Source organism: Aquincola tertiaricarbonis (genome assembly GCF_000969605.1).
In the GTDB taxonomy this organism is placed as follows: domain Bacteria; phylum Pseudomonadota; class Gammaproteobacteria; order Burkholderiales; family Burkholderiaceae_C; genus Aquincola; species Aquincola tertiaricarbonis.
This window is the reverse complement of sequence record NZ_JZUE01000004.1, coordinates 1-110899: the sequence shown is the minus strand read 5'-3', so window position 1 is coordinate 110899 and position 110899 is coordinate 1. Positions and strand designations below refer to the sequence as shown.

General features: G+C 72.3%; 102 protein-coding genes and 2 pseudogenes (1 of these 104 cut by a window edge). 63 read left to right on the top strand and 41 right to left on the bottom strand.

Features of this window, described 5'->3' with window-relative positions:
• The 3 genes in view from VO99_RS06310 to VO99_RS06300 are tightly spaced (at most 60 nt apart) and all read left to right on the top strand, a layout consistent with a single transcriptional unit that may run on beyond the window.
• Nucleotides 1–733, top strand: partial view of a class II aldolase/adducin family protein gene (locus VO99_RS06310; protein WP_046111967.1) — the 3' portion only. It extends 59 nt beyond the left edge of the window; the window shows 733 of its 792 coding nt (coding positions 60–792); the start codon falls outside the window, past its left edge; its stop codon occupies nt 731–733.
• Nucleotides 734–793: 60 nt separating this feature from the next.
• Nucleotides 794–1801 (top strand): D-2-hydroxyacid dehydrogenase, encoded by a 1008-nt coding sequence (locus VO99_RS06305; protein WP_046112146.1) that lies wholly within the window; start codon nt 794–796, stop codon nt 1799–1801.
• 11 nt (nt 1802–1812) lie between these two features.
• Entirely contained in the window at nt 1813–2778 is a 966-nt protein-coding gene (locus VO99_RS06300) for a Bug family tripartite tricarboxylate transporter substrate binding protein (RefSeq protein ID WP_046112145.1), read from the top strand.
• Between the two features lie 30 nt (nt 2779–2808).
• Here the strand turns inward: VO99_RS06300 and iaaH are convergent, their stop codons facing one another.
• Nucleotides 2809–4245, bottom strand: a complete 1437-nt coding sequence (gene iaaH / locus VO99_RS06295) for an indoleacetamide hydrolase (protein ID WP_083440402.1) — start codon at nt 4243–4245, stop codon at nt 2809–2811.
• Between the two features lie 95 nt (nt 4246–4340).
• Between iaaH and VO99_RS06290 the strand changes: the two genes are divergently transcribed.
• From VO99_RS06290 to VO99_RS06230, 13 genes are all read left to right on the top strand, one after another.
• Nucleotides 4341–5348: an ABC transporter substrate-binding protein gene (locus VO99_RS06290; protein ID WP_046111965.1), complete on the top strand. Its 1008-nt coding sequence runs from the start codon at nt 4341–4343 to the stop codon at nt 5346–5348.
• Between the two features lie 13 nt (nt 5349–5361).
• Nucleotides 5362–6219, top strand: coding sequence for an ABC transporter ATP-binding protein (locus VO99_RS06285; protein ID WP_052736128.1), 858 nt, complete (start codon nt 5362–5364; stop codon nt 6217–6219).
• Nucleotides 6216–6992 carry an ABC transporter permease gene (locus tag VO99_RS06280; protein WP_046111964.1) on the top strand — a complete coding sequence of 259 codons (777 nt, stop codon included), beginning with the start codon at nt 6216–6218 and terminating at the stop codon, nt 6990–6992. Before VO99_RS06285 ends, VO99_RS06280 begins: the two co-directional genes overlap by 4 nt.
• Nucleotides 6974–7729 carry an ABC transporter permease gene (locus tag VO99_RS06275; RefSeq protein ID WP_232315280.1) on the top strand — a complete coding sequence of 252 codons (756 nt, stop codon included), beginning with the start codon at nt 6974–6976 and terminating at the stop codon, nt 7727–7729. Before VO99_RS06280 ends, VO99_RS06275 begins: the two co-directional genes overlap by 19 nt.
• Entirely contained in the window at nt 7729–8469 is a 741-nt protein-coding gene (locus VO99_RS06270; RefSeq protein ID WP_046112143.1) for a class II aldolase/adducin family protein, read from the top strand. The genes VO99_RS06275 and VO99_RS06270 overlap by 1 nt, the downstream gene beginning before the upstream one ends.
• Before the next feature lie 14 nt (nt 8470–8483).
• On the top strand, nt 8484–9347 hold the full coding sequence (locus VO99_RS06265) for a TauD/TfdA dioxygenase family protein (protein WP_046112142.1): 864 nt from the start codon (nt 8484–8486) through the stop codon (nt 9345–9347).
• 20 nt (nt 9348–9367) lie between these two features.
• Complete coding sequence (locus VO99_RS06260) at nt 9368–10114, top strand: GntR family transcriptional regulator (protein WP_083440401.1); 747 nt, start codon at nt 9368–9370, stop codon at nt 10112–10114.
• 53 nt (nt 10115–10167) lie between these two features.
• The gene (locus VO99_RS06255; RefSeq protein WP_046111962.1) at nt 10168–11001 is read left to right on the top strand and encodes an SDR family oxidoreductase; all 834 of its coding nucleotides are present in this window, start codon (nt 10168–10170) and stop codon (nt 10999–11001) included.
• 12 nt (nt 11002–11013) lie between these two features.
• Complete coding sequence (locus VO99_RS06250) at nt 11014–12150, top strand: pyridoxal phosphate-dependent aminotransferase (RefSeq protein ID WP_046111961.1); 1137 nt, start codon at nt 11014–11016, stop codon at nt 12148–12150.
• Between the two features lie 13 nt (nt 12151–12163).
• The gene (locus VO99_RS06245; protein ID WP_046111960.1) at nt 12164–13069 is read left to right on the top strand and encodes an alpha/beta fold hydrolase; all 906 of its coding nucleotides are present in this window, start codon (nt 12164–12166) and stop codon (nt 13067–13069) included.
• Nucleotides 13069–14322, top strand: a complete 1254-nt coding sequence (locus VO99_RS06240) for a Zn-dependent hydrolase (RefSeq protein WP_046111959.1) — start codon at nt 13069–13071, stop codon at nt 14320–14322. Before VO99_RS06245 ends, VO99_RS06240 begins: the two co-directional genes overlap by 1 nt.
• Complete coding sequence (locus VO99_RS06235; protein ID WP_046111958.1) at nt 14319–15260, top strand: cupin domain-containing protein; 942 nt, start codon at nt 14319–14321, stop codon at nt 15258–15260. Before VO99_RS06240 ends, VO99_RS06235 begins: the two co-directional genes overlap by 4 nt.
• Nucleotides 15261–15375: 115 nt before the next feature.
• Entirely contained in the window at nt 15376–15777 is a 402-nt protein-coding gene (locus tag VO99_RS06230; RefSeq protein ID WP_046111957.1) for a RidA family protein, read from the top strand.
• Between the two features lie 6 nt (nt 15778–15783).
• Here VO99_RS06230 and VO99_RS06225 read toward each other — a convergent pair whose 3' ends face one another.
• Nucleotides 15784–16176, bottom strand: a complete 393-nt coding sequence (locus tag VO99_RS06225; RefSeq protein WP_157039463.1) for a hypothetical protein — start codon at nt 16174–16176, stop codon at nt 15784–15786.
• Nucleotides 16177–16323: 147 nt separating this feature from the next.
• On the opposite strand from VO99_RS06225, the gene VO99_RS06220 reads away from it, so the two are divergent.
• Complete coding sequence (locus VO99_RS06220) at nt 16324–16752, top strand: VOC family protein (RefSeq protein WP_046112140.1); 429 nt, start codon at nt 16324–16326, stop codon at nt 16750–16752.
• A 6-nt stretch (nt 16753–16758) separates the two neighbouring features.
• Entirely contained in the window at nt 16759–19266 is a 2508-nt protein-coding gene (locus VO99_RS06215) for an ATP-binding protein (RefSeq protein WP_052736126.1), read from the top strand.
• 7 nt (nt 19267–19273) lie between these two features.
• Here the strand turns inward: VO99_RS06215 and VO99_RS06210 are convergent, their stop codons facing one another.
• Together VO99_RS06210 and VO99_RS06205 are read right to left on the bottom strand one after the other, a co-directional pair.
• A complete protein-coding gene (locus VO99_RS06210; RefSeq protein ID WP_046111955.1) occupies nt 19274–19888 on the bottom strand; it encodes a LysE family translocator in 615 nt (204 codons plus the stop codon).
• Nucleotides 19889–19993: 105 nt separating this feature from the next.
• Complete coding sequence (locus VO99_RS06205; protein WP_046111954.1) at nt 19994–20878, bottom strand: LysR family transcriptional regulator; 885 nt, start codon at nt 20876–20878, stop codon at nt 19994–19996.
• A gap of 105 nt (nt 20879–20983) precedes the next feature.
• Between VO99_RS06205 and VO99_RS06200 the strand changes: the two genes are divergently transcribed.
• A complete protein-coding gene (locus tag VO99_RS06200) occupies nt 20984–21853 on the top strand; it encodes an NmrA/HSCARG family protein (RefSeq protein WP_046111953.1) in 870 nt (289 codons plus the stop codon).
• Here the strand turns inward: VO99_RS06200 and VO99_RS06195 are convergent.
• Complete coding sequence (locus tag VO99_RS06195) at nt 21814–22758, bottom strand: LysR family transcriptional regulator (protein WP_046111952.1); 945 nt, start codon at nt 22756–22758, stop codon at nt 21814–21816. The genes VO99_RS06200 and VO99_RS06195 overlap by 40 nt on opposite strands.
• A 93-nt stretch (nt 22759–22851) precedes the next feature.
• Here VO99_RS06195 and VO99_RS06190 point away from each other — a divergent pair, with 93 nt between their 5' ends.
• Both VO99_RS06190 and VO99_RS06185 read left to right on the top strand, forming a co-directional pair.
• Nucleotides 22852–23847, top strand: coding sequence for a tripartite tricarboxylate transporter substrate binding protein (locus VO99_RS06190; RefSeq protein ID WP_046111951.1), 996 nt, complete (start codon nt 22852–22854; stop codon nt 23845–23847).
• 17 nt (nt 23848–23864) lie between these two features.
• Nucleotides 23865–25526 carry an FAD-dependent monooxygenase gene (locus VO99_RS06185; protein ID WP_046111950.1) on the top strand — a complete coding sequence of 554 codons (1662 nt, stop codon included), beginning with the start codon at nt 23865–23867 and terminating at the stop codon, nt 25524–25526.
• Here VO99_RS06185 and VO99_RS06180 read toward each other — a convergent pair.
• Nucleotides 25505–27139 carry a tannase/feruloyl esterase family alpha/beta hydrolase gene (locus VO99_RS06180; protein WP_083440399.1) on the bottom strand — a complete coding sequence of 545 codons (1635 nt, stop codon included), beginning with the start codon at nt 27137–27139 and terminating at the stop codon, nt 25505–25507. The genes VO99_RS06185 and VO99_RS06180 overlap by 22 nt on opposite strands.
• Before the next feature lie 171 nt (nt 27140–27310).
• On the opposite strand from VO99_RS06180, the gene VO99_RS06175 reads away from it, so the two are divergent.
• From VO99_RS06175 to VO99_RS06165, 3 genes are read left to right on the top strand one after another with little or no spacing between them, the layout of a single operon-like run.
• Complete coding sequence (locus tag VO99_RS06175) at nt 27311–28045, top strand: Crp/Fnr family transcriptional regulator (protein ID WP_046111949.1); 735 nt, start codon at nt 27311–27313, stop codon at nt 28043–28045.
• A 46-nt stretch (nt 28046–28091) separates the two neighbouring features.
• Nucleotides 28092–28514, top strand: a complete 423-nt coding sequence (gene trxC, locus VO99_RS06170) for a thioredoxin TrxC (RefSeq protein ID WP_046112137.1) — start codon at nt 28092–28094, stop codon at nt 28512–28514.
• A 9-nt stretch (nt 28515–28523) separates the two neighbouring features.
• Nucleotides 28524–29066: a DUF4256 domain-containing protein gene (locus VO99_RS06165; protein ID WP_046111948.1), complete on the top strand. Its 543-nt coding sequence runs from the start codon at nt 28524–28526 to the stop codon at nt 29064–29066.
• On the opposite strand, the gene VO99_RS06160 is transcribed toward VO99_RS06165, so the two are convergent.
• Nucleotides 29027–29392, bottom strand: a complete 366-nt coding sequence (locus VO99_RS06160; RefSeq protein ID WP_046111947.1) for a DUF1330 domain-containing protein — start codon at nt 29390–29392, stop codon at nt 29027–29029. The two genes, VO99_RS06165 and VO99_RS06160, sit on opposite strands and share 40 nt — an antisense overlap.
• 165 nt (nt 29393–29557) lie before the next feature.
• On the opposite strand from VO99_RS06160, the gene VO99_RS06155 reads away from it, so the two are divergent.
• Complete coding sequence (locus VO99_RS06155) at nt 29558–30646, top strand: lipid A deacylase LpxR family protein (protein ID WP_046111946.1); 1089 nt, start codon at nt 29558–29560, stop codon at nt 30644–30646.
• A gap of 5 nt (nt 30647–30651) precedes the next feature.
• Here the strand turns inward: VO99_RS06155 and VO99_RS06150 are convergent, their stop codons facing one another.
• Complete coding sequence (locus tag VO99_RS06150; protein ID WP_046111945.1) at nt 30652–31545, bottom strand: LysR family transcriptional regulator; 894 nt, start codon at nt 31543–31545, stop codon at nt 30652–30654.
• Nucleotides 31546–31653: 108 nt separating this feature from the next.
• Here VO99_RS06150 and VO99_RS06145 point away from each other — a divergent pair, with 108 nt between their 5' ends.
• From VO99_RS06145 to VO99_RS06135, 3 genes are read left to right on the top strand one after another with little or no spacing between them, the layout of a single operon-like run.
• Complete coding sequence (locus tag VO99_RS06145) at nt 31654–33219, top strand: AMP-binding protein (RefSeq protein ID WP_046111944.1); 1566 nt, start codon at nt 31654–31656, stop codon at nt 33217–33219.
• 11 nt (nt 33220–33230) lie between these two features.
• Nucleotides 33231–34427 (top strand): acyl-CoA dehydrogenase family protein, encoded by a 1197-nt coding sequence (locus VO99_RS06140; protein WP_046111943.1) that lies wholly within the window; start codon nt 33231–33233, stop codon nt 34425–34427.
• Complete coding sequence (locus tag VO99_RS06135; protein ID WP_046111942.1) at nt 34424–35401, top strand: Bug family tripartite tricarboxylate transporter substrate binding protein; 978 nt, start codon at nt 34424–34426, stop codon at nt 35399–35401. The genes VO99_RS06140 and VO99_RS06135 overlap by 4 nt, the downstream gene beginning before the upstream one ends.
• A 10-nt stretch (nt 35402–35411) precedes the next feature.
• Here the strand turns inward: VO99_RS06135 and VO99_RS06130 are convergent, their stop codons facing one another.
• The 8 genes and pseudogenes from VO99_RS06130 to VO99_RS06100 all read right to left on the bottom strand — a co-directional run bounded on the left by VO99_RS06130 (nt 35412) and on the right by VO99_RS06100 (nt 42489).
• Nucleotides 35412–36782, bottom strand: coding sequence for an MSMEG_0569 family flavin-dependent oxidoreductase (locus VO99_RS06130; RefSeq protein WP_046111941.1), 1371 nt, complete (start codon nt 36780–36782; stop codon nt 35412–35414).
• A gap of 5 nt (nt 36783–36787) precedes the next feature.
• On the bottom strand, nt 36788–37075 hold the full coding sequence (locus VO99_RS31200) for an MSMEG_0570 family nitrogen starvation response protein (RefSeq protein WP_232315289.1): 288 nt from the start codon (nt 37073–37075) through the stop codon (nt 36788–36790).
• Nucleotides 37076–37108: 33 nt separating this feature from the next.
• Nucleotides 37109–38248 (bottom strand): annotated as a pseudogene (locus tag VO99_RS06125) (MSMEG_0565 family glycosyltransferase); the annotation flags it as partial.
• Nucleotides 38241–39257 carry a sll0787 family AIR synthase-like protein gene (locus VO99_RS06120; RefSeq protein ID WP_232315279.1) on the bottom strand — a complete coding sequence of 339 codons (1017 nt, stop codon included), beginning with the start codon at nt 39255–39257 and terminating at the stop codon, nt 38241–38243. The gene VO99_RS06120 and the pseudogene VO99_RS06125, both read right to left, overlap by 8 nt.
• Nucleotides 39258–39331: 74 nt before the next feature.
• On the bottom strand, nt 39332–39913 hold the full coding sequence (locus tag VO99_RS06115) for an MSMEG_0567/Sll0786 family nitrogen starvation N-acetyltransferase (RefSeq protein WP_046111940.1): 582 nt from the start codon (nt 39911–39913) through the stop codon (nt 39332–39334).
• Nucleotides 39910–41019, bottom strand: coding sequence for an MSMEG_0568 family radical SAM protein (locus VO99_RS06110; protein WP_083440423.1), 1110 nt, complete (start codon nt 41017–41019; stop codon nt 39910–39912). Before VO99_RS06110 ends, VO99_RS06115 begins: the two co-directional genes overlap by 4 nt.
• Nucleotides 40982–42010, bottom strand: coding sequence for a Nit6803 family nitrilase (locus VO99_RS06105; protein ID WP_046111938.1), 1029 nt, complete (start codon nt 42008–42010; stop codon nt 40982–40984). Before VO99_RS06105 ends, VO99_RS06110 begins: the two co-directional genes overlap by 38 nt.
• Nucleotides 42007–42489, bottom strand: a complete 483-nt coding sequence (locus VO99_RS06100) for an MSMEG_0572/Sll0783 family nitrogen starvation response protein (protein WP_046111937.1) — start codon at nt 42487–42489, stop codon at nt 42007–42009. The genes VO99_RS06105 and VO99_RS06100 overlap by 4 nt, the downstream gene beginning before the upstream one ends.
• Nucleotides 42490–42850: 361 nt before the next feature.
• Here VO99_RS06100 and VO99_RS06095 point away from each other — a divergent pair, with 361 nt between their 5' ends.
• A complete protein-coding gene (locus VO99_RS06095) occupies nt 42851–44245 on the top strand; it encodes an aminotransferase-like domain-containing protein (RefSeq protein ID WP_046111936.1) in 1395 nt (464 codons plus the stop codon).
• Nucleotides 44246–44257: 12 nt separating this feature from the next.
• Here VO99_RS06095 and VO99_RS06090 read toward each other — a convergent pair whose 3' ends face one another.
• Complete coding sequence (locus VO99_RS06090; RefSeq protein WP_046111935.1) at nt 44258–46222, bottom strand: helix-turn-helix domain-containing protein; 1965 nt, start codon at nt 46220–46222, stop codon at nt 44258–44260.
• Between the two features lie 34 nt (nt 46223–46256).
• Nucleotides 46257–47981, bottom strand: a complete 1725-nt coding sequence (locus VO99_RS06085) for a tannase/feruloyl esterase family alpha/beta hydrolase (protein ID WP_046111934.1) — start codon at nt 47979–47981, stop codon at nt 46257–46259.
• A gap of 182 nt (nt 47982–48163) precedes the next feature.
• On the opposite strand from VO99_RS06085, the gene VO99_RS06080 reads away from it, so the two are divergent.
• From VO99_RS06080 to VO99_RS31800, 9 genes are all read left to right on the top strand, one after another.
• Entirely contained in the window at nt 48164–48955 is a 792-nt protein-coding gene (locus VO99_RS06080) for an SDR family oxidoreductase (RefSeq protein ID WP_046111933.1), read from the top strand.
• A gap of 37 nt (nt 48956–48992) precedes the next feature.
• Nucleotides 48993–50243 carry a branched-chain amino acid ABC transporter substrate-binding protein gene (locus VO99_RS06075; protein ID WP_046111932.1) on the top strand — a complete coding sequence of 417 codons (1251 nt, stop codon included), beginning with the start codon at nt 48993–48995 and terminating at the stop codon, nt 50241–50243.
• Between the two features lie 10 nt (nt 50244–50253).
• Nucleotides 50254–51195: a branched-chain amino acid ABC transporter permease gene (locus VO99_RS06070; RefSeq protein ID WP_046111931.1), complete on the top strand. Its 942-nt coding sequence runs from the start codon at nt 50254–50256 to the stop codon at nt 51193–51195.
• Between the two features lie 4 nt (nt 51196–51199).
• Nucleotides 51200–52471 carry a branched-chain amino acid ABC transporter permease gene (locus tag VO99_RS06065; RefSeq protein WP_232315278.1) on the top strand — a complete coding sequence of 424 codons (1272 nt, stop codon included), beginning with the start codon at nt 51200–51202 and terminating at the stop codon, nt 52469–52471.
• Nucleotides 52468–53235: an ABC transporter ATP-binding protein gene (locus tag VO99_RS06060; protein WP_046111930.1), complete on the top strand. Its 768-nt coding sequence runs from the start codon at nt 52468–52470 to the stop codon at nt 53233–53235. Before VO99_RS06065 ends, VO99_RS06060 begins: the two co-directional genes overlap by 4 nt.
• Nucleotides 53232–53966, top strand: a complete 735-nt coding sequence (locus tag VO99_RS06055) for an ABC transporter ATP-binding protein (protein WP_046111929.1) — start codon at nt 53232–53234, stop codon at nt 53964–53966. Before VO99_RS06060 ends, VO99_RS06055 begins: the two co-directional genes overlap by 4 nt.
• A 28-nt stretch (nt 53967–53994) precedes the next feature.
• A complete protein-coding gene (gene kce / locus VO99_RS06050) occupies nt 53995–54936 on the top strand; it encodes a 3,5-dioxohexanoate:acetyl-CoA acetone transferase (protein ID WP_046111928.1) in 942 nt (313 codons plus the stop codon).
• Nucleotides 54937–54955: 19 nt separating this feature from the next.
• On the top strand, nt 54956–55858 hold the full coding sequence (locus VO99_RS06045) for an SDR family NAD(P)-dependent oxidoreductase (RefSeq protein ID WP_046111927.1): 903 nt from the start codon (nt 54956–54958) through the stop codon (nt 55856–55858).
• A gap of 125 nt (nt 55859–55983) precedes the next feature.
• On the top strand, nt 55984–57570 hold the full coding sequence (locus VO99_RS31800) for a methyl-accepting chemotaxis protein (protein WP_052736124.1): 1587 nt from the start codon (nt 55984–55986) through the stop codon (nt 57568–57570).
• A 2-nt stretch (nt 57571–57572) separates the two neighbouring features.
• On the opposite strand, the gene VO99_RS06035 is transcribed toward VO99_RS31800, so the two are convergent.
• The gene (locus tag VO99_RS06035) at nt 57573–57830 is read right to left on the bottom strand and encodes a helix-turn-helix domain-containing protein (RefSeq protein WP_046111926.1); all 258 of its coding nucleotides are present in this window, start codon (nt 57828–57830) and stop codon (nt 57573–57575) included.
• Nucleotides 57831–57878: 48 nt separating this feature from the next.
• On the opposite strand from VO99_RS06035, the gene VO99_RS30145 reads away from it, so the two are divergent.
• Both VO99_RS30145 and VO99_RS06030 read left to right on the top strand, forming a co-directional pair.
• A complete protein-coding gene (locus VO99_RS30145; protein ID WP_157039461.1) occupies nt 57879–58037 on the top strand; it encodes a hypothetical protein in 159 nt (52 codons plus the stop codon).
• 78 nt (nt 58038–58115) lie between these two features.
• Nucleotides 58116–60668, top strand: a complete 2553-nt coding sequence (locus tag VO99_RS06030; RefSeq protein WP_083440396.1) for a PAS domain-containing protein — start codon at nt 58116–58118, stop codon at nt 60666–60668.
• Between the two features lie 21 nt (nt 60669–60689).
• Here the strand turns inward: VO99_RS06030 and VO99_RS31185 are convergent, their stop codons facing one another.
• The gene (locus VO99_RS31185; RefSeq protein WP_232315277.1) at nt 60690–61922 is read right to left on the bottom strand and encodes an NIPSNAP family protein; all 1233 of its coding nucleotides are present in this window, start codon (nt 61920–61922) and stop codon (nt 60690–60692) included.
• 85 nt (nt 61923–62007) lie between these two features.
• On the opposite strand from VO99_RS31185, the gene VO99_RS06015 reads away from it, so the two are divergent.
• A complete protein-coding gene (locus tag VO99_RS06015) occupies nt 62008–63036 on the top strand; it encodes a helix-turn-helix transcriptional regulator (protein ID WP_046111925.1) in 1029 nt (342 codons plus the stop codon).
• Here VO99_RS06015 and VO99_RS06010 read toward each other — a convergent pair.
• The 5 genes from VO99_RS06010 to VO99_RS05990 are packed head-to-tail and all read right to left on the bottom strand — an operon-like array spanning nt 63023 to nt 68248.
• Nucleotides 63023–64024, bottom strand: coding sequence for a Bug family tripartite tricarboxylate transporter substrate binding protein (locus VO99_RS06010; RefSeq protein ID WP_046111924.1), 1002 nt, complete (start codon nt 64022–64024; stop codon nt 63023–63025). The genes VO99_RS06015 and VO99_RS06010 overlap by 14 nt on opposite strands.
• A 42-nt stretch (nt 64025–64066) precedes the next feature.
• A complete protein-coding gene (locus VO99_RS06005) occupies nt 64067–65029 on the bottom strand; it encodes an NAD-dependent epimerase/dehydratase family protein (RefSeq protein WP_046111923.1) in 963 nt (320 codons plus the stop codon).
• Nucleotides 65026–65856: a hydroxypyruvate isomerase family protein gene (locus tag VO99_RS06000; protein WP_046111922.1), complete on the bottom strand. Its 831-nt coding sequence runs from the start codon at nt 65854–65856 to the stop codon at nt 65026–65028. The genes VO99_RS06005 and VO99_RS06000 overlap by 4 nt, the downstream gene beginning before the upstream one ends.
• Nucleotides 65853–67580: a dihydroxy-acid dehydratase gene (ilvD, locus tag VO99_RS05995; RefSeq protein WP_046111921.1), complete on the bottom strand. Its 1728-nt coding sequence runs from the start codon at nt 67578–67580 to the stop codon at nt 65853–65855. Before ilvD ends, VO99_RS06000 begins: the two co-directional genes overlap by 4 nt.
• Nucleotides 67577–68248, bottom strand: a complete 672-nt coding sequence (locus tag VO99_RS05990; protein WP_046111920.1) for a GntR family transcriptional regulator — start codon at nt 68246–68248, stop codon at nt 67577–67579. The genes ilvD and VO99_RS05990 overlap by 4 nt, the downstream gene beginning before the upstream one ends.
• 116 nt (nt 68249–68364) lie before the next feature.
• Between VO99_RS05990 and VO99_RS05985 the strand changes: the two genes are divergently transcribed.
• Nucleotides 68365–69264 (top strand): LysR family transcriptional regulator, encoded by a 900-nt coding sequence (locus VO99_RS05985; RefSeq protein ID WP_046111919.1) that lies wholly within the window; start codon nt 68365–68367, stop codon nt 69262–69264.
• A gap of 138 nt (nt 69265–69402) precedes the next feature.
• Nucleotides 69403–70365: a quinone oxidoreductase family protein gene (locus VO99_RS05980; protein ID WP_046111918.1), complete on the top strand. Its 963-nt coding sequence runs from the start codon at nt 69403–69405 to the stop codon at nt 70363–70365.
• Between the two features lie 20 nt (nt 70366–70385).
• Here VO99_RS05980 and VO99_RS05975 read toward each other — a convergent pair whose 3' ends face one another.
• The 7 genes from VO99_RS05975 to VO99_RS05945 are packed head-to-tail and all read right to left on the bottom strand — an operon-like array spanning nt 70386 to nt 78078.
• Nucleotides 70386–71615 (bottom strand): M20 aminoacylase family protein, encoded by a 1230-nt coding sequence (locus VO99_RS05975; RefSeq protein ID WP_046112129.1) that lies wholly within the window; start codon nt 71613–71615, stop codon nt 70386–70388.
• 5 nt (nt 71616–71620) lie between these two features.
• Nucleotides 71621–72511: an N-formylglutamate amidohydrolase gene (locus tag VO99_RS05970; RefSeq protein WP_046111917.1), complete on the bottom strand. Its 891-nt coding sequence runs from the start codon at nt 72509–72511 to the stop codon at nt 71621–71623.
• Entirely contained in the window at nt 72508–73566 is a 1059-nt protein-coding gene (locus tag VO99_RS05965; RefSeq protein ID WP_046111916.1) for an ABC transporter ATP-binding protein, read from the bottom strand. The genes VO99_RS05970 and VO99_RS05965 overlap by 4 nt, the downstream gene beginning before the upstream one ends.
• On the bottom strand, nt 73559–74560 hold the full coding sequence (locus tag VO99_RS05960; protein ID WP_375136380.1) for an ABC transporter ATP-binding protein: 1002 nt from the start codon (nt 74558–74560) through the stop codon (nt 73559–73561). The genes VO99_RS05965 and VO99_RS05960 overlap by 8 nt, the downstream gene beginning before the upstream one ends.
• On the bottom strand, nt 74557–75477 hold the full coding sequence (locus tag VO99_RS05955) for an ABC transporter permease (RefSeq protein ID WP_046111914.1): 921 nt from the start codon (nt 75475–75477) through the stop codon (nt 74557–74559). Before VO99_RS05955 ends, VO99_RS05960 begins: the two co-directional genes overlap by 4 nt.
• On the bottom strand, nt 75474–76451 hold the full coding sequence (locus VO99_RS05950) for an ABC transporter permease (RefSeq protein ID WP_046111913.1): 978 nt from the start codon (nt 76449–76451) through the stop codon (nt 75474–75476). The genes VO99_RS05955 and VO99_RS05950 overlap by 4 nt, the downstream gene beginning before the upstream one ends.
• A gap of 25 nt (nt 76452–76476) precedes the next feature.
• Complete coding sequence (locus VO99_RS05945) at nt 76477–78078, bottom strand: ABC transporter substrate-binding protein (protein ID WP_375136383.1); 1602 nt, start codon at nt 78076–78078, stop codon at nt 76477–76479.
• Nucleotides 78079–78277: 199 nt separating this feature from the next.
• Here VO99_RS05945 and VO99_RS05940 point away from each other — a divergent pair, with 199 nt between their 5' ends.
• Complete coding sequence (locus VO99_RS05940) at nt 78278–78901, top strand: DTW domain-containing protein (protein WP_046112128.1); 624 nt, start codon at nt 78278–78280, stop codon at nt 78899–78901.
• Nucleotides 78902–78914: 13 nt separating this feature from the next.
• On the opposite strand, the gene VO99_RS05935 is transcribed toward VO99_RS05940, so the two are convergent.
• Nucleotides 78915–79685, bottom strand: coding sequence for an SDR family oxidoreductase (locus VO99_RS05935; RefSeq protein ID WP_046111911.1), 771 nt, complete (start codon nt 79683–79685; stop codon nt 78915–78917).
• A gap of 160 nt (nt 79686–79845) precedes the next feature.
• Between VO99_RS05935 and VO99_RS05930 the strand changes: the two genes are divergently transcribed.
• On the top strand, nt 79846–80799 hold the full coding sequence (locus tag VO99_RS05930) for a LysR family transcriptional regulator (RefSeq protein ID WP_046111910.1): 954 nt from the start codon (nt 79846–79848) through the stop codon (nt 80797–80799).
• Here the strand turns inward: VO99_RS05930 and VO99_RS05925 are convergent.
• On the bottom strand, nt 80744–81727 hold the full coding sequence (locus VO99_RS05925) for a LysR family transcriptional regulator (protein ID WP_046111909.1): 984 nt from the start codon (nt 81725–81727) through the stop codon (nt 80744–80746). The two genes, VO99_RS05930 and VO99_RS05925, sit on opposite strands and share 56 nt — an antisense overlap.
• Nucleotides 81728–81882: 155 nt before the next feature.
• Here VO99_RS05925 and VO99_RS05920 point away from each other — a divergent pair, with 155 nt between their 5' ends.
• Together VO99_RS05920 and VO99_RS05915 are read left to right on the top strand one after the other, a co-directional pair.
• Complete coding sequence (locus VO99_RS05920) at nt 81883–82773, top strand: oxidoreductase (protein WP_046112127.1); 891 nt, start codon at nt 81883–81885, stop codon at nt 82771–82773.
• Between the two features lie 45 nt (nt 82774–82818).
• Entirely contained in the window at nt 82819–83169 is a 351-nt protein-coding gene (locus tag VO99_RS05915; RefSeq protein ID WP_046111908.1) for a nuclear transport factor 2 family protein, read from the top strand.
• A 134-nt stretch (nt 83170–83303) separates the two neighbouring features.
• Here the strand turns inward: VO99_RS05915 and VO99_RS05910 are convergent, their stop codons facing one another.
• Both VO99_RS05910 and katG read right to left on the bottom strand, forming a co-directional pair.
• A complete protein-coding gene (locus VO99_RS05910) occupies nt 83304–83579 on the bottom strand; it encodes a DUF3253 domain-containing protein (RefSeq protein ID WP_046111907.1) in 276 nt (91 codons plus the stop codon).
• Nucleotides 83576–85789, bottom strand: a complete 2214-nt coding sequence (gene katG / locus VO99_RS05905; protein WP_052736122.1) for a catalase/peroxidase HPI — start codon at nt 85787–85789, stop codon at nt 83576–83578. Before katG ends, VO99_RS05910 begins: the two co-directional genes overlap by 4 nt.
• A 164-nt stretch (nt 85790–85953) precedes the next feature.
• On the opposite strand from katG, the gene VO99_RS05900 reads away from it, so the two are divergent.
• The 10 genes and pseudogenes from VO99_RS05900 (at nt 85954) to VO99_RS05855 (ending at nt 93933) form a co-directional block, all read left to right on the top strand.
• Complete coding sequence (locus VO99_RS05900; RefSeq protein WP_046111905.1) at nt 85954–86754, top strand: transporter substrate-binding domain-containing protein; 801 nt, start codon at nt 85954–85956, stop codon at nt 86752–86754.
• Between the two features lie 25 nt (nt 86755–86779).
• Nucleotides 86780–87433, top strand: coding sequence for an amino acid ABC transporter permease (locus VO99_RS05895; RefSeq protein ID WP_046111904.1), 654 nt, complete (start codon nt 86780–86782; stop codon nt 87431–87433).
• Nucleotides 87434–87572: 139 nt separating this feature from the next.
• A complete protein-coding gene (locus VO99_RS05890) occupies nt 87573–88055 on the top strand; it encodes a hypothetical protein (RefSeq protein ID WP_046111903.1) in 483 nt (160 codons plus the stop codon).
• Nucleotides 88003–89505, top strand: a pseudogene (locus VO99_RS05885) (aldehyde dehydrogenase family protein); the annotation flags it as partial. The gene VO99_RS05890 and the pseudogene VO99_RS05885, both read left to right, overlap by 53 nt.
• Before the next feature lie 272 nt (nt 89506–89777).
• Entirely contained in the window at nt 89778–89969 is a 192-nt protein-coding gene (locus VO99_RS05880; RefSeq protein ID WP_046111902.1) for a hypothetical protein, read from the top strand.
• Nucleotides 89970–90077: 108 nt separating this feature from the next.
• Nucleotides 90078–91184, top strand: a complete 1107-nt coding sequence (locus VO99_RS05875) for an acyl-CoA dehydrogenase family protein (protein ID WP_198156881.1) — start codon at nt 90078–90080, stop codon at nt 91182–91184.
• Entirely contained in the window at nt 91172–91945 is a 774-nt protein-coding gene (locus VO99_RS05870) for a PIG-L deacetylase family protein (RefSeq protein ID WP_046111901.1), read from the top strand. Before VO99_RS05875 ends, VO99_RS05870 begins: the two co-directional genes overlap by 13 nt.
• Nucleotides 91946–91956: 11 nt before the next feature.
• Nucleotides 91957–92592 carry an SAM-dependent methyltransferase gene (locus VO99_RS05865; protein WP_046111900.1) on the top strand — a complete coding sequence of 212 codons (636 nt, stop codon included), beginning with the start codon at nt 91957–91959 and terminating at the stop codon, nt 92590–92592.
• On the top strand, nt 92589–93251 hold the full coding sequence (locus tag VO99_RS05860) for a glycosyltransferase family 2 protein (protein ID WP_046111899.1): 663 nt from the start codon (nt 92589–92591) through the stop codon (nt 93249–93251). The genes VO99_RS05865 and VO99_RS05860 overlap by 4 nt, the downstream gene beginning before the upstream one ends.
• A gap of 109 nt (nt 93252–93360) precedes the next feature.
• Nucleotides 93361–93933, top strand: coding sequence for a DUF3617 family protein (locus VO99_RS05855; protein WP_046111898.1), 573 nt, complete (start codon nt 93361–93363; stop codon nt 93931–93933).
• 10 nt (nt 93934–93943) lie between these two features.
• Here the strand turns inward: VO99_RS05855 and VO99_RS05850 are convergent, their stop codons facing one another.
• Nucleotides 93944–94432: a hemerythrin domain-containing protein gene (locus VO99_RS05850; protein WP_046111897.1), complete on the bottom strand. Its 489-nt coding sequence runs from the start codon at nt 94430–94432 to the stop codon at nt 93944–93946.
• A 208-nt stretch (nt 94433–94640) separates the two neighbouring features.
• Here VO99_RS05850 and VO99_RS05845 point away from each other — a divergent pair, with 208 nt between their 5' ends.
• On the top strand, nt 94641–94913 hold the full coding sequence (locus VO99_RS05845; protein WP_052736121.1) for a hypothetical protein: 273 nt from the start codon (nt 94641–94643) through the stop codon (nt 94911–94913).
• Nucleotides 94914–94972: 59 nt separating this feature from the next.
• Complete coding sequence (locus VO99_RS05840; RefSeq protein ID WP_046111896.1) at nt 94973–96067, top strand: DUF3616 domain-containing protein; 1095 nt, start codon at nt 94973–94975, stop codon at nt 96065–96067.
• A 37-nt stretch (nt 96068–96104) separates the two neighbouring features.
• On the opposite strand, the gene VO99_RS05835 is transcribed toward VO99_RS05840, so the two are convergent.
• Nucleotides 96105–96473 carry a DsrE family protein gene (locus VO99_RS05835; protein WP_046111895.1) on the bottom strand — a complete coding sequence of 123 codons (369 nt, stop codon included), beginning with the start codon at nt 96471–96473 and terminating at the stop codon, nt 96105–96107.
• Between the two features lie 154 nt (nt 96474–96627).
• Between VO99_RS05835 and VO99_RS05830 the strand changes: the two genes are divergently transcribed.
• Entirely contained in the window at nt 96628–97596 is a 969-nt protein-coding gene (locus tag VO99_RS05830) for an AraC family transcriptional regulator (RefSeq protein WP_198156880.1), read from the top strand.
• Nucleotides 97597–97714: 118 nt separating this feature from the next.
• Here the strand turns inward: VO99_RS05830 and VO99_RS05825 are convergent, their stop codons facing one another.
• The 3 genes from VO99_RS05825 to imuA are packed head-to-tail and all read right to left on the bottom strand — an operon-like array spanning nt 97715 to nt 102918.
• Nucleotides 97715–100828, bottom strand: coding sequence for an error-prone DNA polymerase (locus tag VO99_RS05825; protein WP_046111894.1), 3114 nt, complete (start codon nt 100826–100828; stop codon nt 97715–97717).
• A 16-nt stretch (nt 100829–100844) separates the two neighbouring features.
• Complete coding sequence (locus VO99_RS05820; RefSeq protein WP_046112122.1) at nt 100845–102158, bottom strand: Y-family DNA polymerase; 1314 nt, start codon at nt 102156–102158, stop codon at nt 100845–100847.
• The gene (imuA, locus tag VO99_RS05815; RefSeq protein WP_052736161.1) at nt 102106–102918 is read right to left on the bottom strand and encodes a translesion DNA synthesis-associated protein ImuA; all 813 of its coding nucleotides are present in this window, start codon (nt 102916–102918) and stop codon (nt 102106–102108) included. Before imuA ends, VO99_RS05820 begins: the two co-directional genes overlap by 53 nt.
• Nucleotides 102919–103196: 278 nt before the next feature.
• Here imuA and VO99_RS05810 point away from each other — a divergent pair, with 278 nt between their 5' ends.
• From VO99_RS05810 to VO99_RS05800, 3 genes are read left to right on the top strand one after another with little or no spacing between them, the layout of a single operon-like run.
• Entirely contained in the window at nt 103197–106766 is a 3570-nt protein-coding gene (locus VO99_RS05810) for a hypothetical protein (protein WP_046111893.1), read from the top strand.
• Between the two features lie 17 nt (nt 106767–106783).
• Nucleotides 106784–107248, top strand: coding sequence for a hypothetical protein (locus tag VO99_RS05805; RefSeq protein WP_046111892.1), 465 nt, complete (start codon nt 106784–106786; stop codon nt 107246–107248).
• 2 nt (nt 107249–107250) lie between these two features.
• Nucleotides 107251–110820, top strand: a complete 3570-nt coding sequence (locus VO99_RS05800; protein ID WP_046111891.1) for a hypothetical protein — start codon at nt 107251–107253, stop codon at nt 110818–110820.
• Nucleotides 110821–110899 lie beyond the last annotated feature (79 nt).

The window sequence follows — 110899 nt, the reverse complement described above, 5'->3', positions numbered from 1 at the left end:
AGAGTGGCAGGCCCGCATCGACCTGGCGGCCTGCTACCGGCTGGTGGCCCACTACGGCATGGCCGACATGATGGCCAATCACATCTCCTCGCGCGTGCCCGGCGAGCCCGGCGCCTTCCTCATCAATGCCTACGGGATGATGTACGAAGAGATCACCGCCTCCAGCCTCATCAAGGTGGACCACGACGGCCGCATCCTGGCCAGGCCCGACTTCGGCGCGCTGGACTACGGCGTCAATCGCGCGGGCTACGTGATCCACAGCGCAGTCCATGCGGCGCGGCCCGAGGTGGACTGCGTGATCCACACCCACAGCTGGGCGTCGATGGCGGTCAGCGCGCTGGAATGCGGCCTGCTGCCCCTCACGCAGACGGCGATGCGCTTCCTGAAGATCGGCTACCACGACTACCAGGGCGTGGTGCTGGACGAGACCGAGCAGGCTTCGCTGATCGCCGACCTGGGCGGCGGCGAGGCGCTGATCCTGCGCAACCACGGCGCGCTCACCGTCGGCCGCACCGTGGGCGAGGCCTTCAACTGGATGCACCGGCTGGAGCTGGCGTGCCGGTCCCAACTGGCGGCCATGGCCTGCCAGAGCCCGCTGGTGCAGGTACCGCAGCCGGTGCTGGAAGCCACGTGGAACAACTACCAGCCCGGCACCCGGCGCCCCTATGGCGTGATGGAGTGGCCGGCGCTGCTGCGCAAGCTCGACCGGCTGGACCCCGGCTACCGCGATTGAATGCCGATGCAGCCCGCCGCCGCCGCTGCTCCCGGTTCCGCCGAACCCGTCGCCCTGCTGATGTCGACCCTGGCCGCGCAGCGGCTGGGCCCGGTGCTGCAGCAGGCCTGTGGGCCGGCCGGTTGCCGGCTGCTGCTGGCCGAGGAGCAGCCCGCCGGCAGCGCCTGCGGCGCGCAGCTGGCCTTCGTCAGCCGTGACATCACCGGCCGCTCCACCAAGCACAGGCTGGAGCCGGCCACCGCCCACTTCCACGCGCTGCTGCGCCAGGCGCCCGGCCTGCGCTGGGTGCATGCACATTCAGCCGGCGCCGACCGGCCGGTGTACCAGGCGCTGCTGGCGCGCGGCGTGCGCATCACCACGTCGTCGGGCGCCAATGCGCAGGTGGTGGCACAGACCGCGCTGGCCGGCGTGCTGGCGCTGGCGCGGGGCCTGCCGGCGCTGGCCGCGGCGCAACGCGAGCGCCGGTGGTCGCCGCCGCCGCTTCAGGCGCTGCCCGCCGACCTGTCCGGCCAGCAGGCGGTGGTGTTGGGCTGGGGCCCGATCGGGCAGGCGCTGGCGCGTTACCTCACCATGCTGGACTTGCGCGTGACGGTGGTGCGCCGCCATGCCGGCGAGCCGGCCGCGGGCCTGCCCACTGCGGGCCTGGACGACCTGCCCGCGCTGCTGCCGCACACCGACTGGCTGCTGCTGGCCTGCCCGCTGACCGAGCACACCCGCGGCCTGGTCAGTGCGCCGATGCTGCGGCGGCTGCGCCCCGGCGCGCGGCTGGTGAACGTGGCGCGCGGCGAGGTGCTGGACGAGCCCGCGCTGGTGGCCGCGCTGCGCGAAGGCCGGCTGGCCGGCGCCTACCTCGATGTGTTCGCGCAGGAGCCGCTGCCGGTGGACTCACCGCTGTGGCACCTGCCGCAGGTGCTGCTGACGCCGCACTGCGCCGGCTTTTCCAGCGGCAATGAAGCCCGTGTGGATGGGCTGTTCCTCCACAACCTGAAGGCCTGGCACCAGGGCGCACCGCTGCGCAACGAGGTGACCGGCCCGCCGATTCCCACCCCCGCAGGAGACATTCCTTGAAGTACACGTTCATGTCGAAGTGGCCGCTGGCGCTGGCCTGCCTGGCCACGTTTGCACAAGCGCAGGCCCAGCCCGCCGCCGAGTGGCCGGCGCGGCCGGTGCGGGTGGTGGTGGCCTTCACCGCCGGCGGCACCACCGACCTGCTGGCCCGCAGCGTCAGCCAGCAGCTGTCGGAGCGGCTGAAGCAGACCTTCATCGTGGACAACAAGCCCGGTGCCGGCGGCAACATCGGCACTGCGGAGGTGGCCCGCGCCGCGCCCGACGGCTACACGATGATCGTCAATTCGGTAGGGCCGATGGCGGTCAACCTCTCCCTCTACAAGAAGCTGCCGGTCAATCCGCTGACCGACCTGGAGCCGGTGGTGCAGATTGCCGACGTGCCCAACGTGCTGGTGGTGCACCCGTCGGTCAAGGCGGCCACGCTGGCCGAGTTCGTGGCGCTGGCACGCTCGGGCAAGGGCGAGCTGAACTATTCGTCCACCGGCATCGGCACCTCGTCGCACCTGGCGGGCTTCATGCTCGGCCAGCGCGGCGGCTTCACCGCCACCCACGTGCCCTACAAGGGCGCCGAGGCGTTGAAGGACCTGCTGGCCGGCCGGGTGCAGTTCATGTTCGCCACCATCCCGTCGGTCATCCAGCACATCCGCACCGGCGCGCTGCGGCCGCTGGCGGTGAGCAGCCCGCAGCGCTCGCGGTCGATGCCGGATGTGCCGACCGTGGCCGAGTCGGGCTATCCGGGCTTCGAGGCCGGCTCGTGGTTCGGTTACTTCGCGCCGCGCGGCACGCCGCCCGCGGTGGTGGCCAAGGTCAATGCCGCGGTCAACGAGATCCTGCGGCTGCCCGAGATCGAACGGCAGATGGTGCAGGAAGGGGCCGACCCCATCGGCGGCTCGTCCGAGGCCTTCGGCCGCTTCGTGCGGGCCGAGCACGACAAGTGGAAGGTGGTGGTGCGCGACTCGGGCGCGACGGTGGAGTAGCGCGCCGGCGGGCTGAAGGTCCTCGCCCGCTCAGCCACCCATCACCGTCTCCAGCGCCTGCGCCACGGCCAGCAACCGCGCATCCTGGCCGGCCGCGCCGTCCAGGCACAGGCCCACCGGCAGGCCGCCCGGCGTGCAGCCCGCGGGCAGGCTGATGGAAGGCAGCCCGGCCATGCCGGCAGGCCCGGTGTTGCGGATGTAGGCGCTGAAGGCGGGCACCGGCTGGCCGTCCAGCACCACCGTCACGTCCTGGCCAATGGGCACGGCCGGCAGCGGCGTCGTGGGATAGAGCACCGCATCCAGCCGGTGCTGTGCGAAGGCCTGGCGGTACAGCGACTGCAGCCGCGGCCGCAGCACCTGCATCGCGTGCCGGTAGGCCTGCGGCGTGATGCGCTCCGGCCCCATCGGCCGGGCGAAAAGCGGCCGCACGTCGGGGCTGGCGATGCCGTCGAACAGCGCCTGCACGTCGAAGCCGCGGCCATGGCTGCGGAAGTAGTGCTGCAGCGCCGGCAGGATCTCGAACAGCGAGATGGACATGGCGCCGCCATTGAACAGCGCGCCCGCTTCGCCCAGTTCCACCGGTACGAGCTGCACGCCCGCCGCCTGCAGCCGCTGCAGGCCGGCCTGGCAGCAGGCGGCGGTGTCATCGTCCAGCGGTTGCCAGAACCAGGCCTGCGGCACACCCAGCCGCAGCGCGGCGGGCGAAGGCAGCGCAGGCGGCGCCGCACCGCCGCGGCCGCTGGCCACCGCATCGACCAGCATGCAGTCAGCCACGCACCGGGCCATCACGCCGGCCGTGTCGAAGGTGGGCGAGATCGGCACCAGGCCCTCGCCAGGCCAGCGGCCCACGGTTGGCCGGAAGCCCACCAGCCCGCACAGCGCAGCCGGCACCCGCACCGAGCCGCCGGTGTCGGTGCCGATGGCCACCGGCACCGCATGGGCCGCCAGCAGCACCGCATTGCCGCCGCTGGAGCCGCCGGCGATGTGATCGGGCGCATGCGGATTGCGCGCCGGCCCGAAGTGATGGTTGTGGCCGGTGACGCCCTGCGACCACTCATGCAGGTTGCTCTTGCCGAACACCAGCGCGCCCGCGGCCAGCAGCCGCTGCACCACGCCGGCATGGCGCTGCGGCACATGGTCGGCCAGCCACGGGCTGCCGGCCGTGGTGGGCAGGCCCGCCACGTCGATGTTGTCCTTGAAGACGAGCGGCAGGCCGTACAGCGGCAGCCGGGCGGCATGCTCGGACGAATGCGCCGCGTCCAGTGCAGTGGCCTGCTGCAGCAGCAGCGCGGGGTCGTGGTGAATGAGCCCGTTCAGGTTGCGCACCGCTTCGGCCCGCTGCACCAGCGCGTGTGCATAGGCGCTGCAGGAGAGTGCGCCTGCCTGCATTGCATGCACCGCGCCGTATGCGGTGTGGTGCAGATATGGATGCAGTCGGGATGTGGAATTGGAATGCGGCGTGTTCATGCCATCTGCCGGTGCAGTTTGCGGGCCAGATGCGGGCGTTAAGGCATGGCATGGATACTGCAATCGCCTTCTTTGTGTATTCAAAGGAGTCGCACATGGGTATCACGCAACATCGCCGTCTGGGCAAATGGGTCGTCGGTTTCGCCATGCTGGCCGCGTTGCCGGCCATGGCGGCTGAGAAGGTGTCGCTGCGCCTGAAGTGGCTGGCGCAGGCGCAGTTCGCCGGCTACTACGTGGCCAAGGCCAAGGGCTTCTATGAGCAGGCCGGGCTGGACATGACGATCAACCCCGGCGGCCCCAACCTCAGCGTGGACACGCTGGTGGGCTCGGGCAACGACACCTTCGGCGTGGCCGGCGGCACCGAGGTGGTGTTGATCGCCCGCGAGAAGGGCCTGCCGCTGGTGTGCATCGGCGTCGGCGTGCAACGCACGCCCTATGCCTACGTGACCTACAGCGACTCGGGCATCAAGACGGTCAAGGACTTCAAGGGCAAGAAGGTGGCCACCTGGTTCACCGGCACCCAGTACACGCTGTACTCGATGCTGGCGCATGAGGGCGTGAAGCAGAGCGAGGTGACCATCGTGCCGCAGTCGGGCTCGATGGCGCCCTTCGTCGAGAATCAGTTCGACGTGGCCGCCGCCACCTACTACAACGAGCTGAACACGCTGAAGGCGCAAGGCCTGGGCGACAAGCTCACGCTCATCAAGCCCGACGACTTCGGCGTGGTGGTGCAGCAAGACACGGTGGTGGTCAACGAGAAGTTCCGCAACGAGAAGCCGGCCGCGGTGCAGGCCTTCATCAATGCGTCGGTCAAGGGCTGGAAGTACGCGCTGCAGAACCGCAAGGAGGCCATCGACATCATCATGGCCGCCGCGCCCAGCCTGAACCGCGCGCACCAGGAAGCGATGCTGGACGAGTTCGCCAAGCTGCTGCTGGCGGGGCAGGGCAGTGCCGAAGGCCTGCTGGCCATCGACATGCCGGCCATCGGCAAGCTGCATGAATCGCTGGTGGAGTACAAGGCCATCAAGGCCCCGGCCGACCTGGCCAAGGCCTTCGATCCGAGCTTCCTGGCCAAGGCGCCGCCGGCCGACCGCAAGCTGTGACGGGACCGGGCCGATGAAGATGTCCCCGCTCGAGGTGCAGCCGGCCGCGCCGGCGCACGAAGCAGGCACGCCGCCGGTGATGCTGGAACTGGTCAACGTGTGGAAGCGCTTCGGCGAGGCGCCGGCGCAGACGGTGGCCGTCTCCAACGTCAACCTGAAGATCAACAAGGGCGAGTTCGTCACCCTGGTCGGTCCTTCGGGCTGCGGCAAGTCCACCCTGTTCAACATGATCGCCGGCCTGCTGCCGCCCGACGACGACGGCTCGCTGCTGCTGCGCGGCGCGCCGCAGCGCGACGGCCAGATGCTGGGGCAGGTGAGCTTCATGCCGCAGCGCGACCTGCTGTTCCCGTGGCGCACGGTGCTGGACAACGCCATCCTCGCGATGGAAGTGGAGGGCGTGCCGCGCAAGGTGGCCCGCGCCAAGGCCGAGGCCATGCTGCCGGAGTTCGGCCTCTCGGGCTTTGCCAAGCACTACCCGCACCAGTTGTCGGGCGGCATGCGGCAGCGGGTGGCGCTGATGCGCACCTTCCTGTTCGAGCGCGACGTGCTGCTGCTCGACGAGCCCTTCGGCGCGCTGGATGCGCTCACGCGCAGCTTCATGCAGCACTGGCTGCTGGACATCTGGGCCCGCCACCGCCGCACGGTGCTCTTCATCACGCACGACATCGACGAGGCCATCGTGCTGGGCGACAAGGTGCTGGTGATGACGGCGCGGCCCGGCACCGTCAAGAGCGAGACGGTGATCGACCTGCCGCGACCGCGCGATCCGTCGGTGGTGACGTCGCCGGAGTTCATGCACATCAAGCGCCGGCTGCTGGCCGAGATCGAGGAAGAAAGCCGCAAGACCTTCGCGCAGGAGGCGGCGCCGTGAAGCACGCCAACCCGGTCGACAAGCTGCTGCAGCGCGGCCTGCAGTCGCCGCTGTTCGCGCTGCTGGTGGTGGGTGCGCTGTGGGAGCTGGCGGTGCTGGCCTTCGCGCCGTCGCCGCGGGTGCTGCCGGCCTTGAGCGCGATGGCGCGCGACGCCTGGTCAGTGTGGCCGCAGCTGCTGGCCAGCTTCAACCGCACGTTGCTGGAGACGGTGCTGGGCTTCGCGATGGGCGGTGTGGTGGGCTGCCTGTTCGGCACGGTGTTCACCTACTCGCGCTGGATGGAGCGCTCGGTGTTCCCGCTGTTCGTGGTGTCGCAGACGGTGCCCATCGTGGCCTTCGGCGCGCTCATCGTCATCTGGTTCGGCAACTCGCTGATGGCCAAGGTGATGACCGCGTTCTTCCTCACCTTTTTCCCGGTGACGGTGAACACGCTGCGCGGGCTGAAGAGCTGCGATCCGCAGCGGGTGGCGCTGATGCGCAGCTTCGGCGCCCGCGGGCTGGTGTTGTTCATCAAGCTGGCGGTGCCTTCGGCGCTGCCGCAGGTGATGGTGGGGCTGCGGCTGGGCATCGGCCTGAGCCTGATCGGCTCCATCGTGGGCGAATGGTTCGGCGAGACCGTGGGCCTGGGCGTGATGCTGATGGAGGCGATGAACGCCGACATGGTGGTGCGGCTGTGGGTGGTGATGGTGGCCTGCGGCGTGATGGGCATGCTGCTGTACGGCGTGCTGTCTTTCATCGAAAGGAGGCTGGTGTGGTGGCGAAGCGAAGCCTGATGGCCACGCGCCTGGCGCCGGTGGCCGGCAGCGTGGCGGTGCTGCTGGCGCTGTGGGAAGGCGCGATCGTGCTGTTCGACATTCCGCCCTTCGTGCTGCCGCGGCTGCACAGCATCGTGCAGCATGCGGTGACCGATTTCGACAAGCTCTCGGGTGCGCTCCTGGCCACATTGGGCGAGGCGCTGGGCGGCTACCTGCTGGGCAGCCTGCTGGGCCTGCTGCTGGCCATCGTGATGGTGCTGGTCAGGCCGCTGGAGCGGGCGCTGCTGCCAATCGCGGTGGCGGTGAACTCGGTGCCCACGGTGGCCTACGCGCCCATCTTCCTGATCTGGTTCGGCCTGGGGCCGGCCTCCAAGGTGGCACTCATCACGCTGGCGGTGGGCTTCACCATGCTGATCAATGCGCTGCATGGCCTGAAGCTGGCCGACGAGGCGGCCATCAACCTGATGCGCAGCTTCGGCGCCGGCCGGCTGGCGCTGGTGTGGCGGCTGCGGCTGCCCTGCGCCATGCCCTCGGTGGTCACGGCGCTGCGCATCAGCGTGCCGCGCAGCATGATCGTGGCCATCGTCGGCGAGATGCTGGGCGCCTATGCCGGCCTGGGCCGCGTGATCTATGAATCGACGCAGATGATCGACCTGCTGAGCGTGTGGTCGGCGGTGCTGTTTGCCTCGGTGGCCAGCATGGTGCTGTATGGCCTGCTGGTGTGGGTGGACCAGAAGATCGTGTGGTGGCGCTGATGACCGAAGCCGAACTTCGCATCCAGCTCGCGGCCTGCTACCGGCTCGTCAGCCACTTCGGCATGGACGACCTGATCTACAACCACATCTCGGCCCGGGTGCCGGGCAGCGAACACCACTTCCTGATCAACCCCTACGGGCTGTTGTTCTCGGAAGTGACGGCCTCCTGCCTGGTGAAGATCGACCTGGAAGGGCGCAAGGTGGAGCCCAGCGACCACGAGGTCAACCGCGCCGGCTTCGTGATCCACAGCGCCATCCATGCCGCGCGGCCCGATGCGCTGTGCGTGCTGCACACCCACAGCGATGCGGGCACCGCCATCTCGGCGCTGCCGGGCGGGCTGGCGCCGGTCAGCCAGTTCGCGATGCGCTACCAGGGCCATACCGGCTTCCACGCGTACGAAGGCGTGGCGCTGGACCTGGACGAGCGCGAACGCCTGGTGCGCGACCTGGGCCCGCACCACACGCTGGTGCTGCGCAACCACGGCGTGCTGACGGTGGGCCGCACCATCCCCGAGGCCTTCATCCTGATGTACTACTTCGAGAAGGCCGCGCGGGTGCAGCTGCTGGCGCAGTCGGGCCTGGGTGCCGGCGAAAGCCTGGTGCTGCCGCCGCCCGAGGCCAGCGCATTGGCCGCGCGCCAGTTCAACGAATTCGCCGGCGACATCCTGCCGCCCGGCACCCGCGAGTGGCCGGCCTTCGTCCGGATGCTCGACCGCACGCAACCCGATTACCGACTGTGAGATTGCCGACCGTGATGCCACAAGCCACCTCCTCCACGCTGCAGCTCGAGAACCTGAGCCCCTTCATCGGCACCGCGGTGCACGGCATCGACCTGCGCGAGCCGGTCAGCGATGCCGACTTCGCCGTGCTGCGCGATGCGCTCAACCAGCGCTCGCTGCTGCTGTTCCGCGGCCAGCAGATCGACGAGGGCCAGCACGTGGCCTTCTCGCGCCGCTTCGGCACGCTGCTGGGCCATGTGCTCACGCAGTTCCTGAAGCAGCAGCACCCCGAGATCTACGTGCTGTCCAACGTGACCGAGGGCGGCAAGCCCATCGGCAACCACAAGGAAGGCTGGAACTGGCACTCCGACCTGTCGTACAAGGCCGAACCCTCGCTGGGCGCGCTGCTGTACGCGGTGGAGGTGCCGCCGGAGGGGGGCGACACGCTGTTCGCGTCGATGCATGCCGCCTGGGATGCGCTGGACCCCGCGATGCAGCAGCGCATCCGCCACCTCAAGGCCACGCACTCCTACGCCAACTACTACGGCAAGGCCTTCGCCGACCGCCAGCCGCTGAGCGACCAACAGCGCGCCGACGTGCCCGACGTGCAGCATCCTCTGGTGCGCACCCACCCCGAGACCGGCCGCCTGTCGCTGTACGTGGGCCAGGACGTGGTCAAGCAGATCGACGGCCTGCCGGCCGACGAGAGCACCGCGCTGCTGGCCGAGCTGAACGCGCATGCCATCGACCCGCGCTTCAGCTACCGCCACCGCTGGCAGGCGGGCGACCTGCTGATCTGGGACAACCGCAGCACGATGCACTGCGCCACGCCCTACGACGACCACAAGCACCGCCGGGTGATGCACCGCACCACCGTGGCGGGCGACCGGCCCTTCTGACACCACGCTGCGACCCGCCCATGAGTGACGACAACACAGGCGCCGCCGCCGAACCGCTGCCGATCATCCCCACCGTGCCGGCCCGCGGCCGCCTACGCGACCGCTCGGTCACGCTGAGCGACGAGCTGCAGGAAACGCTGCAGGACCTGATCGTCAGCGGCGTGCTCAAGCCCGGCGCGCGGCTCGACGAGGCCGAGCTGGCCGAGCGCTTCCAGGTCAGCCGCACCCCGGTGCGCGAGGCGCTGAAGGCGCTGGCCGGCACCGGCCTGGTCGACCTGCGCGGCCGCGGCGGCGTGTGCGTGGCCGTGGTGCCGCTGCCCACGCTGATCGAGATGTTCCAGATGATGGCGGTCATGGAAGGCTTGTGCGCCAAGTACGCCGCGCGGCGTGCCAGCGCGGCGCAGAAGCAGCGCCTGGCGGGCCTGCACCAGCAGCTGGTGCAGGTGCTGGAGTCGGGCGACCACTCGCGCTTCTACGACGTGAACCAGGACTTCCACGACGCGCTGTACGACGCCTCCAACACCCAATACCTGGCCGAGCAGACCCGTGCGCTGCGCAAGCGGGTGCGGGTGTACCGCCGCCACGTCACCTTCCAGCCCGGGCGCATGAGCGCCACCATCGGCGAGCACGCCGCCATCCTCGCGGCCATCGACCGCAATGACCCGGCCGCGGCCTTCAGCGCCGCGGTGGACCACGTCAGCCTGCTGGAGGACGACATCGTCGACCTCGTGGCCGCGCTGTCCCGCACCGACACGGACGCGGCCTGACCGCCGCCCGCGCCCTCCATTCCCTTTCCCGCTCGACACAGGAAGTTCCGTCCATGAACCTCGACCTCGCTGGCCACACCGTGCTGATCACCGGTGCCTCCAAGGGCATCGGCCTGGCCGCTGCCCACGCCTTTGCTGCCGAAGGCTGCCACCTCCACCTGGCCGCGCGCGACGGCGCCGCGCTGGACGCCGCCGCCACGCAGATCGCCGCCACCCACGGCGTGCGCGTGACCGTGCATGCGATGGACCTGGCCACGCCCGAATCGATGGCCGCGCTGGCCGCCGCGGTGGGCGACATCGACATCCTGGTGAACAACGCCGGCGACATTCCCTCGGGCCCGATCGAGTCGCTGGACTTTGCCGCAGTGCGCCGCGGCTTCCAGCTTAAGGTGCTGGGCTACATGGAGCTGACGCAGCACATCTATGCCCGCATGAAGCAGCGCGGCCGCGGCGTGATCGTCAACGACATCGGCAACTCGGGCGAGAACTGGGACGCCAACTACATCGCCGGCTCCACCGGCAATGCGGCGGTGATGGCCTTCACCCGCGCGCTGGGCGGCGTGTCGCTGGACGACGGCATCCGCGTGGTGGGTGTGAACCCCGGCCCGGTGGCCACCGACCGCATGGTCAAGCTGATGAAGCGCCGCGCGCTCGACAACTTCGGCGACGAAGGCCGCTGGGAAGAGCTGTTCGACAACTACCCCGGCGGCCGCCCCGCGGAGCCGGAAGAGGTGGCCGAGCTGATGGTGTTCCTGGCCTCGCCGCGCGCGGCCTACATCACCGGCACGGTGGTGACCATCGACGGTGGCATCGCGGCGCGCGGCAGCATCATCAAGACCAGCCGCAAGGCCCAGCTGGCCGAGCAGGCCCGCCAGCTGGCCGCCTGAGAGGGCATCACGATGAGCAGTGAAGCGGACATCCGCAACCAGTACTTCGACCGGCTGTTCAGCAACCCCGAGCTGAAGTGGCTGGGCCAGAACACCAACCATTTTCCGATGCATCCTGCGGTGCGCGCCGCGCTGCACGAGGCCATCGACGACGAGAGCTTCCATGCCTATGCGCCGCCGCTGGGCATCGAGGCGCTGCGCAGCGCGATCGTCGATGACCTGGAGCTGCCCGGCCATGCCGCGGTGGTGACCGACGGCGCCGTGGCCGCGCTGGCGCTGGCCTGCCGGGCCTTCTGCACGCCGGGCGGCGGCTTCGTCACCACCGACCCGGGCTGGAAGTGGCCGCTGCAATTTGCGCAGAAGGCCGGCGCGGTGATCACCGAGATCCCGATCTACGGCCCCGAGCACGGCTACAAGCTCAGCGTGGATGCGCTGGTGGCCGCCACCGATGCCAACACCCGCGTGATCTACCTGGTGGACCCCAACAACCCGCTGGGCACCACCTATACCGCCGACGAGATCCGCGCCTTCGCGGAGCGGGCCAAGGCGCTGGGCGCGGTGCTGATCCACGACTGCACCTACCGCGACTTCGCCGACAGCCACACGCTGGCCTCCAGCTTCTACCCCGAGGGCACGGTCACCATCGTCAGCTTCTCGAAGTGGCTAGGCTTGGCCGGGCTGCGGCTGGGCGCGCTGGTGGCCACGCCCGACCTGCTGGCGCGCATCCTGCCGCATTCGCAGGCGCCGCTGGGCGCCAGCGTCATCGCGCAGCGCGCGGCGCTGGCGGGGCTGGCGGTCAAGGGCGAGTGGATGGCCCACATCGGCGCGCAGCAGCGGGCCAACCAGGTGGTGATCGCCGAGGCCTTCCGCCGGCTGCCGGGCTTCCATGTGCCGATGGCGCCCACGCAGGCCAACTTCCTGGTGGTGGAGTGCATCGACGCCGGCATCACGCCCGAGGCGCTGGTCACCGCAATGGGAGAGCAGGGCATCATGGTGCGGCAGGGCGCGTACCACACGCCGCGCTTCGGCCACCGCTTCGTGAAGATCTCGACCACCGTGCCGGCCGCCTGGGCCCAGGCGCTGGTGGAGGCGCTGCCGCAGGCGGTGGAGCGGGCGCGCAGCCTGCCGGCCACCACCGCGCTGTTCTGATGCAGGAGGCCGCATGACCGACACCCTCGCCCTGTCCACCCACAGCGCCATCACGCCCGACGGCGTGCGGCTGCACGTGGAATCCGCCGGCCGCGGCACGCCCATCGTCTTCGTGCACGAGTTCGGCGGCGACCACCGCAGCTGGGAGCCGCAGATGCGCTTCTTCGCGCGGCGCTACCGCTGCATCAGCTTCGCCGCGCGCGGTTATCCGCCTTCGGACGTGCCGGCCGATATGGAGCGCTACTCGCAGGCCACCGCGGCCGACGACATCGCCGCGGTGATGGATGCGCTGGGCCTGGACAAGGCCCATGTCGTCGGCCTGTCGATGGGCGGCTTCGCCACGCTGCACTTCGGGCTGCGGCATGCGGCGCGCGCGCTGTCGCTGGTGATCGCCGGGGCCGGCTACGGCGCCGAGAAGGAGCACGAGGACTACTTCCGCAACGTGTCGCTGGAAGTGGCGCGCCAGTTCGAGCGGCAGGGCAGCGAGACCTTCGCCAGGACCTACGCCATCGGCGCCAGCCGGGTGCAGTTCCAGAACAAGGACCCGCGCGGCTGGCAGGAATTCGCCACCTGGCTGGGCCAGCACGATGCGCTGGGCGCGGCCAACACCATGCGCGGCGTGCAGGCGCGCCGGCCGTCGATCTACGACCTGCAGGGCGACATCGCGCGCATGCCGGTGCCTTCGCTGGTGGTGGTGGGCGACGAGGACGACCACTGCCTGCAGCCGGGCATCTTCCTCAAGCGCACCATCCCGGCCTGCGGTCTGGCGGTGATGCCCAAGACCGGCCACACGCTCAACCTGGAAGAACCGGCGGCCTTCAATGCGCTGCTGGCCGAGTTCTTCGCCCAGGTGGAAGCCGGCCGCTGGGAAGTGCGCGACGCCCGCGCGCTGCCCAGCCAGATCATGAAGACCGACTGATGGCGGCGCTGGCCAACCTGCGGGTGGACGGCGCCCGGCTGTGGGACCGGCTGATGCAGCTCGCCCGCATCGGCGGCACGCCGGCCGGCGGCGTCAACCGCCAGGCGCTGAGCGCCGAGGAGATCGAAGCCTGGCGCGTGGTGATCGGCTGGGCCGAGGCCGCCGGCCTGCAGCCCAGCACCGACGACGCGGGCAACCTCTTCCTCACGCTGCCGGGCACCGATCCGTCGGCGCTGCCGGTGATGAGCGGCAGCCACCTGGACAGCCAGCCGACCGGCGGTCCGTTCGACGGCGTGTACGGCGTGCTGGCCGCACTGGAGGCGCTCACCACGCTGGCTGAACGCGGCCTGCGGCCCCGCGCGCCGCTGGTGGCGGTGGCCTGGATGAACGAGGAGGGCTCGCGCTTCGCGCCCGGCATGATGGGCTCGGAAGCCTTTGCCGGTGTGCGACCGCTGGCGGAGATCCGCGAGGCCACCGATGCCGAAGGCATGCGCGTGGCCGATGCGCTGGACGCGCTGCATGCGGCCTTTCCTGCGCTGCGGCGCCGGCGGCTGGGCTTCGCGGCCCAGGCCTACGTGGAGGCGCACATCGAGCAGGGCCCGTTGCTGGAGGCCGAAGGCAGGGTGATCGGCGTGGTCAGCGGCATCCAGGGCAAGAAGACCTACCAGGTGGTTCTGCAGGGTGACAAGGGCCATGCCGGCACGCTGGCCATGGCCGACCGGCGCGATGCGCTGGCCGCCTTCACCCGCGTCGCGGCCGAGTTGTATAGGCAAGTGGGCGGGCACGACGCGGCGGTCAAGTTCACCATCGGCCAGTTGAAGCTGGAGCCGAACGCACCTTCGGTGGTGCCCGAGCGGGTGCTGCTGCGCATCGACCTGCGCCACCCCGACAACGCCACGCTCGACCTGCTCGGCCGCCGGCTGGAAGCGCTGTGCGAGGCGCATGCGGCGCCCTGCACGGTGCAGGTGCAGCCGCTGGTCGATGCGCCGGGCAACGGCTTCGATGCCGGGCTGCGGGCCCAGATCGACGCCGCTGCGCAGCGGCTGGGCCACCCGCGCATGGCGCTGCTGTCGGCCGCGGGGCACGATGCCCGGCACCTGGCGCCGCTGTGCCCCAGTGCGATGGTCTTCATTCCGTGCCGCGGCGGCGTGAGCCATGCCGAGCATGAATGGGCCGAGCCCGCCCATGTGGCCGCCGGCGCCGACGTGCTGCTGCAGGTGCTGGCAGCGCGGGCAGGCGTGGAGGCCGCATGACGCAGGCCTTCGACAGCCTGGCCGCGATGCCGGTGCAGCTGCCTGCGGCGCCCGCCGACGAGGCCCAGGCCCGCGCGCGCTTCTTCAATTCCGGCAACGCCTTCAACCTGAAGCTGCCGCCGGTGCCGGCCGGCCAGTTCGATGCGGTGGCGGCGCAGGCGCTGGCGGCCACGCACAGCGGCTGGTGGGCCTGCGACCAGTCGGCCGCGATGGGACAGGCCGGCCCGGCCACCACGCCGCTGATGCTCGCGCGTTATGCCCACGTAGCCGCGGGTGATGCACTCGCCTTCGACCTGCCTGCCACCGCGGCGATCTGCTACGTGATCCGTGGCAGCGGGGCGTGCCGCGGCGGCGCGGACTTGGTGCGCTTCGAAGCGGGCGACGTGTTCCTGCTGCCCGGCGGCAGCGCTTGCAGCCTGCACGGCGGCGCGGCCGGCGCCCTGCTGTGGATGGTGGACAACCAGCCGCAGCTGTCGCTGGAGGGCGCCCGGCCGGGCCCGGCCGAGGCGTCGCCGGTGGCCACGGTGCACTACCCAGCGGCCGAGATCGAGCGGCAGCTGTCGCTGGTGACGGCCACCGCGGCCGGTGCCGGCACCTCCGGCCATGCGCTCATCTTCTCGTCGCAGCAGCAGCAGGCGCGGCGCAACCTCATGCCGTCGCTCACGCTCAGCCTGAACACGCTGCCGCCGCGCGCGCAACAGGCGCCCCACCGGCACAACTCGGCCGCCATCACGCTGGTGCTGCAGGGCGAGCATTGCCATTCGTCGGTGGACGGCCAGGCCTGCGGCTGGCAGCGTTGGAGCACGCTGGTGACGCCGCCGGGCGCAGCGCATTCCCACCACAACGCCGGCGGCGTGCAGGCGCGCTTCCTCATCGTGCAGGACGGCGGACTGCACTACCACGCCCGCACGATGGGCTTCGAGTTCCTGGGCGCTTGAAGGCCACGCATTGTTTGGCCGCGGCAAAAAGTGATGGTGCGCCTGGCCGGTTTATCCGCGGGCCGCGGGCTTCTAGAGTGGCTGCTTCCAGCAACACCCGAGAAGGACGGTCCTCATGACCCGCGACGTCGTCACACCCCCGGGGCGCCACGCCCTGTACGAACTGCACCGCTATTCCCCGGCCGTGCGTGCCAACGGCCTGTTGTTCGTTTCCGGCCAGGTGGGCAGCCGCCCCGATGGATCGCCGGAGCCCGACCGGGACGAGCAGGTGCGCCTGGCGTTCAGGAACCTCGATGCCATCCTGGCCGCGGCCGGCTGCAGCTTCGCCGACGTGGTGGACGTGACCGTGTTCATGGTGGACCCGGCGCAGCACTTCGAGCGTGCCTGGGCCGTGGCTGCCGAGTTCTGGGGCCCGCCGCCGTATCCCACCGCCACGGTGGTGGGCGTCACCTGGCTGTCGGGCTTCCAGTTCGAGATCAAGGTGGTCGCCAGGCTGCCGCAGGTTGCCACGACCTGATGAGGCCTACTGCGCCACCAGCGTGATCACCTCGCCGTTGTACACGCGCTTGTAGAACAGCTGGTTGTCCTTCACCCGCACCTCGTTGCAGCTGCTTTCGATGGTCTTGCGCATGTCCTGGCACAGCTTGTCGCCCTCCAGCCGCAGCTTGCCGTCCAGGATGCCATTGCGAAAGCTCACGCGGTAGCTGCGGTCGGGGCCGAAGTCCATCTGCCGCCAATGGCCGCCCTGGGTCTGGCCCACGTAGCGCTTGCCTGCCAGCGCATCGAGCGAGGCTTCGGTCAGCGGCACCGCATCGGGCGGAAACTCGGTCGGCTGGGCGCTGGCGGGTGGTGCATGCAGGGCGGCCAGCAGGCAGGCCGCGCCTGCCATCGCCTGCATCGGAAGCGTCGTGTTCATCGGGGGCTCCGGCGGTTGTATTGGCCGCGCCAGCTTAGGAAGCGTGGGCGCGCAGCGCCTCGTCCGCATTGCGGAGATCGCCGTGCCGCGGGCGGGCCGGCAGCCGGGTGTGCCAACATCGCCGCCTCTTCAAAGGAGTGCTTGGAGATGGAAACGCAGCAACTGCACCGCGGACGGCTGATCGACCACCTGCACCTGGTGGTGCGCGACCTGGCCGCCAGCCGGCGCTTCTACCAGGCGGTGCTGGCGGCGCTGCAGGTGCCGATGGGCGGCGAGGGCGCCGACTACTTCTGGGCCGACGAACTCTTCGTCTCCAGTGCCGACAGCGACAGCGCCCAGGGCCGGCTCACCGGCCGCCACCACCTGGCCTTCCAGGCGCGCGACGAAGCGATGGTGCAGGCCTTCCACCAGGCCGCGCTGGCCCATGGCGGCACCGACAACGGCGCACCCGGCCCGCGCGACTACCACCCCGGCTACTACGCCGCCTTCGTGCTCGACCCCGACGGCAACAACATCGAGGCGGTGTTCCACGGCAAGGCCCGCCGCAGCGCCGCCTCGGTGCAGATCGACTTCTAGCGGCCGATGTCGGCATCCCCGCTGTTCTTCGACCGCTTCGAGCTGCAGCCGCTGCAGCGCCGCCTGCTGCGCGATGGCGAGCCGGTGGCGCTGGGCGCGCGGGCCTTCGACCTGCTGCTGGCCCTGGCGGGGCGCGAAGGCAGCCTGGTGACCAAGGGCGAGCTGCTCGACCGCGTGTGGTCCGGCCTGGTGGTGGAGGAGAACAACATTGCCGCCCAGGTGACCGCGCTGCGCAAGGCCATCGGCAACGAGCTGATCGCCACCGTGCCCGGCCGCGGCTACCGCTTCACCGCGGCGCTGCGGGCGGCGCCGGCGGCGGGCGACAGCCTGCCGGCCCAGGCAGACGCGCCCGCCCTGGCCACCGCAGCCGGCACGCCGGCCGCCGCCGCGCCGGCCGAGCCCTTCCAGCTCTTTGGCCGCGAGCCGGACCGCCTGCGGCTGGAAGCCGCGCTGCAGCCCGGTGCCTGCATCACGCTGGTAGGCCCCGGCGGCGTGGGCAAGACGGCGTTGGCCCGCGCGGTGGTGGCGCGGCGCACCGCCGGCCCCACCGCCTGGGTCGACCTGGCCGCGCTGGGCGATGCCGCGCAGCTGACCGGGGCGCTGTGCCGCGCGCTGGGCATCGGCGCGCCGGAGCCGGCCGACCCGTTCCGCGCCGCCCTGGCCACCGCGCTGGACGGCGGCCGCATGCTGCTGGTGCTGGACAACGCCGAGCACCTGGTGGATGCCGTCGCCGAACTGGCCGGCCTGCTGCGCGAGGCCGCGCCGCGGCTGGCGCTGCTGGTCACCAGCCAGCTGCCGCTGCGCATCGCCGCCGAGCAGGTGCAGCCGCTGGACCCGCTGCCGCCGCCGGCCGACACACTGAGCGACGACGAGGCTTTGGCGGCCGCATCGGTGCAACTGCTGCTGGAGCGGGTGCGGGCCGCCGACCCGCGCTTCCGCGTCGACGCCTCGGGCCTGCCGCTGCTGCGGCGCCTGTGCAACCGCCTGGACGGCCTGCCGCTGGCGCTGGAGATGGCGGCGCCGATGGTGCCGCTGCTGGGCCTGCCGGGCGTGCTGGCCGCGCTGGACGAGCGGCTGGCTGCCTTCCGCCGCGGCCGCCGCGATGCGCCGGCCCGCCACAAGACGCTGCGCGCCGCGCTGCAATGGAGCCACGACCTGCTGCCACCGCCGGCGCAGCGCGCGTTGCGCCGGCTGGCGGTGCTGGCCAACGGTTTCTCGCTGGAGCTGGCAGTGGCGGTGGCCGGCGACGAGGGCGATGACCGCTGGCAGGTGATCGACCTGCTGGCCGAGCTGGTGGACCGCTCGCTGGTGGCCAGCCTGCAGCAGGAGCCGCCGCGCTACCGGTTGCTGGAGACGATGCGCGCCTATGCGCTGGAGCAGCTGGACGCCAGCGGCGAGCGCGACCGGGTGCAGGCCCGCGTGGTGGCGGCGCTGGCGGCGACCATGGCCGCCGCCCCGGCGGGCCAGGTGGATGCGGTGACCGCACAGGAGCTGGGCAACGTGCCCGAGGCCCTGGCCTGGGCCCGCGCGCATGATCCGGCCGCGGCGGTGAGGCTGACGCTGGCCGCCAGCGCCGTGGCCACCTGGACGCCCTGGCTGGCCGAGGCCGCCGGCTGGGTGGAGGCCTGCGAGCCGCTGGTCGCCGGCCCCGCCATCGACGCCGGCCAGCGGGCCGCCTGGTGGCGGGAGCTGGCGCGCTTCCAGTCCTTCGTGCGCGGGCCCCGCACCGTGGAGGCGGCCCGCCAGGCCTGCGCCATCGAGCGCGAACGCGGCGACGCCAGCGGCCTGTTCTGGAGCCTGGTGCCGCTGCTGCGCTCGCGGCTGCTGGACGAGCAGGAATTCGATGCCGCCCGCCGCGAGGCCCAGGCACTGCTGGACGCCCATCCCGACTGGCCGCCGCGCTGCCGGGTGGTGTTCAGCGGCACGCTGGCGCTGGAGTACCGCCGCCGTGGCGACTTCGAGGCCGCCTGGCCGCACCAGCAGGACGAGGCCGATCTGGCGCAACGCGCCGGCCTGCACCAGGTGGCCGCCAATGCGCGCAGCAACCTGGTGGCCACCCTCGTCGGGCTGGGCCGCTTCGCACAGGCGCTGGAGCGGCTGGGCGAGCTGGACGACACCGCGGTGCCCAGCGCCATCGGCGCCCACAACCGCGTGCAGCGGCTGAATGCGCTGATCGGCCTGGGCCGGCTGGACGAGGCCCAGTCCTGCGCCGCCGATGCGCTGGCCTGGTGCCGGCGCTTCGACGTGCTGGACATCCTGCAGGTGCTGGCGCTGCTGGCCGCGCGCCAGGGCCGCATGCAGGTGGCCGCCATGCTGCTGGGCCACCACCGCGCCAGCCTGGCCCGCCATGGCGCCAGCCTGCCTGCCGACGACCATGCGCCGTGGCGCGAGGCGCAGCGCCTCGTGGTGGCGCAGTCGGGCGAGGCGGCGCTGCAGGCCGGCATGCAGCGCGGCGAGCGGCTGAGCGCCGAGGCCGCGGACCGCCTGCTGGCCGGCGACGTCGCCCCGGCGTGAGCCCCGCTCAGGCCCACAGCAGCCGGATGGCGAAGCCGATCAGCGCCACGCCCGCGGCCCGCTGCACCAGCCGCCGCAGCGAGGGCAGGCGGCCCAGCCGGCGCGCCGCGGCATGGCCGGCCAGCACCAGGCCGGCCTGGTACAGCAGGCTGATGCCCGAGACGCAGCCCACCATCGTGGCCAGCGATTCGGCGGTGACCGGCGCGCGGAAGAACAACGGCAGCAGTGCGAAGTAGAAGAGGATCACCTTCGGGTTGGTGAGGCTCACCGCCAGCGCCTGGCGGCAGTGGCAGGCCCAGCCCGGCGCGGCCGGCACGCCGGCCGGCGCGGCGACTGCGGCGGGGCGCATCAGCCGGCAGCCCATCCAGCCCAGGTACAGCGCACCGCCGGCCTGCAGCAGGTGCAGTGCCTGCGGATGCCCGCGGAACACCGCCTCCAGCCCGCTGGCCGCTGCCAGCATGCACAGCAGGCCGCCCAGCAGCGTGCCCGAGACCGAGGCGAAGCCGGCCCGCATGCCGTGCTGGGCCGTGGTGCGCAGGATGGCCAGCGTGCCCGGGCCGGGGATCAGCTGGAAGACGAGCACGGCCAGCACCAGGCTGCCCAGGGAGTCGATGGAATGCATGGAAACCGCCCCGCGAATTGGATGCGGCCAGTGTTCGGCGCGGGCGGCCGCGGCGTCCTTTGGGGCGGATGAAAACTTCTGAAATCCTGCCCCCGACGCGGCACCTCAGCCGGGCAGGGTGAGCACGCCGTCCTCGTACTGCGCGGCCATGAAATCCACGAAGGCCTTCACCTTCGGGCTGGCCAGGCGGCGGGAGGTGTGCAGCACCCACAGCGCCACCTCGTGGCCGGCCAGGCCGCCCCAGCGCACCAGCTCGCCGCTGGCGATCTGCCGCCAGGCGATGGACTGCGGCACCCGGGCCACGCCGGCGCCGGCCAGGGCCGCATCGCGCACCATCAGCAAGGACGACAGCTGCAGCACCGGCCGGGGCGCCAGCGTCAGCCGGCCGTCGTCCAGCGCCCAGGTGTCGCCTTCGCGGAAGGTGTGGACGATGGCGGGCACCGGCACCGGCTGCGGCGCCTCGCCGGGCGGCGGCATCGGCACCGAGGGCGCGGCCACCACCACCAGCCGGTCGCGGGCGAAGCAGCGGCCCACCAGGGCGGTGTCCGGCCGCGGATTGGGCCGGATCGCCACGTCGAAGCGCTCCTCCACCAGGTCCACCAGCCGGTCTTCGGCCACCACCTCCAGCGTGACCTCGGGATGCAGCGCCTGGAAGCCGGCCGCCAGCCGGCCCATCGCCAGCTGCGAGAACAGGATGGGCGCGGCGATGCGCAGCCGCCCGCTGATGCGGCCGCTGCCTTCGCGCGCGGCGGCCAGGGCCTCCACCACCTCGTGCATCGGGCCTTCGGTGCGGCCCAGCAGCAGCTCGCCGGCCTGGGTCAGCTCCAGGCCCTTGCCGCCGCGCTCGATCAGGCGCACGCCCAGCTGCTCCTCCAGGTCGGCCACGCGGCGCGACAGCGTGGCCTTGGACCGCCGGCTGGCGCGGCTGGCGCGGCCAAAGCCGCCATGGGTGGCAACCAAGTGGAAGTCCACCAGGGCATTGAGGTCCATGTGTTCCAGATTCAAGACGGTGCGTCCTGATCTTGATGGCTGTGTTCAAAAGGCGCAACGACTTATCGTTCGTTCACCCTCAATTGATCGCAAAAGGACATCCCCATGAGCATCCTCGTCATCGGCGCCACCGGCACCGTCGGCTCCCTCGTCGTCCAGGGCCTGGCCCGGGAAGGCGCCTCCGTCACCGCGCTGGTCCGCCGACCTGGCCAGGCCGCGCTGCCCGCGGGCGTGAAGCGCGTGGTCGGCGACCTCACCGACATCGCCTCATTGCGCCAGGCCATGGCCGGCGTGCGCACGCTGTTCCTGCTCAATGCGCTGGCGGCCGACGAGGTGACGCAATCGCTGCAGGCCCTGGGCGTGGCGCGCGAGGCCGGCATCCAGCGCATCGTCTACCTGTCGGTGATCCATGCCGACCTGTACACCGACGTGCCGCACTTCGCCGGCAAGCACACGGTCGAACGCATGATCGAGAGCCTGGACCTGCCGGCCACCATCCTGCGCCCGGCCTACTTCATGCAGAACGACATCGGCATCCAGCCGGTGATCGAGCAGCATGGCGTCTTCCCCATGCCCATCGGCGGCATCGGCTGCGCGATGGTGGACGTGCGCGACATCGCCGACATCGCGGTGGCCGAGCTGCTGCGCCGCGACCGGGCGGCCGGGCCGCTGCCGCGCCACACGCTGGAGGTGGTGGGGCCTGAGCTGATCGACGGCGCGGGCGCCGCCGCCACCTGGAGCCGCGCGCTGGGCCGCGAGGTCCGCTACGGCGGCGATGACCTGCAGGCCTTCGAGGCCCAGCTGGCGGGCCGGATGCCGGCCTGGATGGCCTACGACCTGCGCCTGATGATGGGCCGCATCCAGGCACTGGGCCATGTTCCCGCGGCGGGCGCGGCGCAGCGGCTGCAGGCGCTGCTGGGCCGCCCGCTGCGCAGCTATGCGGCCTTCGTGGCCGAGCGCGTGGCCGGGGGCTGAGGCACCGCCAGCCGGCCGCCCGCCGCACGCTTCAGCGCGGCGGCAAAGGCCAGCGCCGCTGGCTTGCTGTGCGTGCCGCGCTTCGTCACCTGGTACAGGTCCAGGTGCACCACCGGCTCGCGCAGCATCGCCACGGCCAGGCCCTGGCGCAGGCACTCCTCCAGCGCGAAGGAAGGGATGATCGCGTGGCCGCGGCCGGCCCGCACCATGCCGATCAGCGTGCCGATGAGGTTCATGCGCGGGCGCTCCTCATGGGCACGGCCCAGCCGGGCGAGCTGCTTCTCGATCACCACCTGGATCGGGTTGTCCGCCGGCAGGCTCACCAGCGGCAGGCCGCGCAGGCTGCTCCAGGGCCGGCTGTCCGCCAGGCCGCTGCCGTGGGCATCGGGCGGGGCGATGTGCATCAGCCGGAACTTGCACAGCGGCTGGCGCGACAGCCCCACGGCCGGCTTGACGAAGAAGCCGAAGCCGATGTCCACGTCGCCCTCCATCACCCGCTGGCGCACGGTGCCCACCTCCACGTCGGTCAGCTGCACCTGCACCTCGGGGTGGCTGTCGGCAAAGCCGCGCAGCACCTCGGGCAGCAAGCTGGCCGAGATCATCGGCGTGGCCGCCACCAGCAGGCGCGAGCGCACGGCCGCCTCGCTGCCGTCCAGCACCGCGGCCAGGGCGCGCAGCTCGCCCACGATGCGCTCGGCCACCGGCAGCAGCCGCCGGCCCGCATCGGTCAGGGTGAGCGAGCGGGTGGTGCGGTTGAACAGCCGCGCGCCCACCTGCTTCTCCAGCTCCTTGACCAGCATGCTCATGCCCGAAGCGGACAGGTGCACCTGTTCGGCCGCCCTGGCAAAGCTCTGCAGCCGCGCCACCTCCAGGAAGGCATGCAGCTGGCGGTTGCTGACATTCATCAGTCTTCTTGAAGAGTGCACCAGAATTTTCCGTTTGATCCATGCCGGGGCAGCCGGTGTAATTGTCGACCAACACCAAAGGAGACATGCCCCATGAGCCTCGCCACGCCCTTGCCACCACCCTCGTTCCAGCGCAGGCGCCTGCTGCTGGGCGCGCTCGCCGCGGCAGCGGTGCCCGGGGCGCAGGCGCAGACCGGCGGCGACGGGCCGGTGCGCCTGGTGGTGCCCTTCACCCCCGGCACCGGCATCGACCTGATCGCCCGGCAGATCGCGCCGCCCCTGTCGGAGCGGCTGAAGCGCCCCTTCTTCGTGGACAACAAGGCGGGCGCCTCGGGCAGCATCGGCACGCAGGAGGTGGTGCGCGCCGCACCGGACGGCGCCACCTTGCTGGTGAGCGTGAACACGCTGGTGATGAACATGGCGCTCTATCCCAAGCTGGGCTTCAATCCGCTGACCGACCTGCAGCCGGTGAGCCAGACCAGCTGGGGCCAGCTGCTGCTGGTGGCCGGCGAGAACGCCAACATCGCCACCTTGCCGGAGCTGATGGCGCGGGCCAAGGCCAGGCCGGGCGCGCTCAACTACGGCTCGCCGGGCGCCGGCACGCCGCACCACCTGGCGATGGAGCTGCTGAAGAACCGGGCGCGCATCTCGCTCACGCTCATCAGCTACCGCGGCACGGCGCCGGCGGTCACCGACCTGCTGGCGGGCCAGATCGACGTGATGTTCCTGCCCATCCACGTGGCGCTGCAGCATGTGAAGGCCGGCAAGCTCAAGGCGCTGGCCATCAGTTCCAGCGCGCCGCATCCGCTGCTGCCGGAGGTGCCCACGCTCAACAGCCTGAAGCTGGGCGACCTGGACGTGGACATGTGGTACGGCGTGTTCGCGCCGGCGGCCACGCCGCGCGCCATCGTCGACCGGCTCAATGCCGAGCTGCGCGAGGTGCTGGCCGCGCCCGCCATCGCCAAGGCCTTCGAGACGCAGGGCATGACGCCGGCCCATGCCACGCCCGACGCCTTCCGCAAGCTGGTGGTGGCCGATGCGAAGCGGTGGTCCGACCTCATCAAGGCCCAGGGCATCACCGCCGAATGAGCCGCACAGGACACGACATGAACGAGCAAGCAAGCACGGCCGGCGTGCAGGACGCCGAGGTGGTCATCGTCGGCGGCGGCCCGGTGGGCATGGGCCTGGCCATCGAGCTGGGACAGCGCGGCGTGCGCACCGTGGTGGCGGAGCGGTACGCGCAGCCGCAGCCCATCCCCAAGGGCCAGAACCTGACGCAGCGCACGATGGAGCACTTCCATTTCTGGGGGGCCGAGAAGCAGCTGCGTGCCGCGCGCACCATCCCCGCGGAATACGGCATCGGCGGTCTGACGGCGCACGGCACGCTGCTGGGCCCGCACACCTACGACTGGCTGCAGCGCGACCTGGTGCGGCCTTACTACTTCACCGGCAACGAACGGCTGCCGCAGTACGCCACCGAGGCGGTGCTGCGCCAGCGGGTGGCGCAGCTGCCCTCGGTGCAGGCGCTGTACGGCTGGGAGGCCAAGGCGGTGGACCAGCACGCCGACGGTGCCTCGGTGGTGCTCGGCCAGCGCGATGGCAGCGGCGGCGAGCGCACGCTGCGCTGTGCCTACGTGGTGGGCTGCGACGGCGCACGCTCGCTGGTGCGGGAGCAGGCCGGCATCACCCAGACCCGCACCGACCACGACCGGATGATGGTGCTGCTGGTGTTCCGCTCGCACGGGCTGCATGAGCTGCTGCAGCGTTATCCCGGCAAGTCCTACTACAACGTGCTGCAGCCGGAGCTGCAGGGCTACTGGAAGTTCTTCGGCCGGGTGGACCTGGGCAGCACCTGGTTCTTCCATGCGCCGGTGCCGCCCGGCACCACCAAGGACAACTTCGATTTCGCGGCCTACCTGCAGGAGGCGGTGGGCGCGCCCTTCGACATCGAGTTCCAGCACATCGGCTTCTGGGACCTGCGCTTCATGCTGGCCGACCGCTACCGCCAAGGCCGTGTCTTCGTGGCCGGCGATGCGGCCCACAGCCATCCGCCCTATGGCGGCTATGGCGTCAACTCCGGCCTGGAGGATGCACGCAACCTGGGCTGGAAGCTGGCGGCGCTGCTGCAGGGCTGGGGCGGCGAGCCGCTGCTCGACTCCTACGACGGCGAGCGCCGCCCGGTGTTCGCCTCCACCATGCGCGACTTCATCGCCCGCTCCATCGAGACCGACCGCCAGTTCCTGGAACAGCATGATCCGGCGCGCGACCTGCCCGCCTTCGAGGCCGCCTGGCAGGCGCGGGCGCAGGGCGCGGTGGGCGAGGTGCATGCCTTCGAGCCGCACTACGAAGGCTCGCCGGTGGTGTGGGGCGGCGAAGGCCGCGGGCCCAGCGCCATGGGCCGCCACCAGTTCGAGGCGCGGCCAGGGCACCACCTGGCGCCGGCGGTGCTGCCGTCCGGCGGCAACGTGTTCGAGGCGCTGGGCCCGGGCTTCTCGCTGCTGGCCTTCGAGGGCGCGGCGACCGCCGATGCGGTGCAGGCCTTCCTCGGCGCAGCCGCCGCGCTGGGCCTGCCCTTGACGGTGGTGCAGGCCGCAGGCGAAGGCGAGCACCGCCGCTACGGCGCGCCGCTGGTGCTGGTGCGGCCCGACCAGTTCGTCGCCTGGGTGGGCCAGCCCGCCGAGGCTTCGGGCACGCTGGCCGGCCAGGTGCTGTCGCGGGCCGCAGGACTGCCGGCCCGCGCGCCGGCTCAGGGCGTGGTGCAGGTGTAGTTGCTGGCGAGCGCGGCCGCCGCCGCATCGTTGGCCGGGCCGGTGTAGCGCGCGTACTGCGGATGGCGGCACAGCGGCCGGGTGAAGCCGGCCGCGCTGCCGCTGGCCTGCCGGGTGGCGGTGAGCGTGCCGGGCGCGGTGCCGCCCACCACCCAGGCGTCCAGCGCGGCCAGCAGGTCCGCCTGGTCGGCACCGGGGCCACCGGCGCAGTGGTTCACCCCGGGCGCGATGTAGTAGCGCATGAAGTCGTCAGCGGCCGCCTGCCCGCCCACCGCGGCCACCGCGCCCTGGTAGTAGGCGGTGGTGGCCTTGTAGCTCAGCGCCGAATCATTGCCGCCGTGCCACAGGATGAGCTTGGCATTGCTGGCCTTGAAGGGCCGCAGGTCGGTGTTGGTGGCGTCGTTCAGCGCCGACAGCGCATACAGCCCGTTGAGGTTGCCGTCCCAGGTGTAGGCCAGCGAGTCCTGGCCGCGGTCGCGGGCCAGGTAGTTCTTCACCGTGGTGTCCTGGAACAGGTACTGCAGCGCCGCCTGCACCGTGCCGCCGCCGGTCACCCAGGTGGGCCAGGCGCCGGCATCGTCCTCGTTGCCGGTCAAGGCCCAGCCGGCGTTGGTGTAGGTGCCACCCGCCCAGGAGGCCGGGGAGGTCCACGAGGCCACCGTGGCCAGTTGCGCATCCGACAGGCAGGTGTCGCCGGTGTCGGCGCCACCCGCGCAGCGCAGCACCGCGGGGTCGAAGCTGCAGGCCTGCGGATGGGAGACGATGCCGTCGGCGAGGCCGTCGTTGGCATCGCAGGCCTGGCGCACCGATTGCGCCAGCAGGCCCAGCTTGGCCGCGTTGAACTGGCCGCCCGGCGCCGCCAGCGCCTTGGCCGTGCGGTTGAACTGCCCCATGAAGCCAACCCAGTTGTAGGCCGGTGCGCGGGCGATGATGCCGTCGAACAGGTTGGGGTTGCGCTGCGCGGCCATCAGCGCCTCGCGCCCGCCGTTGGAGCAGCCTTCGAAGTACGCGCGCTCCGGCAGCTTGCCGTAGGCCGACTGCAGCATCTCGCGCGCCGACGACATCACCGTGGGCACCGACAGCGAGCCGAACAGGTTGGCCGCCTGCGTGTCGTTGAGCGCGAAGTCGGCCGACAGCACGTTGCCCGCATGCCCCGAGTCGCTGTTGACCGTGGCATAGCCCGCCTGCAGCGCGGTGAGGTTGCCGCCTTGCAGGGTGGGAATGCTGCCGTTGTAGCCGCCACCGCCGCCGTAGTAGAGCTTGCCGTTCCATTGCTGCGGCAGCCGCATCTCCAGGTTGAGCTGGGGCGCGATGGTGGCGGTCACCTTGCAGTACAGCGGTGCCACGCCGCTGGCCGCCACGGTGGCGGCGCTGGCCACGGTGGCGCCGGCCACCGTCTTGCCCGACAGTGCCGCGCAGGCCTGCTCGGCGGTGGCCACCGGTGCCGGCGTGTCGTCGTCATCGTCGTCGTCGTCGCTGTTGCAGGCGGCCAGGCCGAGCAGGCAGCAGGCCAGGGCGGCGGCGGTGGCTGCCCGCAGCATCCGGGGCTGCCGGAGCCGGGGCAGGGGCAGGGCGGCGTGGGTTTCCAGCGGCGAACGGCTGCGGTGGTGCATCTGTGTCTCCTCGGCCTCTTGGTGATGGGCCGGGCCAGTCTGGCACCGGGGTGCTGCGCAGAATGTCCAGTGCCTACCAATCGGCCCGGTGTCCGATGCGTGCTTTCCCTGAGCGTGTTTTCCCGGTTGCATGTGCCGGCGCGCGGCCTAATGTCGGCAGCCCCGTCGTGCATGGACAAGACCTTGCAGGAAGTCAAAGCGGCACCGGTCGAACTGCTGGCACAGGCCCCCTGGGTGGCCTGCCTGACGCCGCAGCAATGGCAGCGCGCCCAGCGGGAGACGCTGCTCACCCGCCGCTCGGCCGGCGAGGTGGTCAGCGCCAAGGGCACCCCGGCCCGCCACTGGATCGGCGTGCTGGAAGGCATGGTCAAGGTGGACGGCCTGTCGGCGGATGGCCGCTCCACCACCCTGAGCGGCGTGCCCTCGGGCGGCTGGCTGGGCGAGGGCTCGATGCTCAAGCACGAGCGCCGGCCCTACGAGGTGGTGGCGCTGCAGGACAGCTGGCTGGCGCTGATGCCCTCGGCCACCTTCGACTGGCTGTGCGAGACCAGCCTGGGCTTCAACCAGTTCCTGGTGCGGCAGCTGAATGCGCGCCTCGGGCAGTTCCTGGCGGTGGTGGAAAGCCACCGCATCCAGACCACCACCTCGCAGGTGGCGGTGTGCCTGTGCGAGCTGGTGAACCCCGCGCTGTGCACGCCGGTGACCGGCGCGCTGCGGCTGTCGCAGGAGGAGATCGCGCGGTTGTGCGGGCTGTCGCGCCAGGTGACCGGGCGCGCGCTGCATGAGCTGGAGGCGCGCGGCCTGGTGGCGATGCGCTATGGCGGCATCGAGGTGCTGGACGTCGCCGGGCTGCAGGCCGCCGTGCGCGGCAGCCCCGGCCATGCCCCCGCCGGCGCAGCGGCCTGACGGCGAAGCCTTCGGCCCGGTGGCCGGTGTTGTGCAGAATGGGCCGATGCAACTCGTCTGCCCTGCCTGCGCCCGCAGGAACCGCGTGCCCGAAGACCGACTGGCCGAGCAGCCGCTGTGCGGCGTGTGCGGCGCGCCGCTGCTGCCGGCCGCGCCGGTGGCGCTGGACGACGGCAGCTTCGAGCGCCATGTGCAAGGCACCGAGCTGCCGGTGGTGGTGGACTTCTGGGCCGCCTGGTGCGGCCCCTGCCGGGTGATGGCGCCGCAGTTCGCCGAGGCCGCGCGGCGGCTGCCGCTGGTGCGCTTCGCCAAGGTGGACACCGAGGCCGCGCCGCAGACCGCCGGCCGGCTGCAGATCCGCAGCATCCCCACGCTGGCGCTGTTCCGCGGCGGCCGCGAGGTGGCGCGCCAGGCCGGCGCGCTGTCGGCCGCCGACATCGTGGCCTGGGTGCAGGCCCATGGCGCCTGAGGCCACCGCATGAAGCCGGCCGACGCCCAGCTGCTGCAGACGCTGCAGCAGCGCTTCGAGCAGCATGGCCACCGCCATGCCGGCATCGCCTGGGCCGATGTGCAGGCGCGGCTGCAGGCCCGGCCCGCGGCGCTGCGCACGCTGGCGGCGATGGAGGCCACCGGCGGCGAGCCCGACGTGATCGCGCAGGATGCCGCCAGCGGCATGCTCACCTTCTGCGATTGCGCGGCCGAGAGCCCGTCCGGCCGCCGCAGCCTGTGCTACGACCTGCAGGGCCTTCAGGCGCGCAAGGAGCACCGGCCGGCGCACAGCGCGGTGGAGATGGCGGCCGAGATGGGCCTGACGCTGCTGACCGAGGCGCAGTACCTGGCGCTGCAGGCGCTGGGCCCGGTGGACACCAAGACCTCCAGCTGGCTGCTCACGCCGCCGGCGCTGCGGGCGCAGGGCGGCGCGCTGTTCGGCGACCATCGCTATGGCCGCAGCTTCGTCTATCACAACGGCGCGCAGTCCTACTACGCGGTGCGCGGCTTCCGCGGGCTGCTGTCGGTCTGATCGGGTGTGCGCAGCAGCTCGGTGGCGCGGTAGCCGTCGGGCACGCCGTCCAGCAGGATGACGTCGCCGCGCGAATGGCGCAGCCGCAGCGGCAGGATGGCCTGGTAGGCCGCCGAGTGGTACCAGGCCCGGGCCGCCGCCAGGTCCGGAAACTCCACCACCACCACGTCGCCGGGCCAATCGCCTTCCAGCACCTCGGGCCGCTTGCCGTGGCTGCGGAAGCGCCCGCCGTGGGGCTGGAAGGTGTCGTCCACCGCCTGGAGATAGCGGACGATGTCTTCGCCGAACTGCACGTCCTGCAGGTGGGCGATGGCAAATGCGGGCATGGGGACTCCTTCGTATCGAGGCATGTGCGTGCCCGCACTGTGCCGCTTGCGGGTGCTGGCGTCGATGACCTGGCAGGTCAACGACCGGCCGCGGCGGCGCCGGCATGAACCGCGGCGCGGGCGCAGTGCTTGCCACAGCCGCGCGGTTGCCACCACGGAGCTTGCATGCCTCCAACGTTCCGAACCCGCTCGGCCTGGCGGCCGATGCTGGGCCTTGTCCTGCTGTCGGCCGCGACCCTGGCCGCGGCGGCCGAATCCGACGACACCGCCGCCTGCCGCAGCCAGCCGGCCACCGGCGCACCCCAGCTGCACCTGCGCATCGACAACGACCTGCTGGGCGGGCGCGACGAGGGCTACAGCAACGGCGCGCTGTTTACGCTGGTGTCGGCCAACCTCACCAGCTTCACCGATGACGACTGCCTGCCCGGCTTCGTGCGGCAGCTCAACCGCGGCCTGCGCTGGCTGCAGCCGCGCCAGGCCGAGCAGCGCAACCTGGTGCTGGACGCGGGGCAGGCCATCCTCACGCCCGGCGACAACGAGCGCAGCGATCCCATCCCCGAGGACCGGCCCTATGCCGCGGTGCTGGCCGCCGCCCTGAGCTACCAGGGCCGCAGCGGCCCGCTGCTGGAAACCAGCACGCTGCTGCTGGGCTGGGTGGGACCTTCCGCACGCGGCGAGGAGGTGCAGCGGCTGGTGCACAGGATCACCGGCTCCCGCCGCTTCAATGGCTGGCGCAACCAGCTGCGCGACGAGCCGGTGCTGCAACTGCAGCGCGAGTGGGCGCGGCGCGGACCGGCTTCCGACGACGCCGGCAGCGACCGCGCCGGCTGGGACACCGTGGCCCGGCTGGGCGCCAGCCTGGGCACGCTGAACACCGGCGCGCTGGCCGGTGCGCAGTGGCGCTGGGGCACGCGGCTGCCCGACGACTTCGGCAGCGTGCCCACCTGGGCCGGCTCGCTGGGCACCGCGCCGGCGCGCCAGCCGGGGGCCTGGCGACGCCCGGGCTGGGCCGGCCATGTGTTCGCCGGCACCGACCTGCGCTGGGTGGCGCACGACCTCACGCTGGACGGCAACGTGTTTCACCGCAGCCAGAGCGTGCAGCGCCGGCCCTTCGTCGGCGAGGTGAGCTACGGCCTGGTGCTGCAGAACGGCCCCTGGCGCCTGGCCCTGGCGCGCTACCACCGCAGCCATGAGTTCGAGGGCCAGCGCCAGCGGCCGGTGTTCGGCAGCATCGTGCTGAGCCGGGCGCTGTAGCCGGCTCAGGCGGCGCCGGTCAGGATCTCCACCAGGCGGGCGCCCAGCGGCGGCAGCCGGCTGCCGGCCCGCATCACGATGCCGATCTCGCGGCGGATGCGGGCCTCGGCCATCGGCAGCGCCACCACCCCGGCACCGGCCGGCGTGGCCAGCATCGCCTGGCTCATCAGCGAGACCAGGTCGCTGTGGCGCACCAGGTCCAGCAGCTGGCCTGCGGTGTTGTTGACCTCCACCACCACCCGCGGCGGCGGCAGGCCGGCCTCGGCCAGCCGGCCTTCCACCGCACGGCGCGCGGCCACCGCCAGGCCGGGCAGCATCCACTGCGCCTGCGCCAGGTCCTTCAGCCGCACCCGCCGGCGCGACAGCAACGGGTGGCCCTCGCGCACCACCATGCACAGGTCGTCGGCCATCAGCGGCACCGCCTGCAGGTCGTCGGGCAGCTCGGCCGGCAGCGCATTGATGCTGAGGTCGATGTCGCCGCGGCGCAGCGCCGTCAGCAGCGTGTCGTTCAGGTGGATGAGCACCGACACCCGCGCGGCCGGCCGCTCCTGGTTCAGCCGCACGCAGGCCGGCACGAAGAGTTGGTTGGCATACAGCGGCGACACGCCCACATGCAGCGTGCCCAGCTCGCCCAGGTGCAGGTCGGCGGCTTCCTTGATGGCCTCGCCCAGGCTGCCGCGCAGCGTGGCCAGCCGCTCGTGGAAGCGGGCCGACGCCGCGGTGAGCTCCATGCCGCGCCGGCTGCGGATGAAGAGAGGAAATCCCAGCTCCGCCTCCAGCCGCTGGATGCCCTTGGTGACCGCCGGCTGCGAGACCGCCAGCTCCAGCGCGGCGCGGCGCACCTGCCGGTGGCGGGCCACGGCCAGGAAGTAGTCGATGTCGTCCAGTCGCAGGGCCATGCCGGGGCGCTTCCGTTGATTCCGCAGCGTTATCACACCGCACGGTTCGATTATCCAAACTGCATGAACCGCTGCCTAGACTGGTTGCCAGCAGATGGAGACAAGACGATGAACTTCGGTACCTACCTGGCGCGCAGCGCGCGCTTCTGGCCCGAGCGGCCCGCCGTGCTGTTCGGCAGCAGCGTGCTCAGCTACCGCGCGCTGGAGGAGCGCTCCAACCGGCTGGCCCATGCGCTGCGGGCGCTGGGCCTCCAGCGTGGCGACCGCGTGGCCATCGTCTCGCCCAACCGGCCCGAGATCGTGGAGCTGGAATGCGCGCTCTACAAGCTGGGCCTGGTGAAGGTGGCGCTCAACGCCCGGCTGGCGCCGGCGGAGCTGGCCGACGCACTGGCCAATGCCGAGCCCGCGGCCTGCATCGCCGGCCCGCAGCACCGGGCCATGGTGCAGGACATCGCCGAATCGGTGCCGGGGCTGCGCCGCTTCATCGCGCTGGACGGAGCCTCGCGCCCCGAGGGCTGGGCCGACTACGAGGCCCTGCTGGCCGCCCAGCCCGCCACCCCGCTGCGCGAGGCGATGCGTGCCGACGAGCTGGCGGTGCTGCATTACACCTCGGGCTCCACCGGCAAGCTCAAGGCCGCGATGCAGACCGTGGGCAACCGCTTCGCCTCGCTGCGCAAGGTCATCATGGGCCGCATGCAGGCCGGCCCCGGCGACGTGCTGATGCTGTGCGGCCCCATCACCCACGCCAGCGGCATGTTCATCCAGCCGATGCTGTTCCAGGGCGCGACCGTGCTGCTGATGGACCGCTTCCAGCCGGCGGAGATCCTGCAGGCCATCGAGCGGCACCGGGTGACGATGGGCTTCTTCGTGCCGGCCATGATCCATGCGCTGCTGGCCGAGCCCACGCTGAAGGACCGCGACCTCTCCAGCCTGCGGCTGCTGAGCTACGGCGCCGCGCCGATGTCGCCGGCCCGCATCCGCGAGGCCTGGGCCGCCTTCGGGCCGGTGCTGGCGCAGGGCTACGGCGCGGCCGAGACCACCGGCGGCGTGGTGGGCCTGTCCATCGCCGACCACGCACGGGCCATGTCGGGCGAGCGGCCGGAGCTGCTGCAGGCCTGCGGCCGCGCGCTGGGCGAGGCCGACGTGCAGGTGCTCGACGAGGCCGGCCAGCCGGTGGAAGGCGAGGCCATCGGCGAGATCTGCGTGCGCGGGCCCGACGTGTTCGCCGGCTACTGGCGGGCGCCCGAACTCACCCGCGAGGTGCTGGGCGACGACGGCTGGCTGCGCACCGGCGACCTGGCCCGGGTGGATGCCGAGGGCTACATCCACATCGTCGACCGCAGGAAGGAGATGCTGGTGTCGGGCGGCTTCAACGTCTATCCGCGCGAGGTGGAATCGGTGCTGGCCCAGCATCCGGCGGTGTACGAGGCCTGCGTGATCGGCGTGCCCGACGAGCACTGGGGCGAGGCGGTGAAGGCGGTGGTGGTGCTGCGCGAAGGCCAGGCCGCCGATGCGCACGCGCTGATGGACTTTTGCGACAGCCGGCTTGCCGGCTTCAAGCGCCCCCGCAGCATCGACTTCGTGGCCGCGCTGCCGCGCAACGGCAACGGCAAGCTCTCGCGCAAGGACGTGCGCGAGCCCTACTGGCAAGGCCGGCAACGGCGCGTGAACTGACGAGGCCCGCCATGCAACAGGACACCTTCTTCGAAGGCACCGGGGCCGCGGCCGACTTCATCCGCCGGGTGCAGGCCTTCATCCATGACGAGCTGGACCCGCTGGCCCGCGAGCACCGCATCAGCCATGACAACGGCGCGCCGCGGCCGCTGCTGCAGCAGGTGTGGAAGCTGTCGCACCAGCGCGGCTTCTACGGCATGACCCTGCCAGGCGCGCTGGGCGGCGCCGGCTTCGGCCTGCACGACCATGCGCTGATCAAGGAGGCCATCTACGCCACCGGATCGCCTTTCGCGCCGCATGTGCTGGGCGAACTCTCCGGCCCGCCGCGGCTGGGTGCGCTGGTGCGCAGCGCCACGCCCGAGCAGATGGAGCGGCTGGTGCTGCCGGTGGCGCGGGCCGAGAAGGCCATCTGCTTCGCCATCACCGAGCCGGAGGCCGGCTCCGATGCCGGCGCGGTGCAGACCCGCGCCAAGCCCGATGGCGACGGCTTCGTGCTCAATGGCGTCAAGCGCTTCATCTCCGGTGCGCCGTTCTGCGACATGGCCATCGTGATCGCGGCCACGGGGGACGATCCTCTGCGCCGCGAGACCACGGCCTTCCTGGTCGAACGCGAGCGGCCGGGCTTCCGGGTGGAGGCCGGCTACAGGACGATGGCCGGCCAGTCCCACACCGGCAACATCCACCTGGAGGACTGCCGCATCCCGGCGGCCAACCAGCTGGGCGAGCGTGGCCGCGGCCTGGCGCTGGCGCTGGGCCGCATCACCGTCAACCGGCTGCTGCATTGCCCGGCCATGCTGGGCCTGGCCCGGCTGGCGCTGCAGGACGCCTGCGCCCATGCGCTGCGGCGCCGGCAGTTCGGCCAGCCCATCGCCGGCTTCCAGGCGGTGCAGCACCTGCTGGCCGACATGGCCACCGACCTGGCCGCTGCGCGGGCGCTGATGCTCGGCGTGGCCCGCCGGCTGGAGCACGATGCCGATGCCCGCGGCGAGGCCTCGATGGCCAAGCTGTTCTGCTCGGAGGCGGCCTTCCGCATCGCCGACCGCGCGGTGCAGGTGCTGGGCGGCGAGGGCATCGTGCAGGGCAGCCGGGTGGAGTTCCTGTTCCGCATGCTGCGCATGTACCGGGTGCTCACCGGCACCAGCGAGATCCAGCGCAACACCATCGCCCGCGAGCTGCTGGCGCCAAGACAAGAGGAGACGACGACATGACGACGATGAACCGCACCATCCGGCGCCTGGCCGCCGGGGCCCTGGCCCTGCTGGCCGGCACGGCCGCCACCGCGCAGGAGCGCTACCCCTCGCGGCCCATCCGCTGGGTGGTGCCCTACCTGGCCGGCACCTCGCCCGACAACACGGTGCGGGTGGTGGCCGAGGCCATGGGCACGCTGCTCAAGCAGAACATCGTGGTGGAGAACAAGCCCGGCGCGGCCGGCAACCTGGGTGCGCAGACGGCCGCGCGTGCGGCGCCCGATGGCTACACCTGGGTGTATTCCGGCTCGCCGATGGCCACCAGCATGCGCATGTACAAGAAGCCGGGCTTCGACGTGATGAAGGACTTCGAGCATGTGGGCCGCATCGGCGTGTCCGACCTCACGCTGGTCACCCATGCCGGCAGCGGCTTCAGCACGGTGCAGCAGCTGGTGGAGCGGGCGCGCAAGCAGCCCGGGCAGCTGATGTACGCCAGTGGCGGCATCGGCTCGCCCGCGCACCTGGGCGCGGCCCTGATGCTGCGCGCGGCCGGCATCAGCGCCACCCACATTCCCTACAAGGGCGCCACCGAGTCCACCAATGCGGTGATCGCGCGGCAGGTGGACTTCACGCTGGCCATCACCTCGGTGGCGCTGCCGCACCTGCAGAGCCAGCGCCTGGTGCCGCTGGCGGTGAGCGCGGCGCTGCGCCATCCGCGCCTGCCCGAGGTGCCCACGCTGGCGGAAGCCGGCGTGCCGGTGTCGCTCACCTCCATCGGCGGCCTGTCGGTGCCCGCCGGCACGCCGCCGGCCATCGTCAAGCTGCTGAGCGACAGCCTGCGCACGGTGCTGGCCCAGCCCGAGACCCGCGCCCGCATCGAAGCCCTGGGCGGCGCCGTGGCGCCCAGCACCCCGGCCGAATACACCGAGGCCCTGCGCGCCGAGCTGGCGCATGCGGAGCAGATGCTGGCGGCCGCGGGTCTGCAGCCGGAGTGAGCGGGCGGGTTCACTGCCCCGGCGTGCGCGGCCTCACCGAGCCGTTGCCCGAGGCGCCGCTGGCCACGGTGCGGGCCACGCGGGCGGCCGGCGCGCCGTCGCTGCCGCGCCGTTCCTGCTCGGCGGCGATCACCTCGGCCAGGTGCCGCGCATCCCGCGCCACGCCGGAGAAGCGGCCCGAGCCCCAGGTGTGCAGCCACGGCAGGCCCAGGAAGTACAGGCCGGGCAGGGCGGTGACGCCGCGCTCGTGCTGCGGCTGTCCGCGGCCATTGAACACCGGCGCGTCCAGCCAGGAGAAGTCGGGCGCGAAGCCGATGCACCACACCACGCTGCCGATGCCGGCGGCCTGCAGGTCGAGCGTGGTGCGCTCTTCCGGCGGCACCCACACCGGCTCGTAGCGGCTGGGCGGCGGGGCCTCGATGCCCTGGCGCTCGATGTACTGGTCGATGCTGGCGTTGATGCCGTTGTAGATGGCGTCGGCCTTGTCCAGCACGGCCGCCAGGCCCGGCTTGAAGCGCAGCGTCACCGCGCCATCGGCGGCGCTGTCCACGCCTTCCAGCGCGCCATGGAGCTGCATGCCCTGCAGCGCGAAGCGGCGCAGGTCGATGTCGCGCCCGCCGTCGCGGCCGGTCACGTAGTGGTTGGTGTTGTCGCGCACGCCTTCGCGCAGCGGATGCTGGCCCACCGGCATCTCGTAGTAGCCCATGTCGGCCAGCCAGTCCACCACGTCGCGGCCGCGGTAGAAGCGGGCGCAGCGGGGTGCCTCGCCCACCGCCAGCACCACCTGGCGGCCGGCCAGGTGCAGGTCCTCGGCGATCTGCGCGCCGCTCTGGCCCGAGCCCACCACCAGCACCGCGCCGGGCGGCAGCTCGGCCGCATTGCGGTACTGCTCGGAGTGCAGCTGCTTCAGGCCCGCGGGCAGCCGCTCGGCCATGCGCGGCACGATGGGCAGGTGGTAGCCGCCCGAGGCCACCACCACCTGGTCGGCGGTGCAGTGCCGCAGCGCGGTGTCGGTGCCCACGCTGTACTGCACGTCATAGCCGCCCTGCGGCCGCGGCTTGACCAGGCGCACCGCCACGCCCTCGCGCAGCGGCGGCGCCACCTTGCGGCGGAAGGCGGCCAGGTACGCCACGATCTCGTCCTTCTTCATGAAGCCGTGCGGATCGTCGCCGGCATAGGGGTGGCCCGGCAGGTCGCACTGCCAGTTGGGCGTCACCAGGCAGAAGTTGTCCCAGCGGCGGCTCTGCCACACATGCAGGGCGGTGTGCTTCTCGAACACCACGTGGCCGATGCCGGCCTGCTGCAGGCAGGCACTCATCGACAGGCCGGCCTGTCCGCCGCCGACGATGACGACGGCATGGTGTTCGTGGGTGCGGGTCATGCTCGTCACTCCTGGAAGGCGACGACCTGCACCCGGGCGTCGGGACGGTCGGCAAAGCGGGCGGCGGTGGCCTCGATGGTGTCGAGCTGGTCGGCCGCCATCGAGCAGGCAAAGCCGTACTTCGCGGCCACGCGGTCGGAGGCGATCTGCGTGGCCTCGCGCACCCGCTGCAGGAAGTCGGGCAGCGGGTACTGCGCGCCGGGCTGGAAGTAGTCCTTGATCACCAACGAAGGGGAATAGCAGGTGGTCTCGCTGGCATCGGGCCAGCGCAGCTGGTAGTGCATGGCGGGCATGCGGTCTCCTTGCAGGAAAGATCGGTACAGCGCCGCGTGGCGCAAGGCGCTGGCCGGCCAGCCGAAGCGGCCGCAGACGGCGGGCGGTGTGCGGCGGCCCAGCGCCACCGCCTCGCGCAGCGCGGCGGCGATGCTGGCCGCATCCACCGGGTCGGCCCAGTGCACGTCGCCGTGGGGCGCGAAGTGCTCGGTGAACGGCGCGATGCGGGAGACCACCGCGCGGGTGCCGCAGGCCAGCGCCTCCAGCGCCGCCAGGCCGAAGCCTTCCAGCAGCGAAGGCATGGCCAGCACGTTGGCGCTGCGGTACAGGGCCGGCACCTGCGCATCGGGCACCGGGCCGGTGAGCAGCACGTCGGGGCCCGGCTGCAGGCCGGCCCCGGCCATCAGCGCATGGAAGGCGGACACCTCGCCGGCATGGCCAAGCACGCTGGCGCCACCGGCGATCACCAGCCGCGCCCTCGGCAGGCCGCGGCGCAGGAGGATGAACGCCTGCAGCAGCCGCAGGCTGTTCTTGCGCGCCTCGATGCCGCCCATGGCCAGCACGATGGGCGATGCACCCGACAGCCCGAGCTGCGCGGCGATGGCCTCGTCCTCCGGCTGGCGGGCGGGCGAGTAGCGCTGCAGGTCGATGCCGTTGTGCACACGCTGCGCGCGCAGGCCGTGCGCCCGCTGCAGCCGCTGCTGCCACACGCGGCTGACGCACAGCAGCAGGCCGGCCTGGCGCAGGCTGCGGGTTTCCCAGGCCTGCACCTGTTCGTCGGGAAAGTGGTCGACGTGGTGCACCGTGCGCACGTAGCCGGCGATGTCGCCCCGCGCCTTCAGGTCGGCCAGCGCATTGCCGCCGATGCCGTCGTGTGCATGCAGCACGTCGAATCGGCGGGCGGCCTGGGTGACCCCGAGATGGTTGCGCATCGCATCGATGCGGTGGGCCACGCTGGCGGCCAGCGAGCCGCCCGCGCCCGCTGGCGCGGGCCCAAGCGGCGCATATTCGACCGCGCAGGGCGTGTCGCGGAAGAAGCGCTGGCCCGGCGTGGCCGGGGCCATCACCGTCACCGCATGGCCCGCGGCCTGCAGCGCGCGGCCCAGTTCCAGCACATGCACCACGCCGCCGCGCGGGTTGACCGAATGGGTCAGCAGCGCAATGCGCAGCTTGCGATGCGCCGGATCAACCATGCGCCGGCCCCCGGGCGGTGATGAAGGGCCGGGCCGCCAGGTCCCACAGCGGGGCCCGGCCGCCGCGGTGGTGCAGCTGCACCGTGGGCGCGGCCGTCACCTCGCCGATGGCCGCTGCCGCGATGTCGCGGGCCTGGAAGTGCCGCAGCACCGCCGGCACCTGCGCAGGCCGCACGCTGAGCACGAAGCCATAGCTGGGGAAGGCGGTGAGCCAGCGCAGCAGCGCTGCGTCGTCGCCTTCCGTCACCGTGGGCGGCCGGGGTATCGCGTCGACGTCGATCACCGCGCCAGCGCGAGAGCAGTCCAGCAGCATCAGCGCGGTGCCCAGCACGCCGGCCATGCTGATGTCCTTGGCCGCATCGGCCAGCCCTGCTTCGGCCAGTTGCGGCAGCAGCTCGAGGTCGGCCCGCAGGCGCTCGGCCGGCGCGCCGGTGGCGGCATTCCAGTAGGGATAGGGCTCCTGCCAGCGCCCGCGCAGGTCGACCGCCATCACCAGCACGTCGCCCGGCCGGGCATCGAAGCTGGTGAGCAGCCGCCGGGCGCGGCCCAGCACCGCCACGGCCAGTTGCGAGCGGCTGCTGCGGTGGTTGCTGTGGCCGCCCACCAGCGGCACGCCGTAGTGTTCGCAGGCCGCCACCAGGCCCTGCATCAGCGGCTCCGCGGCGGCGCTGTCGGCGCTCCACAGCGCATCCACCACGGCCAGCGGCCGGCCACCCATCGCGGCGACGTCGCTCAGGTTGACCATCACGCCGCACCAGCCGGCGAACCACGGCTCCCGCTCGACGAAGTCGTCGACGAAGCCTTCGATGGCGAACAGCAGGTGGCCGCCAGCGCCATCGGCGATGGCCGCGCAGTCGTCGCCATTGGGCACCGACAGCACACCCGGCGCGGCCACCGGGCGGGCCTGCGCCAGCAGGTCCATGGCGCTGCCGATGTCCTGCTTGTGCAGGAAGCCGCGGCTGGCGCGCAGGGCTTCGCACAGGCGCTGGGCTGGATCGGCTTCGCTCACTGGAGCACCCTCCCGCTGCGCGGGATCCCGCCGAGCGGGATGAGCGCCGCTTTCGGGCGGCCGGGCGGCGGCGCTCATGCCGCGGCGGGCGCGCTGCTGCGCGTCACGTGACCTGTATAGACATCCACGCAGGGCGGATAGGCCACCAGGTCGGCCTGCATCAGCACATGCGGCCGGCCGTGCAGCAGCGCGTGATTCAGCGGCTGCCAGTGCAGGCGCTGGAACATGGCCGCGTTCTGCTGCTGCACATGCGCCAGGAACACCCGGCAGCCGCGCGCATGGGCGCTGGCCACCGCCAGCCGGATCAGGCCGGCGCCGATGCGGCCGTGGTGGCGGAAGGCCGCATGCACCGCCAGCCGCGAGCCCCACCACAGCCCCGGCTCGGCCTGGTGGATGCGCACCGTGCCCACCACCTGGTCGGGCAGCCCGCCCACGCAGGACAGTGCCACCAGCGTCTGCGCCTGCGCATCCACCGCGTCCAGATCGTCGCCGACGAACACGCCCTGCTCGATGCAGAACACCGCACGGCGCAGCGCAAGGGCTTCGCGCTGCTCCCATCCGGCGCTGGCCCACTTGATGCGGAACTCGCAGGGCTTGAAGTCGGCGGCCTGCGCGTCCTGCGGCGCATCCCCCGGCGCGGCCAGCAGGGCGTTCATGCGGCCAGCTCCGCGCCGGCGCCGGTCGTCTCGTACTGCGACTGCGACGAACATGCGCCGCACTTGCCGCAGCCGGCCTTGATGTCCACCGAGCGCAGCCCGGCGCGCGAGACCATGGCGCCCAGCGGCTCCAGGATCGACTTCATCCAGCCCGCATCGGGCGCCGGATGGTCCTCCAGCGGCGTGCCGCTGATCGGCACGAAGGGCACCACGAACGGGTACACGCCCAGGCCCACCAGCGTGGCGCACATCGCGAGGATCTCTTCGCGCGTGTCCCCCAGCCCGGCCAGCATGTAGGTGCTGACCTGGCCGCGGCCGAACACCTTCACCGACGCCTCGAAGGCCGTGAGGTAGCGCGAGACCGGTACCGTGGCCTTGCCCGGCATGATGCGTTCGCGCACCGCGGGCGTCACCGCTTCCAGGTGCATGCCCAGGGTGTCGATGCCGGCGGCCTGCAGGCGCGTGAACCAGCGGTCGTCGTCGGGCGGCTCGCACTGGCCCTGCAGCGGCAGCGTGCGGCCGGCGGGCAGGCCGGCCTTGATCGCGAAGGCGCTGTCGGCCAGCACCCGCGCGCCGCGGTCGTCGCCGGGCGGCGTGCCGGTGGTCATCACCATGTGCTTCACGCCATCCAGCAGCACCGCCATGCGGGCGACCTCGGCCAGTTGCTCCGGCGTCTTGTGGGCGATGGTGCGGCCGGCCGCCAGCGACTGCCCGATCGCGCAGAACTTGCAGCTCTTGCGCCGGCTCTCGTAGCGGATGCAGGTCTGCAGCACCGTGGTGGCCAGCACGTCGGCGCCATGCAGCGTGGCGATGTGCGAGTAGGGCACGCCGTCCATCGTCTGCAGCGCGTAGAAGCGCGGCTGCCGCGGAAAGGCGATCTGCGCGATGGGGATGCTGCCGCGCTTGAGCACGCTGGCGCCGGCCGCGTCGGGCGCCTCGGCCATGAAGGGTGACTGCCAGGCGCCCGAGGTGTGCACCGGCACCATGATCGTGTGGCCGTCCACCGTCACCGCCTTGTGGTCCGACGGGCCGGCACCGCCGCGCCGGCTGGGTGCGCCGGCCGTGGGGTCAAGCAGCCGCAGTCCGTGGGACTGCAGCTCCGTCATCAACTGGCGCGCCGCGGCCGAAGGCGGGGGCAGGTGGGTGGTCAGGCTCATGGTCGTCCCTCGGGTTGTCGAACATCGTGGCGGTGGGCCGGCGGTCGATGGCCAGGCTCAGCAGCTCGGGCCGGGCGTAGTGGCCCACCGAATCCATCATTCGCTTGCGCTTGGTGATCAGCGCCATGTCCAGGTCGGCCACCACCATGCCTTCGCCTTCGGTCAGCGGCTCGGCCAGGTACTTGCCTTCGGGCGAGACGATGGCGGTGTGGCAGCCGCCGCGCAGGGCCTGCTGCAGCTGGGCGTCGGGCGTCACCGCGGCGATCTGCGCCTCGGTCAGCCAGCCGGTGGCATTGATGACGAAGCAGCCCGACTCGAGCGCATGGTGGCGGATCGTCACGCCCATCTGGTCGGCGAAGATCGGCCCCACCAGCGAGCCGGGGAACTGCGCGCAGTGGATCTCCTCGTGCTGGGCCATCAGCGCATAACGCGCCAGCGGGTTGTAGTGCTCCCAGCAGGCCAGCGCGCCCACGCGGCCCACCGCGGTGGGCACCACCTGCAGCCCGGCGCCATCGCCCTGGCCCCACACCATGCGCTCGTGGTAGGTGGGCGTGATCTTGCGGCGCTTGAGCTTGAGCGTGCCGTCGGCATCGAACAGCAGCTGGGTGTTGTACAGGCTGCCGTGGTCGCGCTCGTTCACGCCCAGCACCACCACGATGCCGCGGGCCCGCGCCCGCCCGGCCACCGCGGTGGTCACCGGCCCCGGCACCACCACCGCCCGCTCGTACAGCCTGAGGTGCGGCGCGCCCTGCTGGCAGGGCGGCAGCACGAACGAGAAGTAGGGGTAGTAGGGCACGAAGGTCTCGGGGAACACCACGATCTGCGCGCCGCGCGAAGCGGCCTCGTCGATCGCGCTGCACACGCGGTCCAGGGTGCCGTCGGGCCGGTCGAAGTCGGGCGCGATCTGCACCGCGGCCGCGCGCACCACGGTCTTGTTCACAGCGTCCAGGTGTCGAGGATGAAGGCGTTCTGCTTGCGGTGCAGCAGCACGATGTCCAGCACGTCCAGCGGGCTGATGGGGCGGATGCCTTCGATCAGCGAGCCTTCGCCGTGGCCGTACAGCGCCTGCAGCGCAAAGCGGCAGGCGTAGACCTTGCCGCCCTCGGCGATGAACTTGGTGATCTGGTTGTTGAAGTTCTGGTGGCCCGGGAAGGCCTCGTCGCCCAGCGTGGGAAAGCCGCGCTTGACGCCCAGCGTCACGCCCGGGCCGTACAGCAGGATCGAGGTCTCGAAGCCCTTGCGCTGCAGCCGCGTGGCCTGCAGCAGGTTGACGAAGCCGATGGAGCCCTCGAAGGCCACGGTGTGGAAGGTGACCAGCGCCTTCTCTCCGGGCTCTGCCTTCACGTCCTCGAACACCTTCTCCTCGTAATCGACCAGGAACTCGCCCTTCTGGTTCTGGGTCTTGGTGACTTTGGGCATCGCTTGACTCCGTTGGGTTGCGGGAGCCCGTGCTTCTGCATGCGATGTGCCAGTGAGCCGCGGCCGGCGTGCGATCAATGCGCGATCAACCAATGGCGATGCCGATGCGCGGCCAAGCAAGTTTTTGTGCGGCGGACCTGCATGCTGCCGAGCTGGCGGACGCATGCGGCCGGCTGCACCGGCGCAGGGCGGCGGCCATGCGATCAATGCACCCGATCAATGGGGCGGCTGCGACGGCCGATGCACCAAGGCTGCACAGCCGCGGCCTTGGCAGCCGGGCGACAACGGGCACGCTTGATGCGATCAAGCCCGGGCCGGCATGCGATCAGCCGCGGCAGCACCCCATGACGAGCAGTACCCCATGAGCAAACCCACCGCGCACTGGCGCAAGCGGCTGGCGTCGCAGGACCGCCCGGCCTACCTCGCCATCCCCGACCTGATCGCCGAGGACCTGCGCGACGGCCGGCTGGCCGCGCGCGACCGGCTGCCCACGCTGCGCGAGCTGGCCGACGACCTGCAGCTCAACTACACCACCGTGGCCCGTGCCTATGCCGAGGCGCGCAAGCGCGGGCTGATCGATTCGCGAGCGGGCTTCGGCACCTTCGTACGCGGCAAGGCGCCGGCGATGCCGCTGCGCGGCGGCAGCGGCGCCGAGATGACGATGAACCTGCCGCCCGAGCCGCAGGACGAAGCGCTGCTGGCGCGCATGCACGCGAGCGCGGCCGAGGTGATGGCGCACAGCGACCTCTACGGCCTGCTGCGCTACCAGGACTTCGGCGGCACGCCCGAGGACCGCGAGGCCGGCGCCCGCTGGCTGCAGCGCCGCCTGCCCACCGCCAGCGCCGACCGGCTGCTGGTGTGCCCGGGCATCCATGGCGTGCTCACCGGCCTGCTGTCCCAGCTGGCGCGGCCGGGCGAGTTGGTGTGCGTCGATTCGCTGGCCTACCCGGGCCTGAAGGCCATCGCCACCCAGCTGGGCGTGCAGCTGCATGCGCTGCCGCTGGACGACGACGGTCCGGACATCGAGGCCTTCGAGCATGCCTGCAAGACCTTGTCGCCCAAGGCGGTGTACTGCAACCCCACGCTGCTCAATCCCACCACCATCACGATGAGCCGCGCCCGGCGCGAAGCCCTGGCCGACGTGGCGCTGCGCTTTTCGGTGCCCATCATCGAGGACGATGCCTACGCGATGCTGCCCACCGAGCGCCTGCCGCGCCCGCTGGCCTGCCTGGCGCCCGACATCACCTACTACGTCACCGGCTTTTCCAAGTGCCTGGGCGCCGGCCTGCGCAGCGCCTACGTGCTGGCGCCCAACACCCGGCTGGCCCAGCGCCTGGCCGGTGCGCTGCGGGCCACCACGGTGATGGCCTCGCCCGTCACCAATGCCATCGTCACGCGCTGGGTGAACGACGGCACGGCCGAGGCGGTGCTGGAGGCCATCCGCGCCGAATGCCGCGCCCGGCATGCGCTGGCACTGCAGCACCTGGGGCCCTGGGGCGTGGTGGCGCATCCCGAATGCTTCCACCTGTGGCTGCCGCTGTCGGGCAGCTGGAGCGTGGTGGAGTGCGCCTCCTGGCTGCGCACCCAGGGCGTGGCGGTGGTGGCCAGCGCCGCCTTCAGCACCGACGGCAATCCGCCCGATGCGGTGCGCCTGTGCCTGGGCGGCCCGGCGTCGCTGGACGACTGCGACCGCGCGCTGCGGCTGATGGCCGAGACGCTGGACCATCCGCTGCATCCGCATGCCACGGTGATGTGACGGCGGCCAGGCTTAGGGCACCGCCTGGGTGATGCGCCACAGCCGCAGCGCCACGTGCAGCTCCAGCGCCCGCGCGGCCACGCCCCAGTGGCCCAGCAGCGATTCGATGGTGATGAGCCGCTGGCGCATGGTGTTGACATGGATGTCCAGCTGCTGCGCCGTGGTCTTGGCATTCTGGTTGTGGTCGAAGTAGCCCAGCAGCGTGGCCGCCAGCTCGGTGCCGCGCTTGTGGTCGTAGTCCAGCAGCGGGCCGATGGTGGCCTGCAGAAATTCCTGCAGGCTGGCGCGGTCGTGCGTCTCGAACAGCACCGAGTACAGCGCCAGCTCGTTCTGGCCCACGATGTCGCCGCGGATGCCCAGCTGCGCCAGCACCGGCAGCGCCCGCCGCAACGAGGCATGCAGGCCCGGCAGCGCGGCCACGCCGCTGACCGGGCGCGACAGCACGCCGCGGTGGGTGGCGCCCAGCTCGTTGCGCAGGCAGGCCTGCACCGCCTGCCGCACGTCGGCCGCCTGCGCGCCGTGGCTGATGACCACCACCACGCCGTCCATCTCGTCCACCAGCGTCTGCGCCAGCGCGGGCAGCTGGCGCAGCCGCCGGGCGACGAAGCCCGCGCCGGGTGTCTCGGCCACCAGCAGCAGCAGCGACAGCGGCTGCGCCAGGTTGAGGCCGAAGCGCTCGGCGCGGTTGGCCAGCACCGCCGCGGCCTCCTGCCGGGCCGACAGCAGCGCGCGCAGCAGCGTGGTGGCGCTGCGGCTCTTGTCGGCCTCGATGCGCTCCTGGGACAGCAGCACCACGCCCACGATGCTGGCGCTGCGCTCGAAGGTGCGCACGCGGAACTCATCCAGCTCGCCGCGGTGGAAGAGGGCGATGGCGCCCAGCACGTCGGCACCGCCGAAGACCATCGTCACCCGGCAGGTCTCGTCGCCGATGCGGCAGGCCACCACCGATCGGCCGCTGCGCCGGCTTTCGCGCAGCGCCTGGCCGATGGCGGTGCTGTGCGCGCCGCTGGGCGAATAGGCCTGCAGCGCAGGGCTGTCGTAGCCGTCGCCGGTGCCCGCGCTCACCTCCTGCGCGGCCTCGTTCAGCACCAGCACCGCGCCGCCCAGCAGCTGCGCCACCAGCTGGCACAGCGCGGCCAGCGAGGCGCCGCGTGCCAGCTGCGAGGTCATCTGCTCATGCGCCTCGGCCGCGGCCTGGATGCTGCGCAGGTGCTGCTCCACCCGGGCGCGCGACTGGTCGGCATGCTCGAGCGCGGCATTGGCGCGGTCGAAGTCGCGGGCATTGCGCATCGCCACCGCCGCATGCGTGGCCAGCGCGCCCAGGATGGCGATGTCCTGCGCCGCATGGGTGCGGTGGTAGCGGTCGGCCACGAACAGCAGGCCGATCACCTCCTGGTCGCGCACCAGCGGAATGCCCACCAGCGACACGATGCCCTCGGCGCGGAAGGTGGCGTCCAGCGCCTCGTCGTGCTCGAAGCGGTCGTCGTTCAGGTAGTCGGTGGTGGAGAAGGGCAGCCGGGTGGACAGCACCACGCTGGCCACGCCGTGCCGGCGCCGCGCCACCATGTGCTGGGTGCTGTGGGCCAGGGCGCCGTCGGCCACCACCACGCGGAACTCGTGCCGCTCGGCGTCGTAGGTGGACAGCCAGGCCACCTCGCCGCCCATCAGCCGCCGCGCCCGGCTGACGATGGCCTGCAGCAGGTCGGTCAGGTCCAGCCGGCTGGAAAGGTCCTGCGTCGACTCGATGACCGCCAGCATGCCGCGCTCGCGCTGCAGCAGCTGTTCCATGCGGTTGCGCACGGCCATGGCCATGCGCACCGTCTCCACCATCGCCTCGCGCTGGCCGCCGGCGGCGGGCAGGGCCTCGGCCCGGGCCAGCCGGTGCGCGAATTCATCGGCACCGGCGCCCTGGTGCAGCAGCCGCACCAGCTCGCCACCCAGCTGCAGGACATCGTCGGTCGGGGTACTGCTCCTCATGTCACCCGCAGGCTAGCAGAGCCCCGGCCGCGCCTTACTGGGCGCAGGTGAAGGAGGCGGCGCTGTTGGCGTCGCCCGAGCCCTTGTACTGCGGCCACTTCGGGTACTCGCACAGCGGCCGGCTGCGGCCGGGCACGCCCACGGTGTCGGTGGTCACCTGGTTGGCCGGGGCGGTGCCCTTCTCCACCCACTGCTCCAGCGCCGTGAGCGAATCCCAGGTGGCATTGAAGGTGGTGCTCACCGCATGGCCGTAGCCCGGCACCTCGTAGTAGCGGGCGAAGCCGTCCACCGCCGCATCGCCCTGGGCCGCACGCAGCCGCTGCCAGTACTGCGCGGTGGCGCGCGAGCTCACCAGCACGTCCGACAGCCCATGCGCCAGCAGCAGCTTGCCGCCGCGCGCCATGAAGGCGGACAGGTCGCTGCTCACGTCCAGCATGGTGCTCAGCTCGCTCAGCCGCGTGCCCCAGGGGCCGGGGTTCTCCGGGTCCAGCGTGAGGCTGGCGTAACCGGGGTCGCGCGTGACCGCGTACTTGATGACCTGGTCCAGCTGCTGCGTGATGTACGGCGCCGTGGGCAGCACCGGCGTGGCCGGCTGCGTGGTGCCCAGGTTGAGGAAGGTGACCGCGGGCTGCAGCGGCGACGGGTTGCTGGTGATGCCCAGGTCGGCGCCCCACACGTTGTAGCCCGGGTAGCCCTGGGAGCCGCTGGCCAGGAAGAAGTTGAAGCGGGTCTCGGTGTTCATCGTCTTCAGCGCGGTGATCTGCGCATCGGACAGGCAGGTGTCGCCGGTGTCGGCGCCGCCCGGGCAGCGCAGCGGCGCGCCGCGCAGCGTGGCGGTGGCGGGGTCGAAGCTGCCGTTGCAGCGCTGCTGCTGGCCGATGAGGCCGTCGGCCAGCCCGTCCAGCGCATCGCAGGCCTCCAGCGCGGCATCGCGCACCAGCACCCGCTTGGCGGTGTTGGGGTAGGCGCCGGGCTGCGCCAGCGCGCGGCTGGCGCGGTGGCCGCCCAGCATGGCCGAGAGCTGGTTCCAGGCCGGGTACCAGGCAATGATGCCGTCCCAGTCGGCCGGCCAGCGCTGCGCCACCGACAGCGCCTCGCGCCCGCCGGTGGAACCGCCGGCGAAGTAGGCCCGCGTGGGCTTGCCGGCCGCATAACGCGCATCGATCAGGTACACCGCGGCGTCGCGCGTCTTCTTCAGCGCCTGGCCGCCGAAGTTGCGCAGGGCCTCGTCGTTGACCAGGAAGCGGCCGTCCAGCGAGCCCGAGGCATTGGCCTGGTGGCCCGAGTCGCTGGCGAAGGTGGCATAGCCGCGGGCCAGCGGCACCGGCTGGTCGGCGGGGCCGGCGGGCACGTTGCCGGCCACGTTGGGCACGGTGCCGTCCAGGCCGCCGCCGCCGAACATCACCGCCTTGCCGTTCCAGGCCGCGGGCAGCGCCACGCGGAACACGATGGACGGCGCCGTGGTGTCGATGGGCGCGATGCTGCCGGTGACGCGGCAGTACTCCGGCAGCGCGGCCACGCCGGCGCCCGCGGCGGGCACCACCACCGCCTCGGTCACGGCGCCGCCCTGGGTGGGCAGGCCGATGGCGCTGGCCGGGATGGCCAGGCCGGCCAGGTCGGCGCAGGCCCGGGGCGTGGCCACCGGCGGTGCGGGCTCGTTGTCGTCGTCGTCGCCGCCGTCACCGCCGCAGGCGGTCAGGGCGGCCAGGCTGGCGCTGCACAGCAGCAGCATCATGCGGCGCTGGGGTCGATGGGTCATCGTCGTCTCCGAACTTGTATAGGTAGGTGGCAAGGGCCGCGGCCATCGTAGGAACAGCAGCGCGTGCGTGGGGCCGCCTGCACTCGAAGAACACAGTGCAGGGCCCGGGATGTGTGGGCCGATGACATAGGCCGGCGGCCTGCGGCTGGGGAGACTGCGGCCACTGCCACCGAAAGCGCCGCATGCCTCTCCTCGACACCCTCCGACCCCCCGCCGGCCTGCGCGTGCTGGTCACCGCCGGCGCCAGCGGCATCGGCGCTGCCATCGCCTCGGCCTTCCGCGACGCCGGCGCCCGCGTGCACATCTGCGACATCGATGCCGCCGCCGTCGCCCGCTTCATCGCCGAGCATCCCGGCACCACCGGCAGCGTGGCCGATGCCGCGGTGCCGGCCGACGTGGACGTGGTGTTCGACGACGTGCGCGCCGCACTCGGGGGGCTGGACGTGCTGGTGAGCAATGCCGGCATCGCCGGGCCCACCGGCCCCATCGAGTCGCTGGACGAGAACGGCTGGGTGCGCACCATCGACGTCAACCTCAACGGCCAGTACTACTTCGCGCGGCGCGCGGTGCCGCTGCTCAAGGCCAGCGGCGCCAATCCGTGCCTGATCGCCATGGGTTCGGTGGCCGGCCGGCTGGGCTACGCCTACCGCACGCCGTATGCGGCCAGCAAGTGGGCGATCGTGGGCCTGTGCCAGTCGCTGGCGATCGAGCTGGGGCCGCAGGGCGTGCGGGTCAACGCCATCCTGCCCGGCACGGTGGAGGGCGAGCGCATGAACGGCGTGATCGCCGCCCGCGCCGCGGCCACCGGCGCCAGCGTGGAAGCCACGCGCCAGTCCTACCTCGACAGGATTTCGCTGCGACGCATGGTCACCACCGACGACGTGGCGGCCCTGGCGCTGTTCCTGTGCTCGCCCGCCGCGCGCAACGTCACCGGCCAGGCCATCAGCGTCGACGGCAACGTCGAGCACCTCTGAGCCGCCCCCATCCCATACCCAGAACAGGAGACAAGCCATGAACCGCCATCCCCGCCCCAAGACCGCCGCCGCCCTGGCGCCCCTCGCACTGCTGCTGGCCGGCCTGGCCCAGGCCGCGCCGGTGAAGATCGGCGTGCTGGAGACGCTCTCGGGCCCGCAGGCCTCCTCCGGCCTGGCCTACCGCGCCGCGGTGCGTTATGCGGTGGAGAAGATCAATGCCGCCGGCGGCTGGAACGGCGAGCCGGTGCAGGTGCTGGAGTACGACAACCAGGGCGGCCCGGCCGGTGCTTCCGACAAGCTGAAGGCCGCCATCGCCGACGGCGTGCAGATCGTGGTGCAGGGCGCCTCGTCGGCCATCGGCGGGCAGATCACCGAGGACGTGCGCAAGCACAACCTGCGCAATGCGGGCAAGGAGCTGGTCTACATCAACGTGGGCGCCGAGGCGCAGGAACTCACCGGCGACAAGTGCAACTTCCACCACTTCCGCTTCGCCGGCAATGCGCCGCTGCGCACCAAGGCGCTGGTGCAGGCGATGAAGCAGGCCCAGGCCCTGGGCGACCAGGTCTACGCCATCAACCAGAACTACAGCTGGGGCCAGGACATGGAGCGCGCCATCGTGGACGCCGCTGCCGCCGGCGGCTACCAGGTGGTGGACAAGACGCTGCACGACGTCAACAAGATCCAGGACTTCGCGCCCTACGTGGCCAAGATCGTGGCCTCCGGCGCCGACACCGTGCTCACCGGCAACTGGTCCAACGACCTGCTGCTGCTGATGAAGGCCTCCAAGGCCGCGGGCTTGAAGGCGCGCTTCGGCACCGTGTACCTCGACCAGCCGGGCAACCTGTCGAATGCCGGCGACCTGGCGGTGGGGCACTTCGTGGCCCATGCCTTCAATCCCGAGGCGGGCGGCGCCGAGGGCGAGCGCTTCGTGGCCGACTACCGCGCCAGGACCGGCCACGACCCGGTGTTCATCGAGCCGCAGACGGTGTTCGGCCTGGAGATGGTGGGCCAGGCGCTCAAGCGCACCGCGCCGCGCAACGGCGCGCTGGACGTCAACGCCTTCGCCGCCGCGCTGGAGACGGCACGGCTCAAGACCCCCATCGGCGAGATGAGCATGCGCGCGGCCGACCACCAGGTGATGCTGCCGATGGTGGTGTCGATGGTGAGCAAGGACGCCAAGTACAAGGTGGACGGCACCGACATGGGCTTCAAGCCGGTGCGGGTGTTCACCGCCGAAGAGGTGGCCGCGCCGGTGCAGGCCGGCTGCAAGATGCAGCGCCCGCGCTGAGGGCCGCGCGATGGATGCGATCGTCTTCGCGCTGCTCAACGGCACCATCTACGGCCTGCTGCTGTTCATGGTGTCGGCCGGGCTGACGCTGATCTTCGGGATGATGGGCGTGCTGAACTTCGCCCATGCCTCCTTCTACATGCTGGGCGCGTACTTCGCGTTCACGCTGCAGCCCTGGCTGGGCTTCGGCTTCGCGGTGGTGGCGGCCGCGCTGCTGGCCGGCGCGGTGGGCATGGCGGTGGAGCGCTTCTTCCTGCGGCGGGTGCACCGCCACGGCCATGCGCACGAGCTGCTGCTCACCTTCGGCCTGTCCTTCATCATCGCCGAGCTGATCAAGCTCTTCTTCGGCAACCATCCTGTCGACTACCGCGTGCCGGCCGCGCTCGACGGCCCGGCGTTTGCCATCGGCGCGCAGCAGTACCCGCTGTACCGGCTGCTGATGGGCGGCGTGGCGCTGGTGATGTTCGGCGCCGTGTACCTGCTGCTGACCCGCACGCGGGTGGGCATCGTGGTGCGCTCGGCCATCTACAAGCCGCAGATGGCCGAGGCGCTGGGCCACAACGTGCAGCGGGTGTTCATGGGCGTGTTCGGCGTGGGCGCGCTGCTGGCCGGCCTGGCCGGCGCGGTGGCCGGCGCCTTCTACACCACCAGCCCCAACATGGCGCTGGAGATCGGCGTGATGGTGTTCGTGGTGGTGGTGGTGGGCGGCCTGGGCTCGCTGGGCGGGGCCATGGTGGCCTCGCTGCTGCTGGGCATCGTCACCTCCTTCGCGGTGGGCGTGGATGCCAGCCTGGCCGATGCGCTGGGCCTGGTGGGCGCGGGCGCCTGGGCCGAAGGCATCGGCGGGTTGCTCACGCTCAAGCTGTCCAGCCTGGCGGCCACGCTGCCGTTCGCCTTGATGCTGCTCATCCTGCTGGTGCGGCCGCAAGGCCTCATGGGCGAGAAGGCCTGACGTGATGCGCAGCCATTCCCTGCCCCTGGCCGGCCCCGCCGTGTCCATGCCGGCGCTGCTGCCGCTCGGCCTGCTGGTCGCGCTGCTGCTGGCGCTGCCGGCGCTGCTCAGCAGCGGCCTGCTCAATGCATCGGTGCAGATGCTGATCTCGGCGCTGTTCGCCTGTGCCTACAGCCTGCTCAGCGGCCGTGCCGGCATGCTGTCCTTCGGCCATGCGGCCTATTTCGGCGTGGGTGCCTTCGCCACCGCGCACGCAATGAATGCGCTGGGCGGCGCCGGCCTGCTGCCCACGCCGCTGCTGCCGCTGGTGGGCGGCCTGGTGGGCCTGGCGGTGGGCGTGGTGGCGGGCTGGTTCGCCACCCAGCGCGCGGGCACCGCCTTCGCGATGATCACGCTGGCCATCGCCGAGCTGCTGCATTCGCTGGCGCCGCAGCTGCCCGGCTGGTTCGGCGGTGAATCGGGCGTGTCCACCATGCGCATGCCGGCCTGGGGCTTCGACTTCGGCTCCACCGTGCAGGTGTACTACGTGGTGCTGGGCTGGGTGCTGCTGTCGCTGGCGGCGCTGTGGTTCCACAGCCGCACGCCGCTGGGCCGCCTCACGCTGGGCCTGCGCGAGAACGCGCACCGGCTGCGCTTCCTGGGCTACGACGTGCACGGTCTGGGCGTGTCGGCCTTTGCGCTGTCGGCCATGTTCTCGGGCGTGGCGGGCGGGCTGCAGGTGCTGAGCAACGAGGCGGTGAACTACGTGGTGTTCAACGCCAGCGTGTCGGCCGCGGTGGTGCTCAACAGCTACATCGGCGGCGTGGGTACCTTCCTGGGGCCCGCGCTCGGCGCGGCGGTGATGACCTTCTTCGGCTATGCGGTGTCCGACACCACCCAGCTGTGGCTGCTGTACCAGGGCGTGCTGTTCGTGCTGGTGATGCTGTTCGTGCCGCAGGGCATCACCGGCGTGTTCACCGCCACTGCCAGGCTGCTGCGCCGGCATGGCGCGGCGCCGGTGCTGCCTGCCGTGGCGGCCGGCATGGCCGCAGCGCTGCTGCTGGCCGCGGGCGGCGTGTTCCTGCTGGAGGCTCTGCAGCGGCTGTGCTCGCAGGACTGGCGCGCGCTGGCGCGCATGCAGGAAGGCTGGCCGCCGCTGCAGCTCTTCGGCCGCGCCTGGGCGCCCGATGCCGTGAGCACCTGGCTGCTGCCGCTGGTGCTGCTGGCCGCCGGCGCGGCGCTGGCCCGGCTGGCCCACCAACGGATCACTGCCTTGCAGGAGCGCGACGCCGCATGACCGAATCCATTCTTTCCATCCGCGGGCTGCGCAAGTCCTTCGGCGCCACCGAGATCATCCGCGGCATCGACCTGGAGCTGCCGCCCGGTGAACGCCGTGCCGTCATCGGCCCCAACGGCGCCGGCAAGTCCACGCTGTTCCACCTGGTCTCCGGCAACCTGCGGCCTTCCGCGGGCGAGGTGCGGTTCGAGGGACGCCGCATCGACGGGCTGCCGCCGCAGCGCATCAACCGGCGCGGGCTGGCGCGCTCGTTCCAGATCACCAACATCTTTCCCAGGCTCAGCGTGTTCGAGAACATCCGCCTGGCGGTGATGCGCAGCCACGGCCTGCAGTACACCTTCTGGCGCCCTGTGGACCGCATCGCCGTGCTGGGCGAGGAGACCGACCGGCTGCTGGAGCAGGTGCGGCTGCAGCGGCATGCGCAGGAGCTGGCGGGGGAGCTGTCGTACTCGGGCCAGCGCTCGCTGGAGCTGGCGATGACGCTGGCCAGCGACCCGCGCGTGATCCTGCTGGACGAGCCGATGGCCGGCATGTCCACCGAGGAGACCGGCCACACGCTGGCCCTGATCCGCGAGGTGACCCAGGGCCGTGCGCTGCTGCTGGTGGAGCACGACATGGACGTGGTGTTCGCGCTGGCCGACCGCATCAGCGTGCTGGTGTACGGGCAGGTGATCGCCACCGGCACGCCGCAGGAGATCCGCAACGACCCCGCGGTGCGCGAGGCCTACCTGGGCGAGCCGCAGGATGCGGAGGTGGCGGCATGAACGCGGTCGGGACGCCCGACGACACAACGCTGCTGCAGGTGGACCAGCTGCAGGCCCACTACGGCAAGAGCCACATCCTGCGCGGTGTGAGCCTGTCCGTGCGGCCCGGCGAGGTGGTGAGCCTGCTGGGCCGCAACGGCTCGGGCCGCTCCACCACGCTCAAGGCCATCATGGGCCTGGTGCCGCCCACCGGCGGGCAGGTGCGGCTGGGCGGCCGTGCGCTGGCCGGCCAGCGGCCGCATGCCATCTGCCGCGCCGGCATCGCCTACGTGCCGGAGGAGCGCGAGGTGTTCGCCAACCTCAGCGTGGAAGAGAACCTGCACATGGGCGAGCAGCCGCCGACCGCAGGCGCGCCGCGCTGGACGCTGGCGCAGATGTTCGACTACTTCCCGCGGCTGAAGGAACGCCGCCACACGCCGGCCGGCAGCCTGTCGGGTGGCGAGCAGCAGATGCTCACCATCTGCCGTTCGCTGCTCGGCAACCCGCGCGTGATCCTGATCGACGAGCCCACCGAAGGCCTGGCGCCCAGGATCGTGGCCCAGGTCAGCGAATGCATCCAGGACATGCACCGCCGCGGCGTGGCGGTGGTGCTGGTGGAGCAGAAGCTGGCCATCGCGATGAAGGTTTCCAGCCGCGTGTTCGTGATGGGCCACGGCCACATCGTCTTCGAGGGCACGCCGCAGGCGCTGCAGGCCGACACCGCGCTGCTGGCGCAGTGGCTGGCGGTGTAGCCCTCCTTCCACTCCACCAGGGCCCGACATGCCATATCCCAACGACAAGGTCATCATCTCCTGCGCCGTCACCGGCTCGGTGCACACGCCCACGATGTCGCCGTACCTGCCGCTCACGCCCGACCAGATCGCCGAGCAGGCGATCGAGGCGGCCGAGGCCGGCGCGGCCATCCTGCACCTGCATGCCCGCGATCCGGCCGATGGCCGGCCCACCGCCGACCCGGCGGTGTTCGCGCAGTTCGTGCCGCGCATCCGCGACGCCTGCGATGCGGTCATCAACATCACCACCGGCGGCAGCACCCGCATGACGCTGGCCGAGCGGCTGGCCTATCCGCTGATCGCGAAGCCCGAGATGTGCTCGCTGAACATGGGCTCGATGAACTTCTCCATCCACCCGGTGGCGCGCCGCATCACCGAGTGGCAGCACGCGTGGGAAAAGCCGTACGTGGAAGGCATGGAGGACCTGATCTTCCGCAACACCTTCGCCGACATCCGCCACATCCTGCGGGTGCTGGGCGAGGAGGCCGGCACCCGCTTCGAGTTCGAGTGCTACGACATCGGCCACCTGTACAACCTGGCGCACTTCGTCGACGAGGGCCTGGTGAAGGGGCCGCTGTTCATCCAGGGCATCTTCGGCATCCTCGGCGGCCTGGGCCCCGACCCCGAGAACCTGATGACGATGAAGACCACCGCCGACCGCCTGTTCGGCCGCGGCCAGTACCGCTTCTCGGTGCTGGGCGCGGGGCGCCACCAGATGCCGCTGCTGACCATGGGCGCGGTGCTGGGCGGCAACGTGCGCGTGGGACTGGAGGACAGCCTCTACCTCGGCCGCGGCCAGCTGGCCATGACCAGCGCGGAGCAGGTGCGCAAGATCCGCCGCATCCTCGACGAGCTGTCGCTGGACGTGGCGACGCCGGCCGAGGCGCGGGCGATGCTGGGCCTGAAGGGCGCCCAGGCCGTGGCTTTCTGAACGCAGGACGATGCAGACGATGAACGACGAGACGAACCGCAGGATGCTGGACGGCCGGGTGGCCGTGGTCACCGGCGCAGGCAACGGGCTGGGCCGCGCCCATGCGCTGGAACTGGCGCGCCACGGTGCGCGGGTGGTGCTCAACGAGCCGCCCACGCCGCAGGGCGAGGCGGCCGCGCAGGCGGTGGCCGGGGAGATCGCCGCGCAGGGTGGCCAGGCCCTGGTGCGGCTGGGCGACGTCACCCGCTTCGAGCAGGTGCAGGCCATGGCCGAGCACACGCTGGCCACCTGGGGCCGGCTGGACATCCTGGTCAACAACGCCGGCATCCTGCGCGACCGCAGCTTCGCCAAGATGACGCTCGACGAGTTCCGCCTGGTGCTGGAGGTGCACCTGATGGGCTCCGTGAACTGCAGCAAGGCCGTGTGGGCCACGATGCAGGAACAGCGGCATGGCCGCATCGTGTTCACCACCTCGTCGTCAGGCCTGTACGGCAACTTCGGCCAGGCCAACTACGGCGCGGCCAAGATGGCGCTGGTGGGCCTGATGCAGACGCTGGCCATCGAGGGGGAGCGCCATGGCATCCGCGTCAACTGCCTCGCACCCAGCGCCGCCACCGGCATGACCGAAGGCCTGCTGCCGCCCGAGGCCCTGGCCCGCCTGACGCCCGAGCGGGTGAGCCCGGCCGTGGTGGTGCTGGCCGCCGACGATGCGCCCACGCGCAGCATCCTGCTGGCCGGTGCCGGCAGCTTCGAATGCGCCCACGTGACCATGACCCGCGGCATCGCCCTGGCCGACGATGGTGCGGTCGCGCAGCGGCTGGCGGCCCGGCTGGGCGAGGTGGCGGCCCGCGAGGGCGAGCGGGTGCCCCGCCAGGGCTGGGAGCAGTACGAGCTGGAGGTGGCCAAGGCGTCGGCCTTGTAACAGCAGCGGCGGCGGCCGCGCCTCCGTAACAGTTGCCACGCGGTCCTCAATACCGCCACCTGCTGCCCGAAATCGGGAAGGGCGCCCCAACAGGGTGCATTTTCAATTTCTGGCAGGTGGTTCACGTGAACAGCATTTCCCTTTCGACGCGCCTGGGCCTGGGCTTCGGCGCCATCCTCACCACGATGGTGGCGGTGTCGGTCCTCGGCGTCACGCGCATGGCCAGCACGCAGGCCGCCCTGGACGACATCGTGCAGGTGAACAACGTGCAATACGCCCGCGCCATGGAGATGCGCCTGTCCACCAACCGCGTGGCCGCGCTGGTGCGCAACCTGGGCCTGATGACCGACGAGAAGCAGATGGCGGCCGAGTTCGAGCGCCTGCCCAAGCTGCGCGCCGACTATGCCAATGCCCGCGCCGAGCTCGCGCGGCTGTACAAGGACTCCGGGGGCACGCCGCAGGAGATGGCGCTGCTGGCCAAGATCGACCAGCTGCAGGAGCGCACCCAGCCGCTGATCGACAAGGCGGCCCAGCTGGGCCTGCAGAACAAGGCCGAGGAGACGCTGGCCACGCTGCTGAACGAGGTGCTGCCGGTGGAGCAGGAATGGCTGCGGACCATCGGCGAGCTGACGACCCTGATCGACCAGCTCAACCGCGAATCGGCGCAGGAGGCCGCCGCCAGCTACCGCAACGGCCGGCTGGCCATGGTCGGCGGCACGCTGCTGGCGCTGCTCATGGGCATCGGCGCCGCGGTGGGCCTGACGCGCAGCGTGGTGCGGCAGCTGGGCGGCGAGCCGCAGTACGCGGCCGAGGTGGTGCGCCGCATCGCCCAGGGCGACCTGTCGGCCCCGGTGCGGCTGCGCAGCGGCGACCGCGACAGCCTGCTGGCCGCAATGCAGGAGATGCAGCAGTCCCTGCTGCGCATCGTGGGCGACATCCGTGCCGGCTCCGACAGCATCGCCACCGGCGCCTCGCAGATCGCCACCGGCAATGCCGACCTGTCGCAGCGCACCGAGGAACAGGCCAGCAACCTGCAGCAGACGGCCGCCTCGATGGAGCAGCTCAATGCCACGGTGAAGAACAACGCCGACACCGCCCGCCAGGCGGCGCAGCTGGCCAGCTCGGCCAGCCAGGTGGCCGGCCAGGGTGGCGAGGTGGTGGGCCAGGTGGTCTCCACCATGGACGACATCACCGAGAGCAGCCGCCGCATCGCCGACATCATCTCGGTGATCGACGGCATCGCCTTCCAGACCAACATCCTGGCGCTGAACGCGGCGGTGGAAGCCGCCCGCGCCGGCGAGCAGGGCCGCGGCTTTGCGGTGGTGGCCGGCGAGGTGCGCACCCTGGCCCAGCGCTCGGCCGAGGCGGCCAAGGAGATCAAGAGCCTGATCGGCGCCAGCGTCGAGAAGGTGGAGCGCGGCGCCACGCTGGTGGCCGATGCCGGCCGCACGATGGACGAGATCGTCAGCCAGGTGCGCCGCGTGAGCGACCTGCTCGGCGAGATCGGCTCGGCCACGCAGGAGCAGACGCAGGGCATCGGCCAGGTCAACGACGCGGTGACGCAGCTGGACCAGGTGACGCAGCAGAACGCCGCGCTGGTGGAGGAGAGCGCCGCCGCCGCCGAAAGCCTGCGCAACCAGGCCGGCCAGCTGGTGGCCACGGTGTCGGTGTTCCGCACCGAGCCGGGCCAGCCGGCTGCCCACGTGGGCTGAGCTCACGCCACCGCCGGCCCTTCCAGCCGTGCCGACAGGCCGTACAGCGCCAGCAGCCCCATCACATGGCCGATGGCCACGCCGGGCTCGCCCGCCTCGATGCGGGCGATGGTCTGCACATGCACCCCCAGCCGGCCGGCGGCCAGCGCCTGGCCTTCGCCGGCGGCCGTGCGGGCCTGCCGGGCGGCCGCGCCCAGGGCCTTGATGGCCGCCAGCGCGCTGTCGTCGATGTCGGTGGAGATGCGTTTGCCTTGCGCCATGGAGCCGTCCCGGGTGGCCGGTGCTGGACGTCAGCGCCGGGGCGCCGATTGTCGGCTGGTCGCCGGCTGGACAAGACCCAGCCCGGCAGCCGCCTGGGCCTTCCCATCGCCGGCGAGCTGCTGCGCCTGGCCGGCGGCACGCTGGCCCTGGAGCAGTCACCGCCGGGCGGTTCGCGGGTGCGCCCGGCGCTGCCGCTGGCGCCCTGAAAGCAGTCCGCCCCCGGGTGGGCCAGAATGGCCCGTCCCACCTCCCGCCCCCGGACGGCAAGCACCGGGCAAGACGGCATGACCGAAGATTGCGCGATCCCACGGCGCCCTGGCAGTACGCCGCCCGGCTCGCCGCACTTCCTGGCCGATGGCACCGCCACCGCCCCCCTGCTGACCGAGCCCGACTGGCATGCCAGCGCCCTGGGCCCGCCCACGGCCTGGCCGCCGGCGCTGCGCTCGGCCGTCTCTCTGATGCTGGACACGCCGGTGCCCATGTGGCTGGGCTGGGGCGACGCGCTGTCCATGGTCTACAACGAGCCCTACGCGCTGATCCTGCAGGACAAGCATCCGCAGGCGATGGGCGCGCCGCTGCGGCAGGTGTGGTCGGAGATCTGGCCCGAGATCGGGCCGCTGATCGACAGCGCGCTGTCCGGCCAGGGCCTGTACCGGGAGGACCTGCCGCTGCAGGTGCGGCGCCAGGGGCGCGACGAGCCGGCCTGGTTCTCCTTCTCCTATTCGCCGCTGCGCGACCTCGATGGCACGGTGCGCGGCGTGATCTGCAGCGTGTGGGAAACCACCGCCAAGGTGCAGGCGCTGCAGGACCTGGTGCGCAGCGAGGCGGAGGCCCGGCTGCGGCAGGCGCAGAAGACCGAGACCGAGGAACGCTACCGGCTGGCCGTGCTGGCCACCAACGACGCGGTGTGGGACTGGCGGCTGTCCGACGGGCAGGTGGTGTGGAACGAGGCACTGGCCACGCTGTTCGGCCATGCGCTGAAGGAGACCACCGCCGACTGGTGGCTGGCGCACATCCATCCCGACGACCGTGCCCGCGTCGAGGCCGACATCCATGCGGTGATCGAGGGCGGCGGCAGCAGCTGGACCGAGGAGTACCGCTTCCGCCGTGCCGACGGCAGCCATGCCGAGATCCTGGACCGCGGCACCGTGCTGCGTGATGCGCAAGGCCGGGCGCTGCGCATGATCGGCGCCATGCAGGACCTGAGCGAGCGCCGCGCCTCGGAGGCCGCGCTGCGCGAAAGCGAGCGCCAGTTCCGCACCCTGTTCGATGCGATGGACGAGGGCTTCTGCATCATCGAGTTCCTCGACGGCCCGCATGGCCCGCTGAGTGACTATGTGCACGTGGTGGCCAATCCGGCCTTCACCGCCAATGCCGGCATCGACGACGTGGTGGGCCGGCGGGTGCGCGACATGGTGCCGCTGGAGGCCGAGGGCTGGGTGCGCATCTACCGCGAGGTGCTGCTCACCGGCGAGCCGTTGCGCTTCGAGCGCGAGCTGGAGAAGACCGGCCGCTACCTGGAGCTGGCCGCCTTCCGGGTGGAGCCGGCCTCGCGCCGGCAGGTGGCGGTGCTGTTCCAGGACGTCACCGAGCGCCACCAGGCGGAGCTGGCGCTGCGCGAGCTGAACGACACGCTGGAGCGCCGCGTTGCCAGCGAGGTGGCCGAGCGCCTGCGCACCGAGGCGGCGCTGCGCCAGTCGCAGAAGATGGAGGCGGTGGGCCAGCTCACCGGCGGCATCGCGCACGACTTCAACAACATGCTGGCGGTGGTGATCGGCTCGCTGGACCTGCTGGCCCGCCGCTTCGTAGGCGACGATGCCCGCGCCGCCCGCCATGTGGAGGCGGCGCGCGAGGGCGCCCGCCGCGCGGCCCAGCTCACCCAGCGCTTGCTGGCCTTCTCGCGCCAGCAGCCGCTGCAGCCGGTGGCGGTGGACGTGAACAAGCTGGTGGCCGGCATGTCCGACCTGCTGCGCCATTCGCTCGGCGGCGCGGTGATGCTGGAGACGGTGCTGGCCGGCGGCCTGTGGCGCGCGCACGTGGACCCCAACCAGCTGGAGAGCGCCATCCTCAACCTGGCCGTCAACGGCCGCGACGCGATGCCCGAGGGCGGGCGCCTGACCATCGAGACGGCCAATTGCCACCTGGACGAACGCTATGTGGCCGACACCCCGGGCCTGATGGCCGGGCAGTACGTGCTCATCGCCGTCAGCGACACCGGCACCGGCATGTCGCCCGAGGTGATGGCCAAGGCCTTCGATCCCTTCTTCACCACCAAGGAGGTGGGCCGCGGCACCGGCCTGGGCCTGAGCCAGGTGTACGGCTTCGTCAAGCAGTCCGGGGGCCACGTGATGATGTATTCGGAGCTGCGGCAGGGCACCTCGGCCAAGATCTACCTGCCGCGGCTGGCCGGCCCGGTGGCCGACGAAGTGCCCGCCCGCCCCGCCCGCGCGATGCCGCTGGCCGATGGCCGGGAGACGGTGCTGGTGGTGGAGGACGAGCCGGCGGTGCGGCAGTTCTCGGTGGAGGCGCTGCAGGAGCTGGGCTACCACGTGCTACAGGCCGACGGCGCGGCCGCGGCGCTGCTGCTGCTGGAGGCCCATCCCGACATCGCGCTGCTGTTCACCGACCTGGTGATGCCCGAGGTGAACGGCCGCAAGCTGGCCGACGAGGCGGTGCGCCGCCGGCCGGGCTTGCGGGTGCTGTTCACCACCGGCTACACCCGCAACGCGGTGGTGCACAACGGCGTGCTGGATGCCGGCGTGCAGCTCATCGGCAAGCCTTTCACCATCGACCAGCTGGCCGCGCGGGTGCGCGAGGTGCTGGACGTGCCGGGCTGACGCGGGGCCGCGCGCGGCCGCTCAGCCGTGCAGCGCGGAGCGGGCCGTGGCCACCAGCCGGTGGACCTGCGGCGTGCCGGCCAGCCACCCAGCCAGCCCGGGCTGCACCTGGCGGGCCCAGCTTCCACCCTGCACGAAGGCATCGAACGCGGCCGCCTGCGGGAACATCGCCAGGCCCACCAGCAGCGGTTCGTCCTGGTGCACCGGCAGCCGGGGGAAGTCATTGGGCGTGGGCTCGGTGACGTACCAGCCCAGCACCTGCGCGCCACCGGCCTGCAGGCAGGGCGCCATCGCGTGGCGGCAGAAGTCCAGCAGGGCCGGCGGGGCCGGCTCGCGCAGCGGCAGGATGCAGGCCTGCAGCAGGCCGGCGGGGGCCATGCGCACCGGGCCTGCGGGCCGGCGGCGGCCCTGCATCGCCACGCCGGCGCCCGGCCAGGCCGGCCGCAGCAGCAGCACGTCGTCGGAATCGATCATCGTGGCATTGGCCGCCTGCCGGTGCCGCTGCCATGCCGGCCCGCCATAGAAGGCCTGCAGCGCCTGCCGCCGCACGGCCATGTTGGCGAAGCCGCGCAGCCAGACGAAGCGGTCGGCTGCATCCAGGTCGCGGAACTGGCCCATCACCACCATGCCGGCTTCTTCCTGGGGCTCCACCAGCTGGGTGTCGAACAGCGCGACCAGGCGTTCCCGCTGGCCGGGGTGCAGCCGGTAGCGGCGCAGCTCCACCACCTCGCAGTCGATGGGCATGGGGGCCTCGGCCACCGGCGGCGTCGCGGAGGGCTCGCGCTCGAACTCCATGACCCAGTTCACCTCCCAGCTGCGGCCGCCGTCGGCCGAGAAGGCCTGCTGCCAGCGGGCGCGGTCGGCGCCCTGGCGCTGCCACTCGAAGCGCACGCGCACCGGGCGACCGTCGCACTCATCCTCGCCCTCGAACACGCCGTGGTCGCCCTCGAAGCGGCCGACCACCGGTGGCGACAGCCGGCCGGCGGCATCGATCCCATCGCCGTCGTGGGTCAGCCAATGGATGCTCCACAGCCCGGTGGCGATGTTGAACACCCGCAGCGACATGCCCACCCAGCCCGGCCGCCAGCCTTCGGCCTCCAGGGTGTCGAAGTTGATGAGGCCGCCGGGGAGCTGCTGCACCTCGGAGCGGCCACTGAAGCTTTCCCACTCCTGGCTGCCCTGCAGGCGGTGCAGCAGGCGGCGCTGGCGGGACGTCCAGCGGCCGACGAGGAAGTTGAAATCGTTGATGGCCATGCGGTGGCTCCTGTGGATGAGGTCAAGGCCCGCATGCTGCGGCGCATAACATGACAAGGCCTGTCGTGATTTCGCAGACCCACCCATGAAAGCCAGCCGCCTGCTGTCCATCCTGATGCTGCTGCAGGCGCGGGGCCGCTGCACCGCCGGTGCGCTGGCGCGGGCGCTGGAGGTGTCGGAGCGCACCATCCTGCGCGACATCGACCAGCTCTCCGCCGCCGGCGTGCCGCTGTGGGGCGAGCGTGGGCGGCAGGGCGGCTTCCAGCTGCGCCCGGGCTGGACCACCCAGCTCACCGGCATGAACGAGGCCGAGGCCAGCGCACTGCTGCTGGCGGGCCTGCCCGGCCCGGCGATGGAACTGGGCCTGGGCAACGCGGCCGCATCGGCCCGGCTGAAGCTGGTGGCCAGCGTGCCGGCGCCGCTGCGCAGTGCCGCGTCCACCGTGGCGGAGCGGCTGCACATCGATCCGCTGGACTGGTACCGCACCGCCGAGGCACCGGCCTGGTTGCGCGAGGCGGCCGATGCGGTGTGGCGCGGCCGGCGCATCCGCATCGACTACACCAGCTGGCGCGGGCCTTCGCAGCGCGAGCTGGAGCCGCTGGGCCTGGTGCTGAAGGCGGGCGCCTGGTACCTGGTGGCACGCGGCGTGGGCAAGGGGCCGGGGCCGGCCGAGGTGCGCACCTACCGGCTGGCCAGCATGCAGTCGCTGCAGGTGCAGCGCACCGGCTTCAGGCGGCCGCGCGGCTTCGACCTGGCGGGTTTCTGGCAAGCGTCGGCCGAGCGCTTCGAAGCCGGGCTGCGGCCGCTGCAGGCGCAGGTGCTGGTGTCGCCCCGCGCGCTGAACTGGCTGCGGCACGCTCGCAGCCGGTTCGCCGAAGTGCCGATGCCGCAGGCCATGCCGGCCAGGCGCCGCAGGGCGACCGCAGGCTGGTGCTGCGTGCAGCTGCCGCTGGAATCCATCGAGCAGGGCGCGCGCCAGATCCTGGGTTATGGCGGCGAGGCCGAGGCGCTGGCGCCGCCGACGCTGCGTGCAGAGGTGGCGCGGCTGGCGGCGCAGGCGGCCCAGCGGCACGCGGCCTTTCCGCCGGCCGCTCGGCGCGCTACTCGGCCGTGAAGCCCACCGCCTTGACCACCGGCCCCCAGCGCTCGGTGTCGCGGCGCTGCATGTCCAGCAGCTCGGCCTGGGTCGACGACCGCGCCTCCAGCCCCATGGCCGACAGGCCGTCGATCACCTCCGGCTTGGCCAGCGCGCTGCGCATCGCGGCATTGGCGCGCTGGGCCATCTCCGCCGATGTGCCGGCCGGCAGGTAGAAGGCGAACCATTCGTCGGTCACCACGTCCTTGAAACCCTGCTCGGCGTAGGTGGGCACCTGCGGCACGAAGCGGCTGCGCTTGGCGCCCGACACCCCCAGCAGCCGCACGCGGCCGCCGGCCAGGTGCGGCAGGAAGTCGCCGACCGGGCCACTGACCGAGGCGATCTGGCCGCCGGTCAGGTCCAGCACCGCCGGCTGCGTGCCGCGGTAGGGCACATGGCGCATCGCGGCATTGCCGGCGCGGCTGAGCATCTCGGCGGTGAAGTGCGGCGTGGAGCCGGCGGCCGGCGAGCCGAAGTTGGCCTGGTCGGGATGGGCCTTCACCCAGGCCAGGAACTCGGGCACGTTGGTCACCGAGGCCGGCACCGACGGGCCCACCGCCAGCGCGAACTCGAAGGTGCAGGCCACCGACACCGGCACCAGGTCCTTGAACGGGTCGTACTGCAGCTTCTTGTAGATGTGCGGATAGATGGTGAGCATCGAGGCCGGCGTCTGCAGCATCACGGTGCCGTCGGCCGGCGCCGTCTTCATGCTGGCGATGGCGATCTGCCCGCCTGCGCCGGTCTTGTTCTCCACCAGCGTGCTGCGTGCATAGGTGCCGCGCAGGCCTTCGGCCACGCGCCTGCACACGGTGTCGGAGGTGCCGCCCGCCGCGAAGCCGGTGACGATGCGCAGCGCGTCGACCGCGGCCGCCTGGGCCTGGGCCGCCTGCGTGCCCAGCAGCCCCAGGCCCGGCAGGCTCGAGAGGGCGGCGCTGCGCCGGATGAACTCACGTCGCGTGGTGTGCATGGTGTCGTCTCCTGTGGATCGCGCCTGCATGGCGCACAAAGATCACTCGGCCAGCGCAGCCGCCACGCGCTGCACCAGCACCGGCAGGCTGCCGTCATGGCGGAAGCCCGCGGCATCGGCGCGGGCGGTGTGCAGCGGCGGCAGGCGGCCGAACTGCGCTTCCAGCGCCTCGTCGGGCCGGTAGGTCACGCCGGCCGCCGCGCCGGGAAAAGCCGCGTCGAAGGCCTGCACCAGCGCATCGACGCGCACATGCAGCGCCGGCAGGTTGAAGGCCGCGGTGCCGCCCAGCCGGTCGGGCGCGCATTCGGCGGCATGCAGCAGGTTGTCCAGACAAGCCTGCAGCGACAGCAGCCACAGCGTGGCCTGCGGCGACACCGGGCACACCTGCGGCCGGCGCTGCACCAGCGCGCGCATCAGCTCGCTGGAGAAGGCCGACAGCGCGCCGGTGGGCGTGGGCGGTCGCGCCACCACGCCGGGCAGCCGCAGCATGCGTGCCTGCAGGTGGCCGCGGCGCGTGGCATCGGCCAGGAAGATCTCGGCCATCTGCTTGTGCGCACCGTAGCTCAGCGCGGGGCACAGCGGCGTGTCGTCGTCGATGCGCGCGGGCAGCGGCGTGCCGTAGACGGCGATGGAACTGGTGAACACGACGGTGGGCGCCGGCCGCCGTGCAGCAGGCGCCGCCAGTGCCTGCGCCAGCGCCAGCGTGGCCAGCACGTTGACCTGCAGGCCGAGCGCGTACTGCGCCTCGGCCTGGCCGCTGGGAATGCTGGCGAGGTGGAAGACCACGTCGGGCGCATCGCTGGTGATGGCCTCGATGACGCCGGCCTCGGCGATGCTGCCCTCCACCGTGGCCACGCAGCCGGCCGCTGGCGCGGCGGGCAGGCGCAGGTCGCACAGCAGCAGCCGCTCGATGGGCCGGCCCTGCAGCTGCGCGCCGGGGGCGGCCAGGCGGCGGGCCAGGGCGCGGCCGATGTAGCCGTCGGCGCCGGTGATCAGCACCTTCATGCCGGATGCTCCTGCTCATGCTGCAGCAGCGCGCGCAGCGGCTGGCGCCAGGCCAGGCTGTCGGCGGTGCGGCCGCGGGGGATGTATTCCAGGCCCAGCCAGCCGCCGGCCTCCAGCGCGGCCAGGGCCTGCAGCGCCTGCACCGTGGCTGGCCGGGCCAGGTCGGGCGCACTGCGGTCGGGGGCCTGAGCGATCTGCACATGGCCGATCCAGCCGGCGGCCTCCTGCAGCGCCTGCGGCAGCGGCAGGCCTTCGCGCTCGGCATGGTAGAGGTCGAACTGCAGGCGCAGCCCGGGCAGCGCCATCGTGCGCAGCAGCGGCAGCACCTGCGCCGGCCGGTGGTAGGCATAGCCCGGCGCGTCGTGGCGGTTCAGCGGCTCCAGCAGCAGCATGACGCCGGCCTGGCCAGCCAGCGCGGCGGCCCACTGCAGGCGGCGCTGCAGCAGGTCGCCGGTGGCGGCGTCGAGCGGGGCCGCACCATCGGCTGCAACACCGGCCGCCGGGCAGGGCGGCCGGCCGGCCATCAGGTGCAGCCGGCGGCAGCCGGTGTGCTGCGCCATCGCCAGCGCCCGTTCCACCCCGTCGCGGAACTGCGCTTCGCGGCCCGGCACCGCGGCCAGGCCGGGTTCGCCGTCGGGGCCCAGCGGCGTGTTCAGCAGCACCAGCGGCAGGCCGGCCGAGCGCAGCCGCTCGGCCACCACGGCCGGCGCATGCGCATAGGGAAACGGCCACTCCACGCCGTCGAAGCCATCGGCCGCGGCGGCCTGCGAACGCGCCAGCGGCGGCAGCTCCCGGTACAGGTGCAGCAGGTTGGCGGCCAGCTTCATGGGCCCGGCGCCTCGTAGGGCCAGTCCACCGCGCCCGAATGCGTGACCGCGCCCAGGCGCGCCGGGCGCACCACCAGCGCGTACTTCTCCAGCACGCCGCCCAGGCGCGGCGCCGCCGGCGCCTGCCAGGCCGCGCGACGGGCGGCCAGCTCGCTGTCGGGCAGCATCACCTCGAGCGTGCCGGCGGCGGCGTCGATGCGGACCACGTCGCCGCTGCGCAGCAGCGCGATGGGGCCGCCCAGCACCGCTTCCGGGCCCACGTAGCCGATGCTCATGCCGCGGGTGGCGCCGGAGAAGCGGCCATCGGTGAGCAGGGCCACCGCCTCGCCCATGCCCTGGCCGTAGATCGCGGCGGTGACGCTGAGCATCTCCCGCATGCCGGGCCCGCCGCGCGGGCCTTCGTTGCGGATGACCAGCACCTCGCCGGCCTGGTACTGCCGCGCCGAGACCGCGGCCATGCAGCTGTCCTCGTCCTCGAACACCCGCGCCGGTCCGGTGAACTGCAGCGAGCGCAGGCCGGCCACCTTCAGCAGCGCGCCCTCGGGGCACAGGTTGCCGCGCAGCACCGTCACGCCGCCGGTGGGTTGCAGCGCCTGGCTGCATGGGCGCACCACCTGGCCGTCCGGCTCGGGCGCGTCGGCCAGCGCCTCGGCCAGGCTGCGGCCGTCCAGCGTGGGCACGTCGCCATGCAGGTGGCCACCCTGCAGCAGCGCCTTCAGCACCACCGGCACGCCGCCCACCTCGTGCAGGTCGCGCGCCAGGTAGCGGCCGCCGGGCTGCAGGTCGGCGATGAGCGGCGTGCGCTCGAACACCGCGGCCACGTCGTCCAGGCTGAAGGGCACGCCGGCCTCGTGCGCGATGGCCGGGATGTGCAGCGCCGCATTGGTCGAGCCGCCGGTGGCGGCCACCGCGGCGCAGGCGTTCTCCAGGCTCTGGCGCGTGACCAGGTCGCGCGGCAGCGGCCAGCCGCGGGCCAGCGTCTGCATCACCTGCCGGCCGGCCCGCTGGGCGATGGCCAGGCGTTCGCTGTACACCGCCGGCACCATGGCCGAGCCCAGCGGCGACAGGCCCAGCGTCTCGCCCACCATTGCCATGGTGTTGGCGGTGAACTGGCCGGGGCAGGAGCCCGCGGTGGGCGTGCAGCTGCGCTCGGTGGCGGCCAGGGCCTCGGGCGTCATCGCGCCGGTCTGCACCGCGCCCACCGCCTCGATGGTGGTGAGGATGGTGGCCTGCGCACCGCGTGCATGGCCGGGCAGGGTGGCGCCGCCGTACACGAACACGCCGGGCACGTTGAGCCGGGCCAGCGCCATCATCATCGCCGGCAGCGTCTTGTCGCAGCCGGCGAAGGCGACCAGGCCGTCGTACGCATGGCCGCGCACCGCCACCTCCACGCTGTCGGCGATGACCTCGCGCGAGACCAGGCTCATGCGCATGCCGGCATGGTTCATCGAGGTGCCGTCGGACACCGACACGGTGGAAAAGCGCACCGGCACGCCGCCGCCGGCAGCCACGCCCAGCCGGGCGCGGTCGGCCTGCGGCGCCAGCGCCATCGAGCAGGGCGTGTTCTCGCCCTGGGTGCTGACGATGCCGACGACCGACTTGCCCAGCGCCTCGTCGTCGAAGCCGGTGGCCCGCAGGAAGGCGCGGTGCGGCGCCCGCGTGATGCCTTCGGTGACGACGCGGGAGCGGTGCTTGTGCAGCGGGGGGCGATCGGGTGGGGTCATGCGGCCAGCAGGTTGACGGGGGCTTCTCGCAGGCGGTCGAAGGCCCAGGCCACGTCCTGCTCCATCACCGCACGCGCGGCGGCGGCGTCGCCATCGACGATGGCCTGCAGGATGCGGTCGTGGAAGTCCAGGTCCTGGCCGCGGGCGCGGTGCATCAGCGCGCGCGCGGCGCGCAAGTACGGCCCCGACTGCAGCCAAAGGCTTTCCACCAGGGGCAGCATCGAGGGCGAGCGGGCGGCCTGGTAGAGGGTGAAGTGGAAGCGCTGGTTCTGCACCAGGCCTTCCTCCACCGTGGACTGCCTGCGCAGCGCCTGCGCGATCTTGCGGGCCAGCTGCGCCAGCAGCGCCACCTGCGCCTCGTCTAGGTGCGGCACGGCCCATTCGGTGAGCGTGCCTTCCACCACCACGCGGCAGCGGCGGATGTCTTCCAGCCGCTCCAGGCTCAGCAGCGGCACCTGCATCGACCGGCTGCGGCTGCGCTGCACCGCCTGCTGCTCGGCCAGCCGCTGCAGCGCGGCCCGCACGGGCATGGTGCTGGTGTTCATCGCCTGGGCCAGTTCCTCGATGCCCAGGCACTGGCCGGCCGCGAAGTCGCCGCGCATCAGCTGGTCGCGCAGCGTGCGGTACACGGTCTCGTTGATCGTCAGGGGCGGTTCGTGGGCGGGCATGGTCAGGGCACTTTTGATCAAAGATCAAAGTGCCGCGACGATAGCCGCTGCGCCGGCCGGCGCCGCTTCAGGTTAACCCTCTATATTCCGGCGCATCTCATTGGACGGACCCATTCATGCTGGACGGCGTATCGCTGGATCACCTGCGCGTGTTCATCGCCGCGGCGGAGGAAGGCAGCTTCTCCGCGGCAGGCCGCAAGCTCAGGCGGGCGCAATCGGTGGTGAGCCAGACGCTGGCCAACCTGGAAGGCCAGCTGCGGGTCACGCTGTTCGACCGCAGCGCGCGCTACCCGGTGCTCACCGAGGAAGGCAAGGCGCTGCTGGGCGAGGCCAAGGTGGTGGTGGGTGGCATGGACAGCTTCAAGGCCCGCGCCCGCACGCTGTCCGAAGGGCTGGAGCCGGAGCTGTCGGTGGCGGTGGACGTGATGTTCCCGATGAGTGCGCTCACCGCCGCGGTGGGCGCCTTCCGCCAGCAGTTCCCGCAGACGCCGCTGCGGCTGTATGTGGAGGCGCTGGGCGCGGTGGTGCAGCCGGTGCTGCAGGGCAGCTGCCAGCTGGGCATCGTCGGATCGCTGCCGGTGGTGCCGGACAACATCCGCTGCGAGCACCTGTCGCAGGTGCCGATGGTCACCGTGGTGGCGCCCGGCCATCCCCTGGCCGGCCTGCCCGGCCCGCTGGCCGCCGACGTGCTGGAGCGCCATGTGCAGCTGGTGCTGACGGACCGCAGCAGCCTGAGCGCCGGCCGCAGCTACGGCGTGCTGTCCGCCCACACCTGGCACCTGGCCGACCTGGGGGCCAAGCATGCCTTCCTGAAGGCGGGCTTCGGCTGGGGCCACATGCCGCAGGAGATGGTGCAGGCCGACCTGGACGCGGGCCGGCTGCTGCGCATCACGCTGCAGATGCACCAGCCCGCCACGCCCAGCATCGCGATGCTGGCCGCCTACCGCCACGACGCACCGCCCGGCCCGGCCGGCCGCTGGCTGCTGGCGCGCCTGAAGGCCGAGGCCCAGGCCTGAGCGGCCCGCGGCCCGCCGTGGCCGTCCATCGGCCGGGCCGATTCTTTCCATCGAATCAAACAGGCTTCACCGGCCGCCTGGGCCTTCCTACGCTGCAGCCCATGCAGCGATGTGCTGTGCCGGCCCAGGAGCCAAGACATGACCCCGAACACGACGATCCGTTTCCACGCCTACGGCGGCCCCGATGTGCTGCAGGTGGAGGACGATGCCCCGGTGGGCGAACCCGGCGCCGGCCAGGTGCGGCTGCGCCATTCGGCCATCGGCGTCAACTTCATCGACACCTTGTTCCGCCAGGGTGCCTTCCCGGTGCCGCTGCCCTCGGTGCCGGGCGTGGAAGGCGTGGGCGTGATCGAGGCGCTGGGCCCCGGCGTGCCGTCGCTGCGCGTGGGCCAGCGGGTGGCCTACTACCTGGCGCCGGGCAGCGACACCCAGGTGCGGCTGATCGATGCCAGCGCCCTGGTGCAGGTGCCCGACGACCTGGATGACGCGCGGGTGGCGTCGGTGCTCACCAAGGGCCTGACCGCCTGGGCCGGCCTGCACGGCTACCACGCGCTGGCCGCGGGGCAGACGGTGCTGATGCAGGGCGCCTCCAGCGCGGTGGGCGGCCTGCTGGCACGCTGGGCCAAGGCCCTGGGCGCCCGGGTCATCGGCACCGCCGGCAGCATGGCCAAGCGGCAGGCGCTGGAGGGCGCCATCGACCATGTGCTGGCCTCCGATGCGCCGGACCTGGGCGCCCAGGTGCGGGCCCTGGTGCCCGACGGCGTGGACGTGGTGTACGAGCTGGTGGGCCGCGCCACCTTCGAGGCCACGATGGCCGCGGTGAAGGACGGCGGCACCATCGTGTCCATCGGCGCGGCTTCCGGCGCGCCGGTGGTGGATGCGCAGGCGATGAGCCGGCGCGGCGTGCGCCTGGTGGGTGGGCCGATGGCGCCGCACCTGGCCGGCCGCCTGCCCGAGGCCACGGCCGCGGTGTTCCAGGCCTGGCGCTCGGGCGTGCTGGGCGAGGTGCCGTACACCCGCTGGCCGCTGCGCCAGGCGGCCGCGGCGCACGAGGCGCTGCGCGACCGCAGCAAGCAGGGCGCGCTGGTGCTGGTGCCCTGAGGCGGCTGCGGGCCGCCCGCTCAGCCGCGCCGGAAGAAGGCCTGCACCAGCTTCACCCAGTAGGTGGAGCCGATGGGCAGCAGCGCGTCGTTGAAGTCGTAGCTGGGGTTGTGCAGCTCGCACGGTCCCATGCCGTGGTAGGTGGCCTCGCGGTGCTCGCCGTTGCCGTTGCCGATGAAGCAGTAGCTGCCCGGCACCTGCTCCAGGAAGAAGGAGAAGTCTTCGGCTCCCGCCACCGGCGGCGCCTCGCGCAGCACCTTGGCGGCACCGAACACCTCGGTGGCCACGTCGGCCGCGAAGTCGGTGGGCGCCGGCCAGTTCACCAGCGGCGGGTAGGCCCGCACGAACTTCAGCTCGCCGGTGGCGCCGTACACCTGCGGCAGCGTCTCGGCGATGCGGCGCATCTGGTCCTCGATCAGGTCCAGCACCTCGATGCTGAAGGTGCGCACCGTGCCGCGCAGCACCGCCTCGTCCGGAATCACGTTGTAGGCATCGCCCGCATGCATCTGGGTGACGCTGAGCACCGCGGTGTCGATCGGCGACTTGGTGCGCGAGATCACCGTCTGCAGCACGCCCACCATCTCGGCCGCGATGACGATCGGGTCGACCCCCTTCTGCGGCATGGCCGCATGGCCGCCGGTGCCGCGCACGACGATGTCGAAGCGGTTGCTCGAGGCCATCATCGCGCCCTTGCGGAACGAGAAGGTGCCCACCGGCGCGCCCGGCATGTTGTGCACGCCGTAGACCTCGTCGCAGGGGAAGCGCTCGAACAGGCCGTCGGCCATCATCGCCTTGGCGCCGGCGTTGCCGCCTTCTTCCGCCGGCTGGAAAATGAAGTTCACCGTGCCCTCGAAATCCCGGTGCGTCGCCAGGTACTGCGCCGCGCCCAGCAGCATCGCGGTGTGGCCATCGTGGCCGCAGCCATGCATGCGCCCCGGGTTGAGCGAAGCATGCGCGAAGCGGTTGTGCTCGGGCATCGGCAGCGCATCCATGTCGGCGCGCACGCCGATGGCACGGCCGCCCGGGCCGCGGCTGCCGTGCAGCACGCCCACCACGCCGGTCTTGCCCAGGCCGCGGTGCACCTCGATGCCCCAGGAGGCCAGCTTGGCGGCCACCAGGTCGGCGGTGCGCGTCTCCTGGAAGGCCAGCTCCGGGTGGGCATGGATGTCGCGGCGCAGCGCCGTCATCGCCGGCACTTCGCTGCGGATGGCGTCGATCACGCCGGTGTCTTCGGTCAGGGTCTCGCTCATCGTGTTCATCCTCTGGTCTGCTGGCGCACGTAGTCGGCCAGTTCGGCCGCCACGCCGCCCAGGGCTTGCTGCAGCGCCGGAAAACCGGCACTGCGCTCGCGGGTGGCTTCGTTCATGTACAGGCCGCGGTGCAGCTCGATCTGCAGGCTGTGGCGGCGCTCGGCCGGCCGGCCGATGCGGGCGATCAGGGCCACGCCCTTGAACGGGTCGTTGAAGGCCACGCCCAGGCCGCGCCGGCGCATCGCCTCGGCCACCAGCTGCGTGAACTCCTCGCTGCAGGTGCGGCCGTCGTGGTTGCCCAGCACCACGTCGGCCAGCGGCTTGTCGGTCTGGATCTGCAGGCCTTCGTACGAATTGGCCGGCATCGAATGCAGGTTCAGGTGCCACACCGCGCCATGCCGCTGGAAGGCCTGCTCGATCTCTTCGAGCAGCGTGCGCTGGTAGGGCGCGTGGTAGGTGGCGATGCGGGCCTGAACCTCGGCCACGCTGAGCTTGCGGCTGTAGATCGGCTGGCGGCCGTCGTGGCCGGCATCGCGCCAGACGAGGCCGATGCCCAGCCGCGTCTTCTCGCTGGGCTTCAGCTCGCCGGGCCAGGGGCCGTCGAGCAGCGCGGCGTCCAGGTCGGCGGCGTCGCGGTTGGGGTCGATGTAGCTGCGCGGGAACTCGGCCGCCAGCAGCGTGCCGCCCACCGCGGGCAAGGCCTGCCACAGCACGTCGACGTCGGTGTCCTCGCCCGCGCGCAGTTCGTCGAAGGGCAGGGCGTAGCCGAAGTCGGCCGGGTACTTCAGGCCGCTGTGCGGCGAATCGGCGATCAGCGGCAGCGGCTCGGCGGTGGGCCGCTGCAGCGCGAAGGGATCGAAGGGCGTGGCGGCGTGGGGAACTGCGCGTGAGGTCATGCAGGAACGGCTTGGGTGTGCACGGTGATGGGTTGCGTGAGGTCGTTCAGGTGGCAGGCGCTGGTGTGGCCGGCCGAGAGGGTCTTGAGCGCCGGGCGCTCGGTGCTGCAGCGGGGCATCGCATGCGGGCAGCGCGGATGGAAGGCACAGCCCGAGGGCGGTGCCAGCGGCGAGGGCAGCTCGCCCTGGATGGGCTTGTACACCCGGCGGGTGGTGTCCAGCGTGGGCAGCTCCGACAGCAGCGCCTGGGTATAAGGATGGTTGGGCCGGTTGAACACCGTGTCGGTGGGCGCCACTTCCACGATGCGGCCCAGGTACATGATCACCACGCGGTCGGCGATGTGGCCCACCACGCCCAGGTTGTGGCTGATGAACAGGTAGGTCAGGTCGAACTCGCGCCGCAGCTCGGTGAACAGGTTCAGCACCTGCGCCTGGATGGACACGTCCAGCGCGGCCACCGCCTCATCGCACACGATGGCCCGCGGCTTGAGCGCCAGCGCGCGGGCAATGCCGATGCGCTGCCGCTGGCCGCCCGAGAACTGGTGCGGATAGCGCTGCGCATAGTCGGGGTCCAGGCCCACCTGGCGCATCAGGCTGCCGACGTAGGCCGCCTTCTCCGACGGGCGCACGATGCCGTGCACCACCGGCGCCTCGCCGATGATGTCCAGCACCCGCATGCGTGGATTCAGCGAGGCCATCGGGTTCTGGAAGATCATCTGCACGCCCAGCTCGTAGGCGCGGCGCTCGGCGCGCGGCAGGGTTTCCACCGGCTGGCCCTGGTAGCGCACGGTGCCGGCGCTGGGCGGGTTGATGCCGGCCACGATGCGGCCCAGCGTGGACTTGCCGCAGCCCGATTCGCCGACGATGCCGATCACCTCGCCGGCCTGCACGTCCAGGTCGACGCCGCTGACCGCATGCACCACCGCGGGCGTGTGGCGGGCGCCCAGCAGGTTGGCGATGCGCCCGGCCAGGTCCACCGGCCGGGTGAAGCGCTTGTCGATGCCGCGCAGGCTGATCAGCGGCGCGGCGTCGCCGGCCTCGACTTGCCTAGACATGTGCGGCCTCCAGCGGATGCCAGCAGCGGGTGTGCGCGCCCGAGGGCTGCGGCACGATGGCCGGCACCTGGGTGCAGGCCGCGTCGGCCCGCCCGCAGCGCGGCCGGAAGGCGCAGCCGGTGGGCAGGTGCAGCAATGAAGGCGTCATGCCGGGTATCTGGCGCAGCAGCGTGCCGTGGGTCTGGCGTGTGGGAATGGAATCGATCAGGCCCTGCGTGTACGGATGCGTCGGGCTGCCGATCACCTGCTGCGCCGTGCCGGCCTCCACGATGCGGCCGGCGTACATCACCGCGATGCGGTCGGCCAGGCTGCTGATGACGGCCAGGTCGTGGGTGATCCACACCAGTGCAGTGCCGGTCTCGCGGCACAGCTTCTGCACCTCGAACAGGATCTGCGCCTGGATGGTGACGTCCAGCGCGGTGGTGGGCTCGTCGGCGATGATGAGCCGCGGCTGGTTGAGCAGCGCGATGGCGATGGCCACCCGCTGGCGCATGCCGCCCGAGAGCTGGTGCGGATAGGCCAGCAGGCGTTCCTCCGGTGCGGCGATGCCCACCATCGCCAGCGCATCGCGGGCCCGGGCGCGGGCCGCGGCGGCGCTCACCTTCTCGTGCGCGTGGATGGCTTCCACCATCTGCGTGTCCACCCGCAGCACCGGGTTGAGCGTCATCATCGGGTCCTGGAAGATCATCGCGATCTCCTTGCCGCGCACCTGCTGCAGCCGCTGCTCGCCGGCCTGCGCCAGGTCCTCGCCCAGGTAGGCGATGCGGCCCTCGACGATGCGGCCCGGCGGGTCGATCAGGCCGATGATGGAAAAGCCGGTGATCGTCTTGCCCGAGCCGGATTCGCCGACGAGGCCGAGGATCTCGCCGGCGTTCACCGCCAGGTCCACGCCGTCCACCGCCTTCACCACCCCGCCGTGGGTGAAGAAGTGGGTCTTCAGGCCTTCGATGCGCAGCACCGGGTTGTTGGGGAGCTTGCTGGCCACGGCGTTCAATGCGCGTTGTGCGGGTTGAGCACGTCCCGCAGGTGGTCGCCCACCAGGTTGATGCCGACGATGCTGAGCGCCAGCGCGATGCCGGGGAAGAACGAGATCCAGTAGTGGCCCGACAGCAGGAACTCGAAGCCGTTGGCGATCAGCATGCCGAGCGAGGGCTCGGTCACCGGCACGCCCACGCCCAGGAAGGACAGCGTGGATTCCAGCGCGATGGCATGTGCCAGGTCGATGGTGGCGATGACGATCAGCGGCGGCATGCAGTTGGGCAGCATGTGGCGCAGCAGCACGCGGCGCCAGCCCAGCGACATGCACTGCGCAGCCTCCACGTATTCCTTGCTGCGCTCCACCAGTGCCGCGCCGCGGGCCGCGCGGGCGAAGTAGGCCCACTGCACCACGATGAGGGCGATGATGACCTTGTCCACGCCCTTGCCCAGCACCGCCAGCAGGATCAGCGCCACCAGGATGGCGGGGAACGAGAGCTGGATGTCGACGATGCGCATCACCAGTGCATCGATCCAGCCGCCGAAGTAGGCCGCCGCCAGCCCCGCCACGCTGCCGATGGCCAGCGCCGCGGCCACCGACACGCCGCTGACCAGCAGGCTGGTGCGCAGGCCGTAGAAGATGGCCGAGAGCAGGTCGCGCGCCTGGCCGTCGGTGCCCAGCCAGTAGGTGATGCTGCCATCGGCCGCCGCGCTGCCGGGCGGCAGCTTGGAATCGAAGATGTCGAGCTTGCCGATGTCGTAGGGGTTCTGCGGCGAGATCCACGGCGCCAGCACCGCGGCGCCCACCGCCAGCAACAGCAGCAGCAGGCCGAACATCGCCAGCTTGCTGGCCATGAACTCACGGCGCAGGCGCTGCCACGGCGTTTCCGGCGGCGGCAGCGCGGCCGGCGTGTCGGTGATGACGGCGTGCGTCATGCCTTGGCCGCCTGCAGCCGAACCCGCGGGTCCAGCACCGAATAGAGGATGTCCACGATCAGGTTCAGCATCACCAGGAAGAAGACGATCAGGATGAGGTAGGCCACCACCACCGGGCGGTCCAGCGTGATGATCGAATCGAGCAGCAGCTTGCCCATGCCGGGCCAGGCGAAGATGGTCTCGGTGACCACCGCGAAGGCCACCACCTGCCCGAACTCCAGCCCGCCCACGGTGACGATGGGGATCATGATGTTCTTCAGCAGGTGCACCTTCAGGATGCGGCCCCAGGCCAGGCCCTTGGCCCGCGCGAACTTGATGTAGTCCATCGGCAGCGCCTCGCGGGTGGCGGCGCGGGTCACGCGGATGATGAGCGCGGCCTTGGTGAAGGCGATGGTGAGCGCCGGCAGCACCAGCCGCTGCCAACCGTCCAGCGTGAGCACGCTCAGGTCCAGCGGGCCCACCATCACCGTGCGGCCGCGGCCGCTGGCCGGCAGCCAGCCCAGCGTGACCGCGAACACCATGATGAGCATCAGCCCCACCCAGAAGCCGGGCAGCGAGAAGCCCAGCACGGAGCCGGTCATGATGGCGCGGCTGCTCACTGCCCGCGGCTTGAGGCCGGCCCAGATGCCCAGCGGCACGCCCACCGCCACCGCCAGCAGCATCGAGACGATGGCCAGCTCCAGCGTGGCCGGCATGCGCTCCAGGATCAGCCCCATCGCCGGCTGGCCGGTGAGGAAGCTCTTGCCGAAGTCCAGCCGCACCGCATGCGACATGAAGATCGCGTACTGCTGCCACAGCGGCTTGTCCAGGCCGAAGGATTGCCGGATGGCCTCGCGGTCGAGCTCGGTGGCCTCGGGGCTGGCCATCATCGAGACCGGATCGCCCACCACGTAGAGGCCGACGAAGACCAGGCCCGACATCACGGCCATGACCAGCACCGCCTGCATCAGGCGGCGGATGATGTACGCCAGCATGGAAACTGCGACTGCGTGCGGCGGCCTACTTGGCCGGCGTCACGTACTGCACCATGGTCATCTGGTCGGCGCGGCCGGTGAAGGCGAGGCCCTTCTTCATGGCCCAGACCGAATGCTCGAAGTGCACCGGCAGCATCGCGAAATCGGCCATCGCCAGCTCGCTGGCCTTGGCCAGCAGCGCACCGCGCTTGCTGCTGTCCATCACCGCGGCCGAGGCCTCCACCAGGCGGTCCATCTCCAGGTTGGAATAGCGGCTGCGGTTGGTGGTGCCCACGCCCTTTTCCTTGTTGGGCGTGACCAGCAGCGAGTTCAGCGTGTTGGACATCTCGCCGGTGGCGGTGCCCCAGCCCGCCAGGTAGGCGCTGTAGGCATGGCTGTCGCGGTTCTTGAAGAACACTGGCGGCGCGTTGCTGTCGATCGTGGTCTTCACGCCGATGCGAGTCCACATCGCGGCCAGCGTCTGTGCCACCTTGCTGTCGTTGATGTAGCGGCCATTGGGTGCGCCGAGCACCAGGTTGAAGCCATCGGGGTGGCCCGCCTCCTTCAGCAGCGCCTTGGCCTTCTCGACGTCCGCCTTCGGTGCCTGCGTCAGGTTGGGGCTGGCGCCCAGCATCGGGTAGGGCAGCAGCTGCGCGGCCGGCGTGGCCACGCCGCCCATGATGCGGTCCACCAGGGCCTTGCGGTCGATGGCCAGCGACAGCGCTTCACGCACCCGCTTGTCACGCAGCGGATTGCGCGCCAGCGGCTTGCCGTCCGCGCCGGTGATGCCGGGCGTCTGGTCCCCGTGCTGGTCCAGCGCCACGTAGATCACGCGGTTCGACGGCTTGGTGACGACATTGAGCTTGGGGTCCTTCTGCAGCCGCGCCAGGTCGTCGGTGGGCGGGTCTTCCACCAGGTCCACGTCGCCGGCCAGCAGCGCCGCCACGCGCGCCGCGGGATTGGTGATCGGCCGGTACACCACGCGGTCCCAGGCGGGCTTGGGGCCCCAATAGTGCGGGTTGCGCTCGAAGACGATCTCGCTGCCGCGCTTCCAGGACACGAAGCGGTACGGGCCTGCGCCTACCAGGCCAGTGCCGGCGTTCATCTCGGTGGTGGTCTTGCCTTCCGGTGCGGCGCCGCTCGCGGCCTTGGCCGACAGGATGGGCAGGCCGGTCAGGTTGATGGGCACCAGCGGATAGGGCTTGACCGTGGTGATGCGCACGGTCAGCGGGTCCACGGCCTCCACCTTGCTGACCTGCTGCAGGTAGATGTTGAACGACGACGGGCTGTTGGGCACCTTGGGCACGCGCTCGAAGCTGAACACCACGTCGGCCGAGGTGAAGGGCGTGCCGTCGGAGAACTTGACGTTGGGCCGCAGCTTGAATGTCCAGGTGCTGCCCTCCGCGCTCCAGGATTCCGCCAGGCAGGGCTTGGGCGCCAGCTCGGCGTCGGGGCACACCAGCGGATCGAGCAGGGTCTGTGACAGCTGGATGTTGGGCGTGAGCGCGTGGTACTGCGGGTCCATCGAGGTGGGCTCCGTCTTCAGGGCCACCACCAGGTCGCGTGCCAGGGCGGGCGCGCCCCAGGCCAGGAGGGCGGACAAGGTGGCGGCGGCCGCCAGGGTGAAGGCGGGTCGCTGTGAGCGCATGGGCATGAGAACTTCCGTCCGTGGCGATGAGCGTCCAGGGTAAGCAATTCGCGCACCAGCGGGCACTGTGGTTTACCGCGATGCCGCGGCCGCCGTGCCGACGCGCGATGCGGGCCGCTTGCCTAGACAAGCGTGGTGGGTGGCGCGGCCATCCCCCGCCCCGTGCGCATGCGAGCATGCGCGGGTGAACGATGCCCCCTTGCCCCGCTGCCGTGCTGCCTGCCGGCGCTGCCTGCGCCCGCAGGCCACCTGCCTGTGCGCGCTGGCGCGGCCCACGGCGCACCGCACCGACGTCCTGGTGCTGCAGCATCCGCAGGAGCTGCGGCAGGCCAAGAACAGCGTGGCGCTGCTGCGCCTGTCGCTGGCGCGCTGCGAGGTGGTGGTCGGCGAATGCTTCTCGCCGGCCACGCTGCAGGCCCTGCTGCATCGCCCCGGGCAGCAGACGCTGCTGCTCTATCCCGACGTGCCGCTGGCGCCGGCGCCGCCGGCCCTTCGTGCTGGCGCCGAGGCAGGCCCCGGGCGGCGGCTGCGGCTGGTGGTGATCGACGCCACCTGGCGCAAGAGCCTGCGGCTGCTGCTGGACCATCCCGCGCTTGCCGCGCTGCCACGGCTGGCGCTGCAGGCACCGGGGCCCACCCGCTACCGTGCCATCCGCGCCGCGCGGCGACCCGACCAGGTCTCGACGCTGGAAGCGACGGTGCAGGCCCTGGCGATGCTGGAAGGCCCGGGCTTCGAGGCCACGCCGCTGCTGGAGGCCTTCGGCCACTTCGTCGCCGGCGTGGCGGCCCGCCAGCGGCCCGGCCGACCGCAGGCAGCGAATTAGCCACCGGTGCGATTCACAGGCCTTCGCGGGTGGGCATCAGCACCACCTGCTGCAGGTTCACATGCCGCGGCTGCGCGGCCAGGAAGGCCACCACCCGCGCCACGTCCTCCGCCTTCAGGAACTCCATGTTCTGGCGCGCCTGGGCGATCCAGTCGGTGGCGCCCTGGAAGGTGAAGTGGCCCTGCAGCTCGGTGTCGGTGATGCCGGGCTCCAGCATGGACACGCGGATGTCCTTCGGCCCCAGCTCCGTGCGCAGCTGGCGGGTGAGGTGGCTCACATAGGCCTTGGTGGCCGAGTACACCGCGAAGTAGCTGTAGACGTACTGGCCGGCAATGGAGGAGGTGTTGATGAGGTCGGCCACCCGGCCCTGCGCGGCCGCCTGCTGCAGCTGCGGCAGGAAGGCATGGATCACGCGCATCACCGCGGTGATGTTGAGGTCGATCTGCTGCTGCCATTGCGCGAAGGGCTGCGACTCGATGGCCCCGGGCAGCATCACGCCCGCGTTGTTGAACACCAGGTCGGCACCGCCGAACTCGGCGGCCACCCGCTCGGCGGCGGCCTGCACCGAGGCGGCATCGGTGACGTCGGTAGCGATGGCCAGCGCCTGGCCGCCATCGCGGCCGATCTGCGCGGCCACCTCGTCCAGCGCGGCCTGCCGGCGGGCCAGCAGCGCCACGCGGGCGCCGCGTGCGGCCAGCAACAGGGCACTGGCGCGGCCCATGCCGCTGGAAGCACCGGTGATGACGGCCGTGCGGCCTGCCAGGTCTTGGGTGAGGGAGGACATGCGGTTTTCCTTTCAGGTAGTGCAGTCGGGGAATCGACAGGGGTCACTCTAGGCAGCGCACCCTGGCCCCGGTAGGCCGGCAGCGGCAACAACACCGGCAACCATCGGTTGTCAATCCGTGCAGCCTTGCTACGATGCGCACGACCTCGGGAGACGCCTGTTGGACCAGCTCAAGGCCATCACCACCTTCGTCCGTGCCGCCGAAGCGGGCAGCTTCAACCGCGCAGCCCTGGCCCAGGGCAGCACGCCGCAGGCGGTGAGCAAGGGCATCCGGGCGCTGGAGCAGCACCTGGGCGTGCGGCTGTTCCACCGCACCACGCGCAAGATCTCGCTCACCCAGGAAGGCGAGCGCCTGTTCACCGACGTGCGCAGCAGCCTGGAAGGCGTGGCCGCCGCGGTGAGCCGGGCCCGCAGCGCGGTGCGCGATGACGAGGGCCTGATCCGCATCAGCGCCGGCGGCTCGGCCGGGCGCAAGGTGCTGCTGCCGCTGGTGGTGGACTTTGCGCAGCAGCATCCCGGCATCGAGATCGACCTGCTGCTGGAAGACCGCGCGACCGACAGCATCGCCGAGCGCATCGACGTGGGCTTTCGCGCCGGCAATCCGCCCAGCGCGCAGGTGATCGCGCGGCGGCTGTTCTCCATCCAGCAGATCGTGTGCGCCGCGCCGGCCTACCTGGCGCAGCACGGCACGCCAAGGCGGCTGCCGCAGCTGCTCAAGCACCGCTGCACCGGCTACCGGCAGCCGGGCACCGGCCGCGCGGTGCCGTGGGAGTTCGACGTGAAGGGCGAGATCGTCTTCCAGCCGATGCATCCGGTGCTGTGCTGCAGCGACCCCGATGCCGAGATGCTGGCGGTGGCCGCGGGGCTGGGCATCGGCCAGGTGGACAGCATCAATGCCGCCGCGCCGCTGCGTGCCGGTGCGCTGGTGCCGCTGCTGACGGCGCATGTCAGCGAGCGCATGGGCTTCTACGTCTACTACGGCCAGCGCAGGAACCTGCCCGGCCGGGTGCGCAGGTTCATCGACTTCGCGGTGCAGCGGCTTAAGGACAGCACGGCATTCACCCTGCCGACCGCCGAGCTGCGGGCGCTGGCGCGGCAGGCGGGTGCGACTTGACGAAGTCCACGAAGGCCCGCAGCGGCGCGGGCAGGTGCCGGCGGCCCGGGTAGTACAGGAAGGGCCCGGCGAAGCTCACCCACCAGTCGGGCAGCACCGGCACCAGCGCGCCGCTGTCCAGCTGCGGGCGCAGCCAGTCCTCGAAGATGTGGATGACGCCGCAGCCCGCCACGGCCGTCTCGATGGCCAGGTCCACCCCGCCGCCCAGGCGCACCACCAGCCGGCCGGCGGGCGTCACCACCACGGTGTCGCCCTCGCGCTCGAATGTCCAGGGCGGCACCGCGCCGCTGGGAAAGCGGCCCAGGAGGCAGGCATGCTGCAGCAGCTCGCGCGGATGCTGCGGCATGCCATGCTCGGCCAGGTAGGCCGGCGAGGCGGCGGTGGCGATGCGCTGGCGGCGCGGGCCGATGGGCAGGGCGATCATGTCCCGCTCCAGTCGCTCCTCGTAGCGGATGCCGGCATCGCAGCCGGCGGCCAGCACGTCGACGAAGCTCTCGTCCACCGTCACCTCCAGGCGGATATCGGGATAGGCCTGCAGGAAGGGCGGCACGATGGCCGGCAGCACCAGCCGGGCGGCGCTCATCGGCACGTTCAGCCGCAGCGTGCCGGCCGGCCGGTCGCGGAAGCCGTTGACCACGTCCAGCGCCGCATTCACCTCCTCCAGCGCCGGGCCCAGGCGCTCCATCAGCCGGGCACCGGCCTCGGTGGGCGCCACGCTGCGGGTGCTGCGGTGGAGCAGCCGCACGCCCAGCCGTGCTTCCAGCCGCCGCACCGCCTCGCTCATGCCGGAGGCGCTGAGCCCCGCCTGGCGCGCCGCCTCGCGGAAGCCGCCGGCGCGCGCCACCTTCAGGAAGGTGGCCAGGTCGCCCAGCTCGGTGATGCCGCTGGCTTCCAGCGCAGGCGGGGTGGGATCGGGAAGGGGCGCCATGGGGTACTGCTCCAGCGGGCTGCGGTGTGTCCGGTTTTTCGCACGAGGCGTGCGACGCTGGCCACCTTATCGCACGCCCGGGTGCTGCCTACAGTGGTTTCACACCGGCGCTTCGGCCGGCTCATCCACCCAGGCCGCACTCCGCAATGAACACCATGAATACCTCCACCGCCGCCGACGTCGCCCCGCTTCCCGCGCAGCAGGCCGGCCGCTTTCCGCTGGGCAGCCGCCGCGTCGCCCGCATCGGCTATGGCGCCATGCAGCTGGCCGGCCCCGGCGTGTTCGGCCCGCCGGCTTCGCCGGAAGCCGCCATCGCGGTGCTGCGCGAAGCGGTGGCGCTGGGCGTGGACCACATCGACACCAGCGACTTCTACGGACCGCACGTCACCAACCAGCTGATCCGGCAGGCGCTGCATCCCTACCGGGACGGGCTGACCATCGTCACCAAGGTGGGCGCGCGCCGCGGCGACGATGCCTCCTGGCTGCCCGCGCAATCACCGGCCGAGCTGGTGCAGCAGGTGCACGACAACCTGCGCCACCTGGGCCTGGACGTGCTGGACGTGGTGAACCTGCGCAGCATGCTGGCCGTGCACGGCGCGGCCGAAGGCTCGCTGGCGCCCCAGCTGGCGGCACTGGCGCAGCTGCAGCAGCAGGGCCTCGTGCGCCACATCGGGCTGAGCAACGTCACCGCAACGCAGGTGGAGGAGGCGCGCGGCTTCTGCGAGATCGTCTGCGTGCAGAACATGTACAACCTGGCGCATCGCCAGGACGACGCGCTGGTCGATGCGCTGGCCGCGCAGGGCGTGGCCTATGTGCCGTTCTTCCCGCTGGGCGGCTTCAGCCCGCTGCAGTCGCAGGCGCTGTCGTCCGTGGCCGCGGAGCTGGGTGCCACGCCGATGCAATTGGCGCTGGCCTGGCTGCTGCAGCGCTCGCCCAACCTGCTGCTGATCCCGGGCACCTCGTCGGTGGCCCATCTGCGGCAGAACCTGGCGGCGGCTTCGCTGCGCATCCCCGCCGAGCTGCTGCGGCGGCTGGACCCCGCGTGACCGTACCGGCGGCGCAGGCTTTGGCTTGCGCCTAAAAAGCCGGGCATGAGCCATCCCCACAAGCAGGTCCTGGAACAGGCCAATGCCGCCATCTCCCGCGGCGACCATGAAGGTTTTCTCGCGCTGTGCACCGAAGACACCCGCTGGGTGTTCGTCGGCGACCGCACGCTGCAAGGCAAGGAAGCCGTGCGCCGCTGGATGAAGGAAAGCTACCAGCGGCCGCCCGAATTCAAGGTGGACCGCATGGTGGCCGAGGGCGACACGCTGGCCGCCATCGGCGAGATCACCCTGCATGACGAGGCCGGCACGGCCAGCGTGCATGCGTATTGCGATGTCTGGCGCCTGCGTGATGGCCGGCTGGCCGAGCTGCAGGCCTTCGTGGTGCCGCAGGGCTGAGAACCTGTTAAGGCACCACTCACGCCCGCTCGACGCGCCCTGACGACCCGGCTCGTCGCTGCGAAGGTTCGCCCTAGCCCGAGCCATGGCTGCGCTTCATTCACAGGTTCTGAGGGCGGCGCAGGTCGCGCGCGTCAGTCGGGACGCCCGAGCCGCACCGGCCCGCCGGCCTCCAGCGCATCCACCGGCTGCCCGCCGCGGGTGATGCGCAGGCGGCCGGCCTCGGCCAGCGCCTGCGCCACCTGGCGCACCCGGGGCATCAGTGCGCGCCAGGCCGCCTCGTCGGCCGCCAGGGCACGCGCCACCTCGGAAGGGCAGATGGTGGCGCCCGGCCGGCGGGCCGACAGCAGCCCGAAGACGGTGTCCTCGATGGCTGCGTCGGTCACGGCGCCGGCCTGGGGGGCGCTCACGCGGCGCTGCGGCCGCGCACGTCGAAGCGGTCCAGCTCCATCACCTTGACCCAGGCCTCGACGAAGTCCTGCACGAAGTGGGCTTCGCCGTCGGCTGCGGCATACACCTCCGACAGCGCGCGCAGCTGCGCATTGCTGCCGAAGATCAGGTCGGCCAGCGTGGCCGTCCAGCGGCGTTCGCCGGTCTTGCGGTCGGTGCCTTCGAACAGGTGCTTCTGGCCTTCCACCGGCTTCCACGCGGTGCGCATGTCCAGCAGGTTCCGGAAGAAGTCCGCGCTCAGGGTGCCGGGGCGGTCGGTCAGCACGCCGTGGCTCACGTTGCCGCTGGTCGCGCCCAGCGAGCGCAGGCCGCCCACCAGGGCCGTCATCTCGGGCGGGGTCAGCATCAGCAGGTTGGCCTTGTCGATGATGCCGTTGGCCACGTTGGCCGGGCCGCCCGCCTTGATGTAGTTGCGGAAGCCGTCGATCGCCGGCTCCAGCACCTCGAAGGAGTTGACGTCGGTCTGCTCCAGCGTGGCATCGGTGCGGCCAGGGGTGAAGCGCACCTGGACCTGGTGGCCGGCGGCACGGGCCGCACGCTCGATGGCGGCGCTGCCGCCCAGCACGATCAGGTCGGCCATCGACACCCGCTTGCCACCGCTGGCCTGCGCATTGAAGGTGGCCTGGATGCCTTCCAGCACCGACAGCACCTGCGCCAGCTCGGTGGGGTCGTTGGCTTCCCAGTCCTTCTGCGGCGCCAGGCGGATGCGTGCGCCGTTGGCGCCGCCGCGCAGGTCGCTGCCGCGGAAGGTGCTGGCCGAGGCCCATGCCGCCTTCACCAACTGCGCCGTGGTCAGGCCGCTGTCGAGGATCTGGCGCTCCAGCTTGGCCACGTCGGCGGCGTCGATCACCGGGCCGGTGTTGGCCGGCAGCGGGTCCTGCCACAGCAGGTCTTCCTGCGGCACCAGCGGGCCCAGGTAGCGCACCTTCGGGCCCATGTCGCGGTGGGTGAGCTTGAACCAGGCGCGGGCGAAGGCGTCGGCAAACTCGGCCGGGTTGGCCAGGAAGTGGCGCGCGATCTTCTCGTAGGCCGGGTCGAAGCGCAGCGCCAGGTCGGCGGTGGTCATCATCGGCTGGTGCAGCTTGCCGGGGATGTGGGCATCGGGCACGTTGCGGCCGGCGTCGCCCACCGGCTTCCACTGGTGGGCGCCGGCCGGGCTGGTGGTCAGCTCCCAGTCGAAGCCGAACAGCGTTTCCAGGTAGCTCATGTCCCACTTCGTGGGCGTGGCGGTCCAGGCGCCTTCCAGGCCGCTGGTGATGGCATGGGCGCCGATGCCGGACTCGTAGGCGCTCTTCCAGCCCAGGCCCAGCTCCTCGATGTTGGCGCCTTCGGGCTCCGCGCCCACATGGTGGGCCGGGCCGGCGCCATGGCACTTGCCGAAGGTGTGGCCGCCGGCCACCAGGGCCACGGTCTCGTAGTCGTCCATCGCCATGCGGGCGAAGGTGTCGCGGATGTCGCGGGCCGAGCCCACCGGGTCGGGCTTGCCGTTGGGGCCTTCGGGGTTCACGTAGATCAGGCCCATCTGCACCGCGGCCAGCGGCTTGGCCAGCTCGCGCTCGCCGCTGTAGCGCTCGTCGCCCAGCCAGGTGGATTCCGGGCCCCAGTCGATGGGCAGGGGCTCCCAGATGTCCTCGCGGCCGCCGCCGAAGCCGAAGGTCTTGAAGCCCATGGACTCCAGGGCCACGTTGCCGGCCAGGATCATCAGGTCGGCCCAGGAGAGCTTGCGGCCGTACTTCTGCTTGATGGGCCACAGCAGCCGGCGGGCCTTGTCCAGGTTGCCGTTGTCGGGCCAGCTGTTCAGCGGCGCGAAGCGCTGCTCGCCGGAGCGGGCGCCGCCGCGGCCATCGAAGATGCGGTAGGTGCCGGCCGAGTGCCAGGCCATGCGGATGAAGAAGGGGCCGTAGTGGCCGTAGTCGGCCGGCCACCAGTCCTGCGAATCGGTCATCAGGGCATGCAGGTCGGCGATCACGGCCTGCAGGTCCAGCGTCTGGAATTCCTTTCGGTAGTCGAAGTCTTCCAGCATCGGGTCGCCCAGCTTGGCATGCTGGTGCAGCACGCCCAGGTTCAGCTGGTCGGGCCACCAATGGGCATTGGTGCGCGTCTGGCGCGGCTTGCCGCCGCCGGCTTGTCCGTGCGCCACCGGGCACTTCATTTCAGTCTCAGCGCTCATTGCTACATCTCCTTGCGTACGGCTGTGATCGACGCTGCGCAGGTTACGGGCTGGCGTGCAGGCGCGCCATTGGCCCTATGGATGGGAGCGATAGCCTGTGGGGGCTTGCCTGCGCAGCGGTGGCAACATACGCCGCCTTGTCGTACCCCTGAGCGAAAACAATCATGATCCAACGTCGCACACATCTGCTTGCAACCCTGGCCGCCGGCCTGGCCCTGTGGGCGGGCACGGCGCAGGCCGCCGACCTGCTGGACGAGGTGAAGCAGCGCGGCACCTTGCGCATCGCGGTCGAGGGCACCTACCCGCCCTTCAACTTCCGTGACGCGCAGGGGCAGCTCACCGGCTTCGACGTGGAGATCGCCACTGCCATTGCGGCGAAGATGGGCGTCAAGCCCGCCTTCACCACCACGGAGTGGAGCGGCATCCTGGCCGGGCTGCAGGCCGGCAAGTACGACGTCATCGTCAACCAGGTGGCGGCCACCGATGCGCGGCGCCAGACCTTCGACTTCAGCGGCCCCTATGTCACCTCGGCGGCGCAGCTGATCGTGCGCAACAACGAGACGCGCCCCATGGCCACGCCGGCCGACCTGAAGGGCAAGCGCATCGGCGTGGGGCAGGGCAGCAACTATGCCGACCTCGCCCGCGGCATCGAAGGTGCCGAGGTCAAGGTGTATCCCGGCGCGCCGGAGTACCTGCAGGACCTGGCCACCGGCCGCATCGACGCCGCGCTGAACGACAGCCTGCTGATCCCCTACCTGACGCAGACCAGCAAGCTGCCGCTGAAGGCCGGTGCGCCCATCGGCCCCAGCGAGAGCAACGCCATCCCCTTCCGCAAGGGCAACCCGAAGTTCAAGGCCGCCATCGACCAGGCCCTGGCCGACCTGAAGGCCGACGGCAGCTTCGAGAAGATCTCGGTCAAGTGGTTTGCCCGCGACGTGAGCAAGCCGCTGACCGCGGCCAAGTGAGCGCCGCAGGCGCCGGGGTGCGGCGATGGAGCTGATACCGCTGCTGCAGCTGGCGGCACCGGTGATGCTGCGCGCCACCGGCTACACGCTCTTCTTCGCCGTCTCAGCCATGGTGCTGGGCCTGGCGCTTGGTGCGCTGGTGGCGCTGGTGCGGGTGCTGGAGCTGCCGCTGCTGCACTGGCTGGCGCGGCTGTACGTCAGCATCTTCCGCGGCACGCCGCTGCTGGTGCAGGTGTTCATCGTGTACTACGGGCTGCCCAGCATCGGCATCGAGTTCTCGCCGGTCACCGCAGGCATCCTGGCGCTCACGCTCAACGTGGCGGCCTACCTGTCGGAAAGCCTGCGCGGCGCGGTGCTGAGCATCGGCAGCGGCCAGTGGATGGCCGGCACCAGCCTGGGCCTGACGCATGTGCAGACGCTGCGCTTCATCGTGGCGCCGCAGGCCCTGCGCACCGCCGTGCCCAGCCTGTCCAACTCGCTGATCAGCCTGATCAAGGACACCTCGCTGGTGTCGGTGATCGCGGTCACCGAGCTGATGCTGGCCACCAAGGAGCTGATCTCCACTACCTTCCAGCCGTTTCCGCTGTATCTGGCGGCCGCGGGGGTGTACTGGGTGCTGAGCCTGCTGTTCGAGCAGGTGCAGCGGCTGCTGGAGAAGCGGCTGGCCTTCCCGCACTGAGCGCGCCGAGGCGCACATCCCCCCTGCGGGGTGGCTCCTCGCGGGCCGGGCCGATGGCTCCATCGGCCGATGTGGGCGCGGCCCCCGGGCGGAACACTGGCGGCCTTCCTTCCTCCAGCCGCCGCCAGGCCTTCGCACCATGAACGTCCCGCCCCGCATCCACGCCACCACCGCCACCCTGCTCACCGCCCTGCTGGCCCTGGGCAGCGGTTGTGCCTCCATCACCGACGGCACCTCGCAGACGGTGGTGTTCCACCTCACGCCCAAGGAGACCCGCTGCGTCGTCTCCCGCGAGGGATCGCAGCTGGGCATCGTCACCGGCCGGCAGAACACCGTCACGCTGGACAAGGGCGCCAAGGACGTGCTGGTGCAGTGCGCCGCCCCCGGCCATGAGAACGCCACCCAGCGGCTGGTCAGCCGCACCCAGACCTCGGGCGTCGTGGGCGGCTTCTTCCTCGACCTGGGCATCACCGACATGATCACCGGTGCCATGTGGAAGTACCCCAACGAGATCAGCATCGCGCTGGAGCCGTCGGCCCCCGAGCCCGCAGCCGCTGCGGCGCCGCGGGATGCCCAGCCCGGCATCCTGCCCGGCGTGCGCCGCGCCGGCCGCTCGGGCTGACCCGGGGCGGGCGGGCAGGGCCGCGCTGGCAGACTGCGGGGGACCACCCCCGCCACGGCCCATCGCCCGCTGCCGCGCCATGAACCAACCGACCGAAGCCCCGTCCCGGGCGCCTGCACACGATGCCGAAGCGCAGGCCGCCGCGCAGGCCGAGCTGCACCAGCGCATCCGCGGCCTGCTGGCCGCCCAGCAGGCGGCCTGCATGGCGCAGCCCCCGACCGACGCCGCGCAGCGGCGCGCGCAGCTGCTGGCGCTGAAGCAGGCCGTGCTGCGCCGGCAGGCGCTGCTGGTGCAGGCCATGGGCCAGGACTTCGGCCACCGCGCTGCGGCCGAATCGCAGATGCTCGACGTGCTGGGCTCGGTGCTGGCGCTGGACCATGCGGCCCGCCATGTGCGCCGCTGGATGAAGCCCAGCCGCCGCCGCACCGAGTGGCTGTTCGCCGGCAACCGGCTGCAGGTGCACCACCAGCCCAAGGGCGTGGTGGCGGTGGTGGTGCCCTGGAACTTCCCGGTGTACCTGGCGCTGGGTCCGCTGGCCTCGGCACTGGCCGCCGGCAACCGGGTGATGGTGAAGATGCCCGAGGCCACGCCGGCCACCAACGCCGCGCTGCGCGCCGTGCTGGCCGAGGTGTTCGACGAGGCGCAGGTGGCGCTGGTGGGCCAGGAGCTGGCCGACCCGGCCTTCTTCACCTCGCTGCCCTTCGACCACATCCTGTTCACCGGCTCGCCCGCGGTGGGCCGCCGCGTGATGCGTGCGGCCGCCGAGCACCTGACGCCGGTGACGCTGGAGCTGGGCGGCAAGTCGCCCGCGCTGGTGGGCCGGCGCTATCCGCTGGCCGATGCGGCGCGGCGGGTGGCGCATGGCAAGGCGGCCAACAGCGGGCAGATCTGCGTGTCGCCCGACCATGTGCTCGTGCCGCGCGAGCAGCTGCCGGCCTTCGTGGCGGCGGTGCAGGCGGCCTGGCAGCGGTTCTACGGCGGCGTGGCCGAAGGCAATGCCGATTGCACCGCCATCGTCAATCCGCATCACCAGCGCCGGCTGCTCTGCCTGCTGGACGATGCCCGGGTACGCGGTGCGCAGGTGCTGGCCTGCGGCCCCATGCCGCGGGGCGAGGGCCGGCAGCTGCCGCTGCACATCGTGGTCGGCGCGACGCCGGACATGGCCGTGATGACGCAGGAGCTGTTCGGCCCCATTCTGCCGGTGCTGCCCTACGACACGCTGGACGACGCCATCGCCTTCATCAATGCCGGGCCGCGGCCGCTGGCGCTGTACTGCTTCAGCCACGATGCGGCGGAGCGCACCCAGGTGCTGGAGCGAACCCGCTCCGGCGGCGTGACCTTCAACGACTGGGGCTGGCATGTGGTCAACCACGATGCGCCGTTTGGCGGCATCGGCGGCTCGGGCATGGGCGCGTACCACGGGCATGAGGGCTTTCTCGCGCTGTCGCACGCGCGCACGGTGTTCACGCGGCGGCGCTGGTTTCCCAGCCAGCTCTTCCATCCGCCCTATGGCGGGCTGGCGCAGCGGCTGGTGCTGCGCTGGTTCCTCGGCTGAGAACCTGTGAACGAACCACTCACCCGAGCCACGGCTGCGCCTTGCGCCTGGATTTAGGCCGCCGTGTCGCGCCGCTCGGGTGCGACCGCTTCATTCACAGGTTCCGAGGCGGCTGCCGGAACGCGGCTTGCCGCCGACCTGCATCTCCCACTCAACGGATGCAAGCCATGACCCAGTTGCCCGCAGAGAACAAGAGCTGGCCCGGTGCCGGCGCCGACGACAAGCCCGCGGCCTCCGGCGAGCAGATCCGCACCGGTGGCCAGCCCGCCCCGGCCGCCCCGGCCGGCCAGCCGCGGGACAAGGACGACCCGCACCTGGCGCCCGAAAGCGGCGACAAGCCCGACGCCGCGGGCCGATAGGCAGCCCGTTACCTACGGCCACATGTGCAACCGTCCTACAGGGCGGGCGAGCAGGCGCTGCGACGATGCCGGCCAGAGTCACCTGGCCGGCGCTTGCCGCACTGTTCGATGTCCGCCTTCGCGACACTTTCTGCGGCAAATGTTCCCCATCTCCCCACCACCGCGTCGGTGCCGGGCCGGCATGCCGGCGATACCCGCGCGCTGCTTGATGTGCTGGGCGGCCCCGATGGGCAACGCAGTCCCGCCCAGCAGCTGCATGCGCTGATCCACGCCGGCCTGGACGCGCTGCCGCCGCCGGCCGGCGGACGCACGCTGCAGCGCTGGCAGGCCCTGGCCACCGTGGCCCGGCACGATCTCTCGCTGGCCAAGCTGTACGAGGGCCACACCGATGCGCTGGCCGTGCTGCAGGAGCTGCGCGCGCCGGCACCGCCGGCCGGCAGTTGTCTAGGCATGTGGGCCGCCGAGCCGCCCGACGGCCGCGTGGGCTTCGTGCGCCAGGGCGGCGACGAGGTGCGGCTGCAGGGCACCAAGCGCTGGTGCTCGGGCGCGGCCGATGTCACGCATGGTCTGCTCACCGCCTGGCAGGCCGATGGCAGCGGACCCTGGCTGGTGCTGGTGCCGATGGCGCAGCCCGCGGTGAAGGTGCTGGGCGGCGCCTGGCGTGCCGTGGGCATGGCCGACAGCCAGAGCCTGGACGTGCAGCTGGACGGCGCCACCGGCCACCTGTGCGGCGGTGCCGGCGACTACCTGTCGCGCCCCGGCTTCTGGCAGGGCGGCCTGGGCGTGGCCGCCTGCTGGTATGGCGGCTGTGCCGCCTTGGGCGATGCGCTGCGGCATGCCGAGCTGCAGGCCCGCGACGGCCCGCCCGAGCGCCGCCATGCGGCCCAGGTGGCGCTGGGCCAGGCCGACGTGGAACTGCATGGCCTGGCGGTGCTGCTGCGCCAGGCTGCCGCCTGGGTCGACGACCATCCGCTGCAGTCGGCGCAGGCGCTGGCGCTGCGGGTGCGCAGCGCGGTGGATGCCGCCGTGCAGCGCCTGCTGGTGCTGGCCGGCCGCGCGCTGGGTGCCACGCCGTATTGCCGCGACCGCCATTTCGCCCGCCTGGCCGCCGACCTGCCGGTGTTCGTACGCCAGACCCATGCCGACCGCGACCTGGCGTCGCTGGCGCGCCTGGCCACCCCGGAAGCCGACGGCGCCGCCGCATGGGCGCTGTAGAGCCGCCGCTGATCCAAGGCCAGGGCACGCCGGCGTCGGCCTGGGCCGCCTGCCCGGTGCTGCAGGCGCTGCCCGGCTGCAGTGCGGGGCAGCTGCTGCCGGACGGCGCCCGCGCGGTGGTGGTGGCGCCGCATCCGGACGACGAACTGCTGGCCGTGGGCGGCCTGATGCAGCAGTGGCTGGCCGCCGGCCGGCCAGTGCGGGTGCTGGGCGTGACCGATGGCGAAGCCGGCCTGCCCGCGGGCGATGCCACGCCCGCCGCCCGGCTGGCGCGCCGCCGCCGCATCGAGCGGCAGCGCGGGCTGGCCCACCTGGGCCTGCCGGCCCGCGCCATCCAGCGCCTGGGCCTGCCCGACGGTGGCGCCAGCGACCACGAAGCCCAGCTGGTGCAGCGCCTGGCCGCGCTGCTGCGCCCGGGCGACCAGGTGTTCACCACCTGGCGCCACGATGGCCATCCCGACCATGAAGCCACCGGCCGCGCGGCCGCGGCCGCCTGCGCAGCTGCTGGCGCCTGCCTGCACGAGGCGCCGGTATGGACCTGGCACTGGGCGTCCCCCGGCGATGCCCGGGTGCCCTGGCAGCGGCTGCGCCGGGTGGCGCTGCCGCCGGCCGCCCGGCAAGCCAAGCAGCGGGCGCTGGCCGAGCACCGCTCCCAGCTGCAGGCGCCGCCGGGTTCGCAGCCCATCCTGCCCGGCTGGGCGCTGGCGCGCTGGCTGCGGCCCTGGGAATACCTGCTGGCCCCCGTCGTTCCTTCGCCCTGAACACCCCCGCCATGCCCGCCACGCCACCCGCATCCCCCCCGAGCGCCGCCACCGACGCCGACTACTTCCGCAAGCTCTACGCCCAGGGCGACGACCCCTGGGGCTACCGCACCCGCTGGTACGAGCAGCGCAAGCGCGCCGTCACCGCGGCCTGCCTGCCCGGGCGGCGCTATGCCTTCGGCTTCGAGCCCGGCTGCGCCGGCGGCGACCTGGCGGCCGAGCTGGCGCCGCGCTGCGACCGCTACCTGGCGGCCGACCTCGATCCCACCGCCGTGGCCGCCGCCCTCCGGCTGCTGGCCCCGCTGCCGCAGGTGGAGGTGCGGCAGCTGCAGCTGCCCGGCGGCTGGCCGCAGGGCCTGCGCTTCGACTTGGTGGTGCTCAGCGAGCTGGGCTACTACCTCGGTGCCGACGGCCTGGCCGAGGTGGCGCGGCTGGCGCTGCGCAGCCTGGCCGAGGACGGCGTGGTGCTGGCCTGCCACTGGCGGCATCCCATCGAAGGCTGCGCGCTGGACGGCGACACGGTGCAGCAGGCGCTGCACCAGGCGCTGGGCCTGCCGCGGCTGGTGCAGCACCTGGAGCCCGACTTCCACCTGGCGGTGTGGAGCCGCGACGGCCGCTCGCCCGCGGTGCGCGAGGGCCTGCTGTGATCGGCGTGGCGGTACCGGCGCACAACGAGCAGGCGCTGCTGGGCCGCTGCCTCGATGCGCTGAAGCGCGCCGCCCGCCATCCCGGCCTGCAGGGCGAGCCGGTGCGGCTGGTGGTGGTGCTGGATGCCTGCACCGACGCCTCGGCCGAGGTGGCCGCCGGCCATGGCGTGCTGCCGCTGGTGGTGCAGCACCGCAACGTGGGCCGCACGCGCGCCGCCGGTGCCCAGGCGCTGCTCGATGCCGGCGCGCAGTGGCTGGCCTTCACCGATGCCGACAGCGAGGTGGCCGACGACTGGCTGGTGGCGCAACTGGCCCTGCACGAGGCCGGTGCCGACGCGGTGTGCGGCTGCGTGAGCGTGGCCGACTGGTCGGCCCACAGCCCGCAGGTGCGTGGCCGCTACGAGGCGCACTACCGCCCGGTGGAAGGCCACCGCCACATCCACGGCGCCAACCTGGGCGTGCAAGCGCAGGCCTACCGTCGCGCCGGCGGCTTCCGCCCGCTGGCCTGCGGCGAGGACGTGGCCCTGGTGCACGACCTGGAAGCCAGCGGCGCCCGCATCGCCTGGAGCATCACGCCGCGGGTGCACACCAGCGCCCGCCGCCAGGCCCGCGCCCGCGGTGGCTTCGCCGACTTCCTGCTCGGGCTGGAAGCCGCCTGAGGCCGGCCCGGCCGGCCACCATCGGTAACACCGGGGTGCGCCGTGCGGCCAGAGAATGCGGGCCCGCCAGGCCCGGCCTGGCATCCTCGTCCGCACAGGAATGCCGTTCATGAAGTCGTTCGTCACCCCGGCGCTGGTCGCCCTCATCAGCTGGCTGGCCGTGGGGGGCGCCCAGGCGCAGACCCTGTCGGTCAAGCCCGGGCTGTGGGCCAGCGCCTCCACCACGCGCCTCAATGGCAGCAACATGCCCACGCTGTTCGACGTGAACGGCGCGATGACGCCGGAGCAGCGCAGCAGCCTGACGGCCGCAATGAGCCGGCTGGGCCTGCCGGCCGGCAGCAACCTGGCCTTGCACTGCCAGCGCAGCGACAGCTACCGCCTGCCCGCGCCGCAGGCGCTGGAAGGCTGCCAGGTGAAGGTGAGCCCGACCAATGCCAGCAGCGGCACCATCGCCCTGAGCTGCAGCGGCAAGCTGCAGGGCAGCGGCCGCGGCAGCTACGAGGTGACCGGCCGTACCGCCGCGCGCCAGCAGCTCAGCATGGAAGCCACCTCCCGCGGCCTGCCGCTGAAGCTGGAGCAGTCGACGGTGTTCAAGTGGCTGGGCGACGACTGCGAGCGCCTGCCCGCCGGCATCGACCCCGAGATGTTCGCGGTGGAGGAGGCCGACGACAGCAAGCGCTGACCGGCCACGCTCACTTCAGGGGCGCGGCCTTGTCGGTCTGCTCGGGCATGGCCTCGCGCGGCGCGCCTTCGCTGCGCAGCCGCTGCTGCAGGCCCAGCATCTGCGTCGCCAGCCGGTCCAGCTCGGCGCTGCCCAGCAGCTCGCTCGCCTGGGGGAAGAGGTGTTCCTCCTCCTCCTCGTGGTGGTGCTCGCTCTGTTCCTTCAGCACCTTGTACTTGGGCACGAAGGTCTGCTCGCGCGGATCCAGCGCGATCAGGTCGGCCAGCAGGCGCTTGAGCGACAGGTGTTCCTCCAGCGATTCCAGCAGGATGCCTTCGGTGCGGCCGGCCCGCACCGCGGGATAGAAGATCTCTTCCTCGGAGGCGATGTGCACCGTCAGCAGGTCGGCCACGGCCGCGAAGCCGCGCGCACGGGCGGCCTCGTCGTCGGTGTCCAGCACCTGCTGCAAGGCGGTCTCGATGCTGCGGTGCTGGGTGACCAGCAGGTCGATGGCATTCATGCGGCGCCTTCCAGGGCAGGGAACAGGTGTCCAGCGTAGCGGCCCGGCGCATTCATCGCGGCCGGCGGAACCGCCGTGGCGGTGTCAGCCGATGCCGTGTCCGGCGGTGGCCGCTTGTCTAGACAGGTGCGGCGGTGCATGGCCGGATGGCCAAGAGGCGGCCGACCTGGGATGATGCGGTCCTCCATCGCTCACGTGGGAGGACACCATGTCGATGCTCGTTCGTGCCGGCCTGCGCAGCCTGGCCGCGGCGGCCGCGGTGCTGGCGCTGGCCGGCGTGGCCACGCGCCTGAGTACCCACATGGCCTGGGGCTGGGAGGACTTCGCCGCCGCCGGTGCGCTGGTGTTCGGCGCCGGCATGGCCTGGACGCTGCTGGCCCGTCTGGCCCGCAGCCGCCGGCAGCGGCTGGCGCTCGGCGCGGTGGTGGGCCTGGTGCTGCTGGCGGTGTGGGCCGAGCTGGCGGTCGGCCTCGCCTCCTGAGCCGCCGCGCCGCGGCCTTGGTACAACCCGCCCACGCCAACCCGCACGGAGCACCGTTCATGCCCACCCCCACCGCCCGATCCGCCCATGCCGTCCGCCTCGAGTTCGGCCAGGGCTCGCTGGTGCGCTCGAACCTGTCGGGCGCCGCCTTCACCGGTGACTGGCTGTGGGTGGCGGGCGACGAGGCCTGCGGCCTCGACCGCCTGCGCCGGCTGCCGCCGGTGGGCAACGAGACCCTGCGCTTCGGCGAGGTGCGCGACTTCCCGCTGGGCGAACTGCTGGACCTGCCGGGCCCGGCCGGCAAGGAGGCCGACCTCGAAGGCCTCGACTGCGTGGACGGCATGCTGTGGGTGGTGGGCTCCCACGGCCTGAAGCGCAAGAACGCCAAGGCGGGCCGCAGCCATGAGGAGAATGCCAAGCGGCTGGCCAAGGTGTCGCTGGATCCCAACCGGCTGCTGCTGGCCTGCCTGCCGCTGGAGGACGATGCCCAGGGCCAGCCCTGCCTGGTGCGCCAGGCGCAGGACGGCCGGCGTGCGCTGCGCCTGAAGGGCGACGGCCACGGCAACGAGCTCACCCGGCTGCTGGCCGCCGATCCGCATGTGGGGCCCTACATGGCGATCCCCGGCAAGGACAACGGCCTGGACATCGAAGGCCTGGCCGTGGATGGCCGGCGGCTGTTGCTGGGCCTGCGCGGCCCGGTGCTGCGCGGCTGGTCGGCGGTGCTGGAGATCGCGGTGGAAGTGCGGGGCGACCACCTGCGCCTGGCGCCGCTGGACGAGGCCGGCACGTTGCTGCGCAAGCATTTCCTGCAGCTCGACGGCCTGGGCGTGCGCGACCTGCATTTCTCCGGCGACGACCTCTTCATCCTGGCCGGCCCCACCATGGTGCTGGATGGCGAGATCCGCGTGTACAAGTGGCCGGCCGCCCGGCTGCTGCTGGCCAGCCACACCGAGCCGGTGCGCTTCGAGACCGGCCTGACCGGCGCCGTGCCGCTGCCGCATGGCGAGGGCATGGACCGCGCCGAAGCCCTGTGCGACGTGCCGCGTGCCCTGTCCGGCGGGCAGCCGCAATGGCTGGTGCTGTACGACGCTCCCGGGCCCGACCGCCGCGAAGGCGAGCATGCGGTCTTCGGCGACCTGCTGCTGCACGATTGAGCGCAGGCGGCCGGGGCCGCCTGGCGGCCGCCGCCGTCTAGAACGACAGCGTCGCCGCGCCGCGCTTGAGCGCCTCGTGCATCAGGCTGGCCCCGGTGACGACGACGCCTTCGAGCAGCGCTTCCGGGGCATAGCCGCGGCTCTTCACGCAGGGCGTGCAGGCCCACAGCACGCCGCCGCGGGCCATGAAGCCCTGCAGCATGTCCGCCAGCGGCTCCAGCGGCTTGACGTGGGTGGTGTCGGCCGCACCGCGCCGCACGATGTCCACCCCGCTGCTGGTGAGGAAGATGGACACCTTCAGGCCGGCGGTGAGGCCGCCCAGGGCGATGGTCATCGCCGCCGACGACAGTTCGTGGTCGATGCCGTGCGTGATGACGACCACCAGTTCTCGCGGTTCCGTGCTCATGGGGTTCTCCTGTGGGGTTGGCACGGCATGACCTTACGAGCCGCGGCCGCCGGCCGCCATGGCTGCGATGCCGCGCCGCTTGGCCGAAGCTCCGCGGCCGCCGTCCTGTAAGGTGATGTCCGTGGCGGGCAGCGGTGCCCGGAGGGCAGGGGACATGGCTGCGGATGTACTGTCGACGCTGCTGAGGTCGGTGCGCATCGCCGGCTCGCTGCAGTTCTGCGTGCAGGCCGGCGGCGACTGGCAGACCGACGGCACGCCCCGCCTGGGCGGCCTGGCCCGCAGCGCGCTGCCCACCATCCCCTTCCACGTGGTGGCCGACGGCGAGTGCTGGCTGCGGGTGCAGCAGCAGCGGTATGCGCTGCAGGCCGGCGACGTGGTGGCCTTCCCGTTTGCCACCGGCCATGCGCTCGGCCGGGGCGAAGGCGGGCCGCTGATCTGCCCGGTGGACGACCTGCCGCCGCGGCCCTGGGCCGAGGTGCCGGTGCTGCGCTATGGCCAGGGCCCCGCCACCACCCGCCTGCTGTGCGGCTTCGTGTCGCTGGAGGCGATGAACTTCCAGCCGCTGCGCGAGGCCCTGCCCAGCGTCATGCAGCTGCATGCGGGCGCGCCGGGCGCGGGCCCGCTGCTGCACGGCGCGGTGCAGGCCCTGGTGGCCGAGGCGCAGTCCGGCAGCCCCGGCGGCAGCTCGGTGGTGGAGCGCCTGACCGAGATCCTGCTGATCGAGCTGCTGCGCAGCGAGATCGTCGCCCGGCAAGGCGCGGCGCCCAACCTGCTGGCCGGCATGGGCGACCCCATCGTGGCCCGCACGCTGGCGCTGATCCACGACCGCCCGCGCGAGCCCTGGACCGTGGCCTCGCTGGCCCGCGCCGGCGCCACCTCGCGCTCGGTGCTGTCGGAGCGCTTCGCGGCGCTGCTGGGCAAGTCACCGATGCGCTACCTGCGCGAATGGCGGCTGTTCCTGGCCGGCAGCGCGCTGGTGCACACCCGCCGGCCGATCGGCCACATCGCCCAGGAAGCGGGCTACGACACCGAGGCTTCGTTCAGCCGCGCCTTCAGCCGGCTGCATGGCATGCCGCCGGCGCGCTGGCGGCTGCAGGCCCGGCGTGACGGCGCCGCGGGCTAGGGGTCTGCGCGGCAGAACCGGGTAGTTCCGAGTGCCGCATGGCACGAGGCATGCGTGGATGTGGCATGGCTGGAAGCTCCTGGAGGGGGCTCGGGGGCGCTGAGCATCAAGGCCGCCTTCAGCGGAAGTCCCGGCTCCTTTGCGCATCGGCCAGGCGGCCCAGCAGCGGCGTCCAGTCGCTCAGCCGGTGGGCGATCAGGTTGCATACCTTGCCTTCGCGCTGCCAGGTGCCGTGCACCCCCAGCAGCCGCGCGCCCAGCAGCTCGGCGCGTTGCTCGTCGCGCAGGCCCTTCCACACGATGACCTGCACCACGCCGGTTTCGTCCTCCAGGCTCACGAAGATGGTGCCGTTGGCGGTGGAGGGCTGCTGGCGCAGCGTGACGATGCCGCAGGTGGCCACGCGGCGGCCGCCCGGCAGGCGGTGCAGCTGCTCGGCGGTCAGCATGTGCCGCTCGGCCAGCCGTTCGCGCAACAGCGCCAGCGGATGGCGGCGCAGCGTCAGCCCGGTGGCGTGGTAGTCGAAGACGATCTCCTCGCCTTCCGGCGCGGGCGGCAGGTCCAGCCAGTCCTCGTCCACCGGCGCGGCCCGCAGCAGGGCCGGCGGCCGCTGCAGCGCGGCGGCTTCCCACACCTGCTGGCGCCGGTGGCCGGCCAGGCTGGCCAGTGCATCGGCACCGGCCAGCAGCCGCATCTCGTGCTGCTCCAGGCCGGCACGGCGGGCCAGGTCGTCGGCGCCGTCGAAGGGCAGCGCGGCGCGGGCCTGCACGATGCGCAGCGCCGACGCCTCCTGCAGGCCGGACACCCGGCGCAGCCCCAGCCGCACCGCCGGCGGCGCGGGCAGGCCTTCCAGCGTGCAGTCCCAGTCGCTGTGCATCACGTCCACCGGCCGCACGTCCACGCCGTGGCGGCGCGCGTCCTGCACCAGCTGGCTGGGGCTGTAGAAGCCCAGCGGCTGGCTGTTGAGCATGGCCGCCAGGAACTCGGCCGGGTAGTGGCACTTGATCCAGCAACTTGCATAGACAAGCAGCGCGAAGCTGGCCGCATGGCTTTCCGGGAAGCCGTATTCGCTGAAGCCCTTGATCTGCTCGAAGATCGACTTGGCGAAGGCCTCGTCGTAGCCACGGGAGGTCATGCCGTCGACGATCCTCGAGTAGTAGCGCTCCAGCCCGCCCTTGCGCCGCCAGGCCGCCATCGCGCGGCGCAGGCCGTCGGCCTCGCCGGGGGTGAAGCCGGCGGCCAGAATGCTGATCTGCATCACCTGCTCCTGGAACACCGGCACGCCCAGCGTGCGTCCCAGCGCCACCTTCAGCGCCTCGCTCGGGTACACCACCGGCTCCTTGCCCTGGCGGCGGTTCAGGTAGGGGTGCACCATGCCGCCGACGATGGGGCCGGGCCGCACGATGGCCACCTCGATCACCAGGTCGTAGAAGGTGCGCGGTCGCATGCGCGGCAGCATGCTCATCTGCGCACGGCTTTCGATCTGGAACACGCCCACGGTGTCGGCGTCGCAGATCATGTCGTAGGTGGCGGCGTCCTCGTCGGGGATGTCCTGCAGCCCGAAGGCATGGCCGCGGCGGTCCTCGATGAAGGCCAGCGCCTTGCGGATGGCGGTGAGCATGCCCAGCGCCAGCACGTCCACCTTCAGCAGGCCCAGCGCGTCCAGGTCGTCCTTGTCCCATTCGATGACGGTGCGCTCGGCCATCGCCGCGTTCTCCACCGGCACCATGCGCGTGACCGGCCCCTGGGTGAGCACGAAGCCGCCCGGGTGCTGCGACAGGTGCCGCGGGAAGCCCACCAGCTGCCGGGTGAGCTGCATCAGCTGCCGTACCGCCAGGTCGTCGGGCTGCAGGCCGGCTTCCAGCAGCCGCTCAGCCTGGATCTCGCGGCCGTCCCACCACTGGTGGCTCTTGGCCAGCACGTCCAGCACCGCGGGATCGAAGCCCAGCGCCTTGCCCACGTCGCGGATGGCCGACTTGGGCCGGTAGCTGATGACCACCGCGGTGAGCGCGGCGCGGTCGCGGCCGTACTTGCCGTACAGGTACTGGATGACCTCCTCGCGCCGCTCGTGCTCGAAGTCGACGTCGATGTCCGGCGGCTCGTTGCGCTCCCTGGAGATGAAGCGCTCGAACAGCACCGACATGCGCGCCGGGTCCACCTCGGTGACGCCGAGGCAGAAGCACACCACGCTGTTGGCCGCCGAGCCCCGGCCCTGGCACAGGATGTGGCGCGAGCGGGCGAACATCACGATGTCGGCCACGGTGAGGAAGTAGTGCTCGTACTTCAGCTCCTCGATCAGCGCCAGCTCGTACTCGATCTTGGCCTGCACCTCGGCCGACAGGCCCTGCGGCCAGCGCCGGCCGGCGCCCTCATAGGCCAGCTGCCGCAGGTAGGAGCCGGGCGTGTGGCCGGCGGGCACCACCTCGCTGGGGTACTGGTAGCGCAGCTCGTCCAGCGAGAAGGTGCAGCGCGCGGCCACCTGCAGCGTCTCGGCCAGCAGCTCGGGCGGATAGGTCTGCGCCAGCCGCAGCCGGGTGCGCAGGTGGCGCTCGGCATTGGGCTGCAGCGCCCATCCGCATTCGGCCAGCGGCCGGCCCACGCGGGTGGCGGTCAGCACGTCCTGCAGCGGCTTGCGCGAGCGCACATGCAGGTGCACGTCGCCGGCGGCCACCAGCGGCACCGCGGTGAGCGCGGCCACCTGCTGCAGCCGGTGCAGCCACATCTCGTCGTCGATCTGCCGCAGCAGCGACACCGCCAGCCAGCAGCGGCCGCGGAAGTGCTGCAGCAGCCAGCGCGCCACCGCCTGCAGCTCGGCGTCGCTGGCGTGGCGCGCCGGCGCGGCCAGCAGCAGGCAGTCCTGCAGCGCCTCGGGCAGCAGCGCGTCGATGTGCAGGTGGTAGCTGCCCTTGGGCGCGCTGCGCCGCAGCCGGGTGATGAACTGGCACAGGTTGCCGTAGCCGTTCATGTTGCAGGCCAGCACGACCAGGGTGCAGGGCGCATGGCCCTGCAGCTCGAACTGCGCGCCCACCCGCAGCGGCAGGCCGTGCTCCTTGGCGGCCACGTGGGCGCGCACGATGCCGGCCACCGAGCATTCGTCGGTCAGCGCCAGCGCGCCGTAGCCCAGCTGCCGGGCGCGCTCGACCAGCTCCTCCGGCGCGCTGGCGCCGCGCAGGAACGAGAAGCTCGACAGGCACCACAGCTCGGCATAGGGGGGCACGTCCAGCGGCGGCTTCATGCGGCGGGCGGCTGGTTCAGGCGAAGCTGCCATGCAGGTACCAGGCGGCCTCGTCGGCCAGCCGGGTCTGGAACACCCACAGCGCGCCGGCATGCGGGCTCAGCGCCAGCCAGTAGTCGCGCTGCACCTGCAGCATGGCCTGGCCGCCCGGCACCGCCGCATCGGGCACGCGGTGCCACCAGCCGCCTTCCAGCCGGTGCGGCCCGGTCAGCAGCTGCAGCACGCCCTGGTAGAGCGGCCGGTCGCCCTGCATCGCCAGGCGGATCGGCTCGGGGAAGACGAAGGTGGGCTGCGGCAGCGGCGTGGGTGCCGCCATGCGCCGTGGCTGCGGCTCGGCCGCCGGCTGCCAGTGCTGCATCCATTCCAGCCGGTGGTCCTCCTGCAGCACCGGCCGCAGCACCCGCTCGGGCCCCAGCCGGGCGGCGATGCGCTCCAGCGTCAGGCCCAGCGCCTCGCCCTCGTCGACGGTGTCGGGCAGCAGCGATGCGCTGGCCACGGCCAGGGCCTGCACCTCCAGCGCCTGCAGCGCCAGGTCGCCCACCGGGGCGGGCAGCTCCACCCGGGCCAGGTGCTCCGCCAGCAGCCGGCACAGGTGGTCGACGTCGCGCGTGGGCGCTGCGGTGCGCAGCACCAGCTCGCCGCCGGAGCCGGCGCTGCGCGGGCGCATGGCATCGTGCAGCCACTGCAGGCGGATGGCGGTGGTGCCGGCCTGCCGGGCGGCCAGCCAGCCGCACAGCTGCAGCAGCAGCCGGCGCGCGCCGAACAGCAGCGCCGGCGCCATCTCCACCCGGAACGGCAGCTCCAGCCGGGCGTCGAAGCGCTCGGGCGCCACCATCCACTCGTGCGCCTCGGGCCGCAGGCCGTAGGCCTGGTCCAGCGCGGCCAGCAGCCGGTCGTCAAAGCGCCGGCCGAGGCCGCCGCGCGGCAGCCGGCGCAGGTCGCCCAGCGCCCGGCAGCCCAGCTGCGCCAGCGTGACCGCATGCGGCCGCGCCGCGCTGAGGGTGTCGATCGGCAGGCCGTCCAGCACCTTGGCCAGCGAAGGGCGGAAGCCGCTGTCGATGCCGGCGCGTGCCAGCGCCAGGCCGGCCAGGCTGTTGGGCGCCCAGGCCACCGCCACCGCGCCCAGCTCGCCGGCCTGCGACAGCACGCGGTCGCGCAGCGCCCGCTTGCCGCCGAACAGGCGGATGCTGGCCGACAGCTCCATCACCACCGCTTCCTCCTGCAGCGCCACCCGCGGCGTGAACTGCAGCGCCCAGGTGGCCAGGCCGACCTGCGCCTCAATGGGCGCGGGCGGGGCTTCGGCGGGCAGGCGCAGCGCGGCCCAGACCAGCATGGGCACCTCGGTCGGTCAGGCGTTCATGGATCAGGCGGCTGGGCGCCATCAGCCGCGGCGTGAGCGCCAGGGCCAGGCCGCCGGGCACCGAAGGCAGCTGCAGCACGCCTTCGTGCGCGGCGCCGCGGCGCTTGAGCAGCTGCACCTGCAGCGACCAGTCCGGCCCCAGGCCGGCCAGCACCCGCAGCGGCGCGGCCGAAGGCTCATGCCGCGCGGCCAGCGGCCGGCACAGGAACACCGGGCCTTCGCAGGACTGGGCGCACACCTGCAGCCGCCGTACCTGTTCGGGCCGCGCCTGCGGCAGCCAGGCCACCACAGCGCCGCTGGCGCCGGACTTGACCAGCAGCTCGGTGCACCACAGCCGCTCCGACGGCGCTTCGGCACGGATCCACACCAGGTGGCGGGCATCCAGCCCCTCGTGCCGCAGCCCGGGCAGGTGCGGATGGCGCGGCGGGCCCACCAGCACCACCGAGCGGCCAGCGGCCACCACCCGGCGCAGCGCGCCGCCCAGCAGCCGCCACTCCAGCACGCCGGGCTGGGCGCACAGCACCTCGGTCAGCGCCCGCGAGGGCCAGCCGCCGCCGGGCAGCTCGCCATCCAGCGCGTCGAAGCCCGAGCCGGTCACCGGCCCGGCGGCACCGCCCAGGTCGCAGCCACGCCAGAGGGCGGCAGCCACCGGCGGTGGCAGCACGGGCGGGGGCCGACCGGCGTCGGAGTCGGGGCAGGGGGCGGTGGGCGCGTCGGCGAGGGCAGGCATGGCGATCAAAAGACTGTACGGACATACAGTACCCCAGCCGGCGGCTGGCTGTCGAATCGGCAGCGATGGCAGGCCTGTCAGTTCTGCCGGGTGCTGCTTTTTGCAGCGATCCAGCGGGCGGCCGCGGCGCCGGCCGTGCGCGATGCCGGCGTCCACTGCTTGTCCACAGCCCTGTGCACAAGCGGTGTGGATAACAAATTTTTGGCGCGCGGTTTCTAGGGGTTTTGCGGCGCCGGGCGCAGGCTGACGATGGCGCCATCGCCGTTGGGGAGGCTGCCGTGCAGATCGAATCGTTCGTCAAGAGCGGCTTCGCCGGCCTGGGCCCCACCGAGCTGCTCGCCGCGCCGGTGGATGCATTGAACGGCACCACCGCGCCACAGGCGGCGGCGCTGCGCGAGGTGCTGGGCATTGCGAGCGTGTTCGACCTGGCGGCGTCCCGCCTGCTGCACACGCTGCGCCATGCGCTGGCACGGCCGGCGCCGCGCCTGGGCGGCGACGTGCTGGACGCGGCCGCCGCCGCCGACAGCGGCGGGCTGGCCGATGCACCGCTGGCCGCGCTGCGTGCGGTGGGCACGGCCGGTGCGGCCCGGCTGCAGGCGGACCTGGGCGTGGCCACGCTGGGCGAGCTGGCGGCCTGGCCGCCGGGACTGGCGGCGCGCGACCTGCTGGCCGCCGCCTGCATTCCGGACCAGGCGCCGGGCTTCGACCCCGAAGCGCCGGCCGACCTGCTGCCGCGCATGGGCGAGCACGCCACCGACAAGGTGTTCTACCGCACGCTGCTGATCGACAGCGTGGCCGGGGCGGTGGACGAGGGGGCGGCCACGCCGGTGGAGCAGGCCGAGCCGGTGGACCTGGGCCCGGCCCTCGGTGGCGCCACGCCGTTCCGCCGCGTGGCCACCGGCGCGCTGCTCAGCTTCAGCCAGAGCTGGTCGCCGCAGGGCCTGGCGCTGGGCCAGCTGCTGCACAGCCTGTCGCTGGCGCCGGGCGAGAGCACCCGCATGGCGATGATCGACTGGTCGCGCCAGAGCCGCGGGCGCGGCAGCGAAGCCGTCGACGAGACCGAGCGGCTGGCCAACACCACCACCCACCAGCGCGCGCTGTCGGAGGTGACCGCGGCCACCGCGGCCGAGGTGCAGGGCGGCAGCACGCGGGCGACGTCGAACTCGTCCACCTCGCAGGGCGGCTCCGCGCTGGGCTTCGAGCTGGGGCCGATCGCCTTCGGCAGCAGCGGCGGCAGCGCCAGCACCCGGACCGAGGCGATGACCGTCAGCAGCTCCTTCGGCCGGCGCGACCTGGCCACCAGCACTGCGCAGCGCATCAACGACGTGAGCCAGCAGCAGGCCAGCGCCGCGCGCAGCCGCCGGGCCAGCGTGGTGCGGGAGCTGAGCCAGAGCGAGCACGAGACGCTGTCCACCCGGGTCGTCGCCAACTACAACCACATGCACACGCTGAACCTGCAGTACTACGAGGTGGTGCAGGCCTACAGCGTGGCCACGCGGCTGGAGCGTGCGCAGCGGGTGGTGTTCGTGCCGATCCAGCTGATCGACTTCGACGACACCCGCCAGATCGAACGCTTTCGCATCGCGTTGACCGAGGCGGCGCTGGACGAAGCCACGCGCCAGCGCATCGCGCTGTTCGGCAGCGTCCTGGTGCGCAGCCGCCAGCCGCGCCGGCTGAGGTTGCTGGACGGGCGCTTCGTGGCCGCGGTGTCGCTGGCCAGCCCCGTGTCGCTGCAGTCGGCGGCGCTGGCGGCCGCGGTGGGGGACGCCGCACCGGCACCGGCCCCGGCGCCGTCCCCCGCGCCTGCGCCGTCGCCCGCACCGGCCCCGGCGCCCGCGCCCGCGCTGGCCGCCCGCGGCGGCATGCTGCAGCGCTTCAGCGCCGACGGCTGGGATGCCGACGAGCTGCGCACGCTGGTGCGCTGCGGCGTGCGGCCGATCGCCACCCGGCTGGAGACGGTGCTCACGCTGCAGGCCGACACCCTGGTGAGCGCGGTCTCGCTGCCGCAGGACCTGGCCCTGGGCCTGGAGGTGCGGCGGCGCGACGGCAGCCTGGTGCCGCTGGTGGACGCCGGCCCCGCCGGCGCCCGCTTCGCCGCGCCCGAAGCCGTGCGCGACCTGGCGGCGGTGATGCTGCGCAGCGCGCTCATCGTGCCCAAGGAAACCACGGTCACGCTGCAGCTCAACCTGCTGGGCACCGCCACGCCCGCCGGCGTGCCGGTGGCACTGCAGGCCGGCGGGCCGCTGTCGGCGCTGCAGCGGGTGGTGAACTTCGAGGCGCCGCCCGAGCAGGACGAGCTGCTGGTGCACCTGAAGGCCAATGCGCTGCACTACACCCAGGCGGTGATGCGCACGCTGGACGCCTCGGTGCTGTCGGCCCTGCTGGCGCGCTTCAGCTTCGGCGGCGTGCCGCTGGCGCAGTGGGTGGACCACCAGCCGGTGGCCGTCACCGCCAACTACCTGGTGTTCAAGGCCGGACTGCCGAATGCCGGCGATCCGCCCGACCCGGCCCTGGCCGGGCTCGCCCAGGCCTGGCAGCAGTTCCTGGCCGCGTCGGGGCTGCTCGACGCCACGCCGCGGCGCGAGCTGATGATGCTGCCCACCGGCGGCGTGTTCGCCGAGGCGGTGCTGGGCCGTTCCATGGGTGCGGAGCGGCTCGACAGCACCCGCTTCTTCGACTGGCAGGAGTCGCCGGTTCCGCTGGTGGCCAGCGAGATCGCGCCGCTGGAGGCCGGCTCGCGCGCCAGCGACGAGGACCTCGCGCCCACCAATCCGTCGGCGCCCATCATCAACATCCAGGCGCCGACGGCGCTGCCCGACCCCACTGGCCTGGCGGCGGTGCTGGGCGCGCTGGGCGCCCGCAACCTGTTCAACGACCTGAGCGGTGCCGACGCCACGATCAAGCTCGCGCAGGCCCTGCAGAAGGTGGGTGCGGCCGGCGCCACCTCCGGCGGCGCGCTGGCCGCGCAGACGCTGAAGACCGTGATGGAACAGAACACCGAACGCCTGCGCACCGCCGCCAAGGTGGCGGCCACCCTGGCCGGCGTGCCCACGCCGGGCGGCGGTGGCAGCGGTGGCGGCGGTGGCGGCGGTGGGGGTGCGAAGGAAGGCGGCGCCGCCGGCAACACGCTGGCCGGCGGCCTGGAGAACCGCGCCAAGGCGCTGGACCAGAGCCAGGCCACCCCGCCGGCGCAGGGCGGTGGCCAGCGCCCGGCCGCCACCGAGCTGCAGCAGCGGCAAAGCGGCGCCCAGGCCGGCGGCACCGCGGCGCGGATCGTCGAGGCGGTCACGCGCACCGCGCAGGGTGACGGCGCGGCGCCGTCCGCCCAGGCCACCGGCCCGCGCAGGCTGACGCTGGAGCTGCGCGGTGCCCAGCTGCTGCGCGATGCGGCACTGTTCGACAACGCACCGGTGCCGCTGCAGCTGCAGGTGAAGGAACGCGACGGCACTCTGATCGCCAGCCGCTCGGGCCTGGACGGCGGCGGCACCGCGACGCTGCCGCTGGCCACCGCTTCGCCGCAGGTGGTGGCCGAGCTGGCGCTGACCCTGCAGACCGCCTGGCCGCAGCCCACCACGACCGTACTGCGCCGCAGTGCCAGCGTGCCCGCGGCCGGCGTCAAGACCACGCTACGGCTGGACGTGGTGGCGCAGGTGCAGCAGCACACGCAATTCATCAGCGCCGGCCCCAACCGGCCCAGCGACGCCGAGGTGGCGCAGGTGCTGGCGCGGGTGGCCTTCGATTTGCGCACCGTGCTGAAGAAGCCGGTGGTCAGCACCAATGCCGCCGGCGAGTTCGTCGCCCGCTTCCCGCAGCTGGCACTGCTGCGGCTGGATGCCCTGCCTGATTGATCGCCGGAGTTGCAGCGATGGCCACCACCCCTCTCGGAGCCGATGCCCTGGCCGGTCTGCTGGGCGACCAGGCGCGCGTGCGCGTGCGCAACGACACCGAGGCCGACGACCTGGCCGCCATCGTGGCGGTGGCGCTGGCCCGGCATGCCGACGACGGCAGCGTGCGCAGCGATGCGGAATTCGGCCTCGAGCTGGTGGCCGGCGAGGAGGCCTTCTTCGAGCCGCAGCCGCCCTCGGCCGACGCCCCGGCGCTGCTGGAGGTGCTGCTGCGGCTGCGCATCGACGGCGAGGGCGCGGCCTCGCCCGATGGCGAGACCCGCTTCATCGACGTGTACCTGCAGGCACCGCCCGCCGGCGGCGGCGAGCCGGCGCGCGGCTTCGAATGCGGCATCCGCCGCCACGACGGCGCGATCGAGGCCGACGAGCAGCTGATCCCCGGCCTGGCCGACCTGGCGGCCTTCGCACGCGCGGTGGGAGGCTGACCATGGCCATCGATCCACGGTCCTTCCTCAAGGGTGACAGCGCCGGCCTGGGCGGCGACGCGCTGATGCTGGCCGCCCCGTCGGTGCTGCGCGGCGTGGACGCTGCCCAGCAGGCCGCGCTGGAGGCGCTGGACATCCGCACCGTGTTCGACCTGGCCGCCTCCGCGGCCTTCGCCGCCGCGCGGCGGCTGCTGCTGTTGCGCGACGATGCCACGCAGCCCGAGGCGCAGCTGCAGCGGGTGGCCTCCGACATCGCCGACATGCCTGCCGGCATGCCGGTGGCCGACCTGGCGCTGCTGCCCATCGAGGCGCTCAAGGCCGTGGGCAGCACCCGCGCACCGACGCTGCGCACCGCGCTGGCCACCGACCGGGTGCGCGACCTGGCGCTGTGGCCGCCGTATGCGGCGGCGCGCGCGCTGCTGGCCGGGCAGCTGGCGGGCGACGAGCCGCTGCCGCCCGGCGACCCGGGCACGCCGGCCGAGCTGCTGCCGCGCAACGGCGCCTTTCCCACCGAGCGGGTGGCCTACCGCCAGCTGCTGATCGACAGCACCGGCGACGCCGGCGTGCAGCCGCTGGAACAGCTGGGCGATGCGCTGTCGCTGGCCACGGTGCTGTCCGGCCAGGACCAGGGCTTCACCCGCGTGGCCAGCGGCGCGCTGCTCACCTTCAGCCAGGACTGGTTCTCGCAAGGCGTGGCGCTGGGCCAGCTGCTGCACAGCCTGTCGCTGGCGCCGGGCGAGAGCACCCGCATGGCGATGATCGACTGGTCGCGCCAGAGCCGTGGCAGCAGCAGCGAGGACATCGACGAGGCCGAGCGGCTGGCCAACACCACCACCCACCAGCGCGCGCTGTCGGAGGTGACCGAGGCCACCGCGGCCGAGGTGCAGGGCGGCAGCAGCCGCACGCAGGGCAGCTCGCGGTCGTCGCAGGGCGGCTCGGCGCTGGGCTTCGAGGTGGGGCCGATCGCCTTCGGCGGCTCGTCGGGCGGCGGCAGCACCCGCACCGAGGCGCTCACCGTCACCAGCTCCTTCGGCCGGCGCGACCTGTCGGCCAGCGTGTCGCAGCAGATCAACGACGTGACCCAGCAGCAGGCCAGTGCCGCCCGCAGCCGCCGCGCCAGCATCGTGCAGGAAGTGGCCCAGCAGGAGCACGAGGCCCTGTCCACCCGCGTGGTGTGCAACTACAACCACATGCATGCCCTGAACGTGCAGTACTACGAGGTGGTGCAGGCCTTCCGCGTGAGCACCACGCTGCAGCGTGCCGAGCGGGTGCTGTTCGTGCCACTGAAGCTGGTGGACTTCGGCGATTCGCTGACGCTGGAGCGCTGGCGCGCGGTGCTGGCCGACGTGGCGCTGAGCGACGACATCCGGCGCCAGCTCACCACCGAGTTCGGCGTGGTGGAGATCGTGCCCAACCTGCCGCGGCTGCGCATCGGCGACGTGGTGATGGCCTCCACCTTGCTGCAGCACCGCGGCCTGCAGGCCGACCGCGCGGCGGCCGCGGCCGGCGCCGGCCTGCGCTTCGAGCTGGGGCCGGCGCAGTCCGGCGCCACGCTCACGGCGCTCAAGGGCTTCGATGCCGGCCAGCTCGGCCGCCTGGCATCGCTGTCGGCGCGCACGCTGCTGCGCAACGGCAGCGACGCGGTCTTCGTGCCGGACGAGGCGCGGCTGCATGCGGTGGCGGTGACGGGCCGGCTGGCCGGCGGCCTGCGAGTCGTGCCGCGCGCCGGCGGCGAGCTGCCCGCCACCTCGGTGGGCCCGGCGCAGATCACGCTGGAAACCCCCGCCCGCGTGGCCGACCTCGCCGCGGTGCAGGTGCAGCTGGGCGATGCCGGCCCGGGCCCGGCCACGGTCAAGCTGATGCTGGACATCGGCGGCGCCGCGCTGCCGCTGGACGTGCCGGTGCAGCTCAACGAGGGCGGGGCGGCCGACGTGCTGCAGTTCAGCCCGGCCCGCGCCGCGCCGGCGCTGCTGCAGCACCTGCGGGACAACGCGCTGCACTACAGCCGCGCCATCTTCGAGCGGCTGGACGCCACCACGCTGTCGGGCCTGCTGTCGCGCCTGACGCTGCGCGGCGTGCCGCTGGGCTCGCTGGTGGATCCGCAGCCGGTGGCGGTGGTGGCCAATGCGGTGGTGCTCAAGCTCAACCTGCCGGCCACCGGCGAAGTGGGCGACCCGGCGCTGGCCGCCGAGGTGCAGGCCTGGCAGGAATTCCTGCAGCGCCGCGGCCTGGACCGGCCGGTGCCGCAATCGCAGACGGTGCCGCTGCCCACCGGCGGCGTGTTCGCCGAGGCGGTGCTGGGCCGCTTCAACAGCGCCGAGAAGATCGACCTCACCCGCTTCTTCGACTGGCAGGCTTCGCCCATCCCGCTCACGCCGCCGGAGATCGCCGCGCTGCCCGCGGCCAGCCGCCAGCGCGCGGTGGACCTGACCACCAGCGCCCTGGGCACGCCGCTGCTCAAGCAGACCGAGCCCACCGCGCTGCCGGCCGGCGCCAATGCCGCCGCGGTGCTGGCGGCGCTGCAGGCCGGCAGTCCGTTCCGCGACCTGTCGGCCACCATCGCGGCCAATGCCGGCCTGGCGCAGAGTGGCAGCGAGCTGTCCGGCGCCGGCGCCACCGCGGCCGCCAGCCAGGCCGCCGACACGCTGAAGACCGTGATGGCGCAGAACACCGAGCGGCTGAAGATCGCGGCCGATCTGTTCACCGCCACCCAGGCGGCCGACGCCGCCAAGGCCAGCCCCACCCAGGCCGGCCTGGCGATGACCACCGCCGACCGGCAGGACCAGGCGGTGAAGAACGCCGGCTCGCCGGCCCAGGCGGCGCAGGCGGCCAGCGGCAACACGCTGGAGCAGCAGGCGCAGGCGGCCCAGACCGGCGGGGCCGCCTCGGCCACGGTGCAGAAGGCGGTGGACGGCGCCACCGCCGGCGTGGCCGGCGAAGGCCAGGCCCGGCCGACGCCGACACCGGCCCAGCGCCGCGGCGGCCGGCGCGTGACACCGGCGCCCGCCGCGCCAGCGCCCGGCAGCCGGGCCGGCGGCGGACTGGGCGGCCTGGCGGGCGGCATCCTCAGCGCCTTCACCGACGTGCGCTTCAGCGTCAGCGTGCAGGCGGCGCCGGGCGCCAAGCTGCCCAAGGGCGAGCGGCGGCTGCGCATCGCGGATGCCACCGGCCGCACGGTGCTCAGCATCGGCTCGCAGGACAACCGCTTCGAGGGCATCCGCCCGAAGGCCGAAGAGCCGCTGCGCTACCAGGTGTCCATCACCTCCGACAACCCGGCCTTCACGCTGTCGTGCGAGCGCCGCATGATCCCGCCGGGCGAGGTGGCCGGCGACGGCGAGCACCTGCAGGTGCGGCCGGTGCTGGTCAAGCGCGAGGCGGTGCTGCCGCTCACCCGGGCCGAGGTGCTGCTGCTGGGCTCGGACGCGCTGCTGGCGCAGCCGGAACTGGCCTCCTTCGCGGACGAGTTGCCGCGCCTGGCCGTCCCGGCCACGGCCCGGGTGCGCGGCAATGCCATCGTCATCGAGTTCTCGGTGTTCTCGCCGTCGCTGGCGAACCGGCAGATCCTGGCCTGAGCGGCCGGCCGGCGGCGCCGCTAGCCCGCCCGGGCGGTGGTGTCCAGTGCGCCCGGCTGGCTGGCATGGGCCAGCCGGT

Bases quoted from the DNA above. Each gene is read 5' to 3' on its own strand.
- VO99_RS06240 (WP_046111959.1), top strand. From the start codon at position 13,069: ATGGCGGCGCTGGCCAACCTGCGGGTGGACGGCGCCCGGCTGTGGGAC.
- VO99_RS05975 (WP_046112129.1), bottom strand. From the start codon at position 71,615: ATGAGCGAGACCCTGACCGAAGACACCGGCGTGATCGACGCCATCCGC.
- VO99_RS06075 (WP_046111932.1), top strand. From the start codon at position 48,993: ATGAACCGCCATCCCCGCCCCAAGACCGCCGCCGCCCTGGCGCCCCTC.
- VO99_RS31200 (WP_232315289.1), bottom strand. From the start codon at position 37,075: ATGCCCGCCATGCACTACCAGCTGCGCTGGCCCGATGCCAGCGAGACC.
- ilvD (WP_046111921.1), bottom strand. From the start codon at position 67,580: ATGACCCCACCCGATCGCCCCCCGCTGCACAAGCACCGCTCCCGCGTC.
- VO99_RS06160 (WP_046111947.1), bottom strand. From the start codon at position 29,392: ATGCCCGCATTTGCCATCGCCCACCTGCAGGACGTGCAGTTCGGCGAA.
- VO99_RS05805 (WP_046111892.1), top strand. From the start codon at position 106,784: ATGGCCACCACCCCTCTCGGAGCCGATGCCCTGGCCGGTCTGCTGGGC.
- VO99_RS06165 (WP_046111948.1), top strand. From the start codon at position 28,524: ATGAAGCCGGCCGACGCCCAGCTGCTGCAGACGCTGCAGCAGCGCTTC.
- VO99_RS06035 (WP_046111926.1), bottom strand. From the start codon at position 57,830: ATGGCGCAAGGCAAACGCATCTCCACCGACATCGACGACAGCGCGCTG.
- VO99_RS05955 (WP_046111914.1), bottom strand. From the start codon at position 75,477: ATGACGCACGCCGTCATCACCGACACGCCGGCCGCGCTGCCGCCGCCG.
- VO99_RS06305 (WP_046112146.1), top strand. From the start codon at position 794: ATGTCGACCCTGGCCGCGCAGCGGCTGGGCCCGGTGCTGCAGCAGGCC.
- VO99_RS06290 (WP_046111965.1), top strand. From the start codon at position 4,341: ATGGGTATCACGCAACATCGCCGTCTGGGCAAATGGGTCGTCGGTTTC.
- VO99_RS06200 (WP_046111953.1), top strand. From the start codon at position 20,984: ATGAGCATCCTCGTCATCGGCGCCACCGGCACCGTCGGCTCCCTCGTC.
- VO99_RS06065 (WP_232315278.1), top strand. From the start codon at position 51,200: ATGCGCAGCCATTCCCTGCCCCTGGCCGGCCCCGCCGTGTCCATGCCG.
- VO99_RS06090 (WP_046111935.1), bottom strand. From the start codon at position 46,222: ATGAGGAGCAGTACCCCGACCGACGATGTCCTGCAGCTGGGTGGCGAG.
- VO99_RS05965 (WP_046111916.1), bottom strand. From the start codon at position 73,566: ATGTCTAGGCAAGTCGAGGCCGGCGACGCCGCGCCGCTGATCAGCCTG.
- VO99_RS06070 (WP_046111931.1), top strand. From the start codon at position 50,254: ATGGATGCGATCGTCTTCGCGCTGCTCAACGGCACCATCTACGGCCTG.
- VO99_RS05830 (WP_198156880.1), top strand. From the start codon at position 96,628: ATGGCTGCGGATGTACTGTCGACGCTGCTGAGGTCGGTGCGCATCGCC.
- VO99_RS06045 (WP_046111927.1), top strand. From the start codon at position 54,956: ATGAACGACGAGACGAACCGCAGGATGCTGGACGGCCGGGTGGCCGTG.
- VO99_RS06255 (WP_046111962.1), top strand. From the start codon at position 10,168: ATGAACCTCGACCTCGCTGGCCACACCGTGCTGATCACCGGTGCCTCC.
- VO99_RS06055 (WP_046111929.1), top strand. From the start codon at position 53,232: ATGAACGCGGTCGGGACGCCCGACGACACAACGCTGCTGCAGGTGGAC.
- VO99_RS05935 (WP_046111911.1), bottom strand. From the start codon at position 79,685: ATGTCCTCCCTCACCCAAGACCTGGCAGGCCGCACGGCCGTCATCACC.
- VO99_RS06100 (WP_046111937.1), bottom strand. From the start codon at position 42,489: ATGCCCAAAGTCACCAAGACCCAGAACCAGAAGGGCGAGTTCCTGGTC.
- VO99_RS06150 (WP_046111945.1), bottom strand. From the start codon at position 31,545: ATGGCCCTGCGACTGGACGACATCGACTACTTCCTGGCCGTGGCCCGC.
- VO99_RS06230 (WP_046111957.1), top strand. From the start codon at position 15,376: ATGACCCGCGACGTCGTCACACCCCCGGGGCGCCACGCCCTGTACGAA.
- VO99_RS05845 (WP_052736121.1), top strand. From the start codon at position 94,641: ATGTCGATGCTCGTTCGTGCCGGCCTGCGCAGCCTGGCCGCGGCGGCC.
- VO99_RS06095 (WP_046111936.1), top strand. From the start codon at position 42,851: ATGAGCAAACCCACCGCGCACTGGCGCAAGCGGCTGGCGTCGCAGGAC.
- VO99_RS05950 (WP_046111913.1), bottom strand. From the start codon at position 76,451: ATGCTGGCGTACATCATCCGCCGCCTGATGCAGGCGGTGCTGGTCATG.
- VO99_RS31185 (WP_232315277.1), bottom strand. From the start codon at position 61,922: ATGGCCATCAACGATTTCAACTTCCTCGTCGGCCGCTGGACGTCCCGC.
- VO99_RS06205 (WP_046111954.1), bottom strand. From the start codon at position 20,878: ATGGACCTCAATGCCCTGGTGGACTTCCACTTGGTTGCCACCCATGGC.
- VO99_RS06195 (WP_046111952.1), bottom strand. From the start codon at position 22,758: ATGAATGTCAGCAACCGCCAGCTGCATGCCTTCCTGGAGGTGGCGCGG.
- VO99_RS06060 (WP_046111930.1), top strand. From the start codon at position 52,468: ATGACCGAATCCATTCTTTCCATCCGCGGGCTGCGCAAGTCCTTCGGC.
- VO99_RS06220 (WP_046112140.1), top strand. From the start codon at position 16,324: ATGGAAACGCAGCAACTGCACCGCGGACGGCTGATCGACCACCTGCAC.
- VO99_RS06110 (WP_083440423.1), bottom strand. From the start codon at position 41,019: ATGACGGAGCTGCAGTCCCACGGACTGCGGCTGCTTGACCCCACGGCC.
- VO99_RS05850 (WP_046111897.1), bottom strand. From the start codon at position 94,432: ATGAATGCCATCGACCTGCTGGTCACCCAGCACCGCAGCATCGAGACC.
- VO99_RS05825 (WP_046111894.1), bottom strand. From the start codon at position 100,828: ATGAAGCCGCCGCTGGACGTGCCCCCCTATGCCGAGCTGTGGTGCCTG.
- VO99_RS06250 (WP_046111961.1), top strand. From the start codon at position 11,014: ATGAGCAGTGAAGCGGACATCCGCAACCAGTACTTCGACCGGCTGTTC.
- VO99_RS05985 (WP_046111919.1), top strand. From the start codon at position 68,365: ATGCTGGACGGCGTATCGCTGGATCACCTGCGCGTGTTCATCGCCGCG.
- VO99_RS06005 (WP_046111923.1), bottom strand. From the start codon at position 65,029: ATGAAGGTGCTGATCACCGGCGCCGACGGCTACATCGGCCGCGCCCTG.
- VO99_RS06265 (WP_046112142.1), top strand. From the start codon at position 8,484: ATGCCACAAGCCACCTCCTCCACGCTGCAGCTCGAGAACCTGAGCCCC.
- VO99_RS06155 (WP_046111946.1), top strand. From the start codon at position 29,558: ATGCCTCCAACGTTCCGAACCCGCTCGGCCTGGCGGCCGATGCTGGGC.
- VO99_RS05900 (WP_046111905.1), top strand. From the start codon at position 85,954: ATGATCCAACGTCGCACACATCTGCTTGCAACCCTGGCCGCCGGCCTG.
- VO99_RS05870 (WP_046111901.1), top strand. From the start codon at position 91,172: ATGGGCGCTGTAGAGCCGCCGCTGATCCAAGGCCAGGGCACGCCGGCG.
- VO99_RS05980 (WP_046111918.1), top strand. From the start codon at position 69,403: ATGACCCCGAACACGACGATCCGTTTCCACGCCTACGGCGGCCCCGAT.
- VO99_RS05890 (WP_046111903.1), top strand. From the start codon at position 87,573: ATGAACGTCCCGCCCCGCATCCACGCCACCACCGCCACCCTGCTCACC.
- VO99_RS05800 (WP_046111891.1), top strand. From the start codon at position 107,251: ATGGCCATCGATCCACGGTCCTTCCTCAAGGGTGACAGCGCCGGCCTG.
- imuA (WP_052736161.1), bottom strand. From the start codon at position 102,918: ATGCCTGCCCTCGCCGACGCGCCCACCGCCCCCTGCCCCGACTCCGAC.
- trxC (WP_046112137.1), top strand. From the start codon at position 28,092: ATGCAACTCGTCTGCCCTGCCTGCGCCCGCAGGAACCGCGTGCCCGAA.
- VO99_RS06190 (WP_046111951.1), top strand. From the start codon at position 22,852: ATGAGCCTCGCCACGCCCTTGCCACCACCCTCGTTCCAGCGCAGGCGC.
- VO99_RS06015 (WP_046111925.1), top strand. From the start codon at position 62,008: ATGAAAGCCAGCCGCCTGCTGTCCATCCTGATGCTGCTGCAGGCGCGG.
- VO99_RS06285 (WP_052736128.1), top strand. From the start codon at position 5,362: ATGAAGATGTCCCCGCTCGAGGTGCAGCCGGCCGCGCCGGCGCACGAA.
- VO99_RS06210 (WP_046111955.1), bottom strand. From the start codon at position 19,888: ATGCATTCCATCGACTCCCTGGGCAGCCTGGTGCTGGCCGTGCTCGTC.
- VO99_RS05970 (WP_046111917.1), bottom strand. From the start codon at position 72,511: ATGACCTCACGCGCAGTTCCCCACGCCGCCACGCCCTTCGATCCCTTC.
- VO99_RS06235 (WP_046111958.1), top strand. From the start codon at position 14,319: ATGACGCAGGCCTTCGACAGCCTGGCCGCGATGCCGGTGCAGCTGCCT.
- VO99_RS05840 (WP_046111896.1), top strand. From the start codon at position 94,973: ATGCCCACCCCCACCGCCCGATCCGCCCATGCCGTCCGCCTCGAGTTC.
- VO99_RS05915 (WP_046111908.1), top strand. From the start codon at position 82,819: ATGAGCCATCCCCACAAGCAGGTCCTGGAACAGGCCAATGCCGCCATC.
- VO99_RS05990 (WP_046111920.1), bottom strand. From the start codon at position 68,248: ATGCCCGCCCACGAACCGCCCCTGACGATCAACGAGACCGTGTACCGC.
- iaaH (WP_083440402.1), bottom strand. From the start codon at position 4,245: ATGAACACGCCGCATTCCAATTCCACATCCCGACTGCATCCATATCTG.
- VO99_RS06135 (WP_046111942.1), top strand. From the start codon at position 34,424: ATGACGACGATGAACCGCACCATCCGGCGCCTGGCCGCCGGGGCCCTG.
- VO99_RS06130 (WP_046111941.1), bottom strand. From the start codon at position 36,782: ATGACCCGCACCCACGAACACCATGCCGTCGTCATCGTCGGCGGCGGA.
- VO99_RS06185 (WP_046111950.1), top strand. From the start codon at position 23,865: ATGAACGAGCAAGCAAGCACGGCCGGCGTGCAGGACGCCGAGGTGGTC.
- kce (WP_046111928.1), top strand. From the start codon at position 53,995: ATGCCATATCCCAACGACAAGGTCATCATCTCCTGCGCCGTCACCGGC.
- VO99_RS05920 (WP_046112127.1), top strand. From the start codon at position 81,883: ATGAATACCTCCACCGCCGCCGACGTCGCCCCGCTTCCCGCGCAGCAG.
- VO99_RS06175 (WP_046111949.1), top strand. From the start codon at position 27,311: ATGGACAAGACCTTGCAGGAAGTCAAAGCGGCACCGGTCGAACTGCTG.
- VO99_RS06000 (WP_046111922.1), bottom strand. From the start codon at position 65,856: ATGAAGCTGGCCGCCAACCTGCTGCACCTGTACCGGGAGCTGCCGCCG.
- VO99_RS06300 (WP_046112145.1), top strand. From the start codon at position 1,813: ATGTCGAAGTGGCCGCTGGCGCTGGCCTGCCTGGCCACGTTTGCACAA.
- VO99_RS05945 (WP_375136383.1), bottom strand. From the start codon at position 78,078: ATGCGCTCACAGCGACCCGCCTTCACCCTGGCGGCCGCCGCCACCTTG.
- VO99_RS05865 (WP_046111900.1), top strand. From the start codon at position 91,957: ATGCCCGCCACGCCACCCGCATCCCCCCCGAGCGCCGCCACCGACGCC.
- VO99_RS06215 (WP_052736126.1), top strand. From the start codon at position 16,759: ATGTCGGCATCCCCGCTGTTCTTCGACCGCTTCGAGCTGCAGCCGCTG.
- VO99_RS06260 (WP_083440401.1), top strand. From the start codon at position 9,368: ATGAGTGACGACAACACAGGCGCCGCCGCCGAACCGCTGCCGATCATC.
- VO99_RS06140 (WP_046111943.1), top strand. From the start codon at position 33,231: ATGCAACAGGACACCTTCTTCGAAGGCACCGGGGCCGCGGCCGACTTC.
- VO99_RS05835 (WP_046111895.1), bottom strand. From the start codon at position 96,473: ATGAGCACGGAACCGCGAGAACTGGTGGTCGTCATCACGCACGGCATC.
- VO99_RS06225 (WP_157039463.1), bottom strand. From the start codon at position 16,176: ATGAACACGACGCTTCCGATGCAGGCGATGGCAGGCGCGGCCTGCCTG.
- VO99_RS06245 (WP_046111960.1), top strand. From the start codon at position 12,164: ATGACCGACACCCTCGCCCTGTCCACCCACAGCGCCATCACGCCCGAC.
- VO99_RS05925 (WP_046111909.1), bottom strand. From the start codon at position 81,727: ATGGCGCCCCTTCCCGATCCCACCCCGCCTGCGCTGGAAGCCAGCGGC.
- VO99_RS05875 (WP_198156881.1), top strand. From the start codon at position 90,078: ATGTCCGCCTTCGCGACACTTTCTGCGGCAAATGTTCCCCATCTCCCC.
- VO99_RS06115 (WP_046111940.1), bottom strand. From the start codon at position 39,913: ATGAACGCCCTGCTGGCCGCGCCGGGGGATGCGCCGCAGGACGCGCAG.
- VO99_RS05880 (WP_046111902.1), top strand. From the start codon at position 89,778: ATGACCCAGTTGCCCGCAGAGAACAAGAGCTGGCCCGGTGCCGGCGCC.
- VO99_RS05855 (WP_046111898.1), top strand. From the start codon at position 93,361: ATGAAGTCGTTCGTCACCCCGGCGCTGGTCGCCCTCATCAGCTGGCTG.
- VO99_RS05895 (WP_046111904.1), top strand. From the start codon at position 86,780: ATGGAGCTGATACCGCTGCTGCAGCTGGCGGCACCGGTGATGCTGCGC.
- VO99_RS06080 (WP_046111933.1), top strand. From the start codon at position 48,164: ATGCCTCTCCTCGACACCCTCCGACCCCCCGCCGGCCTGCGCGTGCTG.
- VO99_RS06180 (WP_083440399.1), bottom strand. From the start codon at position 27,139: ATGCACCACCGCAGCCGTTCGCCGCTGGAAACCCACGCCGCCCTGCCC.
- VO99_RS06010 (WP_046111924.1), bottom strand. From the start codon at position 64,024: ATGCACACCACGCGACGTGAGTTCATCCGGCGCAGCGCCGCCCTCTCG.
- VO99_RS06145 (WP_046111944.1), top strand. From the start codon at position 31,654: ATGAACTTCGGTACCTACCTGGCGCGCAGCGCGCGCTTCTGGCCCGAG.
- VO99_RS06270 (WP_046112143.1), top strand. From the start codon at position 7,729: ATGACCGAAGCCGAACTTCGCATCCAGCTCGCGGCCTGCTACCGGCTC.
- VO99_RS06030 (WP_083440396.1), top strand. From the start codon at position 58,116: ATGACCGAAGATTGCGCGATCCCACGGCGCCCTGGCAGTACGCCGCCC.
- katG (WP_052736122.1), bottom strand. From the start codon at position 85,789: ATGAGCGCTGAGACTGAAATGAAGTGCCCGGTGGCGCACGGACAAGCC.
- VO99_RS06085 (WP_046111934.1), bottom strand. From the start codon at position 47,981: ATGACCCATCGACCCCAGCGCCGCATGATGCTGCTGCTGTGCAGCGCC.